The 115,343-nt window shown below is 57.4% G+C and carries 96 protein-coding genes, 3 tRNA genes and 26 pseudogenes (1 of these 125 only partly in view); 63 read left to right on the forward strand and 62 right to left on the reverse strand.

Translation table 11 applies throughout. From position 1 onward, the window contains the following. A pseudogene (locus MLPF_RS11065) lies at window positions 1-185 on the reverse strand (crotonase/enoyl-CoA hydratase family protein) (it extends 598 nt beyond the left edge of the window). Window positions 186-309: 124 nt separating this feature from the next. Here MLPF_RS11065 and MLPF_RS11070 point away from each other — a divergent pair. Then, a complete protein-coding gene (locus MLPF_RS11070) occupies window positions 310-456 on the forward strand; it encodes a hypothetical protein (protein WP_237817198.1) in 147 nt (48 codons plus the stop codon). Window positions 457-1,075: 619 nt separating this feature from the next. Here the strand turns inward: MLPF_RS11070 and MLPF_RS11075 are convergent. The 7 genes and pseudogenes from MLPF_RS11075 to MLPF_RS17740 all read right to left on the reverse strand — a co-directional run bounded on the left by MLPF_RS11075 (window position 1,076) and on the right by MLPF_RS17740 (window position 14,932). Further along, a pseudogene (locus MLPF_RS11075) lies at window positions 1,076-1,982 on the reverse strand (crotonase/enoyl-CoA hydratase family protein). A gap of 739 nt (window positions 1,983-2,721) precedes the next feature. After that, window positions 2,722-3,012 carry a hypothetical protein gene (locus MLPF_RS17735; RefSeq protein ID WP_420329620.1) on the reverse strand — a complete coding sequence of 97 codons (291 nt, stop codon included), beginning with the start codon at window positions 3,010-3,012 and terminating at the stop codon, window positions 2,722-2,724. A 680-nt stretch (window positions 3,013-3,692) separates the two neighbouring features. Further along, window positions 3,693-4,451, reverse strand: coding sequence for a deoxyribonuclease IV (locus tag MLPF_RS11085; protein ID WP_045843464.1), 759 nt, complete (start codon window positions 4,449-4,451; stop codon window positions 3,693-3,695). 322 nt (window positions 4,452-4,773) lie between these two features. Then, window positions 4,774-8,724, reverse strand: a complete 3,951-nt coding sequence (locus tag MLPF_RS11090) for a DNA-directed RNA polymerase subunit beta' (RefSeq protein WP_045843466.1) — start codon at window positions 8,722-8,724, stop codon at window positions 4,774-4,776. 48 nt (window positions 8,725-8,772) lie between these two features. Next, window positions 8,773-12,291, reverse strand: a complete 3,519-nt coding sequence (gene rpoB / locus MLPF_RS11095; RefSeq protein ID WP_156147195.1) for a DNA-directed RNA polymerase subunit beta — start codon at window positions 12,289-12,291, stop codon at window positions 8,773-8,775. A gap of 472 nt (window positions 12,292-12,763) precedes the next feature. Beyond that, the gene (locus MLPF_RS11100) at window positions 12,764-13,774 is read right to left on the reverse strand and encodes an ABC transporter ATP-binding protein (RefSeq protein ID WP_045843468.1); all 1,011 of its coding nucleotides are present in this window, start codon (window positions 13,772-13,774) and stop codon (window positions 12,764-12,766) included. A 177-nt stretch (window positions 13,775-13,951) separates the two neighbouring features. Then, window positions 13,952-14,932: pseudogene (locus MLPF_RS17740) on the reverse strand (carotenoid oxygenase family protein). Window positions 14,933-15,011: 79 nt separating this feature from the next. Here MLPF_RS17740 and MLPF_RS11110 point away from each other — a divergent pair. Then, window positions 15,012-15,477 (forward strand): annotated as a pseudogene (locus tag MLPF_RS11110) (hypothetical protein). Between the two features lie 100 nt (window positions 15,478-15,577). Here the strand turns inward: MLPF_RS11110 and rplL are convergent. Both rplL and rplJ read right to left on the reverse strand, forming a co-directional pair. Then, window positions 15,578-15,967 carry a 50S ribosomal protein L7/L12 gene (gene rplL / locus MLPF_RS11115; RefSeq protein WP_045843470.1) on the reverse strand — a complete coding sequence of 130 codons (390 nt, stop codon included), beginning with the start codon at window positions 15,965-15,967 and terminating at the stop codon, window positions 15,578-15,580. Between the two features lie 32 nt (window positions 15,968-15,999). Continuing rightward, window positions 16,000-16,533, reverse strand: a complete 534-nt coding sequence (gene rplJ / locus MLPF_RS11120) for a 50S ribosomal protein L10 (protein WP_045843471.1) — start codon at window positions 16,531-16,533, stop codon at window positions 16,000-16,002. Between the two features lie 893 nt (window positions 16,534-17,426). Here rplJ and MLPF_RS11125 point away from each other — a divergent pair. The 6 genes and pseudogenes from MLPF_RS11125 to MLPF_RS11155 all read left to right on the forward strand — a co-directional run bounded on the left by MLPF_RS11125 (window position 17,427) and on the right by MLPF_RS11155 (window position 24,438). Beyond that, window positions 17,427-18,773 carry an ABC1 kinase family protein gene (locus MLPF_RS11125; protein ID WP_045843472.1) on the forward strand — a complete coding sequence of 449 codons (1,347 nt, stop codon included), beginning with the start codon at window positions 17,427-17,429 and terminating at the stop codon, window positions 18,771-18,773. Beyond that, on the forward strand, window positions 18,773-19,678 hold the full coding sequence (locus tag MLPF_RS11130) for an alpha/beta fold hydrolase (protein ID WP_045843473.1): 906 nt from the start codon (window positions 18,773-18,775) through the stop codon (window positions 19,676-19,678). The genes MLPF_RS11125 and MLPF_RS11130 overlap by 1 nt, the downstream gene beginning before the upstream one ends. A 70-nt stretch (window positions 19,679-19,748) precedes the next feature. Beyond that, window positions 19,749-20,609 (forward strand): mycolic acid methyltransferase MmaA1, encoded by an 861-nt coding sequence (mmaA1, locus tag MLPF_RS11135; RefSeq protein WP_045843474.1) that lies wholly within the window; start codon window positions 19,749-19,751, stop codon window positions 20,607-20,609. Between the two features lie 1,181 nt (window positions 20,610-21,790). Next, window positions 21,791-22,699: pseudogene (locus MLPF_RS11145) on the forward strand (class I SAM-dependent methyltransferase). 37 nt (window positions 22,700-22,736) lie between these two features. Next, complete coding sequence (mmaA4, locus tag MLPF_RS11150; RefSeq protein ID WP_420329622.1) at window positions 22,737-23,654, forward strand: hydroxymycolate synthase MmaA4; 918 nt, start codon at window positions 22,737-22,739, stop codon at window positions 23,652-23,654. Between the two features lie 106 nt (window positions 23,655-23,760). Then, window positions 23,761-24,438 (forward strand): annotated as a pseudogene (locus MLPF_RS11155) (YciI family protein). Window positions 24,439-24,820: 382 nt separating this feature from the next. On the opposite strand, the gene MLPF_RS17745 reads toward MLPF_RS11155, so the two are convergent. After that, on the reverse strand, window positions 24,821-24,946 hold the full coding sequence (locus MLPF_RS17745; protein ID WP_282435812.1) for a hypothetical protein: 126 nt from the start codon (window positions 24,944-24,946) through the stop codon (window positions 24,821-24,823). Window positions 24,947-24,956: 10 nt separating this feature from the next. Between MLPF_RS17745 and MLPF_RS11160 the strand changes: the two genes are divergently transcribed. Beyond that, on the forward strand, window positions 24,957-25,220 hold the full coding sequence (locus MLPF_RS11160; RefSeq protein WP_175266459.1) for a hypothetical protein: 264 nt from the start codon (window positions 24,957-24,959) through the stop codon (window positions 25,218-25,220). A 167-nt stretch (window positions 25,221-25,387) separates the two neighbouring features. Here MLPF_RS11160 and rplA read toward each other — a convergent pair whose 3' ends face one another. The 12 genes from rplA to MLPF_RS11220 all read right to left on the reverse strand — a co-directional run bounded on the left by rplA (window position 25,388) and on the right by MLPF_RS11220 (window position 30,465). Further along, window positions 25,388-26,095 (reverse strand): 50S ribosomal protein L1, encoded by a 708-nt coding sequence (gene rplA, locus MLPF_RS11165; RefSeq protein WP_045843475.1) that lies wholly within the window; start codon window positions 26,093-26,095, stop codon window positions 25,388-25,390. 130 nt (window positions 26,096-26,225) lie between these two features. Then, a complete protein-coding gene (gene rplK / locus MLPF_RS11170) occupies window positions 26,226-26,654 on the reverse strand; it encodes a 50S ribosomal protein L11 (RefSeq protein WP_045843476.1) in 429 nt (142 codons plus the stop codon). Window positions 26,655-26,682: 28 nt separating this feature from the next. Then, window positions 26,683-27,414 (reverse strand): transcription termination/antitermination protein NusG, encoded by a 732-nt coding sequence (gene nusG, locus MLPF_RS11175; RefSeq protein ID WP_045843477.1) that lies wholly within the window; start codon window positions 27,412-27,414, stop codon window positions 26,683-26,685. 32 nt (window positions 27,415-27,446) lie between these two features. Further along, on the reverse strand, window positions 27,447-27,887 hold the full coding sequence (secE, locus tag MLPF_RS11180) for a preprotein translocase subunit SecE (RefSeq protein ID WP_045843478.1): 441 nt from the start codon (window positions 27,885-27,887) through the stop codon (window positions 27,447-27,449). Between the two features lie 93 nt (window positions 27,888-27,980). Beyond that, window positions 27,981-28,053, reverse strand: a tRNA-Trp gene (locus MLPF_RS11185). A gap of 169 nt (window positions 28,054-28,222) precedes the next feature. Next, window positions 28,223-28,723: a (3R)-hydroxyacyl-ACP dehydratase subunit HadC gene (hadC, locus tag MLPF_RS11190; RefSeq protein ID WP_045843479.1), complete on the reverse strand. Its 501-nt coding sequence runs from the start codon at window positions 28,721-28,723 to the stop codon at window positions 28,223-28,225. A 3-nt stretch (window positions 28,724-28,726) separates the two neighbouring features. After that, complete coding sequence (hadB, locus tag MLPF_RS11195) at window positions 28,727-29,155, reverse strand: (3R)-hydroxyacyl-ACP dehydratase subunit HadB (protein WP_045843480.1); 429 nt, start codon at window positions 29,153-29,155, stop codon at window positions 28,727-28,729. Then, window positions 29,142-29,594, reverse strand: coding sequence for a (3R)-hydroxyacyl-ACP dehydratase subunit HadA (gene hadA / locus MLPF_RS11200; protein ID WP_420329623.1), 453 nt, complete (start codon window positions 29,592-29,594; stop codon window positions 29,142-29,144). Before hadA ends, hadB begins: the two co-directional genes overlap by 14 nt. A 73-nt stretch (window positions 29,595-29,667) precedes the next feature. After that, window positions 29,668-29,835 (reverse strand): 50S ribosomal protein L33, encoded by a 168-nt coding sequence (rpmG, locus tag MLPF_RS11205; protein ID WP_045843482.1) that lies wholly within the window; start codon window positions 29,833-29,835, stop codon window positions 29,668-29,670. Window positions 29,836-29,883: 48 nt separating this feature from the next. After that, window positions 29,884-29,957: transfer RNA gene (locus tag MLPF_RS11210), tRNA-Met, on the reverse strand. Between the two features lie 53 nt (window positions 29,958-30,010). Next, window positions 30,011-30,083 (reverse strand) — tRNA-Thr (locus MLPF_RS11215). 166 nt (window positions 30,084-30,249) lie between these two features. Continuing rightward, window positions 30,250-30,465: a type II toxin-antitoxin system VapB family antitoxin gene (locus MLPF_RS11220; protein ID WP_045843483.1), complete on the reverse strand. Its 216-nt coding sequence runs from the start codon at window positions 30,463-30,465 to the stop codon at window positions 30,250-30,252. Between the two features lie 153 nt (window positions 30,466-30,618). On the opposite strand from MLPF_RS11220, the gene MLPF_RS11225 reads away from it, so the two are divergent. The 7 genes and pseudogenes from MLPF_RS11225 to MLPF_RS11255 all read left to right on the forward strand — a co-directional run bounded on the left by MLPF_RS11225 (window position 30,619) and on the right by MLPF_RS11255 (window position 36,531). Beyond that, window positions 30,619-31,335: an MBL fold metallo-hydrolase gene (locus tag MLPF_RS11225; protein WP_045843484.1), complete on the forward strand. Its 717-nt coding sequence runs from the start codon at window positions 30,619-30,621 to the stop codon at window positions 31,333-31,335. Window positions 31,336-31,507: 172 nt separating this feature from the next. Next, a pseudogene (locus tag MLPF_RS17750) lies at window positions 31,508-32,212 on the forward strand (crotonase/enoyl-CoA hydratase family protein). Between the two features lie 687 nt (window positions 32,213-32,899). Next, window positions 32,900-33,567: pseudogene (locus MLPF_RS15870) on the forward strand (LpqN/LpqT family lipoprotein); the annotation flags it as partial. 359 nt (window positions 33,568-33,926) lie between these two features. After that, a complete protein-coding gene (locus MLPF_RS11240; protein ID WP_156147196.1) occupies window positions 33,927-34,088 on the forward strand; it encodes a hypothetical protein in 162 nt (53 codons plus the stop codon). A 33-nt stretch (window positions 34,089-34,121) separates the two neighbouring features. Continuing rightward, window positions 34,122-34,316 (forward strand): hypothetical protein, encoded by a 195-nt coding sequence (locus tag MLPF_RS11245; protein WP_045843485.1) that lies wholly within the window; start codon window positions 34,122-34,124, stop codon window positions 34,314-34,316. A 1,831-nt stretch (window positions 34,317-36,147) separates the two neighbouring features. After that, a complete protein-coding gene (locus MLPF_RS11250) occupies window positions 36,148-36,300 on the forward strand; it encodes a hypothetical protein (RefSeq protein ID WP_156147131.1) in 153 nt (50 codons plus the stop codon). Continuing rightward, on the forward strand, window positions 36,301-36,531 hold the full coding sequence (locus tag MLPF_RS11255; RefSeq protein WP_237817102.1) for a hypothetical protein: 231 nt from the start codon (window positions 36,301-36,303) through the stop codon (window positions 36,529-36,531). On the opposite strand, the gene MLPF_RS11260 is transcribed toward MLPF_RS11255, so the two are convergent. Continuing rightward, on the reverse strand, window positions 36,528-36,737 hold the full coding sequence (locus MLPF_RS11260) for a hypothetical protein (RefSeq protein WP_237817199.1): 210 nt from the start codon (window positions 36,735-36,737) through the stop codon (window positions 36,528-36,530). The two genes, MLPF_RS11255 and MLPF_RS11260, sit on opposite strands and share 4 nt — an antisense overlap. 129 nt (window positions 36,738-36,866) lie before the next feature. Between MLPF_RS11260 and disA the strand changes: the two are divergent. After that, window positions 36,867-37,757, forward strand: a pseudogene (gene disA, locus MLPF_RS11265) (DNA integrity scanning diadenylate cyclase DisA); the annotation flags it as partial. 29 nt (window positions 37,758-37,786) lie between these two features. On the opposite strand, the gene MLPF_RS11270 reads toward disA, so the two are convergent. Next, a complete protein-coding gene (locus tag MLPF_RS11270; RefSeq protein WP_156147204.1) occupies window positions 37,787-38,578 on the reverse strand; it encodes a hypothetical protein in 792 nt (263 codons plus the stop codon). 159 nt (window positions 38,579-38,737) lie between these two features. Next, entirely contained in the window at window positions 38,738-39,355 is a 618-nt protein-coding gene (locus MLPF_RS11275) for a carbonic anhydrase (protein ID WP_045843488.1), read from the reverse strand. Here MLPF_RS11275 and MLPF_RS11280 point away from each other — a divergent pair. Further along, window positions 39,354-40,247 (forward strand): HhH-GPD family protein, encoded by an 894-nt coding sequence (locus tag MLPF_RS11280; protein WP_045843489.1) that lies wholly within the window; start codon window positions 39,354-39,356, stop codon window positions 40,245-40,247. The two genes, MLPF_RS11275 and MLPF_RS11280, sit on opposite strands and share 2 nt — an antisense overlap. A 7-nt stretch (window positions 40,248-40,254) precedes the next feature. On the opposite strand, the gene MLPF_RS11285 is transcribed toward MLPF_RS11280, so the two are convergent. Then, window positions 40,255-41,025: an alpha/beta fold hydrolase gene (locus MLPF_RS11285; protein ID WP_045843490.1), complete on the reverse strand. Its 771-nt coding sequence runs from the start codon at window positions 41,023-41,025 to the stop codon at window positions 40,255-40,257. A 123-nt stretch (window positions 41,026-41,148) separates the two neighbouring features. Between MLPF_RS11285 and mhuD the strand changes: the two genes are divergently transcribed. Continuing rightward, entirely contained in the window at window positions 41,149-41,466 is a 318-nt protein-coding gene (mhuD, locus tag MLPF_RS11290; protein ID WP_045843491.1) for a mycobilin-forming heme oxygenase MhuD, read from the forward strand. After that, complete coding sequence (locus MLPF_RS11295; protein WP_420329621.1) at window positions 41,429-42,790, forward strand: Cpe/LpqF family protein; 1,362 nt, start codon at window positions 41,429-41,431, stop codon at window positions 42,788-42,790. Before mhuD ends, MLPF_RS11295 begins: the two co-directional genes overlap by 38 nt. A gap of 363 nt (window positions 42,791-43,153) precedes the next feature. Here the strand turns inward: MLPF_RS11295 and MLPF_RS17755 are convergent, their stop codons facing one another. Beyond that, window positions 43,154-43,441 (reverse strand): CbtA family protein, encoded by a 288-nt coding sequence (locus MLPF_RS17755; RefSeq protein WP_156147200.1) that lies wholly within the window; start codon window positions 43,439-43,441, stop codon window positions 43,154-43,156. 1,205 nt (window positions 43,442-44,646) lie between these two features. On the opposite strand from MLPF_RS17755, the gene MLPF_RS11305 reads away from it, so the two are divergent. Beyond that, window positions 44,647-44,817: a hypothetical protein gene (locus MLPF_RS11305; protein WP_237817104.1), complete on the forward strand. Its 171-nt coding sequence runs from the start codon at window positions 44,647-44,649 to the stop codon at window positions 44,815-44,817. On the opposite strand, the gene MLPF_RS11310 is transcribed toward MLPF_RS11305, so the two are convergent. The 6 genes and pseudogenes from MLPF_RS11310 to napA form a co-directional block, all read right to left on the reverse strand. Then, the gene (locus MLPF_RS11310) at window positions 44,814-45,044 is read right to left on the reverse strand and encodes a hypothetical protein (RefSeq protein ID WP_237817102.1); all 231 of its coding nucleotides are present in this window, start codon (window positions 45,042-45,044) and stop codon (window positions 44,814-44,816) included. The genes MLPF_RS11305 and MLPF_RS11310 overlap by 4 nt on opposite strands. Beyond that, window positions 45,045-45,170 carry a hypothetical protein gene (locus MLPF_RS15875; protein WP_272946133.1) on the reverse strand — a complete coding sequence of 42 codons (126 nt, stop codon included), beginning with the start codon at window positions 45,168-45,170 and terminating at the stop codon, window positions 45,045-45,047. Between the two features lie 38 nt (window positions 45,171-45,208). Beyond that, window positions 45,209-45,529 (reverse strand): annotated as a pseudogene (locus MLPF_RS11315) (glutamate-cysteine ligase family protein); the annotation flags it as partial. A 25-nt stretch (window positions 45,530-45,554) separates the two neighbouring features. Next, the gene (gene sodC / locus MLPF_RS11320) at window positions 45,555-46,277 is read right to left on the reverse strand and encodes a superoxide dismutase[Cu-Zn] (protein ID WP_045843499.1); all 723 of its coding nucleotides are present in this window, start codon (window positions 46,275-46,277) and stop codon (window positions 45,555-45,557) included. A gap of 65 nt (window positions 46,278-46,342) precedes the next feature. Then, the gene (locus MLPF_RS11325; RefSeq protein WP_156147206.1) at window positions 46,343-46,825 is read right to left on the reverse strand and encodes a LytR C-terminal domain-containing protein; all 483 of its coding nucleotides are present in this window, start codon (window positions 46,823-46,825) and stop codon (window positions 46,343-46,345) included. Window positions 46,826-46,876: 51 nt separating this feature from the next. After that, a complete protein-coding gene (napA, locus tag MLPF_RS11330; protein ID WP_045843501.1) occupies window positions 46,877-47,185 on the reverse strand; it encodes a nucleoid-associated protein NapA in 309 nt (102 codons plus the stop codon). Between the two features lie 217 nt (window positions 47,186-47,402). On the opposite strand from napA, the gene MLPF_RS11335 reads away from it, so the two are divergent. The 10 genes and pseudogenes from MLPF_RS11335 to MLPF_RS11370 all read left to right on the forward strand — a co-directional run bounded on the left by MLPF_RS11335 (window position 47,403) and on the right by MLPF_RS11370 (window position 53,982). Next, window positions 47,403-47,996 carry a peptide deformylase gene (locus MLPF_RS11335; protein ID WP_045843502.1) on the forward strand — a complete coding sequence of 198 codons (594 nt, stop codon included), beginning with the start codon at window positions 47,403-47,405 and terminating at the stop codon, window positions 47,994-47,996. Between the two features lie 159 nt (window positions 47,997-48,155). Beyond that, on the forward strand, window positions 48,156-48,410 hold the full coding sequence (locus MLPF_RS17760) for a GNAT family N-acetyltransferase, cg3035/Rv0428c family (protein ID WP_420329624.1): 255 nt from the start codon (window positions 48,156-48,158) through the stop codon (window positions 48,408-48,410). Beyond that, the gene (locus tag MLPF_RS11340) at window positions 48,349-48,753 is read left to right on the forward strand and encodes a GNAT family N-acetyltransferase, cg3035/Rv0428c family (protein ID WP_420329625.1); all 405 of its coding nucleotides are present in this window, start codon (window positions 48,349-48,351) and stop codon (window positions 48,751-48,753) included. The genes MLPF_RS17760 and MLPF_RS11340 overlap by 62 nt, the downstream gene beginning before the upstream one ends. 162 nt (window positions 48,754-48,915) lie before the next feature. After that, a pseudogene (locus MLPF_RS17765) lies at window positions 48,916-49,718 on the forward strand (exodeoxyribonuclease III); the annotation flags it as partial. Between the two features lie 230 nt (window positions 49,719-49,948). Further along, complete coding sequence (locus MLPF_RS11350; RefSeq protein WP_045843509.1) at window positions 49,949-50,392, forward strand: hypothetical protein; 444 nt, start codon at window positions 49,949-49,951, stop codon at window positions 50,390-50,392. Window positions 50,393-51,632: 1,240 nt separating this feature from the next. Beyond that, window positions 51,633-51,797 carry a hypothetical protein gene (locus tag MLPF_RS11355; protein ID WP_156147207.1) on the forward strand — a complete coding sequence of 55 codons (165 nt, stop codon included), beginning with the start codon at window positions 51,633-51,635 and terminating at the stop codon, window positions 51,795-51,797. An 815-nt stretch (window positions 51,798-52,612) separates the two neighbouring features. Next, a complete protein-coding gene (locus tag MLPF_RS18225) occupies window positions 52,613-52,684 on the forward strand; it encodes a hypothetical protein (RefSeq protein WP_486625069.1) in 72 nt (23 codons plus the stop codon). 3 nt (window positions 52,685-52,687) lie between these two features. Then, window positions 52,688-52,924, forward strand: a complete 237-nt coding sequence (locus MLPF_RS11360; protein WP_050039258.1) for a hypothetical protein — start codon at window positions 52,688-52,690, stop codon at window positions 52,922-52,924. A gap of 257 nt (window positions 52,925-53,181) precedes the next feature. Continuing rightward, the gene (locus MLPF_RS11365; protein ID WP_050039259.1) at window positions 53,182-53,553 is read left to right on the forward strand and encodes a cation-transporting P-type ATPase; all 372 of its coding nucleotides are present in this window, start codon (window positions 53,182-53,184) and stop codon (window positions 53,551-53,553) included. A gap of 132 nt (window positions 53,554-53,685) precedes the next feature. Continuing rightward, a complete protein-coding gene (locus tag MLPF_RS11370; protein WP_050039260.1) occupies window positions 53,686-53,982 on the forward strand; it encodes an HAD family hydrolase in 297 nt (98 codons plus the stop codon). Between the two features lie 1,166 nt (window positions 53,983-55,148). Here the strand turns inward: MLPF_RS11370 and MLPF_RS11380 are convergent. From MLPF_RS11380 to ychF, 3 genes are all read right to left on the reverse strand, one after another. Beyond that, entirely contained in the window at window positions 55,149-55,361 is a 213-nt protein-coding gene (locus tag MLPF_RS11380) for a hypothetical protein (protein ID WP_045843503.1), read from the reverse strand. A gap of 217 nt (window positions 55,362-55,578) precedes the next feature. Continuing rightward, complete coding sequence (locus MLPF_RS11385) at window positions 55,579-55,953, reverse strand: PPE domain-containing protein (RefSeq protein WP_162196953.1); 375 nt, start codon at window positions 55,951-55,953, stop codon at window positions 55,579-55,581. A 1,595-nt stretch (window positions 55,954-57,548) separates the two neighbouring features. Next, window positions 57,549-58,619, reverse strand: a complete 1,071-nt coding sequence (gene ychF / locus MLPF_RS11390; RefSeq protein ID WP_045843504.1) for a redox-regulated ATPase YchF — start codon at window positions 58,617-58,619, stop codon at window positions 57,549-57,551. A gap of 140 nt (window positions 58,620-58,759) precedes the next feature. On the opposite strand from ychF, the gene MLPF_RS11395 reads away from it, so the two are divergent. Then, a complete protein-coding gene (locus tag MLPF_RS11395; RefSeq protein WP_237756012.1) occupies window positions 58,760-59,761 on the forward strand; it encodes a DUF6542 domain-containing protein in 1,002 nt (333 codons plus the stop codon). 176 nt (window positions 59,762-59,937) lie between these two features. On the opposite strand, the gene MLPF_RS11400 is transcribed toward MLPF_RS11395, so the two are convergent. Then, window positions 59,938-60,936, reverse strand: coding sequence for a 4-hydroxy-3-methylbut-2-enyl diphosphate reductase (locus tag MLPF_RS11400; RefSeq protein WP_045843510.1), 999 nt, complete (start codon window positions 60,934-60,936; stop codon window positions 59,938-59,940). A gap of 156 nt (window positions 60,937-61,092) precedes the next feature. On the opposite strand from MLPF_RS11400, the gene MLPF_RS11405 reads away from it, so the two are divergent. The 5 genes from MLPF_RS11405 (at window position 61,093) to MLPF_RS11425 (ending at window position 64,772) form a co-directional block, all read left to right on the forward strand. Further along, window positions 61,093-61,710 carry a lipid droplet-associated protein gene (locus tag MLPF_RS11405; RefSeq protein WP_045843505.1) on the forward strand — a complete coding sequence of 206 codons (618 nt, stop codon included), beginning with the start codon at window positions 61,093-61,095 and terminating at the stop codon, window positions 61,708-61,710. Beyond that, window positions 61,707-62,993: an exodeoxyribonuclease VII large subunit gene (gene xseA / locus MLPF_RS11410; RefSeq protein WP_045843506.1), complete on the forward strand. Its 1,287-nt coding sequence runs from the start codon at window positions 61,707-61,709 to the stop codon at window positions 62,991-62,993. Before MLPF_RS11405 ends, xseA begins: the two co-directional genes overlap by 4 nt. Beyond that, entirely contained in the window at window positions 62,983-63,231 is a 249-nt protein-coding gene (locus MLPF_RS11415; protein ID WP_045843507.1) for an exodeoxyribonuclease VII small subunit, read from the forward strand. The genes xseA and MLPF_RS11415 overlap by 11 nt, the downstream gene beginning before the upstream one ends. A gap of 56 nt (window positions 63,232-63,287) precedes the next feature. Next, entirely contained in the window at window positions 63,288-64,418 is a 1,131-nt protein-coding gene (locus tag MLPF_RS11420; RefSeq protein WP_045843508.1) for a 3-beta-hydroxysteroid dehydrogenase, read from the forward strand. A gap of 93 nt (window positions 64,419-64,511) precedes the next feature. Next, entirely contained in the window at window positions 64,512-64,772 is a 261-nt protein-coding gene (locus tag MLPF_RS11425; protein WP_045842862.1) for a hypothetical protein, read from the forward strand. Window positions 64,773-64,813: 41 nt separating this feature from the next. Here the strand turns inward: MLPF_RS11425 and MLPF_RS11430 are convergent, their stop codons facing one another. Beyond that, window positions 64,814-64,966 carry a hypothetical protein gene (locus tag MLPF_RS11430; protein ID WP_237755961.1) on the reverse strand — a complete coding sequence of 51 codons (153 nt, stop codon included), beginning with the start codon at window positions 64,964-64,966 and terminating at the stop codon, window positions 64,814-64,816. Window positions 64,967-65,729: 763 nt separating this feature from the next. On the opposite strand from MLPF_RS11430, the gene MLPF_RS11435 reads away from it, so the two are divergent. From MLPF_RS11435 to MLPF_RS11445, 3 genes are all read left to right on the forward strand, one after another. After that, window positions 65,730-66,065, forward strand: a complete 336-nt coding sequence (locus MLPF_RS11435; RefSeq protein WP_237817200.1) for a hypothetical protein — start codon at window positions 65,730-65,732, stop codon at window positions 66,063-66,065. Between the two features lie 440 nt (window positions 66,066-66,505). Next, complete coding sequence (locus MLPF_RS11440) at window positions 66,506-66,841, forward strand: hypothetical protein (protein WP_082082402.1); 336 nt, start codon at window positions 66,506-66,508, stop codon at window positions 66,839-66,841. 41 nt (window positions 66,842-66,882) lie between these two features. Then, on the forward strand, window positions 66,883-67,104 hold the full coding sequence (locus tag MLPF_RS11445; protein ID WP_237756007.1) for a hypothetical protein: 222 nt from the start codon (window positions 66,883-66,885) through the stop codon (window positions 67,102-67,104). Between the two features lie 195 nt (window positions 67,105-67,299). Here the strand turns inward: MLPF_RS11445 and MLPF_RS11450 are convergent. Together MLPF_RS11450 and MLPF_RS11455 are read right to left on the reverse strand one after the other, a co-directional pair. Beyond that, window positions 67,300-67,905, reverse strand: a pseudogene (locus MLPF_RS11450) (GAF domain-containing protein); the annotation flags it as partial. 17 nt (window positions 67,906-67,922) lie between these two features. Continuing rightward, the gene (locus tag MLPF_RS11455; protein WP_237817201.1) at window positions 67,923-68,396 is read right to left on the reverse strand and encodes a nitroreductase family protein; all 474 of its coding nucleotides are present in this window, start codon (window positions 68,394-68,396) and stop codon (window positions 67,923-67,925) included. Between the two features lie 151 nt (window positions 68,397-68,547). Between MLPF_RS11455 and MLPF_RS11460 the strand changes: the two genes are divergently transcribed. The 5 genes and pseudogenes from MLPF_RS11460 (at window position 68,548) to MLPF_RS11490 (ending at window position 74,981) form a co-directional block, all read left to right on the forward strand. After that, window positions 68,548-70,419, forward strand: a complete 1,872-nt coding sequence (locus tag MLPF_RS11460) for a putative bifunctional diguanylate cyclase/phosphodiesterase (RefSeq protein WP_045843374.1) — start codon at window positions 68,548-68,550, stop codon at window positions 70,417-70,419. Between the two features lie 622 nt (window positions 70,420-71,041). Next, window positions 71,042-72,547, forward strand: a pseudogene (locus MLPF_RS16470) (IS1634 family transposase). 897 nt (window positions 72,548-73,444) lie between these two features. Then, window positions 73,445-73,660 carry a hypothetical protein gene (locus MLPF_RS11480; RefSeq protein ID WP_156147240.1) on the forward strand — a complete coding sequence of 72 codons (216 nt, stop codon included), beginning with the start codon at window positions 73,445-73,447 and terminating at the stop codon, window positions 73,658-73,660. 526 nt (window positions 73,661-74,186) lie between these two features. Further along, the gene (locus tag MLPF_RS11485) at window positions 74,187-74,426 is read left to right on the forward strand and encodes a hypothetical protein (RefSeq protein ID WP_050039299.1); all 240 of its coding nucleotides are present in this window, start codon (window positions 74,187-74,189) and stop codon (window positions 74,424-74,426) included. Between the two features lie 405 nt (window positions 74,427-74,831). After that, window positions 74,832-74,981: a hypothetical protein gene (locus MLPF_RS11490; RefSeq protein WP_156147242.1), complete on the forward strand. Its 150-nt coding sequence runs from the start codon at window positions 74,832-74,834 to the stop codon at window positions 74,979-74,981. A 562-nt stretch (window positions 74,982-75,543) separates the two neighbouring features. On the opposite strand, the pseudogene MLPF_RS11495 reads toward MLPF_RS11490, so the two are convergent. Continuing rightward, window positions 75,544-76,404 (reverse strand): annotated as a pseudogene (locus MLPF_RS11495) (aminodeoxychorismate lyase). A 216-nt stretch (window positions 76,405-76,620) separates the two neighbouring features. Here MLPF_RS11495 and ygfZ point away from each other — a divergent pair. Together ygfZ and MLPF_RS11505 are read left to right on the forward strand one after the other, a co-directional pair. Next, on the forward strand, window positions 76,621-77,721 hold the full coding sequence (gene ygfZ / locus MLPF_RS11500) for a CAF17-like 4Fe-4S cluster assembly/insertion protein YgfZ (protein ID WP_045843669.1): 1,101 nt from the start codon (window positions 76,621-76,623) through the stop codon (window positions 77,719-77,721). 169 nt (window positions 77,722-77,890) lie between these two features. Then, entirely contained in the window at window positions 77,891-78,079 is a 189-nt protein-coding gene (locus tag MLPF_RS11505) for a DUF3073 domain-containing protein (protein WP_045843670.1), read from the forward strand. A 72-nt stretch (window positions 78,080-78,151) separates the two neighbouring features. On the opposite strand, the gene purM is transcribed toward MLPF_RS11505, so the two are convergent. The 3 genes from purM to MLPF_RS11520 form a co-directional block, all read right to left on the reverse strand. After that, window positions 78,152-79,246, reverse strand: coding sequence for a phosphoribosylformylglycinamidine cyclo-ligase (purM, locus tag MLPF_RS11510; RefSeq protein WP_045843671.1), 1,095 nt, complete (start codon window positions 79,244-79,246; stop codon window positions 78,152-78,154). 108 nt (window positions 79,247-79,354) lie between these two features. Beyond that, on the reverse strand, window positions 79,355-80,902 hold the full coding sequence (purF, locus tag MLPF_RS11515) for an amidophosphoribosyltransferase (protein WP_045843672.1): 1,548 nt from the start codon (window positions 80,900-80,902) through the stop codon (window positions 79,355-79,357). A gap of 133 nt (window positions 80,903-81,035) precedes the next feature. Next, window positions 81,036-81,431 carry a sterol carrier family protein gene (locus MLPF_RS11520; protein ID WP_045843673.1) on the reverse strand — a complete coding sequence of 132 codons (396 nt, stop codon included), beginning with the start codon at window positions 81,429-81,431 and terminating at the stop codon, window positions 81,036-81,038. Between the two features lie 279 nt (window positions 81,432-81,710). Here MLPF_RS11520 and MLPF_RS11525 point away from each other — a divergent pair, with 279 nt between their 5' ends. After that, window positions 81,711-81,932: an Mce/MlaD family protein gene (locus MLPF_RS11525; protein WP_050039300.1), complete on the forward strand. Its 222-nt coding sequence runs from the start codon at window positions 81,711-81,713 to the stop codon at window positions 81,930-81,932. 1,137 nt (window positions 81,933-83,069) lie between these two features. Then, window positions 83,070-84,698, forward strand: coding sequence for a stealth family protein (locus tag MLPF_RS11530; protein ID WP_045843674.1), 1,629 nt, complete (start codon window positions 83,070-83,072; stop codon window positions 84,696-84,698). Here MLPF_RS11530 and cpdA read toward each other — a convergent pair. Together cpdA and purL are read right to left on the reverse strand one after the other, a co-directional pair. Then, window positions 84,613-85,566 (reverse strand): 3',5'-cyclic adenosine monophosphate phosphodiesterase CpdA, encoded by a 954-nt coding sequence (cpdA, locus tag MLPF_RS11535; protein WP_045843675.1) that lies wholly within the window; start codon window positions 85,564-85,566, stop codon window positions 84,613-84,615. The two genes, MLPF_RS11530 and cpdA, sit on opposite strands and share 86 nt — an antisense overlap. Window positions 85,567-85,697: 131 nt before the next feature. Further along, entirely contained in the window at window positions 85,698-87,962 is a 2,265-nt protein-coding gene (purL, locus tag MLPF_RS11540; protein ID WP_045843676.1) for a phosphoribosylformylglycinamidine synthase subunit PurL, read from the reverse strand. A gap of 127 nt (window positions 87,963-88,089) precedes the next feature. Between purL and MLPF_RS17770 the strand changes: the two are divergent. Then, window positions 88,090-88,681: pseudogene (locus tag MLPF_RS17770) on the forward strand (acetyl-/succinyl-CoA transferase). 116 nt (window positions 88,682-88,797) lie between these two features. Here the strand turns inward: MLPF_RS17770 and MLPF_RS17775 are convergent. The 3 genes and pseudogenes from MLPF_RS17775 to MLPF_RS17785 form a co-directional block, all read right to left on the reverse strand. After that, on the reverse strand, window positions 88,798-89,082 hold the full coding sequence (locus MLPF_RS17775; protein ID WP_420329643.1) for a hypothetical protein: 285 nt from the start codon (window positions 89,080-89,082) through the stop codon (window positions 88,798-88,800). A 71-nt stretch (window positions 89,083-89,153) separates the two neighbouring features. Continuing rightward, window positions 89,154-89,500 (reverse strand): annotated as a pseudogene (locus tag MLPF_RS17780) (M18 family aminopeptidase); the annotation flags it as partial. Window positions 89,501-89,510: 10 nt separating this feature from the next. Beyond that, a pseudogene (locus tag MLPF_RS17785) lies at window positions 89,511-89,902 on the reverse strand (hypothetical protein). Between MLPF_RS17785 and MLPF_RS17790 the strand changes: the two are divergent. From MLPF_RS17790 to MLPF_RS17805, 4 genes and pseudogenes are all read left to right on the forward strand, one after another. Then, entirely contained in the window at window positions 89,819-90,001 is a 183-nt protein-coding gene (locus tag MLPF_RS17790) for a hypothetical protein (protein WP_236685173.1), read from the forward strand. The pseudogene MLPF_RS17785 and the gene MLPF_RS17790 sit on opposite strands and share 84 nt — an antisense overlap. A 98-nt stretch (window positions 90,002-90,099) precedes the next feature. After that, a pseudogene (locus MLPF_RS17795) lies at window positions 90,100-90,247 on the forward strand (hypothetical protein); the annotation flags it as partial. A gap of 68 nt (window positions 90,248-90,315) precedes the next feature. Then, window positions 90,316-90,470: pseudogene (locus tag MLPF_RS17800) on the forward strand (Dyp-type peroxidase domain-containing protein); the annotation flags it as partial. Between the two features lie 62 nt (window positions 90,471-90,532). Then, window positions 90,533-90,808: pseudogene (locus MLPF_RS17805) on the forward strand (Dyp-type peroxidase); the annotation flags it as partial. Between the two features lie 719 nt (window positions 90,809-91,527). On the opposite strand, the gene MLPF_RS17810 reads toward MLPF_RS17805, so the two are convergent. Continuing rightward, entirely contained in the window at window positions 91,528-91,716 is a 189-nt protein-coding gene (locus MLPF_RS17810; RefSeq protein WP_420329642.1) for a serine hydrolase, read from the reverse strand. A 1,276-nt stretch (window positions 91,717-92,992) separates the two neighbouring features. On the opposite strand from MLPF_RS17810, the gene MLPF_RS17815 reads away from it, so the two are divergent. Further along, the gene (locus tag MLPF_RS17815) at window positions 92,993-93,364 is read left to right on the forward strand and encodes a D-alanyl-D-alanine carboxypeptidase (protein WP_420329644.1); all 372 of its coding nucleotides are present in this window, start codon (window positions 92,993-92,995) and stop codon (window positions 93,362-93,364) included. A gap of 804 nt (window positions 93,365-94,168) precedes the next feature. Beyond that, on the forward strand, window positions 94,169-94,627 hold the full coding sequence (locus tag MLPF_RS17820) for a hypothetical protein (RefSeq protein WP_175266475.1): 459 nt from the start codon (window positions 94,169-94,171) through the stop codon (window positions 94,625-94,627). Window positions 94,628-95,611: 984 nt separating this feature from the next. Here the strand turns inward: MLPF_RS17820 and purQ are convergent. Together purQ and purS are read right to left on the reverse strand one after the other, a co-directional pair. Next, window positions 95,612-96,286: a phosphoribosylformylglycinamidine synthase subunit PurQ gene (gene purQ, locus MLPF_RS11575; RefSeq protein WP_045843677.1), complete on the reverse strand. Its 675-nt coding sequence runs from the start codon at window positions 96,284-96,286 to the stop codon at window positions 95,612-95,614. After that, on the reverse strand, window positions 96,283-96,522 hold the full coding sequence (gene purS, locus MLPF_RS11580) for a phosphoribosylformylglycinamidine synthase subunit PurS (protein WP_045843678.1): 240 nt from the start codon (window positions 96,520-96,522) through the stop codon (window positions 96,283-96,285). The genes purQ and purS overlap by 4 nt, the downstream gene beginning before the upstream one ends. Before the next feature lie 162 nt (window positions 96,523-96,684). Between purS and MLPF_RS11585 the strand changes: the two are divergent. Beyond that, window positions 96,685-97,265 (forward strand): annotated as a pseudogene (locus MLPF_RS11585) (MBL fold metallo-hydrolase). Window positions 97,266-97,955: 690 nt separating this feature from the next. Here the strand turns inward: MLPF_RS11585 and MLPF_RS11590 are convergent. Then, the gene (locus MLPF_RS11590) at window positions 97,956-98,111 is read right to left on the reverse strand and encodes a hypothetical protein (RefSeq protein ID WP_175266476.1); all 156 of its coding nucleotides are present in this window, start codon (window positions 98,109-98,111) and stop codon (window positions 97,956-97,958) included. A 1,378-nt stretch (window positions 98,112-99,489) separates the two neighbouring features. On the opposite strand from MLPF_RS11590, the gene MLPF_RS11595 reads away from it, so the two are divergent. The 3 genes from MLPF_RS11595 to MLPF_RS11605 all read left to right on the forward strand — a co-directional run bounded on the left by MLPF_RS11595 (window position 99,490) and on the right by MLPF_RS11605 (window position 100,934). Next, window positions 99,490-99,630: a hypothetical protein gene (locus MLPF_RS11595; RefSeq protein WP_236685174.1), complete on the forward strand. Its 141-nt coding sequence runs from the start codon at window positions 99,490-99,492 to the stop codon at window positions 99,628-99,630. A gap of 307 nt (window positions 99,631-99,937) precedes the next feature. Beyond that, window positions 99,938-100,153: a hypothetical protein gene (locus MLPF_RS11600; protein WP_237817202.1), complete on the forward strand. Its 216-nt coding sequence runs from the start codon at window positions 99,938-99,940 to the stop codon at window positions 100,151-100,153. A 379-nt stretch (window positions 100,154-100,532) separates the two neighbouring features. After that, a complete protein-coding gene (locus MLPF_RS11605; protein ID WP_236685176.1) occupies window positions 100,533-100,934 on the forward strand; it encodes a hypothetical protein in 402 nt (133 codons plus the stop codon). Between the two features lie 6 nt (window positions 100,935-100,940). Here MLPF_RS11605 and MLPF_RS11610 read toward each other — a convergent pair. The 4 genes and pseudogenes from MLPF_RS11610 to MLPF_RS11620 all read right to left on the reverse strand — a co-directional run bounded on the left by MLPF_RS11610 (window position 100,941) and on the right by MLPF_RS11620 (window position 105,047). Then, window positions 100,941-101,473 (reverse strand): annotated as a pseudogene (locus MLPF_RS11610) (TetR-like C-terminal domain-containing protein). Window positions 101,474-101,807: 334 nt separating this feature from the next. Beyond that, entirely contained in the window at window positions 101,808-101,936 is a 129-nt protein-coding gene (locus tag MLPF_RS15890; RefSeq protein ID WP_282435813.1) for a hypothetical protein, read from the reverse strand. Between the two features lie 46 nt (window positions 101,937-101,982). Further along, a complete protein-coding gene (locus MLPF_RS11615) occupies window positions 101,983-104,157 on the reverse strand; it encodes a S9 family peptidase (protein WP_045843679.1) in 2,175 nt (724 codons plus the stop codon). After that, window positions 104,154-105,047 carry a phosphoribosylaminoimidazolesuccinocarboxamide synthase gene (locus tag MLPF_RS11620; protein ID WP_045843680.1) on the reverse strand — a complete coding sequence of 298 codons (894 nt, stop codon included), beginning with the start codon at window positions 105,045-105,047 and terminating at the stop codon, window positions 104,154-104,156. The genes MLPF_RS11615 and MLPF_RS11620 overlap by 4 nt, the downstream gene beginning before the upstream one ends. Window positions 105,048-105,112: 65 nt before the next feature. Here MLPF_RS11620 and MLPF_RS11625 point away from each other — a divergent pair, with 65 nt between their 5' ends. Further along, complete coding sequence (locus tag MLPF_RS11625; protein WP_045843681.1) at window positions 105,113-105,742, forward strand: hypothetical protein; 630 nt, start codon at window positions 105,113-105,115, stop codon at window positions 105,740-105,742. Between the two features lie 8 nt (window positions 105,743-105,750). On the opposite strand, the pseudogene MLPF_RS17825 reads toward MLPF_RS11625, so the two are convergent. Then, window positions 105,751-106,645: pseudogene (locus MLPF_RS17825) on the reverse strand (cytochrome P450 family protein); the annotation flags it as partial. Beyond that, window positions 106,642-108,060 (reverse strand): adenylosuccinate lyase, encoded by a 1,419-nt coding sequence (purB, locus tag MLPF_RS11635; RefSeq protein WP_045843683.1) that lies wholly within the window; start codon window positions 108,058-108,060, stop codon window positions 106,642-106,644. The pseudogene MLPF_RS17825 and the gene purB, both read right to left, overlap by 4 nt. Window positions 108,061-108,139: 79 nt before the next feature. Here purB and MLPF_RS16475 point away from each other — a divergent pair. Next, window positions 108,140-108,920: pseudogene (locus MLPF_RS16475) on the forward strand (DUF429 domain-containing protein). 126 nt (window positions 108,921-109,046) lie between these two features. Here the strand turns inward: MLPF_RS16475 and MLPF_RS11650 are convergent. Next, window positions 109,047-109,628, reverse strand: a pseudogene (locus tag MLPF_RS11650) (TetR/AcrR family transcriptional regulator). A gap of 131 nt (window positions 109,629-109,759) precedes the next feature. Between MLPF_RS11650 and MLPF_RS11655 the strand changes: the two are divergent. Beyond that, a pseudogene (locus tag MLPF_RS11655) lies at window positions 109,760-110,609 on the forward strand (alpha/beta hydrolase). A gap of 1,883 nt (window positions 110,610-112,492) precedes the next feature. Here the strand turns inward: MLPF_RS11655 and purD are convergent. Then, a complete protein-coding gene (gene purD / locus MLPF_RS11660) occupies window positions 112,493-113,761 on the reverse strand; it encodes a phosphoribosylamine--glycine ligase (protein ID WP_045843684.1) in 1,269 nt (422 codons plus the stop codon). Window positions 113,762-115,343: the final 1,582 nt, after the last annotated feature.

Genomic DNA, 115,343 nt, shown 5'->3' on the forward strand with positions numbered 1-115,343 from the left:
GCACAGAAGGTTCCGCCGTAGCCACACGATACGGCCACCAGCGCTATGTCGTCGCGGTCGAATTCCTTGAACACATCGTAGAGAGCGGCAGCCGTCGAACCATTGATAACGCTGCGCGCCGACAACCAGTTGAATATCATCGTGATCCCCAAGCCCTTGCGCTCGACACGCACCGAATTATTCATGTCGCCTCCACGAGTTGAGTTGTGCCGTGTCGCTCCGCCAGTTAAGTAGCAAAATCGTAGTAGGCGACACGCAGCCATACACTTGGCCACTGCGGTAACTGTCAGCCCGTTCACGCTGGTGGGGATGTCCATGATGCTAAGTGTCTACCTGATCGTAGCACTGACCATGGTCGCGTTGGCCGATATCGGTAGGGCGATGTACCGGCAAGACCCGAAAAGGGTGGCACGTTCCATCGACGAACGGAGGATTCTGAGCCAAGCTGTGCAGTAGCACGGCCGCTTTCTCGCGCAGCAACGGATATGTGTCGGTACCGAATGTAGTGGCCTGGGATCGCAGCCTCCAGGATGCCGACAAACCGGCCGGGAATGTCAGGAGCTGCTGTCATCCTGTAAAGCAGCCGGTGGACAGTAGCCGTAAATGTGGTAAAATCCTCAGCGGATCGGTCAGCTCGTTGAGCTGTATCATTGCGATGCACTCAATATCTACCCCCAAAAACACAAACCTCGGGATCCGAGTCCAGGTCGATTTTGTCTGTCCGCATCCACGCCTTCTCACACAATTCACTGAAACACTTACTGCACAGGGCATTCGCAGTGCAGCCCGACTACGGGCATCGGCGACAACGCTTGTGGCGATCAACAGGACCCAATACCTAGACCACGACCGTACCGATAAGCGCATCGCGTCGTCTTGACTATACGCTGGCGAGCCGGCAACCGATTGGAGAGCCGATGACCGTCAGCCGGCCGTGGTCGCCCACCAGGTAGAGCCGCCCCTCCAGAACCGGCTGTAAACTTGATCGATTATCTAGCAGTCACTGATGCAAGATGGTTACCGAGCAGCAGGCTGAGTACCACCGAGTGGACAGTCATATTCGGCATGGTTACGCCTACGAAGCCTGGCGACTGTAATCCGCCAAACGGCTCGTCCCAGGTGTCGCACGACGTCCCGAAAGCCATGTTCGACCGCGCCGACGACGAAAGCGTGCCCTTCTCAGGCGTGTGTCGCGCGACTCCATTAAAAATGGTACTAGAACCCATCCTGCTGATGGCCAAAACTTTGTTACAGCAGAGCGAAATTGAGCATGAGCTTGATCATAATCAGCTGGCTGATATGCATCGCAGCGATGACCGGCCACCAGCCATTCGGTACGTTCTTGGAAGTCTTATGAATACGGCACTTCGATCTTCAGGCCTCACTCGACAGCTTGCATGCCGGTTGATGCAATCATCAGTGAATAGAAGAGTTTTGGCTCTCTGGTCACCGAGTCAATGCGCCCACAGGATCGCGGAGGTCACCCCCATACACACCCGTGTAAGCGTATAACCAATTACGGCATCAACGGGGGCGCTTTACCTGATAAGTGTGCAGCGCGATGTCCTCAGGCTACACGGCTACGCAGTAACCGTGGATCTTGACCGCAGTCGACTTGTCGGCATGCAGCAAGCTGGAAAACTCCGCACGCACCGGTCCATCATCTGGTAGTCGAACAGTGGGTCCCAGGTTGGTTCGCGAAGTGATTGATGACCTGTTTCTTGCCGTCCAGCGCAGTGCTTTTGTGTACAGCTACCACCGCTTGCCTACGACTGGCCCTCGGCGTAGGCAGACAGGTCGAAACCCGCACAAAAGCTCCTTCCACGGCCGGATCTCAGAATGACATGTACGTTCGAGGCCACGTTGGCACTCTAAAGCAAGGCGGACAACTGCAGTAGCGGCTCGGCTACTATGATCGCGTTGCCCTTCTCCGGCCGATTGCAGGTAATCCGCGCAACCCAGCCGGTGACCTCGTAGGTCATGGTTGTCAAGTTACCGAAGTTTACTGACTTTACTGACCTGATTGCGTTAAGTCATCGTGTGACTCGGCTTTCTACCAAGGCACGTTCGAGAATAGACGCCAAATGCAATCCGGTCGGCGGGGTACCGAACACCCCGTCCCACTTACCGTCAAGGGTCGGGTGGCCAGGAACACCTCGGCGATGGCAGGCTGCCCTTAGCGCACCAACAATGACCCCTACAACGCCAGGCAGATGTCCTCTGCAACCTTGCGAGGCAGTATACTAGGCAGCTTCAACATCAGCCAGTTGTGGCCGCAACCCTTCGACATAGCGGTCCGGCCGGGGTCCTGACCCGCGGATCCAGCCGACTCACCGAATAGCACCTCGACGCATTAGTGTCTTAGGTGCCTATGGCAAGAAGGTAGCTAGTGCGCTGAGGTTTCCTGACCCCTCTCAAATACCCATCAGCGGCGCCTCTGTCTCGTCTCTACGCACCGCATCGTCGTGAGCACTGTCCATCCCCGCATCGGTGACTATCCTGGCTTCCCAGCCTCAACGACCAGAGGGCCACCAGTGGTGTTGCACATCAGCTGCTGGTTGATCAGATAGGGCGCCGAATGGCCTTTAGCATGCCGGGCTGGTGGATGGTTCGAGTCACGCCGGTGCACATGCTGGTGGCACTACCCAGGGTGGAGCCCAACCGGCTGAGTTTAACCATCTCGATAATGGTCAGGCCCCTGCGTCCCTTTTCATCTACCAATCAGGCAGTAGCACCGTCGTATTCAAACTCACCCGAGGCATTGGCATGGTTATCGAGCTTGTCTTTGAATCGCTGCAAGAACATCCTGGTTGCGGGTGCCATCGGGGAGCACCCGCCGACAACATGAAGTAAGACAGTCCGGCCGTTGGCAGGGGAATGCCAGAAAGACGTCGAACGGGTGTCGAGATGAACCACTGGTGGCACGTGAGGGCTTGTATGTGCGTCGGGCCGTTTAGGGCCCTCCTGGGTGGTGCCAGTGCGGACATCGGAGCCACCCGGTGTCTCAGTCATCAAACATGCCCGCGGTAACACCACGCTTCGTGGTGGCCAATTTCAGTTCCGGGTTGTACTCGCGACTGATCAGCAACAACTCATAGACCGTCACCAGCTGGGGCAAGGTACCGCAGCACCGAGATAGTAACGTATGTCATCGCAATCGGGCATATATGCTCTGGCTCGACTTCTCATGTCGAGGCCATGACAACAAACCCCACATGCGCCCTGGCCACTCGTCGGCTCACGATGCAGTGTACGTACTTGTGGGAAATCGCCGTGCGTATTGACTTCTTGTAGCAAGGCCGAGTCGTATTTTACCTCATCGACACAGTCACCCTATATCAGTATATCGGTCGTGGGTGTGCAGAACAGACCGGTTGCGGTTGGCGAACTCGCCCCAACGCTGTGGTTCATCGTTGGCGGAAATCGCTCCCGACTTCATTTACCTCCTCAGCTCCCACCGACCGCCCTCGCGATTAGGATCTCGATAAGCGCCGGGGAGATCGCTAGATCGCAGTCGCTAACAGCGGAACCTGGCTGGTGACGACATGCATGTCTGGCATGACACCTAATAAATTAATATATTTCTCCGACAATCGCACAAAACACGTCACACTAGCGCAGAGGCATGGCGAAGGGGACCATGGACGCCCTCGAGCTCGAGTCGACGGAGCGATCCCGTCTGTCTCTTTGCTTCATTCGCTAGCTTTTTCGCGTAAAAACGCGATGTCGTCTTTGCGACCTTCCTCGGGGGTTTCGCAGATCACCGGCGCACCCGCTACCTGGACTACTGCTACCAGCAACTCGGCATCGATTTGGCCACTACCCAAGTTGGCGTGACGGTCACGACCCGAACCCGCTTCGTCCTTGGAATCATTGCAGTGCACCAGGTTGATCCGGCCAGTGATGGCTTTGATGCGATCCACAACATGAATCATCCCCTCGCCGGCCGCCCAAGCATGACAGGTGTCCAGGCAAAAACCGATACCGGTGTCACCGATGACATCCCAGAGTCGGGCGATGGTATCGAAGCGGCGAGCCATCGCGTGATCACCGCCAGCCGTGTTTTCAAGGTACACTGGAACGTTAGTTTGCAACTGCTCGAGTGCTTTACGCCAGCGTTGGAAACCATCCTCGAGGTCATTGTCGTCGGCGACGTGCCCACCATGCACGATCACGGCGGCAGCACCGATGTCGGCGGCTGCGTCACAAGTTTGCTGCAGGATCTTGCGGGACGGGATCCGCACACGGTTATTAGCCGACGCAACGTTGATCAAGTAGGGCGCGTGCACGTACACCGGCAAAGCCGCGGCTTTCAGAACACGGGCATCGCTACGTAGTTTAGGCGCCTTCCAGCTCTGCGGGTTACCGAGAAAAATCTGCACTACGTCAGCGCTTTCAACCTCCGCTGCGGCGAGCGGATCGGTTGAGCTGACATGCGAACCGATGAGCACACCGCCCAGTTTAGTGGGAGATGCCGACGCCCAGGGATACCGTCACAATGTGGCCGCGGATGTCTCATTCTTTGGCGGGCCACAGCACCGTGCCCACGCCGTTGCTGGGAAGCAAGCCACCCGCTGCTTCTTTGGAAGTCGTGCGAGGTTCGCCCGTCTGCCGCCAGCAAGTAACCGATAGACGACTTTCAAATTCGGATATCACCGACGCTAGACAGATGCGCGAATCGAGTGGTGGTTCCCCGGCTGGTACTGATGTGGTGGACGTAGTGGCGCAGCACACAAAAAACTCCGCTCGCCACCCGGGGTTTTTCGTTGCCGACTAACGGTAGTCACTGTAGCCGTAGTCGTCCAGCGGAACGGCGGCACCGGTGGTCTGGCCGAAGTCAGGACTGTAGTACTGATCCTCGTAGGATGGAATCGTGTACGCTGAGGCACGGGCCTCCGCAGTGGGCTTCACCTGAATGTTGCGGTAACGGTTAATACCGGTACCGGCCGGGATCAACTTTCCGATTATCACGTTTTCCTTAAGACCGTTGAGTTTATCGCTGCGGCAGTTAATCGCCGCATCGGTCAACACCCGCGTAGTTTCCTGGAACGACGCCGCAGACAACCACGAGTCTGTGGCCAACGACGCCTTCGTGATACCCATCAGCACCGGACGGCCGGCGGCGGGCTCGCCACTTTCGGCCACCACCCGACGGTTCTCCGATTCGAACTCCGCTCGATCGATCAAGGAGCCGGGCAGAAATTCCGTCGAACCCGAGTCGATGATGGTGACCCGGCGCAGCATCTGGCGAACGATCACTTCGATGTGCTTGTCGTGGATTGACACACCCTGCGCGCGGTACACCTCTTGAACCTCGCGCACCAGATGAATCTGCACTTCGCGCGGCCCTTGCACGCGCAACACTTCATGCGGGTCGGCGGAGCCTTCCATCAGCTGCTGACCCACCTCGACGTGGTCACCGTCGGAAAGCACCCGCTCAGAACCGTCTGCGTGCTTGAAAACCCGCAGCCGTTGGCGCTTGGAGAGCTTATCATAGACGACTTCTTCACCACCATCGTCGGGAACAATGGTGATCTTGTAGAAGCGTTCACCATCCTCGAGACGGACTCGCCCAGTGACGTCGGCAATCGGCGCCTTACCACGCGGCACCCGGGCCTCGAACAGCTCCTGAACCCGGGGCAGACCGCCGGTGATGTCCTCACCGACACCGCCTTGGTGGAAGGTACGCATGGTCAGCTGCGTGCCGGGCTCACCGATGGACTGGGCCGCGACGATACCGACGGCCTCACCGATGTCGACCAGCTTACCGGTGGCCATCGAACGCCCGTAGCACGTCGCGCACACACCGGTGCCGGTGGTACAGGTCAGCACGGAGCGCACCTTGACCTGCGTGATGCCTGCAGCCAGCAAGGCATCGATCTCCGGGTCACCCAAGTCCTCACCACGGGCGACGACTACGTTGCCAGCCTCGTCGACCGCGTTGGCGCCCAAAGTTCTTGCGTATGCTGACGTTTCGATATACAGTTCGCGGATCAGGCTGCCGTCGGGCGCACGCACGGCCAACTCGACGACGATGCCACGCTCGGTCTGGCAATCGTGTTCGCGAACGATGACGTCTTGCGACACATCCACCAGACGACGGGTCAGGTACCCCGAGTCAGCGGTACGCAACGCTGTGTCAGCCAAGCCTTTTCGAGCACCATGGGTGTTGATGAAGTACTCCAGCACAGTCAGGCCTTCGCGGAAAGATGACTTGACCGGACGCGGAATGAATTCACCCTTAGGGTTGGTCACCAAACCCTTCATGCCGGCCAGCGCCCGAGTTTGGGTGAAGTTACCCGTGGCACCGGAGTCGACGATTGTGATGATTGGGTTGTTAACCGGGTAGTGGTCCCGCAGCGCCTGACCAACCTCGTCGGTAGCTTCTTTCCAGATTTCCACCAGCGCCTCGTTACGCTCGTCGTGGTTCAAAGCGCCACGTTGAAACTGCTTTTCGACTTTGTCGGCACGCTCCTCGTAGTGGTCGAGGATCTCCTTCTTACGCGGCGGAACCAACACGTCAGCCATCGAGACCGTAACGCCGCTGCGGGTCGCCCAGTAGAAACCGGCGTCTTTAAGCTTGTCGACGGTCTGCGCGACGACTATCATCGGGTAGCGCTCAGCCAGATCGTTGATGATGGCGGCCTGCACTTTCTTGTGCATCTGCTGATTCACAAAGGGATAGCCCAGCGGCAATAGTTCGTTGAACATCACCCGACCCAGCGTGGTGTCGGCCGTCCACGGGTCCCCTAGACGCCAGCCGTTGGTGCCAAACCACTCAGCCTCGATGTCGGCCGGCGGACGCACCTGGGTTAACCGCACCTTTATCTTGGCCCGCACCGAGAGTACCCCTCGGTCAGCCGCCATAATTGCTTCGGCAGGCGAAGAGTACACACCCGACTCTGGACGATCCTTGGCTGCCGGCCGGTAGGTGCCGGTGTCACCGTCAACCGCGGTGGTCAGATAGTATAGCCCAGTAACCATATCCAGTCGTGGCATAGCTAGTGGGCGGCCAGAGGCGGGTGACAAGATGTTGTTACTCGACAGCATCAAAATGCGGGCTTCGGCCTGCGCCTCGGCACTCAGAGGCAGATGCACTGCCATCTGGTCACCGTCGAAGTCGGCGTTGAACGCCTCACACACCAACGGGTGCAACTGAATAGCCTTGCCTTCCACAAGCATTGGCTCGAAAGCCTGGATCCCCAGTCGGTGAAGAGTGGGCGCACGGTTCAGCAGCACCGGATGCTCGGCGATGACCTCTTCGAGCACGTCCCAGACCTGAGGCCGCTGCCGCTCCACCATTCGCTTGGCACTCTTGATGTTTTGCGCGTGATTGAGATCAACCAGCCGCTTCATCACAAACGGCTTGAACAGCTCCAACGCCATCAGCTTGGGCAACCCACACTGATGCAACTTGAGCTGCGGGCCGACCACAATGACGCTGCGGCCCGAGTAGTCAACACGCTTACCGAGCAGGTTCTGCCGAAACCGGCCCTGCTTGCCCTTGAGCAGATCAGACAACGACTTCAGTGGACGGTTGCCCGGCCCCGTAACAGGTCGCCCCCGGCGTCCATTGTCGAACAGGGCGTCCACGGACTCCTGCAGCATCCGCTTCTCATTGTTGACAATGATCTCGGGCGCACCCAGATCGATGAGCCTTTTCAGCCGATTGTTACGGTTGATCACCCGGCGGTAGAGGTCGTTCAGGTCGGACGTGGCGAACCGGCCACCATCGAGCTGCACCATCGGACGCAGCTCCGGCGGTATGACCGGGACAGCGTCGAGCACCATGCCCATCGGCGAGTTGCCTGACTGTTGGAAGGCAGCGACTACCTTCAATCGCTTTAGCGCCCGAAGCTTCTTTTGTCCCTTACCGTTTCGGATCACTTCACGCAGCGACTCAGCCTCGGCCTCGATGTCAAAGTTCTGCATTAACTTCTGAATCGACTCCGCGCCCATGGCGCCCGTGAAATACTCACCGTAACGGTCGACCAGTTCACGATAGAGATTTTCGTCAACGATCAGCTGCTTGGGAGCCAGCTTGGTGAAGGTGCTCCAGATATCTTCCAACCGGTCCAGCTCACGCTGCGCACGCTCACGGAGCTGGCGCATCTCGCGCTCACCGCCGTCCCGGAACTTGCGCCTGGCGTCTGCCTTGGCACCTTCGGCCTCCAGCGCAGCCAGGTCGGCCTCTAATTTCTGGGAACGAGCTTCCAGGTCGGCGTCACGCTGATCCTCAACAGCCTTGCGCTCCACCATCATTTCAGCCTCGAGCGTCGACAGCTCGCTGTGCCGCATCTCCTCGTCAACCGTGGTGATTAAGTACGCGGCGAAGTAAATAATCTTCTCAAGGTCTTTCGGGGCCAGGTCGAGCAGGTAGCCCAAACGCGACGGTACACCCTTGAAGTACCAGATGTGCGTGACGGGTGCGGCCAGCTCGATGTGGCCCATCCGTTCACGGCGCACTTTAGCGCGAGTCACCTCAACGCCACAACGCTCACAGATGATGCCCTTGAAACGCACCCGCTTGTACTTGCCACAGTAGCATTCCCAGTCGCGAGTAGGTCCGAAGATCTTCTCACAGAACAGGCCGTCCTTCTCAGGCTTGAGCGTGCGGTAGTTGATGGTCTCCGGCTTCTTAACCTCGCCGTAAGACCATTGACGAATGTCCTCCGCAGTAGCCAGGCCGATGCGGAGTTCATCGAAGAAGTTGACGTCTAGCACGTAACTCCCTTTCCCCTTGCGGGTTTAGTGACGGTAATGCCAAGTTCGCTAAGCCAGATCTTCTATGGACGCCGATTCGTTGCGGGACAGGTTGATACCGAGGTTGGCTGCGGCCCGCTCGAGGTCCTCATCCTCACTTTCGCGCAGCTCGATCGACGCACCGTCGGAAGACAGCACCTCGACGTTGAGACACAGCGACTGTAGCTCCTTGAGCAGCACCTTGAACGACTCGGGGATGCCCGGCTCGGGGATGTTCTCGCCCTTAACGATAGCCTCGTAAACCTTTACCCGACCGACGGTGTCGTCAGACTTGATAGTCAACAACTCCTGCAGTGTGTAGGCTGCACCGTAGGCCTGCATGGCCCAGCACTCCATCTCACCGAATCGCTGACCACCGAACTGTGCCTTACCACCCAACGGCTGCTGGGTGATCATCGAGTACGGGCCGGTGGAGCGGGCATGGATCTTGTCGTCCACCAAGTGGTGCAGCTTCATAATGTACATGTAGCCAACCGTCACCGGGTAAGGGAACGGCTCACCGCTGCGCCCATCGAAGAGTACCGCCTTGCCATCGCCGTCCACCATCACGTCGCCGTCGCGGTTAGGCAACGTCGAGGACAACAGGCCCTGTAGTTCCTCTTCCTTGGCGCCGTCGAACACAGGGGTCGACACGATCTGGTTGGGTTTGGCGTGCAACAACTCCTCGGGCAAGTTAACCGCCCAATCCGGCATACCGGCAGCCACGTCGATCTTCCACCCGGACTTGGCCACCCACCCAAGGTGGGTTTCCAAGATCTGACCGATGTTCATCCGTCGCGGAACCCCGTGAGTGTTGAGGATGATGTCCACCGGGGTACCGTCCGGCAGGAACGGCATATCCTCGGCAGGCAGGATCTTGCCGATTACGCCCTTGTTGCCGTGCCGTCCAGCTAACTTGTCACCGTCTGAGATCTTGCGCTTCTGGGCGACGTAAACACGGACCAGCTCGTTGACGCCGGCGGGCAGCTCGTCATCATCCTCATGGGAAAACACTCGAATGCCGATCACCTTGCCGGATTCGCCGTGTGGCACCTTCAGCGACGTGTCACGGACCTCGCGGGCCTTCTCGCCGAAGATCGCCCGCAGCAACCGCTCTTCCGGTGTCAGCTCGGTTTCCCCCTTCGGGGTAACCTTGCCAACCAGGATGTCGCCGTCTCGAACCTCCGCGCCAATCCGCACGATTCCCCGCTCGTCCAAGTCGGCTAGCACCTCATCGGAGACATTGGGAATGTCCCGGGTGATCTCCTCAGCACCCAGCTTGGTGTCACGGGCGTCGATCTCATGCTCCTCGATGTGAATCGAGGTGAGCACGTCTTCTTCGACCAATCGGTTAGACAGGATAATCGCATCCTCGTAGTTGTGACCCTCCCACGGCATGATCGCCACCAGCAGGTTCTTGCCCAACGCCATTTCGCCGTTCTCGGTGCACGGACCGTCGGCAATTACTTGGCCAGCCTCGACCCGATCCCCCGCGTCCACGATCGGGGACTGGTTGGCGCAGGTGCCGTGGTTGGAGCGCGCGAACTTGCGCATCCGGTAAGTCCGCCGGGTGCCGTCGTCGGCCATCACGGTGATGTAGTCGGCGGAAACCTCCTCGATCACCCCGGACTTCTCCGCGATGACGACGTGGCCGGCGTCGATGGCCGCGCGCAACTCCATGCCAGTGCCCACCAACGGGGCCTCACTGCGCACCAACGGAACCGCTTGGCGCTGCATGTTAGCGCCCATCAGTGCACGGTTAGCATCGTCGTGCTCAAGGAACGGGATCATCGCGGTGGCCACCGACACCATCTGGCGTGGTGAGACGTCCATGTAATCTACCTCAGACGAAGCCACATACTCCACCTCGCCCGCCTTGCGGCGCACCAACACACGCGGCTCGAGGAAGCAGCCGTCTTTGTCGATCGGCGAGTTGGCCTGTGCCACGACGTGGCGATCTTCCTCGTCGGCGGTCAAGTATTCGATCTCGTCGCTGACCACACCGTCGACCACTTTGCGGTACGGTGTTTCGATGAACCCGAAGGGGTTGACCCGCGCGTACACCGACAGCGAACCGATCAGACCTATGTTCGGACCCTCCGGAGTCTCGATCGGGCACATGCGGCCGTAGTGCGACGGGTGCACGTCGCGGACTTCTAACCCGGCCCGCTCACGCGACAAACCACCCGGGCCCAGCGCCGACAGCCGGCGCTTGTGAGTCAGGCCCGACAGCGGGTTGTTCTGGTCCATAAACTGCGACAGCTGGCTGGTGCCGAAGAATTCTTTGATCGCGGCGACCACCGGACGGATATTGATCAGCGTCTGCGGCGTGATCGCCTCGACGTCCTGGGTAGTCATCCGCTCCCGGACCACCCGCTCCATCCGCGACATTCCGACCCGGATCTGGTTCTGGATCAATTCGCCGACCGTGCGTAGGCGACGGTTGCCGAAATGGTCGATGTCGTCAGTTTCCACTGGCAATTCTACCCCACCTAGGACGGTCATTGTAGACTGCCCTTCATGTAGACGAACCAGGTACTCGATGGTGGCGACGACATCCTCTTCGGTCAGCGTGGACGACGTGATCTGCTCACCGGCGTGCAACCCGAGCTTCTTGTTGACCTTGTAACGACCAACCCTGGCCAGGTCGTAGCGTTTCTCCTTGAAGAATAGGTTCTCCAATAGTGTCTGCGCGGACTCCTTAGTCGGCGGTTCACCTGGGCGCAACTTACGGTAGATGTCTAGCAGTGCCTCGTCGGTGCCAACTGTGTTGTCCTTCTCCAGCGTTGAGCGCATGATCTCGGAGAAACCGAAGCGTTCGGTGATCTGCTCGCTGGTCCAGCCCAGCGCCTTGAGAAGCACCGTTACGGGTTGCCGGCGCTTGCGGTCGATGCGCACACCGACGGTGTCGCGTTTATCGACATCGAATTCCAGCCAGGCACCGCGGCTGGGAATCACCTTGACGCTATGCAGCGTCTTCTCGGTGGACTTGTCGATCGTCTCGTCGAAGTATACCCCAGGGGAGCGCACCAACTGGCTAACTACGACACGCTCGGTCCCGTTGATGATAAAGGTTCCCTTCTCAGTCATCATAGGGAAGTCGCCCATAAACACCGTCTGGCTCTTGATCTCACCGGTGTTGTTGTTGATGAACTCGGCCGTAACGAACAGCGGGGCCGCGTACGTCATGTCCTTGTCTTTGCACTCATCGACGGGCGCCTTGACTTCGTCGAAACGAGGATCGGAAAAAGACAGCGACATTGAGCCGGAGAAATCCTCGATCGGCGATAGCTCGTAGAGCACCTCTTCGAGTCCACCCACCGGCTTGAGATCGCCGCGACTGGTGGCCGCTGCACGCCAGAGCGGCGATCCGATCAACCACTCGAACGAATCAGTCTGCACATCAAGCAGCCCCGGAACCTCAAGCGGTTCGTGGAGCTTGGCAAATGAAATCCGATTGGGCGCTCCGGGCACGGAGTTGTTGGGCGAACTTTGGGGACGACTCTGGCTAGGACTAACGCCTGTCTTGCTCTGGCCGAAATCTGGCAAGATGCATCCTTCCAGCACCTCGTGCGGCTTAACAGTGCACCCCAGGAACTCTGGTGTAACGCCGGGTCGCCGCGATAGTCATGTTAGCTCGGCCGGCAAACAACCCGGCCCAGATCTCACGCTCACAACCGAATAGCTGAGCCACCAATTAGGGCTCGCGCTAAGAACCACAGTATTCAGACGGCGGTTGAGGTGGGCAGGAAGTAGCCAGCGCAATGTCCAACAATAACGCAGGACGATATATTTCTCAACCACTCAATAACACGCACTCGCGACGTATCGACCCTGGCTAGTATCTCGACTCTCCCCGTGTACAGATAACTATTCAACAGATTGACCCGTTTAAGCTCTGCCGTCAAGGGGTAAAGTGCAGGCGAGTTACGTCAAGTGGCGATACATGACCAGAGCCCACCTCATGGCGCCGGTAAACGTGTTCGCCTGGATACCCATCGAAGACAGCAGACCATCGCCCTTAGTCGCCGAATTCGTGCGCTTGGTACTTGTGGGCGTCTTCAAGGTCATCGAGGATTGCCGCCTGGGCACCCTGGGGTAGCGTGGGCAACATCGCGCGCACCCGGGCTTGGCGGCGTGCGACTGCTTTGCGCTTCGGCATACCCGGCGTCGCGGTGATCTGCGGCGGCACACCCTCGATTTCCTCGGTGCCACCCGCGTAATGGCCTGCCTCAAGCAAAGCTGCCTCTTCAGCCATGGTGGCCTCGTCCTTCTCCTCGGACATACCGATCGGCCCGATACGACAGCCGTTGAGGAATTGCCGTATGACCGGCTCATCGCTGGTTAGCAGCACCTCACGAGGTCCGAACATTACCAGATGCTTGCGGAACAACATGCCCATGTTATCAGGCACAGTGCGGGCGATGTTGACGTTGTGCGTCACGATTAGGATGGTCGCATCAATCTGGGCATTGATGTCCATGATCAGTTGACTCAGGTAAGCGGTACGGACCGGGTCCAGACCCGAGTCGGGTTCGTCGCACAGAATGATCTGCGGATCAAGAACCAAGGCACGCGCTAGACCGGCACGCTTGCGCATACCGCCGGAGATCTCTCCGGGGAACTTCTTCTCGTCCCCACCAAGACCGACCAACTGCAGCTTCTCCATGACGATGTCACGGATCTCGCTTTCCTTTTTCTTGGTGTGCTCACGCAATGGGAACGCAGTATTGTCGTAGAGGTTCATCGAACCGAACAGCGCGCCGTCCTGGAATAGCACACCGAACAGTGTGCGGATCTCGTAGAGTTCCTTAGCCGAACATTCGATGATGTTCGTGCCATCAATGAGGATCGCGCCACGTTCCGGCCGCAACAGACCGATTAAGGACTTCAAGAACACCGATTTGCCGGTACCCGACGGTCCGAGTAACACACTGACCTCTCCTGCGGGTATGTCAAGCGTGACGTCTTCCCAAATCCTCGAAGATCCAAAGGACTTGGTTAGTCCCTTCACTTCGATCGCAACGCCCATAGGCATCCTTCCGTCGCCGCCAATCATTGCCACCTGCCTTTTGTGTGGTTTGAGTCACTGAAGCGCACTCTTGAGGCAGGACATCACTGTTGCACAGCGCCACGAAAGGCCGGTGCAACCAAACCTACCCGACAAAGCGGGGAAGACTGCAGCAGCGTCGCGTCAGGCACTCGGTGCTCAGTTGACGTGAAAGCCCATTGGCATTCGCTGGGGCAGATGCACGGTGGCCACTGCCTCGATGGTTGAGGCATCTAGCAACAGCAATTGGCCTTCGTTACGGCCACGGTGATACCCTAAGTCCATTAGGAAGCCGTCGTATTTGGCGACAGCACCCGAATTCATCACAAAAGACAGCTCGTCAGTGAGCAAGTCGAGTCGAACACGCGACGTCGCTGGATCCGCTCGCGTGGTCATACTTGTAGAGGAACGTCGACATCTCGTCCTGCGTGACAAACCCGCCGTCGACGTTGACGATGTAGCCGCATCGGTGTCGATCGCCTATGTGGTTTTCGTGGATCCGGGGAAACTCCTGCGACCGATCGTCGCGGCATTCGTTATCGACCTCACCGGTTGTCAGATTGATCGTCCAACGATCCAGGATGGGCAGGCGCTCGCCGGTCGCGATCAAACATCCGTTGAAGTGGTGTACCCATATGAAGCACCAGCACCTCTACCCCATCCGGATTTCTAGAGTAGGCATTTAACTACCAGGGCTCGATATCGAACCACCGGACTGGAGTTTTGCCGGCAGTGTTATGTCCCGCTTCGCGGGACATAACACATATGCGCGCCGAATAGTCGGGGTTCCACGTGTACGGGAGGCCGACTGCGCGACAAGGTTGGCTCACGCCATTACCGGACCGAGGGGATTCGGGCTCGTCCGATCACCGACTGCGGACCCAGCGGTGGGTGGTATCAGCAGGCTTTCCCGTCGCACAAAGCTACCTCGTGCACCATGCCGTCTACGGGCAAACCAATGATACGGCGCCGGATCGACCTCAGGGAGCGCATTAGGTCCGTTACATAGGATCGCCCGTCCAGATGCTCAGGAATACACCCAGCGACCTCCAGGTCGATCGCGGTCACTTCGGTGGAAACCGGCGCCAGGAAATCTTCAGAATACTGATTCTGAGATTCGACGAGTTGCCCGGAAATCACAACTAGAACTTCTTTTTACGTCATTACTTCAACGTTACAGATGCCATAATTTTACCATATGACAAAAATGGCCTTATATATGACTCCGGGGCCCGGACGCAGTATTCGGGGATGAGATGCCGCATACCTCCGTCGGGCTGCTCAACCACCACGGGCCCGATGCGCTGCAGACCCGCAAGGTGTGTCGGCGCGCGCGGTACCTCGACGACGAAATTATACCCCCATGTTGGCGGCATACGTGCACTGATTGCCAAGGGGGGCTTGCGACAGTTCGACGCCGTGCTGGCAGTACCACAGACCGCCAATCTGGTGGCCATCAGCTCTGTTTACCGCCGCTATGTCATCGAGCAGTCATTACAGTATCGCCTTGATGTTCGGCAGCTGACGACACAATAATCGTAGCCATAACCGCCCAATTTTGGGCACTAATGCACAGACTTGGGTGATGCTTGGATCTGGCCGGGTACTGTAGCAACGACGGTGCTGCCGTCGATCCGATGCTCGGTTCAATGAGCTCGAATCTGCTTGTCGCTTTAGGAGATTAACCCGAGTGTGTTCAGCAGTCACAACGCTCGGCTGCCGACGTAAACTGAGAACACCAAACCCCAGGCCTTGCGCGGACTCCAGAGGCTTTCGCGAATTGACCTATTTGACGCTGACGGTGGCGCCGGCGGCCTCGAGCTTGGCCTTGGCGTCGTCGGCAGCCTCCTTGGCGACCTTCTCCAGCAGTGGCTTGGGCACGCCGTCGACCAGGTCCTTGGCCTCCTTGAGGCCCAGGCCGGAGACGATCTCACGGACAACCTTGATGACACCGATCTTCTTGTCGCCGGCGCTTTCGAGAATGACATCGAACTCGGACTGTTCCTCGGCGGGCTCGCTAGCCGCTGCCGCGGGTACACCAGCAACGGCAACAGGGATCGGAGCAGCAGCGGTGACCTCGAAGGTCTCCTCGAACTTTTTGACGAAGTCCGAAAGTTCCAACAAGGTCATTTCCTTGAACACGTCCAGCAGTTCGTCACTAGAGAGCTTTGACATGGCGGGGTCCTTCCTCGATTTCTGGTGCTTGGTTATTCAGCTGGAGCCGGTTCGAAAGCTTTCTTTTCCTGCAGTGCGGCGGCGAGCCTTGCCATCTGCGAGGCCGGCGCGTTGAATAGTCCGACCGCCTTGACGAGAGTGCTCTGCATAGTGCCGGCCAATTTGGCGAGCAACACCTCACGGGACTCCAGGTCGGCGATGCGTTCGACTTCGGCGACAGTCATCGGGTGGCCATCCATGTAGCCTCCCTTAATCACCAGCGCCTTGTGTTCCTTGGCGAACGTCTTGATGGCCTTGGCGGCGTCGACCGGCTCACCGGTGACGAACGCGATCGCCGTCGGGCCGGCGAATAGCTCGTCGAGCCCCTCGATGCCGGCTTCGGAGGCCGCCCGCTTAATGAGCGTGTTCTTGGCCACCGCATAGCTAGCCGAATCCGTGAGCGACCGGCGCAGCTCAGCCAAGTTAGCCACCGTCAAGCCGCGATATTCGGTAATCAACGCTGCCGTCGCAGCCTTGAACTGCTCGGCGATGTCTGCAACGGCGGTGGCCTTGTCAGCCTTAGCCATGCATACCTCCTGAGGTGTAAGGTCAGGTTGCAATTGGTGTCTGCAAACCTACCTGGGAATGACGAACGCCCCGGCGCAGGAATCGGCCGGGGCGTTAAACACGCCGACGCACGCCGGCGGGTGATGCCTCGTCCTCCTGCGTGGGCCGCCCGAGATGTTACTGGACCTTCAACCGACTCTTCGGTCACCGAACGGTCTCAGGTGGAGCTAAGTATCACATATAGTGCGACACCCTGGCCACAGCCAAAACGTTAGCGCGGTAGTCCTGCCATCACGGTCCACGCTGCAACCCCACGAACCTAACGACACCAACCAGACCCGGCCTCGCCATCGAGCTCGGCCGACATCACATACAGCCAAGCCAAAAATCCAGCCGGGTTTAGTAGGCCAATGTCGCGTACAGCGGGTCGAAATCAACCGACCAAATATCAAATTTGAGTGATGCCACCACCGACCACAAGGAGGTCTAGATCGCACACCACCGCAACCGAGGCGATCGTCCTCGCGAGCACGACGGTATCTCAGTGGAACACCCACCCCGCCGCATCGACCAGTTCCCTAGCGCCGGTGGCCCAACAAACAGTTCCGATGACTCCGCCGAAACCACCTGCATCCCCGCACTTTAAGACACTGGCCGGTGGTAGGTGCCCGTCTCGGACAAACAGCCCGCTTTCGGATTTGACCATGCCTGTCCGCACCTCACTCGTAGCCGACGAACACAGCGCCCTGCGCGAGTTTCTGGTGTTTCACCAAAGTGCATTTTTCGTGATGCCCTGGTCTTACTGATGAACAGGTCCGGTGTCCTAAGAAATCATCTTACTGGGGTTTTGAGTGACGCCCTGGTGTCACATCGAATTGGGACCCAACACCACCGGTTTGGCACACTACTCAGAATGAGTTCCACCAATAACCACGAGGTGGTCAAGCTAGACCGAGTACCCTTACTGGTCGAGGCGGCCCGTATAGCAGCCACCTGTTGGCAAATCGCCCGTGCTGCCGCTCGTGTCGCCACCAAGTTGGCGGGTAAGGATTCGTGGCAGCAAAAGGTGATCCAGGAAATTCCGCAGACCTTTGCCGACCTCGGGCCGACGTACGTCAAGTTCGGACAGATCATCGCGTCTAGCCCCGGCGCATTTGGTGAGTCACTGGCGCGCGCATTCCGCAGCCTGCTCGACCAGGTGCCGCCAGCCGACACGAACGAGGTGCACAAGCTGTTCGTGGAGGAGCTTGGCGGCGCGCCGTCTAAGCTGTTCGCCAGCTTCTCCGAAGAACCGTTCGCGTCGGCGTCCATTGCTCAGGTGCACTCCGCGATCCTGCACAGCGGCGAGCACGTCGTCGTCAAGATTCAGCGGCCCGGCATCCGCCGCCGGGTCGCTGCCGACCTGCAGATCCTAAAGCGCTTCGCGCAAGCAATCGAACTAGCCAAGCTGGGCCGTCGGCTCTCGGCGCAAGACGTCGTCGCCGATTTTTCCGACAACCTTGCCGAAGAGCTGAATTTCCGTCTCGAGGCACAGTCGATGGAAGCGTGGGTCTCCTACCTGCACACCTCGCCGCTAGGCAAGAACATCCGCGTGCCGAAGGTGCACTGGGACTTCACCGGAGAACGGGTGTTGACGATGGAGCAAGTACACGGCATCCGCATAGACAATGCGGATGCCATCCGCAAGTCCGGCTTCGACGGCGTCGAGCTGGTCAAGGCGCTACTGTTCTCGGTGTTCGAGGGAGGTCTGCGACACGGCCTGTTCCATGGCGACCTGCACGCGGGCAACCTGTATGTTGACGACCAAGGTCGCATCGTGTTCTTCGACTTCGGGATCATGGGACGCATCGACCCGCGCACCCGTTGGTTACTACGCGAATTGGCATTTGCCCTGCTGGTGAAAAAGGATCACGCGGCAGCCGGAAAAATCGTCGTGCTGATGGGCGCCGTGGGCACGGTAAAACCCAAGGCTCAGGCTGCCAAAGACCTGGAAAGCTTCGCCACGCCTCTGGCCATGAAAACCCTCGGCGACATGTCCTACACTGATATCGGCCGGCAGCTGTCGGCGCTGGCCGATGCCTACGACGTTAAGTTGCCCCGCGAACTGGTGCTTATTGGCAAGCAATTCCTCTACGTCGAACGGTACATGAAGCTGCTGGCGCCGAAATGGCAGATAATGTTGGATCCGGAGCTGACGGGTTACTTCGCGAACTTTATGGTCGAGGTCAGCCGCGAGCATCAATCCGACGTGGAGGTCTAGTGGAAGTGCGCAGCGGTTACGCTACCTCGGGCGACTTGAAGCTGTACTACGAGGACATGGGCAACATCGATGACCCGCCGGTACTGCTGATCATGGGGCTGGGCGCCCAACTGGTGCTGTGGCGGACCGCCTTCTGCGAAAAGCTCGTCGCTCAGAGCCTACGAGTCGTTCGGTACGACAACCGCGATGTCGGGCTTTCCAGCAGGACTGAGCAGCCCTGCCCCAGCCAGCCGCTGACCGCACGGCTGCTCCGCTTCTGGCTCGGGCGGCGCAATGCGTGCGCGTACACGCTTGAGGACATGGCCGACGACGCCGCCGCCCTGCTAGATCACCTCGACATCGAGCAAGCCCATATCGTAGGGGCATCGATGGGTGGCATGATCGCCCAAATCTTCGCAGCACGATTCCCCACGCGAACAAAGACCCTAGCAATCTTCTTCTCCAGCAACAATCGCCCATTCCTGCCGCCGCCCGCCCCACATGCCTTGCTAGCGCTTCTCACCGGACCGCCGTCCGGATCGCCGCGCGACGTGGTCGTCGATAACGCCGTGCGGGTAACAAAAATCACCGGCAGCCCACTCTACCGTATGCCTGAAGAACAGGTCCGCACCAACGCTGCCAAGATATACGACCGCAGTTTCTACCCCGTGGGTGTCAATCGACAGTTTAGCGCGATCCTGGGCAGCGGCAGCCTGCTGCACTACAACCAGCGCATAACCGCACCGACTGTGGTGATTCATGGCCGAGCCGACAAACTGGTAAGACCCTCCAGCGGCCGCGCGGTAGCCCGCGCCATCACCGGCGCCCGACTGGTTTTATTCGACGGAATGGGCCATGACCTGCCGCAACAACTGTGGGATCAGATGGTCGGGGTACTAATGAGCAATTTTGCCAAAGCCAGTTAATCAATATCAATTGAAGTCATACCAACTCGCGGAGTCGTACGGTGGGTGTATATGTAGGAGGTTACCGCACATGGCCAAGCTGAGGCCGTACTACGAAGAGTCACAATCGACATACGACATTTCGGACGACTTTTTCGCCCTTTTCCTTGACCCCACCTGGGTTTACACTTGCGCATATTTCGAACGCGACGACATGACTCTCGAGGAGGCCCAACTAGCAAAATTAGACTTAGCCTTGGACAAGCTGGACCTCGCGCCCGGGATGACGTTGCTCGACGTAGGTTGCGGCTGGGGCGGGGCGCTGGTCCGGGCGGTTGAGAAGTACGACGTCAACGTCATTGGCCTCACCCTCAGCCGCAACCATTACGCGCGCAGCAAAGCCAGGCTCGCCGAAATCCTGACGGAGCGGCATGCCGAGGCTCGGCTGCAAGGCTGGGAAGAGTTCGAAGAGAAGGTCGACCGTATCGTTAGTTTTGAGGCGTTCGATGCCTTTAAGAAAGAGCGGTATCCCGCCTTCTTCGAACGCTCGTATGACGTCCTCCCCGACGACGGTCGGATGCTGCTGCACAGCTTATTCACGTATGACCGGCGATGGTTGCACAAACAAGGCATTCCGCTGACAATGGACGACCTGCGGTTCCTTAAATTCCTGCGCGAGTCTATTTTCCCGGGCGGCGAACTCCCGTCCCAACCCGACATTGTGGACAATGCCGAGACCGCGGGGTTCTCCGTCGAGCAAATCCAGCTAATGCAGTCACATTACGCGCGAACGTTGGATGTATGGGCAGCCAACTTAGCTGCCGCCCGGGATCACGCCCTCGCTATACAGCCCGAAGAGATCTACGACAACTTCATGCACTACTTGACTGGGTGTGCGGACCGCTTCCGCCGGGGGCTCATCAACGTGGCACAGTTCACGCTGATAAAGTAGCGGGCACTGTCTCTTGATCCGAGCAAATTCGATCGAGGTTTAAAGATGCAGTTATGCAACGAATAGCGTGCCTCGAGCAAGACAGGGGATTTTTTCAGCACCTTTCGCCCGCTATTCTTGCCCATCGGTGTCGATGAGGGTTCAGAAAGGCACGCAAGGTCATGGCCAGGGAAGTGACGCCACAGGTAGCCGATGTCAGACGCACAACGATCTATCGGACGACTTCTTCCTCCTGTTTCTGGACCCCACCCCAGACCTAGAGCTGCGCATACTGCGAGCATGAGGACATGGACACTGGAAGAAACGCAACTCGTCAAGACCGACTTGACAGCTGGGCAAGCTGGGCTTGCAACCCCGATATGACGTTGCTCGACAGGAGCTATGGTTGGATGCGCCACCATGCGGAGGACGATCGAGAATTACGAAATGAACGTCATCAGCCTGAAGTTGTCGAAAATTAGACCGCCCATGTTCAGAAATCGTTCGACCAGATAGACAGTCCACCCAGCAAGCGTATGGTGCTCGATGGTTGAGAGCAGTTCCGTGAGAATACCAACCGCATCGTGTCAATCGGCGCATTCGAGCACTTTGGCCACGATCGCTACGGACGACCTCTTTGATCTCGCCCACAGCAGGCCCTACTTGACGACGGTGCGATGCCGCGGCACACGATCACTGAGCTGACCAAACAGCAGAAGATCGGCACGGCTTGCCGCTATCGCTCAAATAATAAATATAGTTCGTTTCTTCCGGTCTATCGTCACCGAAATTTTCCTGAGCAAACGGGTGCCAACCATTGAAATGGTGGAGGAGAATACGGCGAAAGCTAACTTCAAGCTAGCCTGTCACTAGTCGCTGCAGTCACACTAAGCACAAACCCTCGACTTGTGGGCTGAGACTCTCGAGAAGAACCAAAGTACGGCCATCGTGATTCAATCCGAACGAAGTCTACGAGCAGTACTGAATAACTCACGGGATGCAACAAGCTGTTGTTCCGCGCCGGCTACATTGATCTCAAGCAGTGCACCCTGGCGAGGGTAATGATCGCGCCAATCGGACTGCAATCTGACCGACTTCAATCGAGATAAAATAAAACAGAGTTAATATCTAGGATATCTTCGGTCTCGTGTAGAGTACCCGGAAAGGTTGCCTCGCCAAGGCGCCTATCCATCTAGGAGAACATAGTACCTGACAGCCCGGCGGGCGCCACACAGAGACAGTCTAGTACGGACGACGTTCAGACACACCACGGCCTTTCGAACGAATTCATCGCACTGTTTCAGGACCCGACTTGCACCTACAGTTGCGCACGTTTTCCGTACGACGACATGACCCTGCACAAAGCGCAGGTCGCCAAACTCGTTGTGGCGCTCGACAAGCTGGAGCTACAGCTAGGAATAGATCCTGCTCGACATCGGCTGGGGCTGAGGTGATGAAGCGGATCACCTAGCACTATGACGTCAACGTCGTCGGGTTGACCTTGTCCAAGAACCAGAATGCTTACTGCAGACCGGTGCTCGACGAAGTTGTGCGAACCGCTCGCGGCGAGCGCCACTGTGCGACTAGGACTAGTAGGCCGACTTCGACGAGCCGGTGGACCATATCCTCATCATCGAAGCGTTAGAGCACTCCGGTTTTAGCGTTATGACGATTTCTTCAAGTTTGACTATACGCGTTCCCTCGCTGACGGAGTGATGCTGCTGCACTCGATCACCAGGCTGCATCCAAAGCAGGTCGTTGAGTGCAGCATACCTATGATGATGGAGATAGCTAAGTTCATCTCATCAGGTTCATCATCAACGACATCTTCCCGAGAGCCGGCTGCCGATGATCGAGACCATCGAGGAACACTCAACGCAGGCCGGCTTCAATATAGCCCGCATCCAGTCACTGCAGCCGGACTTCGCCAAAGCCCTTGACCTGTCAGGCCGAGACTGGTCCAGATATGCAAGAACGAAGCTATCGCGATCCGGTCCAATGAGAGGCACATAAAGTACCTGACCGGTTGCGCCAAGGCATTCTGGATGGGCTACATCGACGGCAATCAGTTCACCCCCGAGAAGCAGAAGTTATGGTTGCACGTCGTATAAAACCGACGCTTGGTACGTGCGTAAGGCAGTGAACATCATGCAGGAGAACAAGACGACAATGACTGAGCAACCGACTAGCCCGACAAAGACGCGGACGCGCTCCGAAGATATCCAGGCGCACTACGACCTTTCGAACGAATTCTTCGCCCTGTTTCAGGACCCCACCCGCACCTACAGCTGCGCCTATTTCGAGCCACCAGACCTCACGCTCGAAGAAGCCCAGTACGCCAAGATCGACCTCAACCTGAACAAGCTGGATCTCCAGCCGGGCATGACTCTATTGGATATCGGCTGCGGTTGGGGCACCACCATGCGGCGCGCCGTTGAGAAGTACGATGTTAAAGTGATCGGTCTGACTTTGTCCAAGAATCAACACGCCAGTTGTGAGCAGGTGCTAAACGCTCTCGACAGCAACCGTTCACGTCAAGTGCGGCTGCAAGGCTGGGAAGATTTCACCGAGCCAGTCGACCGGATCGTGTCGATCGAGGCCTTCGAGCACTTCGGGCACGAGAACTACGACGATTTCTTCAAGCGGTGTTTCAACATCATGCCCTCCGACGGTCGGATGACGGTTCAAAGTAGTGTCAGCTACCACCCCTTCGACATGGCTGCCAGGGGTAAGAAGCTTAGCTTCGAAACGGCCCGCTTCATCAAGTTCATCATCACCGAGATCTTTCCAGGTGGGCGGCTGCCGTCGACCAAAATGATGGTTGAACACGGCGAAAAGGCGGGATTTACCGTCCCCGAACCGCTGTCGCTGCAATCGCACTATATCAAGACACTGCGAATTTGGGGCGACACCCTAGAGTCCAACCGGGCAAAGGCCATCGAAGTCACCTCTGAAGCGGTCTACAACCGGTACATGAAGTACCTGCGCGGCTGCGCGCACTACTTCGCCGACGAGATGCTAGACTGCAGCCTAGTAACCTACCTCAAGCCGGGCGCCTTGGATTAGTTCCGCCCTAAATTTCGGGTAAATGGTTGGATTACTGGCTGTGCCGTTCGTCGAATAAGTAGTAAATGGGAGCACAAAACTTCGCTCACTACCGTAGGGAACGAACATGCAGTACTTCGCCCTGTTGATCAGCAAGGAACAAAATCTCACGCCCGACGAACGGGCCCCGTGATGGCCGTGTTTGAAGGCTTCTATTCCAAAGCTGTCGCGACGCTATCGCTTGCCGGTGACGTCTTTACACCCATGGCTGTTGGGGTACAGATCACCGACAGCCCCGTCGTCAAAATAGCTTACGGCTACTACGTTTTCGAGGACAAAAACCTCGACGAGGTGCTGGCGTTAGCGCGCTACATCCCGGTCACCTCGTATGGCGCCATGGAAGCGTGGCTCATGGTGGGCGGGAGGATCCCGCCGCAACCACTGGAGGGCATCAACTGGATCGCACTCTGTTGGAGCCGCCGGACCGGTCGGCGGATCTCGGCTCGCCACGCTGGAAGGCGATGGTGTTGAACACCAGAAGTTCGAATTCAAACCCGCCATAGGCGGACGTCACATAAGGGCCAATGCTAGTCTGCATAAGCTGGCCAACACGACCACCGTGCGGGTGCGCGACTAACCGGAGCTCCTCATCACGGACGAGCCTTACGTGGAGGACACCGAAGTCGCCAACGGTTTCCTATATGTGTTTAACGCAAATGACCGCAACAAGTCAGTCAAGGCCGCATCCATGATCCCCGCCTCTACCGTGCAGCTGCAGCAGCTAACGGGTATCTCGGCCCTGTAAACCCAGCCAATAACAAGCCTGGACAGCGTCTTTCGTCTCGGGAGTGCAGACCCGGCCGTCGCCGTGCTCACACGGTGGTCCAAGGAGCCTCACCATCACGTAAAACACCGTATATTAAAGTTTGCCCCGAGGAGTTTCGCGGCTGATCCCTTTACGGCGTTCCCTATCTACCTCGGCAGGAGGCTGGCGACCGTAACACGCAACCACGCCCGTAATCTACTAGGCCGCGAATCAGCTACGTCTCGGAAAGAAATTGTCTGCTGTGAAAAGCCACGTAGACGACATCCGGGGACGTACCGGTCGGCTGCAACCCGCGTACGGCTGCGATGCGGAGTGGCGGATAATGTTCGTCTGAGTGCACCCGGCACTGGATCGCCAGTCACTACTCGCACTCACGCTGCGGTTGGTGTCCGGGTTGACCTTCGCCAAGATCGCACGTGCGCTGCTGCAGACGAATACCGTGCTCGGCAAGCGAATAACCGGCGCCGAGAACAAAGATCCGGCACACCAATATCCCGGTGCAGGTGCTGCCCGGCGAGCTGTTGCCTCAGCCACAACACATAAAGCGCGGCCGCAACCAGCCATCGACACCAACGCCGGCACAGTGGGCTCGCTCGAGGATCAAGACCGCCATCGGTGGTATCCACGACCACACCACCGGTGGCCTGGACCGCCTGCTACAGACCCAAGGTTTGGGCCCGTATCTGCCGTCAGCAATGATCACCGCATGCACGTTGCGGCACCGACACTGGCCTAGCCACGCTGAAGCAGGTGGCGCATGATCCCCGAAACTGCCCGCTCGTTGCATCGCATCGGTGCGCACCAATCGGCTGAGCCGCGCGAACAGGCCCACCGAAACCGTCACCTAGTACAGAATCGCTTTGACAACAAGCGAATCCAAACCAAGACAGACCTTTCTGCTGCGCCGCATAGCACCGATTGATGCGTGCTACACCTCGGCGAAATTCCGGGTTATCGACGGGTCGACCGGAATGCCGGGGCCCATAGTCGTCGACACGGTGACCCGCTTCAGGTAACGGCCCTTCGACGACGACGGCTTGAGCCGAAGCACCTCATCAAGCGCGGCGCCGTAGTTCTCCGCCAGCTGCTTCTCATCGAACGATGCCTTGCCAATCACAAAGTGCAAATTGGCCTGTTTGTCCACCCGGAAGTTGATCTTGCCGCCCTTGATGTCAGCAACGGCCTTGGCGACGTCGGGGGTGACGGTGCCGGTCTTGGGGTTTGGCATCAGGCCACGTGGACCCAATACCCGAGCGATACGACCAACCTTGGCCATCTGATCGGGTGTCGCGACCGCGGCGTCGAACTCCAGCCAGCCGCTCTGAATCTTTTCGATCAGATCTTCGCTGCCAACCACATCAGCTCCCGCAGCTACGGCAACATCCGCTTTTTCGCCGACGGCGAACACCGCGATCCGGGCGGTCTTACCGGTGCCGTGTGGCAGGTTAACCGTGCCACGGACCATTTGGTCTGCCCTACGCGGGTCGACACCCAGCCGGATTGCCACCTCGACGGTCGCATCCTGTTTTGTTGACGACGTCTCTTTGGCGAGCTTGGCCGCCTGCAGTGGAGTGTAGAGGTTGGTGCGGTCCACCTTCGCGGCAGCAGCGCGATAAGCCTTGCTGCTTTTGCTCATTAAACTATCCAATCTTGGTGATGGGTCGTGGTTGGCAAGCGGGCCGAAGCTGGCCCTCCCACTTCATGTTTCGTCGAACTCTCACTCGGGCCGCGAACGGCCACGGATCGTCGTCCGACGGGGTGAACTATTACTCGACAGTGATGCCCATCGACCTGGCAGTACCGGCAATGATCTTGGCGGCGGCGTCGATGTCTTTGGCGTTGAGGTCAGCCTTCTTGGTTTCAGCAATCCCACGAACTTGATCCCAGCTGACCTTAGCAACCTTAGACTTGTGCGGCTCCGCCACCCCCTTGCCCAAACCGGCAGCATCGAGAAGCAGCTTAGCGGCGGGCGGCGTCTTTAACACGAAAGTGAAGCTGCGGTCCTCATAGACCGTGATCTCCACCGGTATGACCCGGCCACGCTGGTTCTCAGTGGCAGCGTTGTACGCCTTGCAGAACTCCATGATGTTGACGCCGTGCTGACCGAGCGCGGGTCCGACCGGCGGTGCAGGGGTGGCCTGCCCCGCCTGAATCTGAAGCCTGATCAGCCTGGCGACCTTCTTCTTCGTGGCCATTGGGTTTTCGTTGTTCCTTCCTCGGGGTTTAAATCTTTGAGACTTGACCGAAGGTCAGCTCCACCGGCGTTTCGCGGCCGAAGATCGAAACCAGCACCTTGAGCTTCTGCTGCTCGGCGTTGACCTCGCTAATCGTGGCCGGCAACGTCGCAAACGGTCCGTCCATGACCGTTACCGATTCACCCACCTCGTAGTCGACCTCGACAACCGGACGGTCCAACCCACCCGTCTCAGCGACAGCGTCGGTACTGGCCGCACCCTTAGCGGCCTTCTTTGTCGACCCCGGCGGCAACAAGAACTTCACCACGTCGTCGAGCGCAAGCGCCGACGGACGCGACGTTGCGCCGACGAATCCGGTGACCCCCGGGGTGTTGCGCACCGCCGCCCACGAATCGTCGGTCAAATCCATCCGCACCAGGATGTAGCCCGGTAGCACCTTGCGGTTAACCAGCCTGCGCTGGCCATTCTTGATCTCGGTGACCTCCTCGGTGGGCACCTCCACCTGGAAGATGCAGTCGCCGACGTCTAGATTCTGCACACGGGTTTCGAGATTGGCCTTCACCTTGTTCTCGTACCCTGCGTAGGAGTGGATGACATACCAGTCGCCCGGCTTGCTACGTAGCTCTGCCTTGAGCGCGACGGCCGGGTCGACCTCTGCAGCCGGCTCCATGTGACCGCCACGCGCGGCGGACTCGTCGATACTGGCTTCTTGCACGTCGACCGCCTCACCCGCAGACGTATCGCCGTCGAAGGTAGTCACGGTTTTCAGTCCTCTCTAATCACTTTCGAGCCTCAGCCGAACACCAACAGCACCAGCTTGGCCAGACCAAAATCAGTAAGGCCAACCAATGCCACCATAAAGGCAAGAAACGCCAACACAACTGAAGTGTAAGTGAGCATTTGTTTGCGGTTAGGCCAGATAACTTTCCGCATCTCTGCAACGACCTGCTTGAGGTAGTTGTAGATGAATACAATCGGGTTAGTCGAGCGATCCTTCGATTTCTTCGGCTTTTTGGCCTTGCCTCCCTTAGAACTACCAGCCTCAGTCGACGACTCTTCGACCTCGACGTTGGCTCCCGTATCCGCGGCATCCGCTGCTCGCTGCCGAGACCGCTTGCCGATAGGGCGTTGCGGTCGAGTTACCGGTTTTGTGACCACAGCCGTTCGGCCGCAGCTCCCACGACCGTCTTCGATGCCACCGCCATCGCTGGCCACGTAGCCCTCGTCGCTCACCGCGTGCTCCTTTGTTCGCTAGATATTCTCGCGAGCTTTCCCGCTCTGATGGGATACCCCCTAGTGTCCACCATGACACGTCTTTGCCTTCGGCAGGGGCGACAGGACTTGAACCTGCAACCTGCGGTTTTGGAGACCGCTGCTCTGCCAGTTGAGCTACGCCCCTTCGCGGCCGGTCTGGCCCAGCCAGACCGATCCAGCCAACCCATATACATCGGGGCGTACATGAAACGCGCCCCCCGCTCGTTCAACTTACGGAAAGCGCGCTTACACTCAACCACCCCCAGGTCTGGGTGTACTCGATTCCACTCAATCGCAGAAAAGCTAATAACAAGTTACGCGCTTCTGATGACCTGCCCAGATTCTTTGTCCCATTTTAGCTGACTGGAGTTGTCGCCTTGCTGACCCATCAACGTGGTGTAGGCCTCCATCACCAACTCGCCACCGTCGCTGGTACAGCTGTTCTTGGTCACCACGATATCGGCACCAAAACGTTCGTCCACCGAATGGATGTCCATTCGAGCCCACAGCTTGTCCCCGACAAGCACCGGCTTGTGGAAGACAAAGCGTTGGTCGACCTGCACGATCCGCATGGTCTCCATTCCTACGTCGACATTACGGAAAAAATCCAACTGGACGTATTTAGCGAAGATCGTCACAAACGTCAGCGGAGCAACGATCGCACCATAGCCGAGTTCAGCGGCCGCATCCTCGCTGAAGTAGGCGGGATGATCGCACTTGATAGCTCGGGCGAACTCGCGGCATTGCTCGCGGCCCACAATGAAGTAGTCTGGATACCGCCAGACCATCCCGCGGATATCAGTTTTCAGCGTCATAAGCTACGCCAGTTTCGCTGAAGCGATAGCCCGGCCGAAAATCTTCTTGCCACCGGTTGTGGCCGAGAGAGCGATGGTCACCGACTTGGTCTCCGGATCAACCGACTTCACCTTACCGCTAAACGCCAGCACGGCGCCTTGGCCGTCGTTGGGCACCGGCACTACCGCAGTAAACCGCACGTTATACTCGATGACCGCACCTGGGTCACCGACCCACGAGGTGACGTATCCGCCGCCAATACCCATTGTCAGCATTCCATGGGCGATCGCGGTGTCTAGCCCCACCACCTTGGCGATTTCGTCGTCCCAGTGGATCGGGTTCAAGTCCCCCGAAACCCCTGCGTAATTCACCAAATCTTGGCGGGTAAGCGGGTAGGTTTTTTCCGGCAGCAAGTCACCAACCTTGACCGAACTAAACTCACGCAGCGCCATCAGAAAATCCCTCTTCTCCATCCTCGCCTACACGACCCGCCAGGGTCGTGTAGGTCTCCTGGACGATGTCACCGACCTCATTGGTGACGACATTCTTGGTCACGATGATCCGGGTGCCGTGCGCCTCACGCATCGAATCCACGTAGACGTCGCAGTACAGCTTGTCGCCCGCCACAATCGGCTTGACGAATTTCAGCACTTGATCGATTTGTACGATCTGCTGGTCGGTTACCGCGATGTTCGCGTGCTTGAAAAACGCCGACTGCGCCTTGTAGCCGAATAAGCAGATGAACGTCAACGGCGCCAGCAGCCCCTTGTAGCCGAGTTCGGCTGCCGCGTCCTCTTCGAAGTATGAGATATCCTCGTTTTGCACAGCTACCGCGTACTCACGGATCTTTTCGCGCTCTACTTCGTAGTGGTCAGGGTACCGGTAGTGCATTCCGACGATGTTTGTGGTCAAACCCAAGGCTGTAAAACCTACCTAGTCACTCTTGGTAACCGCTTACGGGCGGCTACCGTGTCTCACGATGGGACTGGTGCTTGCCGCAATTTCGGCAGAACTTCTTCAGCTCCATCCGATCGGGGTCGTTGCGCCGATTCTTATTGGTGATGTAGTTACGGTGCTTGCACACCTCGCATGCCAGTGTGATCTTCGGCCGCACATCGGTACTGGAAGCCATAACGATTCTCTCTCAAATCTAGTGTCAAACATTTCGTCATTTGTGTTGTAGCGATGGCCGGACTCGAACCGGCGACCTAACGATTATGAGTCGTTCGCTCTAACCGACTGAGCTACATCGCCTCTGGGCTACCTCATCCTCGGATTCAAGGCCGCCTACTGTTCGGCTTCCGCCGAGCCCCCTAACGGAATCGAACCGTTGACCTTTTCCTTACCATGGAAACGCTCTACCGACTGAGCTAAGGGGGCCGTTCTAATCCGAAGCAACCAGTCGCGCCGCGGGCCTAGAAGTTAGAGTACAGCCTGGTGCACAATGCCACCAAACCACGGGGGGCGTGATGGCGGTCAGCTGGGAAAGTCGTGAAGCGTTAATTAATTATAATTACACAATGAACAGACGATGGCTATCCCGGGATCACCCGGCGTCGTTGCTTCGGCTCGTAAGCCAAGCATCGGGGTTGCTGAACTCGTCATATTCTGGATCTTGTTCTGCGGGATTTCCGACACTGGCCTCGCCAAGGAGAGCCTTTAGCGCCAAATGGACAGCCTCTCGTCTGCCTAACAACCCGTACCGACGTATGACCTCTTGGACTAGGTCGTCGTCAACCTCTATCTCGACCTTCTTCAGCATTAGGCCAATAGTACCCGGTAGCTCTAGCCCGAGGTCCGATGAATACTGGCGACACTTAAAATGTACGCCATCAATCGGTAACTTGCCGACAATTTATGCGATGGCGCTCTGGACAGTCTTGGACGAGTATTAGACGGGACCTAGTCTAGTGACGTGTCAGATTCGGACCGGCTGTACTTTCGGCAACTGCTCTCCGGACGCGATTTCGCCGTCGACGATGTGGTCGCAACGCAGATGCGCAATTTCGCCTACCTGATCGGCGACCGCCAGACCGGGGACTGCGTCGTGGTCGACCCGGCGTACGCCGCCGATGATCTGGTGGACGCACTCGAAGCGGACGGTATGCGGCTGTCTGGAGTGCTGGTGACGCATCATCACCCCGACCATGTGGGCGGTGTGATGATGGGTTTTCAGCTAACAGGATTGACCGAGCTACTGGAGCAAGTAACTGTGCCCGTGCACGTTAATACCCATGAGGCGCTATGGGTTTCGCGAGTCACAGGAATTGGCCTCGGTCATCTGACCACCCATGAGCACCGCGACAAGCTCAGCGTTGGCGATATCGAAATTGAACTGCTGCACACACCGGGCCATACACCGGGAAGCCAGTGTTTTCTGCTCGATGGCCTGCTGGTCGCAGGAGACACGTTGTTCCTGGAGGGTTGTGGCCGTACCGACTTTCCGGGTGGCAATTCCGACGAGATGTACCGCAGCCTGCAGCAGCTCGCGCAGCTTCCGGGTGACCCTACAGTGTTCCCAGGGCACTGGTATTCAACCGATCCCAGTGCCACGCTGTCGGTGATCAAGTGTTCCAATTACGTGTACCGTGCCGCAGATCTCAATCAGTGGCGCATGTTGATGGACGGCTGAGGAATTGCTGTGCAACGTGCTGACCTACCGAAATTACGTCCGCAAGAGAAATGCTTCCGACATATTCCGCGCCAGGATCGAGCTCCGGCCCCGCGCAACAGGGTAAACTCAAATCTTGTTCAATCGACGAGCTGTTCGTAGCGCAAGAACACCCATGAACGATTAGTTACCTATAGTTATTATCTATAGTTACAAAGATTCCATCGCGGTCATCAAGGATGGATGACCGCAAAGTCGATGCCCTAGGACCGACCAGGCAACAAGCTCTCAACTAAGCGATCGACCAAGCCGACAAAAAACGTTTGGTGTACTGGTGATCACTGGGAATGATCGATTCTTCAGTAGCGGCTTCGACCTGAAGGGCCTGACGTCCGGGCAGAGCCAATTAGCGATCGACATGCTTAGCGGCGGCTTCCAGCTTAAGTGATACTAACTCTATGTCCTATCCCAAACCAGTAGTGATGGCCTGCACCGGCCACGCCGTCGACATGTAGAGCATTCCTGTTGCCCGTAGGCGACCACTGGGCGGCAAATCACGTAATACAAGCATCAGGCCAACGAAGTTACGATCGGCATGACCAATCACCTACACAGCACTATACGATCATAAGACCTACAACTAACACCACTAAATCTACCAGCAAGCCACTGTTCTGGCCAAGACGTTATTTGATGACACTGCCCTAGCGAGTAGGCTTCGTCGACGGCGAACATACTGCCTGAGATGGCGCGGCATCCGCGCCGAAGAAGCCGAAAAGGAATTCGCTGACTTCAACCCAGCCGGTTCAACTTTGCAACCAGGTTGCGCACCTGCACCGACGCGTTCACAGCCATCCACACCGGAATCGGTAATACATTAAGCCGAGTTCGTATATAATTCAACGACTCTACTCAAAAAATAAGAACGGCTTTCTAGGCAATCGCTTCCCACTAACCTCCTCCACTACGTAAGTGTGATACGTCGTCGTCACGCCATTTTGTACTGATACCTCCAAAAAATAAACCGGCAGAGACCACTTGCTAAATGCTTTCTAGCGTTACACCGAAAACCATTGGTGTACAGTGATTTTACTGTCAAAGGTCAATAAGACGCAATAGTCCGATGGATGTGATTTCCTTTTTCAGATCGAGATTTAAGTTGATGATGCGCATTATGCCGTCGCTGAACTACTCATTGATCAGTTCTTTGATAACACCGCTTTATACCTGGATCGCTTCACATTAATACAGATACAGCGTGCACAGGTTGGTCTATTCTACCAAGCTCCATCGCACATCGGCGAAGGCAATCTTGCCCGCCTCAATCATGACTGCCCTACCATGCCGGATTCCGACAGTTGCCGGGTGACGGTGTTCCCCGAGAGCTTTCTTACCGACAAAGCGTCGACTAGCTCAGTCAACGACGTCTGCGCACATGCCGACAGGGGCATGGGCGCTTTACTCGTCCTTACGTAGTGCTTTTGAAGTTTTTAACAACTCTGCACACCATTTCGGCTAGTGTCCGTTTCATCGCGGCCAGCGCAATGCCGGACCACCAGTATCGGGGAGATGCGATTGATGAAGTATCTGCACAGCGACAATCACAACCGTAGAGCTGAGCCTGACACTAGCTGGTTGCGGCTCTGACAACCAGAGTAATAAAGAGTCAGTCTTGCCATCTACCAGCGCATCGGCCTGGACAAACACGGCATCGTCGGCAACCAAACACGGCACCTGCCGTGGACACTAAGTACACCATCGGCGCCTACACCCGGGACAATCGCATCACCGACACCCCGGTCCAACACAGCGATCCCGGTTCTCCCACCATCAATCTGCCAGTACCCTCAAGGTTGGTAACTACTCAACGAAAGCACCGACGCGCCTTACCGAAACATCGTTTTGGCTCAGCCTACTGATCTCTCAGATCTGCCCACCATCGTGGCGCTCGTCTTCAAGCTCACCAGTGACGTCGACCAAACGAAGATTCTGCAATACGCTCCAGGCGAGTTGCAGAACCTGTCTGGATACCAGGGCTACGGCGACAGAACCCGTCCAGACGCGGCGGTTTTTAAGCGTGGCAGCTAACCAGTTCATACATGAAAGACGGCAAGAAGCGTGCAGTCACGCAGAAAACTGCGATGATACCCGGCTAAAGTGCGGTGGTTCGTGTTGCGGCTCAATACCAACGCCCTCGACACCGATTCGGGACAGCTGATGGACGCCACCCACGTCATCGGCGAACAAACGACCACCGCCTCCCGTCTCTCGCGACAAGCCGTCAGACCTCTACCGTCGTTCTCAGGCATCAGGATTATCGACGTCGGGTCCGACTTAGAGTGAACCTAAAGACGCATGCAATCCAGAACGGCGCCACAGTCCTGTTGAATCAGTTGAATACACACGACGTGGACTGTGTTTATCTTTCCGCTCTCCGTTATGGCACCAATCTGAGAGGTGCTGACCTGCCGCATAAATAACAGGAAACCAAGTTACTTCCGGTGTCGTCACGAACCTCCTAGCGGTCAGCCTGACATCCGGGCATTATAAGATCACCGGCCACAGCCAAATCGTCTTTCTGCCCATCGTCGCCGGGAATTCAAAACGGCTCCGTGAAGTTGCACACAGCACTGCAAAAACAGATCCTGACGACTGTCTTGTCGCCGGACACGCTCACCTACGGCGAAAATCCCGCCATCGACTCTGGCCCCGAATGGCCCTCGCTGCTGGTCAACCTGGGGTCGGGTCAACCCGCAACGCGGAAACCGCAATAAAACATTCCCAGAGGGTGCAAAACCCCTCCAAAATTGATTTACAATTTACGGCGCGCTCGCTTCGTCGCCAAGTCGGTTCCGCGCGACCCAACTGTGGCGGAGATTCCGTTCGACCTGCTTATCGGCGAGGGGCACGGTGAGACCCCAACGAGAGTTGCACTCGCGACTGTCGTTGTCACCCCGCAACAGACTGATCAGGTTGACCGGATGCTGGCCGAAGTCGAATGATCTCTGATCATCACCGAACATGGTAGCCCACGGACGAACAGGACGGCGCTCTGGTAGGCATCGCAGAAAGCTCGGTTTTCGAGTTCATGTCGCCCGTTTACCACAATTTTCCGCGATGCCGATCGGCGACCTGACCACGAACGCGAGTTCGGAAGACCTCTCCCACAACCTCGAAACGCTGGCCGCCAGCCTGGCCCAGTGATCGACCCGGTTAGATGTTACTAAAACCGCTGCAAGCCGAGCCTGTCATACGCAGAACTTTCGGGACCAAGGCATCGAAGATGACCACCAATCCGGTAAGCAGAAAACGATTTCATGCCTGCAGCTAGGCTGTTAGCAGAACTACACGACACACAGCCCGACGATGCGATTTGCGTCGACGAGATTACCGCCCAAATACCACAGATGATTTAGTTCCTCTTCGAGTGCACGCCAATTCGACCAATATCGCGGCTGGGTCGGAGCTTTCGGAACCAGCCTAAGTACTGCTTTGGGCGTCGAACTTGCCCACCAGCACCAAACTTGTAGTGTCACTACTTGGCAACCGTCACCTACGGCACAACATTCCTACATCTAACATGATAATCGACACACAGCCTGGCACGATCAGCCTCGAAAACCCATAAAGGATATCTCGACTCTTTCTGGAAATACGCGCCCCGCAGGTCTCCCAGTGATCGCGCTGACCATTGGTCTACTCGCTTGCGCTGCGCCGATTTCAATGGAGTACGGGATCCACAATCGAGGCGTTGCACAATCAGCAACGATGCGAACGAAGCCCACGTCAAGGTAAAGGCTACCTATCCGGACGACCCGATCAAGGACCCGAAAGCCGCGGGTTATGTGTCCAGAAATTCTTCACCGATTACAGCCAAACCGATATCAACGACGCAGGAAAAGCTTTCTCTAGCATATTCCCTATTCACCCATATCCATTAAAGAGTCAACACTCTGCTCCCTGGACTCATCACCCATCGCATCTCCCCAGGCTATCGTGATAGGCGACCAACTGCAACCACGACGCTGCTCGGCTGACGTCCCGAACTCGGTCGGCTAACTTCGAGAATCGAGGTTCTTTTGACGGCGTACAAAGACACCCCCCAATGGCGTACAAAGACACCCCCCAATGTAGTCTTACGGTGTTGACATGGCAGAACAGGCGTATGCCATAAATATCGGAAACCCGCCGAGGGGGGTTACTGCGTGTTGTCAACCCGATCCTGGACGCTCTGCCGCGCACTTCGCTCGCGGGCCTCGCCCGCAAACAAAAGACATTTCGGCAGTTCTCAATTCCGGTGAGTATCCACTCGATCGACAACAGTTTCTATGCGTTGACCGGCGCGATTTGGAAGTAGAGCTCCGCGGCAACACTGCCGCTAAGATCGTCTACGATGGGAAGACGACCGCTATGCGGGGAACGCACCGAGACCGTGCGGTGGACTCTAAGATCTGTACCTGCGGTACGACCAGAACTACGAAATCAAGCGCGCAGCTGACGATAGGACTAAAGATTTCGTGAACAGTGCGTTTTGGCACTCGAGGAGTTCGGCCAGGAGGTAAACCGGATGTAGCTGGCGTCCGGTTTACGCCAGCGGGTGAGCCATCCCCATAGACAGCGGGAACGATGAGCCTTCAGTCAAGTTGGTCGCGCAGTGGTTCGATCAATCGGATCAACCTGGCCTGATGCGAATCTTCCCAGTAGACCTGGCCTCATAGTTGGATGCGGCTAAACTCCTGATGATAATATCGGCGGGTAAAAGGCTCGAGTTGGTCAATCACCTCATCTTTAGTGGGCGGCCAGTTGAACCTCCGTCGCCCCGCCTGACCAGCAATGTGCCGTTTAGATTTCATGGTGTGGTTGTGCTGGTTGTTGGTGGTTATTTCTTGCTGGTTTGGTTTTGTGTGGTTGAGGGGTGTGGTGGGTTATGTGGTGGGGATCGGTGGTGTGGGTTGTGTTGGTGGTTTAGGGTTGGTCGCGGCGTAGGTGGGCTGCTTGCAAGGGCCGCCGAGTAGTTGGTGTTGGTCACCGGCCGCGACATCGAAGCTGGCGATGCTGGGGGTGCGTCTGGTGTGGCGGGTGGCCGGGGATCAGTTGCGCTTTTCTGGTGATGTGTTAGCCCGCCACGCGCACAAGTCACCAGATCACGCCGTGGATGGCTTTTATCTTCCTTCCGCGGTCGATCCCCACAAAAAGTCAAGTACTGCCCTAGGCTAGAGCACCGCCGTACGCGTCATCACCGGCTGCGAGGTCATCGACGAACTGTGAAACCAACACGGCACCAACACAGCCGGGGGCACACCGGCTGGCCGAGGGCCGGTGAACAAACAGACACCCCACAGCCATAGCATGCACCCGAAAGCGCCCCCAACACCCAGCGCCAAGACCAGTTCCGCATCGATATCGCCTTCGACACCGTCCACGCGCCCAGCCTCTGGGTATACATCACTACGGCAGCCAGGCAACGCCACCACGTGACGTGTTTGAGTGTGGCCGGGCTAATCGTGCTCACGGCGGGAAAGGAAAACGAAGTCTCATCGAAAACAGGCGATCATGCGCCGACGTGGCTGCGTGCGCCGTCCAAAATGGACGATGCTGTCGTGCTGTCTAACGCCTGGAGCCGCAGCGTGCGTACCAATACGCAGCGAGTCCCGGATTCATCGATACCTACCGACAAGTCCGGTTATCCGGCACCGTTCGTCGGAACGGGCCACAATTCAAACCGGCTACCCGGTCGTCTCAGTCAGCCACTAAGGTGAATGATGAATTGTTGCGACCGTCTTGGTCGGCGGAGAGCGCCGTGTGCTACTGGACTTTGCAACCATCCTGCCCCGACCCGGGAGTGCGCCCACAACTCTGGACCAGATATTTAAGACCTGGTTCGATGAGTTCAGTAGGTAACTGTCCCGGACCGGGATTGAAGACTTCATCGCGCTTCGCGATGTGATTACGATGGTGCAACGGCTCGAATTGGTTCGGCACATCGGCTAGGTCATCGACTACAAAGTCGTTAACTCGGCACCGACGGACGGCAGCGTTAAGAGCTGGCGGGCGGCAATGACGTAACGCGGGAACTGAGTGTGCACGACTACCACGCCAACCTCGGGCCACAATCTAAAACAATGAACGCTACTCTAGACGAGCTGGATACCCCTTTCGGATACCGAATTACTCGAACTTACTGCGCTGGTGAAGGTCCTTAGGATATCCAGCCACAGCACAGAGGCCCAGGACTGAGTTCTGAGTCCGTGTGGCTACCACGCGATGGCCGCTATTCCCAGGCTGTAGTTCGCCCACGTCGATCTTCCTGCCCAGGCCCCGTTTTGGGAACACTGCAGGACCTGCTGGAAGCCAGCTCTAGAGACCGGCAATCGGTGAACGGCTGGGGCGCGATGTGGGTCCATCAGATCCAAGCAGGGCTCTACCACAGCTGGGCGGGGTAGACAATCGCTACCCATTCGGCTGAGCGCGGCTACCCGCCGGAAACGGGGACATTGGCTGGAGGCGCCTCAGGCGACGACGGGAGCGCTGGCCCACTAGATCCGGGCGGCGGTGGCGGCTGGTTGAGGATGAACGGGACCGGCAGAGAATGCAAGTTGCCCAGTTGTACGACGAGGTTGTAGGTACCCGGACCGATCGCTGGTCGAGGCAGTGGACAATGCGGCGATGACCCCATCCCGGTCCAGGTCACCGAAGTCGTCACCTGCTCGCCCGGCGTGAAGGTTTTGACCAGGGTCTCGTTAGACGGCGCGCAGTCCAGGTTGGACCATAGCCGCTTGTTATCTAGCGAGTAAACGTAAGCGGCCAGCACTGCGGCGCCGACGTCGCGTTTGCAGGACACCAGCCCGATGTTGGTGACGACCATGGTGAATTTCGGCTGGTCGCCAATGAAGTATTGGGGCACGTTGGTCAGGCCTTTGACGGCGAGTGTCGCATCGGGGCAGTCATCACCTTCCCTCAGTACCGGCGGCAGTTGGACTGCAGCGGTGGGCGTGGAAGGATCGGGGTTGCGACCTTGCGGCGACGCGGCTGCGGGCTTGCTGTCCTGCCCAGTCGGGGGTGGCGCCTGAGGTGTTGCCGAATCCGGATAGTTCTGTGCGGATCGCGGTTTGTCAGCATTGGCAGGTTGAGCAGCGGCACCACTGCCCACGACAGCAACAATCGCTGCGATCGCGATCACGACGACTGTAATTCCGACAGCGAGTCCCCTACGTCGCCAGTAAATCTCGGTAGGTAGTGGGCCACGCGGTTCCAGATCCAGCACAGTCCCACGGTAGGGCCAGGTCACGTCGACGTGATCGAACTGGCTCGGCGTGTCGCGCGGTTAGCCGCCAACTGTCTGTTAGGGGCGATCGCAAACGCGGCCCAGCCGAGTACAACGGTTCACTACCATCGAACCCCAGGAGCGGTGCAAAAGTCGAACTTACTCACCAATGTTGCCGATGTGAGTGCGCAACACTGCCCGTCCGTCGGTGAGACGATAGGTCACGCCGACGATCGCCAAGGTGCCCGCAGCCACCCGCTGCGCGATGACCGTCGAGCGGGCCATGGTCTGCGCTACCGTTTCATGAACGTGACGTTCTTCGAACTCGTCGACACGAGTCAAGCCGTCGCGGCGGCCCAGCAGGACCGACGGCGCTACCCGTTCCACCACATCCCGCACATAACCACTTGGCAAATTGCCCTCGTTGATGGCCGCCAAAGCGGCATTGACGGCGCCGCAGCTGTCATGCCCAAGCACCACGACAAGCGGTACGTCTAGTACTGTCACCGCGTACTCGATAGAGCCGAGCACCGCCGAGTCGATGACATGACCGACGGTGCGCACCACGAACATGTCACCCAGGCCCTGGTCAAAGACGAGTTCGGCGGCAACTCGGCTGTCCGCGCAGCCGAATATCACCGCGAGGGGTTTCTGGGTATCAGCCAGGCTGGCCCGATGCTCGACGCTCTGGCTGGGATGCGCCGGTTGGCCGGCAACAAACCGCTCGTTACCCTTTTTGAGTGCTCTCCAAGCGGCTATGGAGTTGGTGTGACGCATGGCATGCATTGTGCCTCAGATAAGAATTCCGACCAGCGAGTTGCTTGACTGGTACCGACAATCGCGCCGTGACTTGCCCTGGCGACAGTCCGGTGTCACCGCATGGCAGATCCTAGTCAGCGAGTTCATGCTGCAGCAGACGCCAGTGGCCCGAGTGTTATCGATCTGGCCGGATTGGGTGCGGCGCTGGCCCACACCGTCGACCACCGCCGCAGCTAGCGCAGCGGACATACTACGTGCCTGGGGCAAGCTGGGCTACCCGAGGCGGGCTAAGCGCTTACACGAATGCGCTACCATCATCGCACGTGACCACGACGATGTGGTTCCTGACGACGTCGATGTTTTACTGACCTTGCCAGGCATAGGCAGCTACACGGCACGAGCCGTCGCGTGCTTCGCTTACCGTCAGTCCGTTCCAGTGGTAGACACCAATGTACGTCGCGTGGTGGCCCGTGCCGTGCATGGCCGAGAGTACGCCGGCCCGCCATCTGCAACGCGCGACCATGCCGACGTTTCGGCATTGTTGCCGGGCAAGGAAGCGGCGCCGCAATTTTCTGTAGCGCTGATGGAGTTAGGCGCGATCGTGTGCACGGCACGGTCGCCGCGATGCGGGTTGTGCCCACTTAACGAATGCGCATGGCGGCATGCCGGCTATCCGCCCGCGCAAAGGCCGGCGCGACGCGCGCAACAATACGCAGGAACTGACCGCCAGGTTCGCGGTAGGTTGCTGGATGTGTTGCGGGACAAGGATTCTCCGGTTGCCGACACAGAGCTTAACGTGACCTGGCTAACCGACTCCATCCAACGTGACCGGGCGCTCGATTCGTTGCTTGCGGACGGCCTGGTGACCCGAACAACTGACGGCCGGTTCGCTTTAACCGGCGAGGGGTGAGTACTTTTCAGAGACGCCCAGCGCAGCTCGCTAAGAAAGACACGACAGCCTGCCGATATACCTGCGTCGCTTCATCGTGAATCAGATGACCAGCTTCGGGGACATGCAAGTAGGTTGTTGGACAAGCTGTTTTGGTCATGGCGAGCATCTGACCGTGCGGCGTTACTGAGGTACCTGCCTCGATCAGCAGCACTGGCGACCGCACAGCAAGCCAGTGTTCCCAGTAATCGCGGGTACCCCATTCAGCTGCGATTTCGATCCATCGTGCGATGTGACCGTGCAGCTGCCAACCGGTGGAGGTACGGTCAAAGGCATCCAGAAAGTACTGACCGACTACCGACCCGAATTCATCGAATACCTTTTCGGCAGAGTCAAATTCGACCGGAATCCTACGCAACCAAGGCTCCCAAGGACCGGTGCTGAAGCCGCGAAAATCTGGCGCCATATCCTCGACCACCAGGGCCGAGACTAAATCCGGACGCTCAGCGGCCAGACACCATGAGTGCATAGCACCCATCGAATGTCCGACCAGCCTGGCAGGCACTCCCAACGTGCTCACCGCATCTACTAGATCGGTCACGAAGCGTTCGGTACTGATCGGATATGGATCGACGACATTACGGCCCCGGTGCCACGGTGCGTCGTAGGTGTAAACGGTGCCCAGCTGGCTGAGCCACGGCAGCTGACGCGACCAGGTGTTGCCCCGGCCCATCAGACCATGGACCAGGATAAGTGGTTCGCCGCGTCCACCGCGGCGGATCAACAGATTGGTAGACACACAACCATCTTGCCGTGGCTAGCCTTTGAGCAAGACGGGCTTGTCCCGGATTGCTCGAGGGTTACGAGAGCCGCCGAGTCAGCCCGCATCGTAACCAGGTATAGACCACGGTAGCCTAACTGAATGCCAGTGGTGAAGATCAATGCAATCGAGGTACCCGCCGATGCTGGCCTCGAACTGGAAAGGCGGTTCGCCCAGCGCGCGCATGCGGTCGAGAACTCTCCCGGCCTCCTCGGCTTTCAGCTCCTCCGCCCGATCAAAGGCGAAAACCGCTATTTCGTGGTGACACACTGGGAGTCCGATGAAGCATTCCAGTCATGGGCGAACGGTCCCGCTATCGAAGCTCATGCTGGTCACAGTGCCAACCCGGTGGCGGCTGGCTCATCGCTGCTGGAATTCGAGGTTGTGCTGGACGTTGCCACAACCAGCCAGAAGAACTAGTCGGCACCGCGTAGCGGCGTTGACCGCCACCGCCGCACTGGTCGTGACTATGGCGCCGAGTTGCGCCCGCTCCGCTGCCCCGTACACGAACACCGCGGATCCAGGACTGCAGATCGACACCAGGACTCCGCCCGGTGTGCGCGCCCAGCAAACCATCGACATGCTTAATTCGGACTGGCCCATCGGCCCGGACGGAGTTCGCGCTCTCGTGTCGCATGACATGGTGGAAACGGTTCAAGCCACCTTGGAAGAGTTGTGGTGGGATCGTCCCTTCACCCTCGACGGTGTAGACATCGGCGCTAGCGTCGCAACGCTGCACCTCATCTCCTCCTACGGGGCACGACAGGACATCCGAATTCACACTGACGGCAATAGCTGGGTTGACCGGTTCGACCTCAATACACAGCCACCGTTGATTACTTCGTGGCACGACGTCGACGCCGCGTTAAGCAAGACTGGTGCCCGCTACTCGTATCAGGTTGCCAAGGTCGATAACGGTCGATGCGATCCGGTACAGGGCACCAACACTGCCGAATCCTTACCTTTGGCATCGATTTTCAAGTTGTATGTTCTGCACGCTCTGGCGTATGCGGTACGCAATGGCACGGTGTCCTGGTACGATCAGCTAACCGTTACCGACAAGAGTAGAGCTGTGGGCTCTTCCGGTTTGGAATTACATACCGGAGAACATGTTTCGGTTCGTACTGCCGCCGAGAAAATGATCGCAAATAGCGACAACATGGCCACCGACTTGCTAATCGACAAGATGGGCACGCATGCCGTCGAAGAAGCGCTCGTCACAGCTGGCCATCACGATCCAGCCAGCATGACTCCGTTCCCCACAATGTATGAGTTGTTCTCGGTGGGCTGGGGTCAACCAGATCTACGCACCCAATGGAAACAGGCATCCCAGCAACTGCGTGCCCAACTGTTACAGCAGGCGAATTCCACTCCCTACCGACCGGATCCAACCCGCGCTCACACTCCGGCTTCCAATTACGGCGCCGAGTGGTACGGCAGCGCCGAAGACATCTGTCGAATCCACGCGGCGCTGCAAGCAGACGCCATCGGCCAAGGCACACCTGTCAGACAGATCCTGTCCGCCGTCGCAGGTATCCAGCTAGATCGCAGTGAATGGCCGTATATCGGAGCGAAAGCCGGCGGTCTGCCAGGTGACCTCACCTTTAGTTGGTACGCCGTCGACAAGAAACAACAGTCCTGGGTAGTGAGCTTTCAGCTGAACTGGCCCCGCGACCACGGACCGACCTTGACCGGCTGGATGCTCCAGCTCGCCAAACAAGTGTTCACACTGCTTGCCTCATGATAACATCTTATAACCTCAGCTTCCAACAGTCCCCGTGGTAATGCATCACAACGCGATTAACCGGAATGATATCGATACATTTAAGTACTTTCAGGCAAATGATAAATGAAGTCCGGCGGAATCGCCATACAAATCATCGCTGGGTGTGTTAATATAACCGTCGTTAAGGTGTTGTTAGGTCAATGCCTGCAACCATTCTTCCATTCGGTCAATCAGGTTGACAACCGACTCGCCACCATACGGAGCCCGAACTGGATCGGCCAGCCACACTGTTAGGTTGTCGGACCTGACGTCGAGAACCTCGGCAGGAAACCAGGATAGACAATCACACCTGAGGCATTTCGCATCGGTTCGGGTATCTCGTCAATAGTTGGGCAATAGCACAAATACCACGGCTGCAGCAAGCCCTACCAAAATCAGCATCGCAGCCAGATACCATCCAGTGCGCGTGCCGATCGTGTCCGTTCGACCTACAGTCGGAGGAGTAGCCGAATATTTCATGAACGGTACAGGTACACGACGACGAAAAATCACGCCGCTAACAGAATCGAAATAGCTGTAATCCAGGGTTGTTAGCGGAATCTTTGGTGCAGAAATACACTCCGTATATCCGGCAGAACAGCACGGCAAAAGTACACCTATCCGCGACACCGAAAAACAACATGCCGAAATCTAATCCGGCATTCTACTGCACAACCGCGGGTAAACAACTTAACACCATGCTCGTGCGCACCCTGGGCGTGCTCAACTCCGGCGCGGAACGTCCTCAAACACAATTGCACGGTCTATCACCGACTCGGTGAACGGTCATGCGAATAGAAATGCCAGTACAAGGCGTCGACCGCGTCCACCAACAAACTGCGGGCGATAAGACACTTCTCCAAGCCGCCGCCAGGTCAGTGGCAGGGGAACCGAGCAGATGCCGTGCGTTGTGCACGAACTTATTAACACGTGAGTCGCTGCCAAACAGCGACAGCGCACTTTTGTCCAGACCAACGAAATACAACGCGAATAGCGCTAAGAAGCGCTACTACCGTTGACTAGAGTACCACACTTGTTGCCACAGACAACCGATCAGATATGCGTGCCCGTTGCCGGAGAATTGACCACAGTCCACTTCTTCTCAGGATCTCGCATCACGACTGGGTGCTGATGACGGGCACAGGGTTTAACTTTGAACAGTAGCTCGACCGTTCTGGAAGTTGCCAGGGCTCCAATAATACATTAACAAGCACTAGACAACATTCGTTAGTTTGAACCGTGGGCCATTGCTGGCAGGTAAGCTGGGCTAGGCTGGAATCACCCGGGCTGCCTGTCAAACTTGGAAACCTAGGGCGCCGTAGCTGGCTTGAACTTTGACTGCCGTCACGCCCGAATCTACCCGCGCCACCGCTGCCGTACAACAACCCCCGGCCCCGCCGGACTGGACCCATAATGGTCACCTCAGGGAGCACCGTTGCCGATCCAATAGCCATCTCCCACGATCGGCCTCAGCGAGCGCGTTCACCACGTTCAACAAGGGCCTGCTACGCGCTAGCGACAGCGACCTTGATGCTCAGATAAGTTGTTGCACCCGAATTCATGAGTTAGACGAGCTGTTGATGAAACATCACCGTCGTCGCACTCAACGCCTGACACCCTGGAGCGTGTTCCGTAATCATCGCGAGTTCAAGGCCTGCACATAGTTGCAGCGGTTCCCGGGATCTGCGATCTCACGTTGTTGTGTGGTGGCCGGGGGTGTTGGTGTTTGTGGCAGGAATTGTTGGTCGGTTTCATAGGTGGCAGGTGAAGTAGTGTTCTGGTGTGCCATCGCTGGCCGATACGGTCGGGAGTTTGGTGGGCTAGCCTAGATCTTGTTGGCGCTGGGTGTTGGGGGCGCTTTCGGGTGCATGCTATGGCTGTGGGGTGTCTGTTTGTTCACCGGCCCTCGGCCAGCCGGTGTGCCCCCGGCTGTGTTGGTGCCGTGTTGGTTTCACAGTTCGTCGATGACCTCGCAGCCGGTGATGACGCGTACGGCGGTGCTCTAGCCTAGGGCAGTACTTGACTTTTTGTGGGGATCGACCGCGGAAGGAAGATAAAAGCCATCCACGGCGTGATCTGGTGACTTGTGCGCGTGGCGGGCTAACACATCACCAGAAAAGCGCAACTGATCCCCGGCCACCCGCCACACCAGACGCACCCCCAGCATCGCCAGCTTCGATGTCGCGGCCGGTGACCAACACCAACTACTCGGCGGCCCTTGCAAGCAGCCCACCTACGCCGCGACCAACCCTAAACCACCAACACAACCCACACCACCGATCCCCACCACATAACCCACCACACCCCTCAACCACACAAAACCAAACCAGCAAGAAATAACCACCAACAACCAGCACAACCACACCTGGCGTGAGGGAACTCCGCCACTTCGAGGTGATGCAGCGATTTTGCGACCGGCTCTAGCCGGGTCAAAACATCAGCAAAGCCCTCGATAAGCAGCCGCTCGTTACCATCAGCGTCCAAGATGACCACCACATTTCGCCCACAGCGGGCAACGCTCCACTCGTTCTCTTGAACATTCCAGGGCGGCATGGTCGACAGCGCCTCGCCGGTATCTAGCCTGTGCTCCAGGTCAACAACAAGGCAATGCGTCAACGCGACCAGCTCACGCAAGTTGGAAACACAGTCACAGATTCACCCCTCCAGAGTGCCCAGATGCTGCGATGACCTTATATTCCAAAGGATTTCGTCGATATGGGCACGCGTCTTGTTGACCGTTGCGCTAGCCGGCGCCGATGACACCGCACGCTACCCGTTTGCCGGCGTCACCGGTGCTCATCGTCGTCGCGTCGGGACCTGGTGTGCCGTTGACCTGGCTGTAGCGCTCCGGCGGAATGTTGCCGAAGTTGTCGGCACCCTCGTGAATGATGATGGCGGTCTTCTGACCGGCTAGTAAATCGTTCATGGTGAACGCGTCCGTGGTGGTCACTAACGTCCCAATACCGTCTTTACGCACCTGAAGCGAGGTAAGGTTGCCACTGGCAGGCTCGACGGTGTGTCCAGGTACCTGGAAGTGCCCGCCGGCGGATAAGAAGTCGCCGGGTGCGCCACCGGTTGGCGCAACCGAGTGAGGCTCACACTTACCCACCTTGTGGATGTGAACTCCGTGGAATCCTGGCGCCAGCTGACCAACGCCGGTCGTCGCGATCGTAATGGTAGCAAATCCGTCGTTGAATTCGAACTTCGCCGTCGCGACCTGGGTGCCGTCGGGCGCATTCAGATGAGTGATTATATTCGGCGGCCCCATCGACTCGGCCTCGGTACCCAACATTCCTGACGGCGCGGGTGATCCAGTCCAAACCGTTGGAGTGGCACCCGGCGAGGTCGCTGGGGGCTGGTTCGGGGTACACGCGCTCAACAGAGCGACGCAAGTGGCCACAAACGACAAGGATAGCGCTGACCTGGTGACGGCAGCGACATTGCGGTGACCGGCGAGTTTAGACATAGTGAGAGCCTAGCCTGGCGTTCCCGACATTGGCGGCGGTCCGCAAGAGACTCCTCGATAAGACGTCAGCTCGTCACCAAGACGATGACACCCGGCGGCTGGTTGGTTATTGCGGCGATTCGCGGCTCGACAGGGGCCCCTAATTTCTGACCCACTGCGTCCGCAGTGGCGTACTCTCCCTCAGCATCTGAATAGTACACCGTGGTGGCTGAGACGTCAGATACCACCAGATTGTCGACCTCTGTGACTTTGAAACCGGCGATGGTGAGCTGGTCGCGAGTGCGGGCGGCGATACCCTCTTTCGAAGAGATATTGTACACACGGACCTCCGCCTGGTTAGCCGCAGAAGTGCTGCTTGTCGAAGTGGTCGCCGTGATGGTGGCGGTATTGATCATGCTCGACATCGGCGACGCCGAGTAATCATCGGAGTTTCCGGATGAACCTAGAGCCTGCCACCCGAGTAGCAGGAAAATGATGCCGAGAAACAACAGCACCATCACCATCGCCCGCAGAGGAAGACCCGACGATTCGGGGACACGCTTATTCACCGAGCCCACTGTATCCAGGAATGGGTCAAGAACTGCAAAACCACAGGGCTATCAAGTCACCTCGAAGCCGAAGCGACGCGCCGCGCGCGCCTTTTGACGGCTAGCCCGCAATCGTCGTAGCCTCTTCACCAACATAGGGTCAGCAGCAAGCGCCTCGGGGCGATCGACCAAAGCATTGAGCACCTGATAGTAGCGCGTAGCTGACATTGAGAACAACTCTTTGATGGCTTCTTCTTTGACACCAGCAAATTTCCACCACTGACGTTCGAACGCCAGGATGTCATGCTCGCGCCGGGTGAGCCCATCGACGATCTCAACGTCGTCCCCCGCTCGATTTGCCCGCGCCATGGCGCCGTCCATATCGTTTCCCCTGGAACCTTCCCGCGGATTCTCAAATTGCTTGATGACTTGTTGACCCACATAAAGGCATGCCTAGGGATATAATTTAATCATGCCGGCAAGCATTAGCACGTAACCCGGCCCCGCGAGTCGGCCAACCTGCTTGGAATGCTCGAACGGATCGTCCGCCCCTGCCGCCATACGACTGCCATGGTCGCCAGGCTTAAGCTAGCCGACCATGGCAGTCGCACCCATTCGCATTGTGGGAGATCCAGTCTTACGCACACCGACAGCACCGGTGCATGTCGCCGCTGACGGTTCACTACCAGCCGACCTGAGCGGATTGATCTCCACAATGTATGATACGATGGACGCCGCCCACGGGGTCGGCCTGGCAGCTAACCAGATCGGGTACGGACTACGGGTATTCGTCTACGACTGCGCCGAGGACTGTGGACAGACCGCCCGCCGGCGCGGTGTGGTCATCAACCCGATCTTGGAAACCTCCGAGATACCTGAAACAATGCCCGACCCGGATACCGACGACGAGGGTTGTTTATCGGTTCCGGGCGAGTCATTTCCGACCGGGCGCGCAAAGTGGGCACGTGTCACTGGCCTCGACGCCGATGGCAACCCGGTCACTGCCGAAGGCACCGGCCTGTTCGCGCGGATGCTGCAACACGAAACCGGGCACCTGGACGGTTTTCTGTACCTAGACTGCCTCATTGGCCGACACGCTCGCAGCGCGAAGCGGGCCATCAAATCACACCACTGGGGCGTTCCCGGATTGTCATGGATGCCGGGCAAGGTGCCCGACCCATTCAGTCCTTAGTGGTCTCGTGACCGAAACCCGGAACCCGGGTATCATTCTGGCTGTTTCGGTCCCACCGCTGAACCGACGCCGTAGGACACTTTCTGGCGGTCGATCCGGTGGTACGGGTACGGATCCAAGACAGATGACGCGGTTGCCAAATGCGCACTGGCTGAGGCGGTGGGCACGGAGAGCACTGACCGACTCGCTGGTACACACCACAGAGATCCGATCCGGGGGCTTGAGCACACAGCGGCAGCGAGCTGGCTCGACCTCGAACAAACTTGGCTCGACGGCTGGCTGCTACGGACCGGAGATGGAGCTTCATGCGACTCCAATTCAGCAATGCCACTGAGCATTTTATACGGCTGCGATTCCAACAATTCTCAAATGGCACCACACCCGGATGCTGACACCACGGCTGGCTATTCCTGATCGCTCGCTACCAGTGCCCGTCGGCTTGACCAACCAACGCGCCAAGCGGGTATTGGTGCGCTACCTGTCTACCCGGGCAGCAAACCCTACAATCACTTTGTCGCCTCGCTCGGACGACGCCTGGCTGCGACTGTACCAACAGCAAGTACCCGTCGACGTGCTCACCGCAGTCATCCACTGCGAGCTGGTGTTCGGCACCGCGCGTACAACGATGCTCGACACACCAGACGGCACGCGGTATGTGGGCCTTTCAGCACTGTGTGTCACAGACGATCCGAGTGTTGCCAGCCCGGGGGCGGCTGTGCGAAAAGCTGTTGGCCTGGTGCGTGCAACACGCTATTAACTGGATGTTGACGAAGGCGCGACTGTTACCGTCAGCTGCGGCCTGCACGCGTCTTCGGGTGTCCGGACTCCCACCATCGCAGTCGCCACTTCACCGCACAACCCTAACGTCCATACATAATATCTAGCCATGTCCGACGGCACCCTGCATCTGGCCAGCTGAAACGTAAATTCGGTTCGCACTCGGTCTGGATCACGTCGTCGACTAGCTTATGTGCACCGACGTCGACGTGATGGCCATGCGGAAGACAAATTGCTCCGATAGCCAGTTACCCCCACCCGGCCGCTGTACGAATTCGGCTACTAAGGCGCCCACGTCGGCCGCAACCAGTGGAATAGCCATCGCGATAGCCTCCCGCATCGGCCTCGATGGACTTACAGATCGGTTTCGACGGCGCCAACCCCGCTGAAGTGGTTAAGCTAGAAGCGACCGCTATCACAAAAGCTGGCGCTGTGGGCACCACCTGAGGCGGCGTGAATAGTGTGGAGTCTGTATGTGTCTACGACCACACGCTAGACAACCCCCGCCATACCATACAAGCTGGACCGAGTTGTCACGTCACCATTAATACATAATACAAACGAAGACTGGCTACGATTCTGCCGCGCAGATCGCACTGGTCAGCGATTAGGATATCGCTCCGACCGACGAAGACGTCTGAAGCACCGAATTCTTTACCGATTGCACCCAATGTCTCCGAGTCGGAACGCAAAGCGTTAAATGCCATGGTCAATACCCGAGTAATTAATCGACGTGGTATGGCCCTTCACTCCAGTATCCGGCGTCTACAGCTACTGGGACTACACCCAGCTGCGGTTCCCCAAGAAGCGGGGTACACGTATCGACTTCATCGTTCCTCGCCAACATTAGCCAACGGGGTGACTGACGTGCAGATCGTCCGTAAGGAGGGCAAGAGCAAGGTGCCCAGTGACCACGCACCGGTTCTCGTCGATCTAAAGCACTGAACTGACGTGCGTGCACCGCGGTTCGCCGGACGCAGGGTTGACCACGCAGCAAAGTAGCCACCAGAAATTGTATCCAGCTGCTCGTTGTCTGCGCGTTTGCAACATGGCGGGCTTTCGATTGTCAGATGCGGATAACAATTTGCGTTGTTGGTGTTACCCTTACGTTCAACAGGAATACAACCGTTGCTATGGGAGTTTGCAACGAGAGCAGCTGAGAACAGGGAGTGATCATGAGCGTCGTCGGCGGGGCAGTCCGCGACGTGGGTAGAGGTCTAAGTAAAACGGTAAACCGTGCGGTCATAGCAACCACAGCAGCCGCGGGCGCGGTGGGTGGCGCCGCGGTTAATAGCATTGTCGGCGGTGTGAAGGGAGCCGCGGAGGGTGTTAAACGTGAAATCAGGACAGGCAGTCACTCGGCGCCAGCAGGCGCGTTGGTCTTGGGCGCGCTTGGTGTTGCCGGATTGGTCGAGTGGCCGACGCTGTTGGCTGTCGGCAGTGGTGCGTTGTTGTTGCGCAAATTGAGCCAAAAACCGAACCCGACTGCATCGCCGGCAAAAGATAAACTCAAGCCAGTGCCCACCGAGCCGATGCCACATAAAACTACCAGCAAGCCGGGTGCCAAGAAAACGACTGGCCGCCGCGCGGCCACCACTGCACTGCAGAGCACCAATTGATCGGTACCTTCAACTAACACTGAGTAACCGTTGAGCATTGGCTCATCGATAGGATAGTCTTTGCCGGTGCGCGCTGTCGCAGCCGGGGCTTACAGGTAAGCACCGCGCTTGCCAATGCCTCGCCGACGACTGCGACAGGGGTCGCCGGTGCGCTGGTGAAGACCACACTCTATCAGGCGAGATACTTGTGGAGCTCTTTTGGTGCTGCAAGAACTGTACCTGGGTCAAATTACGCGGCCTTAAACGACACTGGCAACGATGAGATGAACCTCGGCTGGGTCGTGATTAAGCCAACCCAGTGTCACGTCGGCCAGCTTGAAACTATCCGCTGTCGCGTATCCTCGTCCGCATCGGCGATCCCGCCATTTCACTGCACGCCCTGTGCCGTGCGGTCAATAACGCCGAAAAGCACAGCCGCCGAAGCGAAGACGCAAGAAATCCGCCAGCGCGTCCGGCGAGCCTGCCGAGCGACAGCTTGGTATCGGCTGCCAGGGCCTTGACTATGGGCTCCACTACGGCCGAGTTAAGTGTCACACTCACCGGCCAAGCGCTGCACTGGCCAGGATTGCTACTGGGTATCTTACGTGAACGTAGTCACCGTGGACTATCAACCCCGGATATGCCGGTTGTTTGGCAACGGAAACCGTCACATTGTTATGGGCATCCTAGACGACAGATGCAGCTAATACATACAGACGCTGGAGGTCTCCCGCAGCGCGAGCCTGGCTTCGCTATGAACCCGAACTTGCCCGTCATGCCAATCAACCGACCATTTCACCCGCTGGCATGTCCTGGGTCGTTACCTCGGGGTTCACTCGAACGCATTGCCAATCGGTTCGCAAGTCATCCAAGCCTTTGTCGCCGGGCTGATTAACGCCGCTACCGACAAGGTCGAGTTGGCCGACACAGCGGCGTTGGTGGCCACACCCAAAGCCTGCCTAGATATCACCGTAAGACGTTCACCGCCACGCTGGGGCAGGGGCTTAGCCTGCCAGCACTCGGCACTGTTCCTGCTGTCGAAGGGGTCTAGATCAGCTGGACCAAGTTTAGGCGATCGTCATCGAGGCAGTGGGTGTTATGCACCGATTCGTTGCGAGTGACGCAGGTCTGCGGTGTCGACGATGAACTGTCCACTGTCTGGAACGTGCCCAGATCACGCTGGCCTAACAACAGGCTCCGTCCGTCATCCGGCGCTAGCACCGGGTGCCCGGAGTATCAGCCAGATTCGAAAGTGTAGGCGATGTTCTACCCCGCCCTCCAGCCGTTGGACACTGCGGTGATCGTCGAAGCGCGGCGTGCGGAGGCAGAGCTAATCTCCGCCGACGTCGACGCGCTGGGAAAGATGCGCGCAGCGTTCCACGACATCCGACCTCTCAATGCTGAAATAGACAGCTCCACCGACTAAGCCCTCGCCAACGCGGTAGTAACCCAGCAGCAAGCGGACCACACGGTGGCGGTGTTGTCCATAGCGGGCACCCAAGCGATGGCATCAGCCGACGTGACGTTAGGCGTTATGACCAACTCCCAGATTCGCACTCGCGACCCTGGTGTACCGACGTCATGCCGGCCAATCTAGCAGGCGTCTGGCGGCTGCTGCACGCGCCTACAGCAGCCAGCGCTGCAAGCCGGCGTGGAATCAAGATATCGACCAAAGCAACAACTTTGGTGTAGCATTTATGCAGCCGGCGGTTAGCAACCGTTGTCACCGGCGCGATGGCAGGTTTGTTGTCAGGGTAACTGCTAGCTCGCAAGGTCATAAGCGTAGCCACCAGCAGGCCGGCATGTTACTACGAGTAGTGTGATGTCGGTCGAGCAGATCCGCAAGATTGCTGCCGCTTAGTGCTCGCACTCTTGCGACCGCAAAGCGTGACGCGCAGTCGACCGAGCCACTTAGGCATGCGGTCTGAAAGTTCTTAAGAGCCGTCTGTGCAGAGTGGTTAGATCCACTAACTACTATTCTGGCATTCGGCTAAGCGACCAGTGCGATGCTAGGGTTCGCAGATAGATATATTTATGGCCGCAATCCGGACCAGAAACTCTAATTATCGCCGCTAGCCAGCGGTTGCGCGCCGAAAGCCGGCTCAACCGCTTGCCGGCTGCTCTAGATTCCGCCAGCTAGAAAAGCGTCCGGACTGGATCCTACGGGTCCAGCCAGTGCACACCGAAGTCATAGCCGAACAACTGTGTCCGGGCGACGTCATTGAGGTTCAGAACCACGAGGTGATATCCACCGATGTCCGAGCGATCCAGGAAATCGAGTTAGATGAATCGTCACTTACCGACGAGTCGTAGTCGATGACCAAACAGATCGAAGCCACTCCGAGCGCCAACCTGACCGAACGTCGCTGCATGTTGTTTCAACGGTACCACCGTGGTGGCGGGAACAGCTTGTTCGCGGCGGTGACCGCGATCGGGACCGACACCCAAGAGCGACGCGCCGCCGAACTCGTATCGAACGAACTGTCCGACACGTCGTCCTGCAATACCATCCGAGTCAGCTCACCAACCAGTGCGTCTCTCCGGTCATACTGACCGGAGAGACGCACTGGCCACCGGGCTCGGCTTGTTACATCACCAAGGCTTACGCCAAGCCGTGGCCAACGGCACCCACGTCACGGTGGCCACCATCCCGGAAGGGATGCCCCTGGTTAGGGCGTTGACACAGCAGACATCGGCGTGCCGGTTTACCAAATTCGGGGCTTTAGTCCGTGTCCTGAGTTCGGTGGAGACGCTTGGCCGTGTAGACGTCGTCTTTTTAGACAAAACCGAAACGCTCAAAGAGAACCCGGGTGCGGGTGGCGCAGACGCACCCAGCGCCCGGACGCGCACGCAAGGAGGTACTGCGCTGTGCGGCCCACGCCGCGCCGGCATCGAACGGCGCCCCGCAGATCCATGCCACCTACGTGGCCCTAGTTGAGGCCGCTGCGATCGTAAGCACAGAACCCGCCGTCACCTTCCGTTCCGGTAGGTCGTTCTCCGCGTCGGTATCTGGCACCGAACTCATCGTCAAGGGTGCACCGGAAGTAGTGTTGCCCTCCTGCACGGACGTGGCATCGAGCTCGCCACACAACATCGAGCACACGGTCGCCGAGCTGGCCGCCGGCGGCTTGCGAGTGATCGCAGTGATACGGCGTCAGCTGATCCTGCAGCAAGCCCAATGAATCCGGGACGACCCGCTGACATTGCCGGTTTCTATAGCGACGGTTTTTCCTTAGTGGGGTTGCTCGAGCTATCCGATACCCCGCGCGACATCGGCCAGGCTACTTGCGGATCTGCATGAACACGAGCTAGATGTGTGGCTGATCACCGGCGATCATCCAATAACCGCGACGGCCATCGCTTCAGAATTCGTCATGGCGGTGAACACTGACCAGATCATCAACAGTGCCGAGTGGGACGCCTTGTCGCGCAAGAACAAAGAGCTTGCTGGGACCGAGCCAGTCACCTTCACCTGGATGACACCAGAGCACAAGGTACAGATCGTACAGACGCTAAAACGCAAAGAGCGGGTGTGCGCGATGGTCGACGACGGCTCCAACACCGCCGTCGGTATCAGTGCTGTGGGGCAGGTGGCAATGCCGGCGAGGTAGCAGCCGCCATCATTGGCAGCGCGATTACCGAGATCTCGCCATTGAACACCCGGCAGTTGCTGCTGGTGAACATGCTGACCGACGCACTGCCCGCTGCTGCCCTCGCCAGTCAACAAGCCCAACGACCCAGCAGGCGCCGACACCCGCGGCATGAACCATGGCCAGCTTCACCGGACTGCCGTGCCAGGCATCCACGGTGGCGCTGGTCGCAACTGACAGCTGCCCATTTGGGTGCAAACGCTGCTGTAATCACATACCGGGGGGCTAGTTATACTGACCACCACCCTGGGATCGCTTGCGAAGATGGGGACGTTGATCAGCGTTACGCCAATCAGCCCGCTACTCAGTTGCATTCCGCTGGGTTGGGACGCCAGGTTGCCGGGAACAGCTGTTGCCGCAACGGTTGCCCTGGCTGTTCTAAACAGTGTGCTGCTGGATCCGGACAAATCATCTCCCGCGCGATCCGCGCCCAATCTGTCTCGCACAATCTTCATCACTCCGACGCACTACAGCAGCGCATAGAGTTACAGCAACAGCACATTTAGCACACGAGCCACCGACGAAACTACTGGGTCGACCAAGCCATCCGTCGACGACTATGTGAGACGTTAACCGCACGATCAGGAGAGCGGGCAACCCTTCGTTACTGAAAAGCAAATTATGGCGGAAAACAAGTCTCGCCACGCGATATCCCCAGCGTGAAACCGTAAAAATCTGCGGAAAAGCGAAACCTTCGTCGTGAACCTCCCGCTGCTGGGCCATAGCGAGATTCAATGGCCCGGGCAACTGGCCTAGCCACGCTTATCGCATTGTAACTCGTCAACTAGCCAATCGCCCTTGGTCATCGCTATCGGCCACCTGTTAGCGAGCAACCACCACAACCAGATTCTCGAAGAACTCGGCGAAGCAAATGGAAGAGCTCTAGTCAGCCCCGTACCGTCTCGCCTGAGCAAACCAGTCTGCGACGAAACGTGAAGGCGCGTCGCTGCCGCTTAACAACAAGCCACCAGGTGATAGTGACGTCGTTAGTTCGTTGAGAATCGGACCCTCCCGACTGCCACGTCTCGTAGACACATTACCGTTGTAAAGCAAGCGAATTCTCCTGGTATACCCGCCGCTCGCGGCACACCGGTGGGCAAAGCCACGTTAGTGAAGCGTCCTTGCGGTTATCCTCCGGCAAGTGGGAATGACATTGCGATGAGTTCCACATCGTATCGGGGCACCACACCGGAGCGCACCGCACTCGACGATGACGTCCCAGGCAACCCAGCAGCCGTATCGCCAGCGTCTAGTACAGTGGAAACGGTAGCCTCAAATGCCTTGACATTGATAATTAATATATAGCCCTCGGTGGCCCGCCAAGCGGACGGCACCGACATCTATCCGATCGCACCTGCGCTTAGAAAAACACGAACACATCACCGCAGACCTGCGCGTACTCCAGCGCCCACAAAGCCAATATCCTAGGCTACAATAAACCCGGCGCCCATCGAGAATATGTTTTTGGTACCGGGAGCGGTTGTATATACCGCCAAGATGCTATCTTGGGACTATGAAATCATCATCGAGTAAATTCGGCAACCCTTGCCATAGCGACTACTTAGGCAGCAATTCCCAGATGTCTTGTGGGAGCCTGGCCCGCGGTTTAGGCAACCACGGCGCTCTGAGCGGACACACCGCGTCAGGGTTGGTGTCTTGCTGTCGTGACACGAATGGCGTTAACCCCGGCGAAGCGGCTACGTAGTCGGCGCTATCGCGGTTGCGTCCTGAGCACACATCCCCATCGTAGACGAGATCGATGCTCGCAATCACCACGGTGTTCTGGCCGAAAAAGTTCGTCGCTATACAAGAATACCAGCTGGCACAATTGGTCGTTATCACTACTGGGGGTACCGTCATGGCGAACGCTGTAGCCGCTGTCGTCGCTTGGGGAGTCGTCACTTCGCCCGGCCGCCGGTTGTGGCCAGCCATTGCACATAGGGAATAACGGCAGCCACCATCGACCGACATCGACGACGCGTCCAAAACCACTGTGATTTTGGTGCAAACCCAACACCACCGCTTCATAGATCTCAGCCATGGACTGCAACTCAGCGGACAGCCCCTCCACAGATCACCGCGATGGTCCGCATTGCACCCGACCCCAGGCGGGCATACATGCAACTGGGGGTGCACCTCCGGCGACAAAGCCGCAAAATCCCATATCCTCTTTATGCCCATATTTATCAGTGTCCACGTGCACTACATAAGATCCGGTCGCGTGCGCCATGCGCACCATACTCAATTATATAATGCGAACTGCCACTAATAACTGCCCGTTATCCAACGCCCGCAACAAGGTAGAACCACCCAAAACATCACCAACCTAGGACCGCAATGATGCACAATGTACACATCGGCCCACCCGAAGGCACATTCGGCCGACGCGAACAACAACGACCGGGGCAGCGATGAAAGCCACTCTATTTAGGATTTAAGCAATCTCGCGCGGGAGACAAACAGTCTGCGACAGCCCGTTGGACCAGGCCCCAGCCATTGCCGAGTTTCGGAAGCCAGCAGACGCCTGGAACGAAGTCAAAGATCGCATTGACCGACGATGCAGCAAGCCACAAGCAAACAGGCGCTCGATGGTCTGATCAAGATGCTACGCGAGTACATTCAACACAGGTACTGGACGACAATCCACACCGCTGGCTGTTTTCCCGGTGAATGTGAGCATCCGCTACACTAGGCAACGTAATGACGGTTCAGCAGGAACAAGTCACTGTCAATCTCTCTCTTAGTTAAGAGAGAGATTCACCCGAAACGTCGCTGAAACAATGTTTGTTTGCCCAAGCCGCGTCACTTAACTGTAGTCCAACAAGATCACATTGCCAAAAAGCCAATTAACTCACACTTTGCGCTTCAGAAATCCGAATCCAGTTACACCGAAACTCGGTGTGTCAAACCTCACCTAGAGAGAGGCGCCGGGGACCGTGTTTGTCAAATCTGAACCGGGTTGTTGCGAAACCACGCACTGCACAGTGGAATAATTAGACTTGGCGAAGAAGAGTTAAAGTTTAAAGTCTCGGTGTCCACGTCAGCTCCAAAGGATACCGCTGATCTTGTTGTCACAAAAACACAACAACGCAGTAGCAGGGCCAGCACTGAAGGGTATTGCTTTTTTGGTTTTGGCTCCTCAGTGCAACAGATGTCCCTCCCGACCAACCCGCTCAAGAAGTCACGGTATGGTTGACCCTGACCTCTATAGTCACCGTGCATCAACTTCCTGCCGGTCCAGGCTGGTTGTCGATGTAGCTGTGTGGGTTGACATGGCGCGTAAGCTGACTTAGAAAAATGACATTTTATATTCAGCAATAGTGAGCTAGTCCACCCAAGCCAGCCGAGCAAAGTGTCGTAGAACGACGATGCAGTTCCTTTAGTCGTCCAACAACGCAAAATCGATGTGATTAACACCGCGCCAACGCGTTTTTCTCCCCAGGCTTGAATCTGCTATGCAACTATAGCCAGAATAAGGTAATCGGGGTGGAGGCTCGGTTTAGTTCGTCAGACTAATTTTTTGACGTTTACCCATGCCTGAACTCTACCACGTCGCCGTCGGCCATCACGTAGTCCTTGCCTTCCGTTCGGACCTTACCTGCCGCCTTTGCTGCCGACATTGACCCGGCGGCGATCAAGTCGTCATACGACACGATTTCAGCTTTGATGAAACGCTTCTCGAAGTCGGTGTGAATCACCCCGGCGGCCTTCGGTGCAGTATCGCCCTGATGGATGGTCCATGCCCGTGCCTCCTTCGGGCCCACCGTCAAAAAAGTCTGCAGCGCCAGCGTGTGGAAACCGGCGCGAGCCAGCGCGTCGAGCCCCCGCTCGGTCTGCCCGATCGACTCGAGCAGCTCGGTGGCCGACTCGTCATCCAGTTCAGCCAGTTCGGACTCGATGGCGGCGTCCAAGAACACCGCATCCGCGGGAGCGACGAGCTGGCGCAGCTCAGCCACCCATGCGGTGGAGGTCAGCACTGCCTCGTCGGCATTGAAAACGTACAGGAACGGTTTGCTGGTCAGCAGGTTCAGCTCCCGCATCACAGATCCGTCGAGACCAGCGGCAAATAACGTCGTCCCGACGTTTAACACCTGTTGTGCGTTGATTGCCGCGTCGTAAATGGGTTTGCGTTCCTTATTAGTGCAAGCTTCTTTCTCCAGCCGCGGCAGAGCCCGCTCAAGGGTGTCCAGGTCAGCCAAGATCAACTCAGTATCGATAACCTCGATATCGGACTGGGGATCCACGCGTCCTGTTACATGTGTGATGTCGTCGCCGGAGAACACCCGAACCACTTGGCAAATTGCATCGCATTCGCGGATATGGGCCAGAAACTTGTTACCGAGCCCGGCCCCCTCGGACGCACCCTTGACCAGGCCGGCAATGTCAACGAAAGTAACCGGGGCCGGCAGGATGCGCTCCGATCCGAACAACTCGGCCAGTTTGGCCAGCCGCGGATCAGGCAGAGAGACGACGCCCTCATTCGGTTCGATCGTTGCAAACGGATAGTTGGCAACCACTACGTTGCTCCGGGTCAACGCGTTGAACAATGTCGACTTGCCGACGTTGGGTAGACCCACGATTCCCAAACTCAGGCTCACAAGGAATAAAGTCTATAGCTCAGCTCGATAATGGTCGGCCCCGGCCGGGATGGAACGCCCGAATGAATGCATGGCACACCAGGGACCAACACTCAGAGTAATTTTCGGGCTTTTCGCCCCATTGTCGGTACGGTCAACATGTGTCGAAACAACAGGCTAGGTCAACGGTGGAGTCTACCTACCGCTCAATCCTCCCCAATATCCCAGGTGTGCCGTGGTGGGCAGCCATGCTTATCGCTATGGCCACGTCGGCGATCGGATATGCAATCGACGCAAGTAATACGAACCTGACCGCCGTCTTCACCAGTTTTTACATTACGGGGTGCGTGGCAGCAGTGCTGGCTGTGCGGCAGTCGGGACTGTTCACGGCAGTCATTCAACCGCCGCTGATACTATTCTGCACGGTACCCGCCGCCTACTGGCTATTCCACGACAGCAGGATCGACAGTCTCAAGGACTTCCTGGTCAACTGCGGCTATCCCCTTATTGAACGTTTCCCGCTTATGTTGGGTACCGCCGGCAGCGTGCTGCTGATCGGCCTAGTTAGGTGGCTCTTTGGGCTGATATGCCGGACAACCACATCATCAAACAGCGACGACTGCACGGCTAGCACCGTTGGCAGACCAAACTCTTTGAACAGCGGCATCACTGCGATACTGGACTCGATTCTCTGCATCTATTCCAACGACCAGGACGATCGGGCCAACCAGGACACCGCCGACGTGCAGCAAATGCATTCAGACCCTCCGCTGGGAACCCGGCAAACAGCCCGGAAAGATCGGTCCGCCCAGCGTCCCGCCCGAGCTCGCTCCAGACAGGCCCGACGTGCGATGGAAGACACAAGCGAGCCGTTGGTCGAGCCCCGGCGGCACTCAAGCCAACGTTGGTCGAAACAAGCCCGCGACTTTGACGCCCGCGAGCCACCTCGTCAGTCACGTCGCAAACCTACGCCGCAGAGTGATCCAGAGCTGCGTAGCCAGCCACCACGAGAAATCCGTCGAGACGCTTACGGGCGCCGTAGGAGCCCCTACGAATGGCCGGCCAAACAAAGCGGCCAGCTGGAGCCATACAGGAGGTACGAGCAGCCCAGGCCACCCAAGCACTTCACTGGGCACGAGCAGCTCTACGAACGCTACAAGTAGCCACACCTCCGGGACACACCACCCGGAGCAGGCGGTGTCAACCCAACCTCGCGGGTCCGCTACCACGGGTCAACCGCTCGAGACGAGCCTCTTGTGTCGACCGTCGGCGATCCCAGACACCCGGCCCGACCTATGGCTGAATCCTGGGAATTCGACGTTTGAGTCCGGTCGCTTACTTAGTCCGCAGACCGGATCTCCCGGGGCAGCGCAAACACCAGTGTCTCGTTGGCCGTCGTCACTGACTGAACCACACCGTAGCCGCGTTCAGCAAGCCACTTCAGTACGCCTTGCACCAGTATCTCGGGGACAGATGCCCCCGAGGTAACACCCACTGTCGTGACACCATCCAGCCATGCTGGGTCGATAGCCTCGGCCCAGTCGACTAGGTACGCGGCCCCGGCCCCACCACACATTGCCACCTCGACCAATCGCACCGAATTCGAGGAATTTCGAGACCCGACGACGATGACCAGCTCGCACTCAGACGCCATCGCCTTGACCGCGACCTGCCGGTTCTGGGTCGCATAGCAAATGTCGTCGCTGGGCGGGTCCTGCAGCTTCGGGAAGCGCTGTCGCAACCGCTCGACGATCCGCATGGTCTCATCCACCAACAGCGTGGTCTGCGACAACCAGACCACCTTGTTTTCGTCGCGGACCGATACCCGCTGTACAGCGGCCAGCCCGTCGACCAGTTGCACATGCGTGGGCGCCTCCCCGGCGGTTGCGATGACTTCCTCGTGGCCCTCATGCCCGATCAGCAGGATGTCATAATCGTTACGCGCGAACCGCTTGACCTCGTTGTGCACCTTGGTGACAAGCGGACAAGTGGCATCGATGGTCCGCAGGTTCCGCTCGGCCGCGGCCGCATACACCGTTGGTGCAACCCCGTGCGCGGAGAAAACCACGATGGCGCCCTCGGGAACTTGGTCGGTCTCCTCGACAAAAACCGCGCCGGCCCTTTCCAAGGTCTTGACCACGTGCCGGTTATGTACGATCTGGTGACGCACGTAGACGGGGGAGCCATACTTCTGCAGCGCCCGCTCGACCGTTTCTACGGCACGATCCACCCCTGCGCAGTAGCCACGCGGTTCGGCCAGCAGGACCCGTTTAGGCTTTGGGTTTTCAACTACTGACCTCGAAGCACCGGGAATTCCCATGTGGACAGTCAGTGACATGCCCTTCAGGTTACTTTCTGCCAGCCTAAAAAGCACCTGGATTTGATGAGTAGCTACCCGCTGCACTCGGCTCCGGCACGCTTGCGATCACCACCAAAGCCGTCAGCTGGCACCCGCGGCTTGGAGTTGGCCGGCGGTTGAGGCAATCTTAGATGTATGGCTACTGCACCGTATGGGGTTCGACTTTTAGTCGGCACGGCGACAGTCGCTGTCGAAGAGACGTTGAAGCTGCCGCGAACTATTCTAATGTGCCCCATGACGTTGGCCAGTCAAGTGGCACACATTGTGATGAGATTTCAGCAGAACCTGGCTGAGCTGGTGACTAAGGGCGACGGCACCCTAGAGACGCTGTTTCCCTCGAAAAGCGAACAACCGGAGTGGGCAACGTTTTATGAGAATTTGACTGACACGGTCGACTCAACCCCCACCCCATTGCCCGGAGGCGATGGCATCGAGATCGATTGCCGATCCGAGGGACGATTCGCCTTGTACTCGATGTCCGACACATCGGAGCATGAGGACGCCAGTTCGTTGACTCAGTCCATGCCTGCCAGGCAAGTGAAGAAGGCGGCGGCTAAGCTGATAGTTCCCGCACCGGAAGTTGCAGCCGATATCGACTATCCGGCCCTGACACTGGCCCAGCTGCGGGCCAGGCTGCAATCGCTGGATATCGACGAGCTCAAAGCCCTGCTGGTTTACGAGCAGGCCACCAAGGCCCGTGCTCCGTTCCAGACGCTGCTCGCCAACAGGATCACCCGTACGACTGCGAAGTGACGGAAGCGGTGCCGACTGACTCGGTCGACTCGAAAATCAGTTCGCAGGTAAATTCGGCCGAGAACCCGTTCCCAGTTCGCGCGGTGGCGATCCGGATTGCGGGATGGATCGACAAGCTGGGCAGCGTCTGGGTAGAGGGGCAATTAGCGCAAATCACTATGCGGCCCAAAGCTAAAACCGTGTTCATGGTGTTACGTGACCCGGCTGCCGACATGTCGCTGATTGTGACCTGCTCGCGCGACTTTGTGCTACGCGCGCCGGTGAAATTAGCCGAAGGCATTCAGGTAGTGGTATGCGGTAAACCTTCATTCTACACCAGGCGCGGCACATTTTCTTTGCGCCTCAGCGATATCCGCACAGTTGGGATCGGAGAACTGCTAGCACGCATCGATCGGCTACGTCGACTGTTGGACGCTGAGGGGCTCTTTGACCCACGGCTTAAGCTGCCGATACCCTTCCTGCCCAACATGATCGGGCTCATCACTGGTCGGGCCAGCGCTGCCGAACGCGATGTGACGACCGTGGCTAGCGCGCGCTGGCCTGCGGTGCGTTTCACTATCCGCAACACCGCTGTCCAGGGGCCCAACGCGGTCAGCCAGATTGTCGAGGCGTTGCGGGAACTGGATCGCAACGTTGATGTCGAGGTGATCGTGGTGGCCCGAGGCGGTGGTACCGTTGAGGACCTGCTGACATTTTCCGATGAAACGCTATGCCGCGCGATCGCGGCGTGCCGCACGCCGGTGATCAGCGCAGTCGGTCACGAACCCGACAACCCGCTATGCGATCTGGTCGCCGATCTGCGCGCCGCCACGCCTACCGACGCCGCCAAGAAAGTGGTCCCGGATACCGCTGCCGAGCAGCGACTGATCGATGACTTGCGGCGGCGCAGCGCGCAGGCGCTCCGCAATTGGGTATCCCGCGAACAGCGGGCGCTAGTCCAACTACACAGTCGCCCGGTGCTGGCCGAACCACTTCGAACGCTGACAACGCGCTCCGAAGAAATTCACCGCGCTCACTCGGCGGTTCGCCGCGATATCATTCGGCTGGTCACCACCGAGACCGAGCGGGTCGGTCATCTGGCCGCCCAGCTGGCCACATTGGGCCCAGCAGCCACGTTGGCTCGCGGCTATGCCATTGTGCAAACCCTGGAAGACGGGACGCAAACCGTTCCTGCAGCAGTGCTGCGGTCAGTCGATGACGCACCCGCAGGCACCAGACTGCGGGTGCGGGTCTCTGACGGTGCCATGGTGGCAGTGAGTGAAGGACGGACCGATGGTCCCTGAGGACGATAACGTCAAGATGCTCTCCACTACACCTATTAGTCAACTTGATTATGAAGCTTGCCGAGATGAGCTGATCGAAGTTGTGCGACTCTTGGAACAGGGTGGGCTAAATCTCGATGCGTCGCTGAAACTCTGGGAAAGAGGAGAACAGCTCGCTAAAAGATGTGAAGAGCACTTAGCTGGTGCCCGCCAGCGAGTCGCCGACGCGCTCGCCGCCAGCCAAGACGAAAAAGCCTAATGCCGATCAAATTAAAGACTGTTTTCCTTTAACTTTAACTCAAACACGTGTCAGTTATGCTTCGCGGTGTGGGTGACGCATCGTTGACGACCGAGCTCGGCCGCGTCCTAGTCACCGGCGGTTCGGGCTTCGTCGGCGCCAATCTGGTGACCACATTGCTGGACCGCGGATACCAGGTACGCTCCTTCGACCGCGCCCCATTGCCGCTGCCGCATCACCCGCAGCTGGAGGTGCTACAAGGCGACATCACCAACGCGAAGATCTGTACTGCAGCTATGGACAGCATCGACACGGTCTTTCACACTGCTGCGATCATCGAGCTAATGGGTGGCGCTTCGGTGACCGACGAGTATCGACAGCGCAGCTACACAGTCAATGTGGGCGGTACCGAAAACCTGGTCCGCGCGGGACAAAAGTGCGGAGTCAAACGGTTCGTTTACACCGCATCCAACAGTGTGGTTATGGGCGGCAAGCCCATCACCGGCGGTGACGAAACAATGCCTTACACCAAGCGGTTCAACGACCTCTACACTGAAACCAAAGTGGTCGCCGAGAAATTCGTACTCTCACAGAACGGCGTACCGGATGGTGGATCCATGCTAACATGTTCTATCCGGCCCAGTGGCATATGGGGTCGCGGCGACCAGACAGTGTTCCGCAAGGCATTCGAAAGCATCGTATCCGGTCACGTCAAGGTACTCATCGGCAGTAAAAAAGCCAAACTGGATAATTCCTATGTGCACAACCTGGTCCATGGCTTCATCTTGGCTGCCGAGCACCTGGTCCCAGGCGGCACCGCACCTGGGCAAGCCTACTTCATCAACGACGGCGAGCCGATCAACTTTTTCGACTTCATGGAGCCGATCGTCAAGGCGTGTGGTGGACATTGGCCACGAGTGCGGATCTCCGGCCGACTGGTGCGCAACGTGATGGCTGTTTGGCAGCGGCTGCACTTCGGCTTCGGTTTTCCGACGCCTCTGATAGAACCACTTGCGGTGGAACGGGTTTACCTCGACAATTACTTTTCCATCGCAAAGGCACAAGCAGAATTAGGCTATCAGCCACTGTTCACTACCGAACAAGCCATGGCCGAATGCGTGTCATACTACACAGAGTTGTTCGAGCAGGTCAAGGTGGCTGCCAAGCCTCATTTGGCATCCATAGTCGCCACTCCGCCGCCCGAATAGCAAGCGCACAAGCATCGAAACTGCAAACTGTGCCAATATATTCTCGGGTGGTTGCAACCGTTTAGGTGTCGTGTGTCGCGGCAGTTCTGACGCATGAGTGTGTTGCGCTACGTCCTCGGGCTCATCTTCAGTGACCATCTGGATGACGATCCAGCCGAGTTCTTTGAGATCGCGAAGCCGGTCCTGGTCGCGGGCGTACTGACTGGCGGTTGGTGCGATGGTGGTAGCCCGTCAATACTCGATAACCACCTTGCACTTTTCCCAGCCCATGTCAACCAACGGCAATCAGTCGCCAGTTTGACTGCACAGGTATTTGCGTGGGGGAATGGGCAGATAGGCCTCGATGAGCAGTAAGCGCAGCTACGTCTCCTTGGGCGCCGTGGTGCCCGGATCGGTTAGTAGAATCGTTGCGCGTAACCTTCGCCGGCCTCGCGCACCCGAGGATCGCTTGGCGGGTAGCATCTTCGCTCGAATACGTCGTTGCCCGCATCAGGGTGTCGAGCTGCGTCACCGCCTTGCCGGTAGACAGTTATGGCTAAGTCAAACACCGTTCTTGCGTAAGTGGTCACCAGCAGTCCGACGATCCGGGTAATCTCCCGACTCGACTAGCTGATTATGGGTGGTCACGCCGATCGGGGATGTGGGTTACGCCAGGTCAGTTCGACGGACTCATCGTCGTCAATACAATCCGAACCGTGCAGCGCTGCCGCGGCGCAATCCTGCAAATAAATAACGGGTTAGATCACAGGTAACTCGGCTACATAGTTGATACGTGCTCGGTCTGCCCCGCCACACAAGTGGTCTAGCGTACCACAAAACTTTGTCCACAAATGCAATCCACAAATGAAATGAAATGAAATGAAGTCACGACGAACTCGTACTATTTTGTTGTCGCGGTGGTTTTGGTGGGTGAGTTGTGATTGTGATCGGTGCAGCGCCTCGGTGAACGCTGATCGACGTATACCGACTTCCCGCTTTCCCCTTGTGTCTACGTGGTGAATCAAACCCGTTATAGGGACACGGAGCTATGTGCAATAGCGGGTGAGCAGTGCCTGATCAAGCACCGATGTGACCAAGCACCGCGATCTTGCTGGTCATCACCGGCCGGCCCAGGATGCTGGGGGAGAACACGTCCACACAAAACGCGGTATAGTAAACCCTTTGCAGCGTCCACACATACGTGCAATCCGCTACCCATCACTCATCCGGGTGGGTCGGCGTTGACCAGCCATGATCGAGCAGGTCGGGATGCTGCTGCGGCAAGTATTGAAATGATCGAAAGGGTATGAACACCTCCTAACAGCAATAACCGTGGAGAGCCTGGTGGACAAAGACGCGTGCACCAGGGTCGGCAAGCAGTCTGGGAAACGGATCGAAAGTATCCGCGGCACCACGCCCAGGCTCACTCAACCCGCGGCCGTGGTTGTGCTCAACGTCAACAATGAAGCCCCAGATCCAAGCAGCTGGATCGCACCCAAGCCGGATTGGGCTACTACCTTCAAACTCGCCACCAAAACACACCCACACATCCAGTTGCGCGTCATCTGCGACAACTACGCCACCCACAAACCCCCAGCAGCCGGACCTGGCCAGACAATAACCAGCAAGCCAGACTGCACTTCACACCGACAAGCTGCTCACGGCTGAGATATAACCGAAATCTTTTTCACCACCACCGGCCACAACACGTTCACCGATGTCAACAACCTCGAAACCGCAATCCCCACCTACAGCAATAGCTACAACAAACACACCACACCGTTCACCGAAACCAAAACCACAGACACCCCCCCACACACAATCACACGCTACAACAATCACCAACACACAACACGAGCCGGCGTATCACCTGACTTTTGCCACTCTTCGGTGGTCGGTGCGTGAAAATTGTGAACTGTTGTTTTCTTCGGTGGCGGGACGTAATGTGGGCACTAAATTGAAGGTTTTTAGGGTGTGGTGGTAGCGTATGCACGCACCATGAAGATGGCCTCGGGGACTACGGCTGTGTAGATTGTCTTGGTCACCATGGCGGGGTTCGCGCTAGAGTGAGCGCTTAGGTTCTGTGCACGCAGAAGTTGAGTTAGAGGGTGTGCAAGGCCGCGGCTAACCAAGGTGTGGCGGCCGGTCAGCAAAGGCTTGGATCGTCGCGGGTCGGCCGGCTCCCTGTTACAGATCGTGGCGTCGAGGTCAGCGCACCTGTGGGAGGCGTCGTGTCAGACTACGGGGTGGCTGGGGTTTCGATGCCACCGGTGGCGGTTATCAGGGTGTTTCGTGACCTGGCAACGGTACGCGTCATTGAACCGATAAGCAAGGTCGATGCATTACGAGTGCTCACGGAGACCGGAGTTGATTCGGTGGCCTACTGGACACCGAATCAACTCCTGCCAATTTTGCTCAACCTGAATTCCGAGAGCAACTTTTGACCGCGTGAGCGGCTCATACGTAGTTAAGTCCAGCCAGACTGGTGCTCTACGACGCGACAGTCTTGTACTTCAAGACAGATGTGGAGGACAGGTTCCGCGAGCCTGGGTTCTCGAACGAACGCCGGCTGGATCCACAAATCATCCTGGGGTTGTTCACCGACGCTATCGGGTTGCCGCTCAATGTCGCGGCGTTCGAGGGCAACCGGACTGAGACCACCATGATGGTGCCGGTCATCAATGCCTTAAGACCGCTCACAATCTGACCGACGTGACCGTGATGGCCGACGCCGGCATAATCTCCGAAACCAACCAGGTCGCCTTACAGGCTGTTAGGTTGATCGACATCTTCGGTGCTCGCATTCCGCGCCTGTCTGACGTGGTGCGCTAGTGGTGCGACAAACACCCCCCAGCGAGGCGGTTCCCCTACGGGCTAGTTCTTTTACCCAGCGGTGATCATCGGCCAGCCTCTCATCAAGGTGTGCGATCAGGGCTCGGCGATTCAACAACCCGGTCAGATCATCGTGTTCGGCCAAGTAACGCAATTGTTCTTCGGCAACGATGCGGGCCTGCAGCTGGGCAAAAAGAGTTGCGATCGCCTGCAGCGCACGCAACTCATCGGCGTGCCATTCCCGGTCGCCGTACTTGACGAATCCAAGGACGCCGGTGGTGATCTCTCCGGACAGCAACGGCACACACGCCAGGGAAACAGCCGGCACAGCGGTGCCCTCCTCGATGCGACGCTGATATTCAGCATTGGCCGGCTCGGGCCGCAAAACCGCCGGTTCTTTGAGATACTCGGCCATCGCAAAAATCGTGTCGGCGTCGGCAAAATACACCACACCGATCGGGTCGGGATCAGGCACGTAGTCGCGCGGAGGCCATTCCACAACCAGCTTGGTCGCATGAATGTCATGGTCATTGTGACGAAGAAAGCTCACATCGACGCCGAAATGTTCCACCAGAATAGCCAGTACCCGTTCGCCGATCGGTACCGCGGTGACCGCTGTTGCAGCCATTAACTTCGAGGCCACCGCAGTGACGAGTTCGTCCAGGGACCGGGTCATGATCTTACCATAACCGCTTAGCCCGACAGCAACCGGATGCGCTCAAAACTTCGGCGGCTCCGCACCGACACGGGCCCTGCGACAGTCAATCGCAACACCAACACGAGGGAGTGATCGACCGGGATACGCGCCAGACTGTGGAAGTCGCTGCCCAATTGGCCCAATTCATCGGCGAACTGTGCAGATAATGCTTGTAGCTCGTCGACATCGCGCGCGTAGAGGAACACTGGCGAAATCGGCTGCACTGCGAACCCATGTCGCTGCGCGGCGATCCATATCGCCTCGACAGCCGACCCACCACGAGCGTAGTCCGCCAACGCGTTCCCGGGCACCGAGATCACTGCGAGGGCCGAACTAGCCACCACGCGATCATGGGTGTCTTGGCCCAGCGCAGCGCCGACGTTCCACTGCGCGAGGAGTTCCATAACGTCCGTACGACGAAGCACGTCGAACGCAGCCAACTGATGCCAATCCATTTCGAGACTGCGCACGTCAATACCAGTGTCTGGAAAAGAATCTCCCGGTCGATCACTCCCTCGTGTTGGTGTTGCGATTGACTGTCGCAGGGCCCGTGTCGGTGCGGAGCCGCCGAAGTTTTGAGCGCATCCGGTTGCTGTCGGGCTAAGCGGTTATGGTAAGATCATGACCCGGTCCCTGGACGAACTCGTCACTGCGGTGGCCTCGAAGTTAATGGCTGCAACAGCGGTCACCGCGGTACCGATCGGCGAACGGGTACTGGCTATTCTGGTGGAACATTTCGGCGTCGATGTGAGCTTTCTTCGTCACAATGACCATGACATTCATGCGACCAAGCTGGTTGTGGAATGGCCTCCGCGCGACTACGTGCCTGATCCCGACCCGATCGGTGTGGTGTATTTTGCCGACGCCGACACGATTTTTGCGATGGCCGAGTATCTCAAAGAACCGGCGGTTTTGCGGCCCGAGCCGGCCAATGCTGAATATCAGCGTCGCATCGAGGAGGGCACCGCTGTGCCGGCTGTTTCCCTGGCGTGTGTGCCGTTGCTGTCCGGAGAGATCACCACCGGCGTCCTTGGATTCGTCAAGTACGGCGACCGGGAATGGCACGCCGATGAGTTGCGTGCGCTGCAGGCGATCGCAACTCTTTTTGCCCAGCTGCAGGCCCGCATCGTTGCCGAAGAACAATTGCGTTACTTGGCCGAACACGATGATCTGACCGGGTTGTTGAATCGCCGAGCCCTGATCGCACACCTTGATGAGAGGCTGGCCGACGATCACCGCGGCCCGGTGACGTTGCTGTTCCTTGGCCTCAATCGGCTCAAAGCGGTTAACGATTACCTAGGTCACAATGCCGGTGACCGGCTGATCGAGGTCTTCGCCGACCGACTGCGTGAGGCCTCCGAAATCCCAACGGTTATTGCCCGTTTCGGCGGAGACGAGTTTGTCATAGTGCCCGCTGAGCCGGTATCGGTTGATGTTGCAGAGTCGTTTGCCCATCGCTTGCAGACGCGGCTTCAAAAGCAAGTGGTGATCGACGGCGAAATACTTACCCGCACCGTCAGCATCGGTGTTGCCATCGGTCTCCCGGGACGGGATACCACGTCGGATCTGCTACGCTGGGCTGATCACGCGGCGCTGTCGGCGAAAAGCGGCGGGAGCAAGGTCGTGGTTCTCGACCATGGGATCAGTGCACAGCATACGCTGAGAACTGAGGTTGAACTGCACTTAGCAGGGATGATCGATACTGACCTGGTGCTGCACTACCTTCCCGAGGTAGACATGCGTACCGGCAAGCTCTTGGGAACCGAGGCCTTGGTGCGCTGGCAGCACCCGACGCGGGGGTTGCTATTTCCCGACTCATTTATCCCAGTGGCCGAATCGATTAATCTAGCAGGCAAGCTGGGCCGGATGGTGATGCGCTCGGCATGTGCGGAATTCAGTCGATGGCGCTCAGCCGGCATAGGACTTGATGCGCTGTTGCGCATTAATGTCTCGCCAGTACAGTTGGTCGCCGAAGGTTTCGTCGACAACGTGGCTGGCACTCTCAACGAGTTCGGTCTTGAAGGCAGCATGGTGTGTCTGGAGATCACTGAGAATGTGGTGGTCCAAAACATCGATGCCACCCGCAAGACACTTGCCGGACTCAAGGAGGTCGGAGTGCACCTGGCTATCGACGACTTCGGTACCGGTTACAGCGTGCTGACTCATTTGAAATCCCTGCCGGTGGACACCATCAAAATCGACAAGAGCTTCGTCACCGAACTAGGAAGCAATGCAAGTGATCTAGCGATCGTGCGCGCGATCATGGCGTTAGCCAAAGAGTTTGAACTCGAAGTTGTCGCTGAAGGCGTCGAGACTGCCTTAGCAGCGCAGGTGCTGATGGAGTTAGGTTGTAACCGTGCGCAGGGGTTTCTGCTCTCACGTCCCGTCGACAGCGCGGCGATGAAATCGCTGCTAGCAAACGGTATGATAACCATGGAGTTTGGCACGTGTCAGAGCCCGGCGCCGAGCAGACACCAGATATACCGATCGTAAAACCCGAATGCTGACTCCAACCTTACTTGGGCTTGTGCGCGCTGACCAAGAACTCTGGTAATTTCCGCCCGACCTTTGTCGTCGAGTGTGTTAGCGTGGAACCGTGAGGTTGGGAATTAGTGGCAGTTTGACATGCACGAACGCTAGACGGATCTCGTCGTTGGCCACGGTTTCGCGTAATTCCTTGTTGGAAAACAACTACGCCACACACAAACCCCCAGCAGCCGGACCTGGCCAGACAATAACCAGCAAGCCAGACTGCACTTCACACCGACAAGCTGCTCACGGCTGAGATATAACCGAAATCTTTTTCACCACCACCGGCCACAACACGTTCACCGATGTCAACAACCTCGAAACCGCAATCCCCACCTACAGCAATAGCTACAACAAACACACCACACCGTTCACCGAAACCAAAACCACAGACACCCCCCCACACACAATCACACGCTACAACAATCACCAACACACAACACGAGCCGGCGTATCACCTGACTTTTGCCACTCTTCGGTGGTCGGTGCGTGAAAATTGTGAACTGTTGTTTTCTTCGGTGGCGGGACGTAATGTGGGCACTAAATTGAAGGTTTTTAGGGTGTGGTGGTAGCGTATGCACGCACCATGAAGATGGCCTCGGGGACTACGGCTGTGTAGATTGTCTTGGTCACCATGGCGGGGTTCGCGCTAGAGTGAGCGCTTAGGTTCTGTGCACGCAGAAGTTGAGTTAGAGGGTGTGCAAGGCCGCGGCTAACCAAGGTGTGGCGGCCGGTCAGCAAAGGCTTGGATCGTCGCGGGTCGGCCGGCTCCCTGTTACAGATCGTGGCGTCGAGGTCAGCGCACCTGTGGGAGGCGTCGTGTCAGACTACGGGGTGGCTGGGGTTTCGATGCCACCGGTGGCGGTTATCAGGGTGTTTCGTGACCTGGCAACGGTACGCGTCATTGAACCGATAAGCAAGGTCGATGCATTACGAGTGCTCACGGAGACCGGAGTTGATTCGGTGGCCTACTGGACACCGAATCAACTCCTGCCAATTTTGCTCAACCTGAATTCCGAGAGCAACTTTTGACCGCGTGAGCGGCTCATACGTAGTTAAGTCCAGCCAGACTGGTGCTCTACGACGCGACAGTCTTGTACTTCAAGACAGATGTGGAGGACAGGTTCCGCGAGCCTGGGTTCTCGAACGAACGCCGGCTGGATCCACAAATCATCCTGGGGTTGTTCACCGACGCTATCGGGTTGCCGCTCAATGTCGCGGCGTTCGAGGGCAACCGGACTGAGACCACCATGATGGTGCCGGTCATCAATGCCTTAAGACCGCTCACAATCTGACCGACGTGACCGTGATGGCCGACGCCGGCATAATCTCCGAAACCAACCAGGTCGCCTTACAGGCTGTTAGGTTGATCGACATCTTCGGTGCTCGCATTCCGCGCCTGTCTGACGTGGTGCGCTAGTGGTGCGACAAACACCCCCCAGCGAGGCGGTTCCCCTACGGGCTAGTTCTTTTACCCAGCGGTGATCATCAACGAGTTCGGAGAAAGCCCGTAGAATCCCCCGACCGGGTCATCCACTACCACTACCCCCACGGTCGGGCCCGAAAGACGCTGCTTGGCATCAATGATCAGGTCACTAACGCACAGCGTGCCATCGATGGGCATTTTCCGGTCCAACGCAACCGCTACATACAACTGACCGGTGCCACTATATGAGCGGCAATCGCGCAGTACTAAGACAAGCCCCGCACGCTGGCCGGCTAGAAGGGGTCCACCACCAACTTCGTCGGCCATCACGCAACGTTCAATTATTGATGCTTCCCACCAGTTGTAACCCATCGACAAGGCTTTCCAGATGTCCAAACACGAACTTGCAGGCGCGCCCGATTTACCACCGTATCCGCGACTCCATCGAAGCCCACCTCACCGTGGTGGTTGCCGCGATGGTCCTCAGTCACTGGATTGAGCACTACACTAATTGACTAATTGGAGCATTAAGAAACTCGCGCGCACTACCCGCCACTACCGCACCATGCAGATCAAAAACCGGACAACAACCTGACCACCGCCGACCCGCTACCCGCCAATCTCACCGACACGCTGGCCAAGATCAACAGCCACGATATGCACTAAATTGGCCCAAACCAGACATCAGCGGGACCACCCATGGACGCGGTAGCGGAAGTACCCACGATACCAACCCAGCTAAAGCTAATCGGTGACGCCGATCTGACAACCACCATGGTAATCGCAATGTACGCCTATGCCGCGATGAGACCGATACCAGGCCGCCCGGAAATTTCCCCGAGATGCACATCTACACCTCGGACCCAAACACCAGCATAGTCGACGACTCGATCCAAGTCGTCGAAATGTTGCAGTCCTACTCCCTTGGTGCCGGATTACCCACGAGAATCAGATCCAGGATGCGTGGGAGAGCGCGGCAAGACCCCATCCACGAACCCTATCCATCAACTATCGCTCCCAGCTGGCCCCGTAGTCCGGCGGCCGTGCCATGGGCTGAACTCGATGAATCGTACCGGGGACCAACTGGCCCCAGGCGTGCAATGCTTTGTGACTAATTGAACAGATCGCAGGCCACACCCGGAACACTTGAGGGGCAATCCATCGACACAGCTGTCCGGGTGTGACATGACCGCATCACCACCAGAACAGTTTGTCCTCGTAGGCTTTTCCCTACTTCGAGATGAGCGGAGTACGCACTGCACACGAGGACTGGTGTCGCTACTACCGGCACAACAACTGAAAGTATGGTCCGATCCGCTAAAACTCCCGCCGAATCCATGATAGACCAGTGAACTGGGCCGTGGTCGAAATTTAAGCCTGACCTTGTCGAGGCCGCAGTACACAGTTTGGCAGCCATCCTGTGGAGCCTGCGCCAGCTCAGTTTTCGGCCACGCCCGCTCTGGCAATACTTCACTCGAGTCGGGATGATCACCGCCTAGCAGCGGCAGACACCGTGGACCTGGCGATCACACTCCGGACACACGATACAGGCCGACGGCCAAGATGTGGTCAGCGCGCGACGACCTCTTCCGCAACACCTACAAAGAGGCCAGCGACAGCCAGTGGCGCCATAATGAACGGGTGCAAGCCCGTCCAGCGCAAGCTGAGGAAACCGTCAATACCTTAGAAGGCCCCAATCACCGCAACGGACATGTGCTGGATGATACAGGGGTCCAACAGCAAGCAATAGTCCGTTCCCGGCGACGAGTGCTCACGTAGCTACATCGAATTCCAGCCACACGCTAAACCACATGGAGAGGTAATGGTCCAACTCTGTGATTAGCTCATGACCTGTTCGCGGAATCGGGCTTGACAATTGCAGAAGACTTTATTGTAAATAACAAGCATGCGCAGCGTCCCATCACGTATTCGCCGTGCTTGCTGTGCCTTGTCGAGGACAGTGTTATAGCGCTGTTTATCAGCTACTCGAGCCAGGACAGATCAACAAGGAGGCCCTCACACCAATACCTTGGCGGAGCCAACAACAGGGTTGGCTCGACCAGGATCTCGCCGGTGACGACGCCTGATGGAGTAAACCCCTCGCCCAGATCCGACCCTGTGACGTGTTCATCGTCGCACTGTCAAGTAACTGGCTATAGTCCAAGCACAGTCAGGCTGAGCTGCAGTATAAATAACACAGGTTTTGAAGCGGCCAATCCTTCCCTTTTGGATCGGTGCGAATCGCACAGGATGCGCGTGAATCCCATTACCACATTGCAGATCACCAACTACGCCAACCCCACCGTTGACACCGGCATTCAGCATTCAATTGGTGCACGAGCTACGTGTCACCCCCGTGCCGTTACCGGACCCGTTGCCTGACGAGCCGCCGGTACCTTTTGGCTATCTGGCGGAAAAAGAACTCAGCCCCCAGCAAAAGATTCAACTGCTGGTCGAACTCACGACCAGACTTGCCGAAGAAATCTACGATCTCAGCGCTCGAAGCGATATATGCCAACTCTTGCGCATGCTATCTCTTCGATAAGACGTGACCTATCGCACCTGCAACAAGATCGACCACGTGTTGGCGTCCATCGAGTTAGCCGAAACATCCGATGCCAAGACGCAACCGCAGGCCACCCAAACTTCCGACGACCGGGACGGGTCTACGAGCCCTACGCTGCTTGGCGGGCAACAAGCGGCGTGTTAGGCGACCCGGTGCATCGGCGCCTCACGTGCCGGCTGCCAGTGGCAGCGGTACCGCATCCAACAAGCGGCTGACGATTATCGGCGTTGCGCGCCTAGCCGCCGTCGTTGCGATCGTGGTGGTTGTGCTCGTCACCCAAGCATCGGCCCCAAGAAGCCGTCGAGCTCGGTCATCGCATATTCCAGAGCGGCGGCTCCCGGCCGCCTAGAATCGCTTCTTCCTCCAACAGACGTCACCGCCGTTATGAGCATCGCCTCGGTGGAAATAGCCAACCAGACCCACCAGCTATGCGCATCCGCAGGAACCTTGTCAAACCTGGACTGCCTCAACGCGTTCGAACCTATCCAAGACCCGATTTATGCTAACACCACCAACAAGGCGGTGCGCGGCTAGCAATTGCACGCTGCGGGACAACATCCTGCTGCCTCCACGAGGCTATGGCTTGCGCCGGCCAAACCCCGACGCTGGCTACCGAACAAAGCAGAGAATTTTCACTGGACGTTCGGTGACCTCACCGGGACGCCACACACAATCTTCTCAGGTCAGCATACCCCACGATCCCAGTCGGCCCTCACTGTGCCAACGCGTGCTTAATGCGATGTTCGACGTAGAGGCCTGCGCTGTGAATGTCACCAACCAAGGCAGCCAGATCGCTCAAAAAGATGGCCATCAAAGTCAAACAATAGCGCATACCGCGCCTTACGAATCCATGAATAGACTGATCTCTTAGTCTACTACTAGTTGGCTGGTTGGACAATACCGGAAGCTCGGGAGCCACGTGACTGCGGGGAGTTCGCCAGCGCGCCGATACTAGCTCTTTGCAAGCCAATGCAGCTAGCGCGCAGCCACCGCATATGTCCATGAAGCTATCAATTTCGCGAACTACCTAACTTCCTTGCATACGGCCGACCGTACCCACACACCGGTCTACTCACAATAGAATTTGATGACCGCCTCAGCGATCGCTGATGATGGCTGCGTCGATCAGTTCGACGAATGCTGCGGCCATCGGGGAGCAAGGCAGTCGTCGGCCGTCAAGCGTGTACACCTTAGGTGATCAAGGTCATGCTTGATATCAACCAGATCCCCATATGAGTCATGGGGGTCGGCGATCCGCAAAGTTCGATAGTCACAATCGTACTGCTAGGCGCGGACCAACGCGAAGAGGACCTGTTGGGTAGTACCCCGCAAAATCGTATGTACACCACGGCGGCGTCAGCAGGCATAAAGTTACCGTCCGTCCTGCAGAATTTCGTGGCTATCACCACCGTCGAACACGGCCTTTCAGGACGTAGCCGTCCGAGTTGACAAAAATAACGTCACCGGCGTCCTGCCGAGCAGCGTGCCGCAGAGCAGCCATGCTCACTGCGTACGACAGTGTTTTGGCGCTGAACAGCAGCCAAGGCGTGGCGGCGGCACCAGTGGCGAGCAGCCCACGGTCCAATGCCGATTGCCGCTACGCCGGCGCGCCGCACCACCGCCACCCGACCAAGCAGAGGGTTGACCACTACGTAGGTCGTCGGCGCTGAGCCGATCTCCCGACCGCGGCTGTAGATCAATCGCAGCGCGCCTTCGTAAACGGTAGTCGCAATTCATCTTGCGCGGCCACGTCGATGGCATGCCGCCAGTGCGGCAAGTCCAGTTCGGGTAGGTCCATCAAGTGAACGGCTACAGATGTGGCTCGACCAGACAAGCCCGGTCGTCGCGGAACGGCAGCGTCTCAAAGACGACCGTCACCGCGAACTACGGCGAAATCGTCGGCGTGCAACAACAGCGTTCCCGGTGTATGGATCTCGCCGTCCAACGTGACTATCACACCCGACCACACCCGACATAAAATAATAATAATTTTAGAGCCTTAATGGCCCGTGCCGCGAACGTGCGGCTAGCCGCACGTTCGTCGACCAACGAGTAACTGGCCTTCACGCTCGTCGGCCAGTCTGTAAAGTTGAAGCGTGAACCGCGTCGACGACAATGCAAAGCGAAGCGATGAAGTGGGGGCACTTCCCGCTTGCGGGAGAGAGCGGCGCACGTGAACGCAGTCCCCGCACCCGATCCTGGACCTGACGCGGGCGCTATCTGGCACTTCGGCGATCCGCTGGGCGAACAGCGGGCGGCCGAAATCGATGCTGTGTTAGTGGACCGCTCACACCGAGCGATGCTCACGTTGATCGGCAACGACCGGAAAACCTGGCTGCACAGCATCTCCACCCAGCATGTAAGCGAACTCCCCGATGGTGCTAGCACGCAGAATCTCAGCCTTGACTGTCAAGGTCGGGTTGAGGACCACTGGATACAGACTGAACTAGGGGGTAACACTTATCTCGATACCGAACCCTGGCGGGGTGAGCCGCTGCTGGGGTACCTGCGCAAGATGGTGTTCTGGTCCGAGGTAACCCCGGGCAGCGCTGACATGGCCATGTTGTCACTTATGGGTCCACGACTGACTGAGCAGGCGGTGCGCAATGCGCTTTACCTGGATGCGCTGCCCGACGAGTCGACGGCGGTTCCGCTAACCGCTGGGAGCTTCGTGCGCCGGATGCCCGGCACCCCCGCAGACCACATCGAACTGGACCTACTGGTACCGCGTCGTGAGTCGGCCGACTGGCAGAGTCGTTTGGCGAGGGCGGGCGTCCGGTTGGCCGGGATGTGGGCCTATGAAGCCCACCGCGTGGCAGCGCTCCGCCCACGGCTGGGCGTCGACACCGATCAGCGCACCATACCGCACGAAGTGGGTTGGATCGGTGGTCCCGGCGAAGGCGCCGTGCATCTGGACAAAGGCTGCTATCGCGGCCAAGAGACCGTCGCACGGGTGCACAACTTGGGTAAACCGCCTCGGATGTTGGTGTTGTTACATCTCGACGGCTCGGTGGAACAGCCCGCGACGGGCGATGCGGTGTTGGCCAACGGTCGCGCCGTCGGACGCCTCGGAACCGTAGTGGAGCACGTAGACCTAGGACCGGTGGCGCTGGCGCTGCTGAAACGGGGGCTGCCGACCGACACCGAACTGACTATCGAGCCGGAAGACCCGCAAGGCGAGTCGGTCGCAGCGGTGATCGACGCCGACTCGTTGCCAGCAGCCGACGAGATTGGCGTGGGACGACTGGCGGTCGAGCGGTTACGCGGACGATGAGTTGAAGACTACAATTACGGTCGTCCGCCACAGCACGAGGAGGGGACGGCGACACCCTGCCGCAAGGCGCGGTAAACTGTTAGCAGGACAATAAAGAAAGTAAAGACACCAAGAGATCGGAGCCGTCTACTTGTTAGGCCGCTCCGTTATTTCGCGAGGGGGTTCCCCCATGGGCCGAGGCCGTGCTAAGGCTAAGCAGACCAAGGTTGCTCGAGAACTTAAATACAGCTCCCCGCAGACCGACTTCCAGCGGCTTCAGCGCGAGCTATCAGGGACGGGTACCGCCGATCCCGGCCAGCTAGACGGAGACGACCGGTTAAGTGAAGACTCATGGGATGAGGACGCCTGGCGCCGCTAGCACTTTTAACCCCGTCGTGCCGATTCGGACTGCATCGGCACGACGGGGTTAGTTTGCGTTAAGCGCAGTTCATTAAAATCTCGGGTGCTGCCCGACCAATTTTGCCCGCGGGCCTTCTTTGTCGCCTTTGCAGACAGTGCCCAGCACCCAGCAGTCCAAATGACGTGCGGTCAGTATCGCCAAAGCACGGTCGGTATCTTCAGGCGCGACCACGGCGATCATGCCGACACCCATGTTGAACGTCTTTTCCATCTCCTCACGCACGATCCTGCCACGCTGGGCTATCATGGTGAACACCGGTGCAGGTGTCCACGTGCCGCGATCGACTTCGGCGACCAATCCGTGCGGGATCACGCGGTGCAGATTGCCGGCCAGCCCGCCACCGGTAACGTGGCAGAAGGTGCGGACGTGGGTTTCGGCCGCCAATGCCAGACAGTCTTTGGCGTAAATGCGGGTGGGCTCCAATAGCTCCTCGCCCAGGGTGCGACCGAACTCCTCCACATAACCGGACAGATTCATTCGATCGATCTCGAGTAGGACCGCGCGAGCCAGCGAGTATCCGTTGGAATGGAGACCCGAAGACCTCAGCGCGATGATTACGTCACCGGGTTTGACACGGCCTGGGCCCAGGGTATCACTGGCCTCCACAATGCCGACGCCGGTTGCCGAGATGTCGTAGTGGTCGGCTTCCATCAAGCCAGGGTGTTCTGCAGTCTCACCACCCAGCAATGCACAGCCCGCGAGCATGCACCCCTCGGCAATACCACCGAAGATCGCGCTCAGCCGTTCCGGCATCATTCGGCCGACGGCAATATAGTCCTGCAAGAACAGCGGCTCAGCGCCGCAGACCACCAGGTCGTCGACCACCATCGCTACCAGGTCCAGGCCAACGGTGTCGTGCTTGTCCATCGCCTGAGCGACTGCCAGCTTGGTACCAACACCGTCGGTGGAGGCCGCCAGCACCGGTTCGCGATAGCCGCCGCGCAGAGCGAACAATCCAACGAATCCTCCTAGCCCTCCGCGCACCTCGGTTCTGATAGCCTCAACTGCCATCGGCTTGAATAACTCGACCACGCGGTCACCTGCTTCAATATCTACCCCTGCCGACGCATAGGTGATGCCGTGATTGCCCAGCTGGTTTCCGGGGCTTTTTCCGGGATCCATCATCGCGATATAAGGTTACCGGGTGTCGCACACCGTCGGAATCAGGTACTGCAGTACTGCATTTGGGCCGTTGCCCACCAAGCACCCTGTGGCGCTGACACTCACATAGTGTCAGCGCCAAACGCAATTTTCGTCCGCATCGACTGAGACTTGATCAGCAACCAGATCTCCTAGCCCGGACTCACTCACCGCTTTGGCAAGGATATGCTCAATGACATTTTTGCCCAACGCGGTTTCACTGGGCAGCTCGATGGGATACCTACCGTTAAAGCAAGCATAACACAGCCGCGAAGCAGGCTGCTCGGAAGCCGCAATCATGCCCTGCAGCGAGATGTAGCCCAGTGTGTCGGCGCCGATGCCCTGCCGTACTGCCTCGAGCATATCCTCCTCGTCTGCGACGACGTTAGCGATCAATTCGGCCGGCGATGGGAAGTCGATGCCGTAAAAACAGGGCCACTTGACCGGTGGTGAAGCGATGCGCACGTGCAGCTCGACAGCACCGGCCTCGCGCAGCATTCGCACCAGCGCACGCTGGGTGTTCCCCCGCACAACCGAGTCGTCAACAACAATCAACCGTTTGCCGCGGATCACTTCTTTGAGTGGATTGAGCTTCAGCCGGATGCCGAGCTGACGGATGGTTTGCGACGGCTGGATGAATGTGCGTCCGACGTATGCGTTCTTCATCAGACCCTGCCCGTAAGAGATGCCGGATTCCTGCGCGTATCCCACCGCAGCGGGAGTGCCTGATTCGGGCACACCGATCACTAAATCGGCCTCGACCGGGCATTCGCGGGCAAGTCGACGACCTATCTCCACCCTGGTGCCGTACACCGACCGTCCGGCTAACGTGCTGTCGGGCCGTGCCAGGTAGACGTATTCAAAAACGCAACCCTTGGGCGTAGGCTTGGCGAAGCAAGTGGACCGTACCCCGTCGGCGTCGATGGCCAGCAATTCGCCCGGCTCGATGTCGCGGACAAACGAGGCGCCGACGATATCGAGCGCCGCCGTTTCAGAGGCCACCACCCAGCCGCGGTCCAGTCGTCCAAGCGACAGCGGCCGTACCCCATGCGGGTCCCGGCAGGCATAGAGAGTACTCTCATTCATGAATGTCAAGCAGAACGCGCCCCGCACGGTCGGCAGTAATTCTAGCGCAGCTTGTTCCAGGGTCGAATCGGCCGCACCGTGAGCTAATAGCGCGCCTAGGATGTCGGAATCCGTTGTCGCTGGGCTCGGGCAGCGTTTTGCTATCAACCCCGCGTCGCGGGCACGTGCGGCAAGCTCAGCGGTGTTGACCAGGTTTCCGTTGTGCCCCAACGCAACCCCAGTTCCGGTAGCGACGTTGCGGAAAACAGGCTGGGCATTTTCCCAGGTGGTGTCGCCGGTAGTGGAGTAGCGGCAATGCCCGATGGCAACGTGACCCTCCATCGCCGCCAACGTCTGCTCGTCGAACACTTGACTAACTAAGCCAAGGTCTTTGAAGACCAGCACTTGCGATCCATCAGCGACAGCGATCCCCGCAGCTTCCTGGCCGCGATGTTGCAACGCGTATAGGCCGAAATAGGTGAGTTTGGCTACTTGTTCACCCGGAGCCCAGACCCCGAATACACCGCACTCTTCGCGGGGCGAGCTGAAATCCCGCCCGGGTTGCTGGACGGTCACGATTTGGCAGCTCCCTGGGGCGCAGTTGGTGACGTAACGCAGTCTACGGCCGGCACGGCCCAGTCGACTAATCTGTGGCACGTGTTTAGGTGCCAGGCACCTACCCCGACAGCTAAACACATAGTTCAGCCAACTACGTACAACGGAGATTAATTAATGGCATCCACACCTCGATGTCACCGGCACGCGAGCCAGACATGTGCAGCGCACCGGTCGCCACCGCCTCCATTAGTTGCATCAGCCCCGTAGCAACCAGCAGCCACGTCCGCGGATCGGTCTCGACGACATTGGGTGGCGTCCCACGAGTGTGGCTGGGCCCAGAAACACACTGCACCGCCACGTACGGCGGGATCCGGACCTCGACGCTGGCCCCGGGGGCCAGCGTCGCCAGGGTGCGCACAGTGAGCCGAACCGCCGTAGCCACAGCGTCCCGGTCAGGCGACGGCAAAGTTCTGTCCTCCAGCCAGCCCACAAGAGCGAGGACGGATTGCCGAGTCTTTGCCGGATCAGCTCTATCACAAACAGCCATAGCTTAAGTCTCAGAATCATGGAGCGTCGTCGTTGGGGGTCACACCCAACCATACAAGGCCATCGGCTTGGTGTCGCTGATGGTAGCCCTTATCGTCCTGGGCGTGTATTTGCGGTTTCGCGGGGATGTGACGCTGAAGACACAGTCGACAACGGTGGCTTCACGGACAAGTTTGATGACAGCTCCAGGTACAGTAGTCCCTTAACAACAAGGCCGAGATCGGCCGGGTAACCAGCACCTCCGAGAGAGAACCCAAGACGGTATCCAGCGAACAAGTTCGTGCTGAAGGTGGATCCTAAGAACCTCGGGCTGATTCCGGGCAAACTCATGGTCAACATCAAAGCTGCTACTGTGTTCGGTGGTAAGTACGTGTCGTGCAAGTCGCCGCAGGCCACGCTGCCGCTACCCATCACTCCATCCCAGGTGATTGACGCGCCATCGACCACCACGGAGATCAATCAGGTTGTTCGAGACGTTGACGACCATCATCGAGAAGGTTGATCCGGTCAAGCTGAACCCGACACTGAACGTGGTCGCCTAAGCGCTGAGCAAGTTAGGCAACCAGGCCGGTGCTTCACTCATCGACGGCAATGTGCTCCTCGATGACGTGAACCTCCAACTGCCCCAAAATCCAGGCTAACAAACAACAATTGGCGAAGCCGGGTTGACCATTTACGCCAACACCTCACCGGACATGTGGGATGTTATTTAGACATGCGGTGACCCTGACGCACACCATCAACCAGCAGCAACGCGATCTGTATGGCGTGCTGTTAGCGGCTACCGGATTCGGCAATATGAGCGAGTAGGTACTCGAACAGAGCCGGTCATTCCTGACATGTGGTAACGCCGATCTGGGCACCTTCAGCCAGTTGCCCAACATAGCTATGGCCCCGCAACCTTCTGCACCATCCCCAACTTCGCCTAAGTAGCGCCCAAGTTGCACAGCATGGCTAGGCAATAACAGCTACGCGCTAGGAGCCCACGCTCGGTCGCCAATGCCGAAGCGCCCAACTCGTACAATCTCTCCGGAGAACCCGACCCGAACTAACGCCGGGAGGTGGTCCCGGTAGCAAACCGAGCGCAAACGATCACCCAAAAACCCTGGCCCGCCCCCCTGCTCGTGTCGTACACCGGCGTGAACTTAGCCCCGTACAACACACTTCGAGCCCGGATCACCGCTAGCGGTCGAATACGTGTGGGAGCCGCCCACCATTGGGTAACGACACCATCAACCCGTAAAAATTTTTATGCTGCAGCAAATTCGACCGTAACAAGCCAATAACGTCTGAATCTGGACGCCTCCGAAGGGCCCAAGACCATGGCCCCTAGCGTACATCAACCCACTGCCACGACAGCTCCTCATACCCCTGCGCTAGACTAGAGATAGCTAAACGAGAATTTTTCCACTCGGAACTAAATTTGATATGGCTATAGTTGTAACCGAAAGGCTACCCGCAGGTAACTGCAGGTTACTAAGCCTTGATGTCTTGCAAGAGATATCGACCAGCCGGCATCATATAGATTGCGAGCTCCCTTTGCCTGCGTATCCCCAGAATCCCTAATCTTGCGCCGATGCGTGGTTCGTGAGGTTCCCTCGGTGTCGAGGTTAAACTATTTCACTAAGGCGGTGTTTCGATGAGCAAGATTGTTTCACGCGAAGACGATCGGCCCGTGCGGCGCACCCTTGACCCCATCATTGTTACCCGGCAAGGAAAGATTGCCCGGCTCGAGTCCAGTTTGACCCCGCACGAAGCACAGATCGAAGATTTGATCTTTCTGCGAAAGGCGTTGAACAGAGCTGATATTCCTTTCTTACTTATCCGCAACCACAAAAACCGGCCTGTTCTTGCCATCAATATCAAACTGCGCCCCGCTGTCGAACGCGCGCTCGTCACCGCGTGTGCCAGCGAACCTATGTACGCCAAAACAACAGATGAGCGCGGGATTTCTCCTGTGCTAGTGGCCAAGGGTCAATTATCGCAGTCGATCGATCCACGTATCATGCGGTTGTATCGACGACGGATTGCACCGGGAGGATTTCGTTTCGGTTCGAGATTCGGTGTCGAACTGCAGTTCTGGTCCTTCGAGGAGACCCTGATCCGCTGCCCGGTGGAAAACTCCTTGACCCGCAAAGTGCTACCGCGCAAAGAAATAACACCTGCCACCATAAAGCTCTACGGATACAAGTGGCATACCATTGATGGGATGTTCGCCCCGCACGCGAGTGATGTCACGTTTGACATCGATCTGGTGTTCTCGTGGGTCGACGGTAGCGATCCAGAATTTCGAACACGTCGGGCAGCCCAAATGTCACACCATGTAGTAGGCGAAGGCGACGACGCTGACGCGCGGATCCGACAGATCGACGAGTTGAAATATGCCTTGCGGTCGGTGAACATGTTTGCTCCGTGGATCCGGCGCATCTTCATCGCAACAGATTCGGTCCCGCCGTCATGGTTAGCCGATCACCCAATGATCACAATTGTCCCCGCGAAGGACCACTTTTCAGCTAGGTCGGCGTTGCCAACCTACAATTCACACGCGGTGGAAAGCCAGTTGCACCGCATCACCGACCTCAGCGAGCATTTCCTGTACTCCAATGACGACATGTTTTTCGGTCGCCCACTCAAAGCAAGCATGTTTTTCTCCCCGGGCGGAGTGACCAAGTTCATCGAAGCCAAGACCCGTATAGGATTAGGAACTAACGATCCAACGCGCAGTGGCTTTGAGAATGCGGCCCGAGTTAACCGCCAGCTCCTCTTACGGCGATTTGGACAGCTGATTACGCGCCATCTGGAACACACCACGGTTCCACTACGCAAGAGCGTGCTGTTCGAGATGGAACAAGAATTCCCGGAAGAATTCGCCCGAACCCAAGAAAGTATGTTCCGGTCCAGAACAGATATATCGGTTACCAATTCGCTTTACCATTACTACGCGCTGATAACTGGACGCGCTGTCCAACAAGAAAAAGCCAAAGTTCTGTACGTGGACACCACCTCGTACACAGGCCTCGACTTACTTCCCGAGCTGCGGAAGCGTCGCAACTACGACTTTTTCTGCCTCAATGACGGGAGTTTCCCCGAAGTTCCCGCAACGGAGCGCGCAAAACGGGTCATCAGTTTCCTGGAACGCTACTTTCCAATACCGGCGCCCTGGGAAAAGGTCGCGACGAACGTCAATCGCCAAGACTTTGCGTCACCGATGGTGTCAGCACCATTGGAGGATCGGCAAACAGCGAATCCCGCCCACACGGCTCGATAAACAGACCGCTTTCGGCGATATCGCGTCGCGCCTGGGCAGGAGAGACAAAGGTACCCACCATATTGCCAATCCCCAATGGAATCACGGAGTGCACCACTGTGTCTTGGTAGACGTGCACAAGATTGCAGCCCTGAGCGCCGTCTCGACCACGCGTTCCGCCTGCGACAACTGTTAAATCTTGCGTGTAGCAGGTCGCCGAGGCGACTGACACCGGAATGCCGACGAAGGTAGCGTTCGTTGAGTAATGCAGGTGACCGGCCAAAATGGCACGAATATCGCTACCCTTTAGCACCCGGCCAAGCGAAGCCTGGTCGCGTAGTTCCACCGTTACCGCCATGTCTAAGACACTTGGAATCGGCGGATGATGTAACGCCAGGATAGTCCCATCCGGGGCTGAGGTTGTCAACTCGTCGGCAAGCCAATCTAATTGCGATGCAGTGATTTCTCCGTAATGACGACCCGGCACCGACGTGTCCAAGGTGATGACCCGTAGCCCGTCGACCCTGCTTACGCGGTCCAGCGGCGCCATGGAGGGCGCCTCATCCAGCAACAACGTGCGTAGTGCGACCCGATTATCATGGTTGCCCATCACCCAGAAGAATTCGGCATCCAGCTCGGCAGCGAACGACTCAACCAGGCATCGAAGCTTTCGGTATGCCTCCGGCTCGCCCCGATCGGCCAAATCGCCGGTAAAGATGATTGCGTCGGGACGCAGCCGGGAGTGCTTCAGCTGCGCGAACAATTCGCCGAGCCGGCCGTCAGCGTCGACCGCCCCGTAGAGAGAACCGTCCGAAATGAGATGCGTGTCGCTAATGTGCAGAAGGACGTAATCCGGCCGCGGATGCTCCGCGGCCCTGAGTCTATGCACCTAAGGTGCCAACCCCTTCCATGATTAATTGGCTTTACATAAATGTAACATTCAGTGTAGCTCGCTCCGACAAGCAACTACGGGCACTTGGAGTCGTTCCGCTACGCTAACCTCAATTTTTCGCGGCCCACTTATCCGAAAAATCGCGGCAGCACCGCCTCGGACGTCATACGCAGTTCTGCCAGGGACACGGTGAATTGTCCCCGAACCTCTATCGAGTCCGAACCTTGATCGACCACGCCGACACGCATAGCTGGCAAACCCCGCGCCTCACACATCGACCGAAACCGGCTTTCCTCGGGGCGTGGCACAGCTACTAGCACCCGACCTGCTGATTCGGAAAAGAGCATAACGAACGGATCAGCATCTTCGGGAAGCACTATGCGACAACCAGTTTCACCCGCCAACGCCGATTCCACGATAGCTTGGGCGAGGCCACCTTCGGACAGGTCGTGAGCCGCCGATACCAGCTCGTCGCGCGACGCCGAACTCAGCACCTCGGCCAGCAGCTTCTCACGCGCCAAGTCCACCATGGGCGGCAGCCCACCCAGGTGGCCAGCTATCACTTGTGCCCAGACCGATCCGTCTAACTCGTCATAGGTGTCACCCAGTAGCATCAAGATCTCTCCAGGTCCAGTGCCTAAATACGTGTGGATACGTCTAGCTACGTTATCCAAGACACCGAGCACCCCAACCACCGGCGTGGGCAAGATCGCCGCCGCCCCAGTCTGGTTGTAGAAACTGACGTTGCCGCCGGTTACCGGAATCCCCAGGGAAGCACAACCATCAGCCAGCCCCCGCACAGCCTGCGCGAACTGCCACATAACCCCTGGATCTTCGGGTGAACCGAAGTTGAGACAGTTGGTCACCGCGACCGGGGTGGCACCGGTGACAGCCACGTTGCGGTACGCCTCAGCCAGCGCCAGTTGGGCACCGGCGTAGGGATCCAGTTGAGTATAGCGTCCAGACGCGTCGGTCGACAAAGCAATACCGCGGCCGGTGGACTCATCGATACGCAGCACACCGCCGTCGGCGTGCTCGGCCAAGACGGTGTTGCCGCGCACATACCGATCATACTGCTCGGTGATGAAAGCCCGGCTGCACAAGTGCGGACTACCTAGCAGCGCTAGCAAAGTCGCACGCAGCTCGTTTCCAGTAACCGGTCGCGGCAATCCTTTCGATGAATCCGCGTTCAAGGCGTCCTGTGATTCAGGGCGGGCGACGGGCCGCTGATACACCGGTCCCTCGTGGGCCACGGTGCGCGGCGGCACGTCGACGACCGTCTCGCCGTGCCAGGTGATCCTTAGCCGGTCGCCTTCGGTGACCTCACCGATCACCGTGGCCAGCACCTCCCATTTGCGGCAGACCGCGAGAAAGGCACCCACGTTCTCCGGTGCAACCACCGCGCACATGCGCTCCTGCGATTCGCTGCAGAACACCTCGGCGGGCGTCATATCCTTCGCGCGGAGCGGGACGGTGTCGAGTTGAATCACCATTCCACCGTCCCCAGCTGATGCCAACTCCGAAGTGGCACAAGATAATCCTGCCCCTCCTAAGTCTTGGATGCCGATCACCAGCCTGCCCGCATACAATTCCAGACAGCACTCGATGAGCACCTTCTCCATAAAGGGGTCACCCACCTGAACCGACGGGAGGTTCTTACGCGATCCTTCAGCATCGAAGGTGTTCGACGCCAACACCGAGACCCCGCCGATACCGTCGAACCCGGTACACGCGCCGAACAAGATGATCTTGTTACCCGCACCCGAGGCAAACGCCAAATGAAGATTCTCCTGGCGTAATACGCCGACACACAACGCATTCACCAGAGGGTTGCCATCATAGCACGCGTCGAAGACAGTCTCGCCGCCGATGTTGGGCAAGCCCAGCGAGTTGCCGTAGCCGCCGATACCGCGGACCACGCCGCCCAGCACGCGGCGGGTATCGAGCGCATCGGCGGCACCGAACCGAAGCTGGTCCATCACGGCGACAGGTCGGGCACCCATCGCTATGATGTCTCGCACGATGCCGCCAATGCCAGTTGCGGCCCCCTGGTACGGTTCGACGTAAGAAGGGTGGTTGTGCGATTCCACCTTGAAAGTGACGGCCCAGCCGTCACCGATGTCGACAACACCAGCATTTTCGCCGATACCGGCCAGCATTCCGGCACGCATTTCCTCGGTGGTGGTTTCACCGAAGTAACTCAGGTGAACTTTGGAGGACTTGTACGAACAGTGCTCACTCCACATCACCGAATACATCGCCAGCTCGGTGTCCGTGGGCCGCCGACCCAGAATTTCGCGAATTCGCCGGTACTCGTCGTCTGTGAGGCCCAACTCAGCAAACGGTTGCGGCTGGTCGGGGGTGACCGCGGCATGTTCAACGGTGTCAATCACGCGTATGAGCCTGCCCAAACCGGATAATTCACGCCGCTAGTCTAAAGTCCCCGTAGCCTTAGCTCGCGTGCAGGACCCACAACAAAAACCAGATGGCACTGCCCAGCGTGGTCCAGATAATGGGGCGGTGTCTCGTCACTGGCCGCTGTGCGACCTGCGGATAACCACCCGGCTATTACATTGCAGCTACCTACCGAAGGCTGTGTGACCAGCTGATCGACACCTTCTCGAGGAAGCGCACAACCTTGACCTGATGCCATTTCTCGATTCCTGGACACAAATGACTCGTGAGGAGGCGCCTTTCAAAACCCTCTCATACCTTTGACAGAAATTGGGCGAGTTCAAACCAGACTACTGGGCCCTGCCACTCACCGTTGTCATAGACGGGAAAGTGGTCGGTATCCAGGCCCGCAACGCGAGAGACGTCCCGATCATTCACGAAAGTATAGCCGTATAGTCCGGATCATGATTAGGATTACCCGACCAAAGCCAAGGCTATTTCTCCAAAATGCATTATTTTGCAATGTATTTCGTGTTTTCCGTGCTCGGACCGCAGGTCGCAACCTTAGCGCCGTAACGACTAACAAGACAACGGCGTGGCACGTGAGGAAGCTCTGGCCGAGCAGCTGCGATTCCGGCTGAACCGCGACAATTGGCAGCAGCATTGCACCGCCGAAGTGCAAGGCTTCGACAGCTGCCGAGCGGTCTTTAGCCTCTAGTAAGTGGCCACCGTCGTCGAACGTGCGGCCAGCTTCACATTCGAGCACGATACCAACCGACTAGATTCGCCGGATCACTGCAATCGAATCCACGTTGAGCGCCCTACCTACAGACCCTACGCCTTTAGAACAGGTCGGCAGAAAACGCCTGCAGCGCGGCTGCGTAGACGGCCACGTCGTGAGCACCCATCAATTCCCCCGCCGAGTGCATCGCAAGTTGGGCAGCACCGACACCGACATGAGAATACCAGTCGAGCGGAAGCCAGCGGCCCGATCGTCGAACCACACGGTCGGTCAGCGCAATGCTCGTGACGCTGCAATCCGACCCCGGCTGGCTGGCAGGCCACCTCGAACGCCGCTGCTGTGCTCCCGTCGGTGGCATACCGCAGATTCGGGTGCACCTTGAGTACCGGGGGCCCGCGTTGACCTCAATGAGATAGCTGGGCTCGTGACACTCCGGGTAATTCGGGTGCGTAGCGTGCGCCATATCGGCTGAGGCTAACAGCGAAGCGGGCAACCGTCGCAGGTAATCGTCCCGACCACCACCAGCCGCTAGCACGATACGTCCCAAGACGATGCTCAGCAGGTTTGACTGCGCACCACGGTCTGAGGTCGAGCCAACCTCTCATGGTCAAAGAGCGCCATCACGAGGAGGCAGTCGTGCGGCGCCGAGGCCAATAACGCCTCCATACCCGCATAGCGGTTTACCGGGTTATCCAGCCGGGGGCACTGAGCAGGCTGGCGTCGGCACCGACCACCATCGACGGGGACCAGATCATGCGTCATCAGTTCGACGGCCAACAGGTCAGCCGCGGCCACGCCGGTGCGCTCAGCGACGTACTCCAACAACGACCCAGCTTTGTCTCCAGCACCCCATACCTACCGCGTTGACGTGGCGCTGCGGATCCAAGGTGAGCGACTTACGGTCTTCGGCTAGCTGGATGGCCAGCTGCGGCACCCGCAGAATCGGATCGTCTATCCGAACGAGCCGGTCGGTGATCCCAAAACCTTTACCCGCCAAGCGCACCGATAACCGTACACTGATGCCTAGATCGCGATCCAGCGAGGAGTTGAGCCAGGCTCCCCATAGGGCTGCAATGCGACCACCTGCCAGCCGGCTACCCGCCCCCGGTCCGGATGCTGCTTGACTCGAAGAGTCGGGCTATCGGTATGTGCACCCACTACGCGAAACGGGGCGTGTGCCCTGACGCCCTGACCCACACTCCAAGCAACCAGATAACCAGCGTGGACAGTGAATTATCGACCCGGCTGGTCCGGCCAACGCTCGACCTCGCTGAGTTCGGTGTAACCGGCGTCTAGTAGCCGACCGGCCACAGTAAATGCAGACATGAAACGGCGAGGGGGACGCGTTGATGAATGCGCAAAGGTATGCAGCGCTAGCCGGCATGACCAACATCATGGCTGTCGGTAACGACGTGGCCGACGCAAAGGCCGGCCTAGTACCTCCGGTTCAACCGCAATTTACACTCGTACCGTTGACGCCTACCGTGATATTTCTTGAAGTCACCATCAACATTAACGGCGAAGCAACTGTGCACGACTGCACGACACCTGCCTGGGTGGTCCGGGTTAATGCGCGTAATTCGCTCCTAAGAAAGGCTAACCAACCCTACTTATCATATAGTGGCTCTGAATCCGGTCTAACGCCTGGAATCGACTGTTTTTACGACTCTAAACCTGCAGAACTACATCCGCCCGTCGAACTGACCTAGACTAAGGCACACCGACCCTGCGACTTACGGAGATCTGTTGTTTCACCTTCACGCCGATAAGTATAGACGTGATATTTCTAGCTGGCTAGCATAGTACTCAAAGTTAATAGCAAGTGTAATAACCGTTGTCGACAACGGTAAACGGCTTCCAATTTTCCGATAAAAGTTGTCTGTTGGTCTTTGTCGAATACGCTGAACGCCTTACGGCACAATCGCTATCAGCACAGGTGCGATCGGCGACGAAGATCCCGACTTAGCCGGCTCATGCTACGTTCATGTGCAGAAATACGTTCACGACATGCGGTCGTGGGAGTCCCTGACAGTCACCGAACAGGAACGGATAATCTGCAGCACCAAGCTGGAAGACATCGAGCTCAACGATGACGTGAAGCCAACGACGGTTTGGGGCCCAAGTTTGACTCTCCGACAGTCGCGTGGTCTGGTTCGAAAACCTCAAAGCTTCCCTACGTCGTTTGTGCGCCTAAACTGCTTGCCTAGGCTCACTTCCCGTTCTTACAGCGGTTACTGGCGATGCGGGCCGCAGTGCCGATCGCACGGTCCACCACCAGTAAAGAATGCTCTGATCTTGCGGCGCGAGTGAAAACGGATACGGCGATAGGCGTTTCATTGGGCAAGTTGATAACAACTACTTGGCTTCAGAGCGAAGCGATCGTGTCAGGCTTTCCTGCAAAGCTGATCTAACGCTGCGGTAAGCCCGATTTGATGCGGTGAAGCTAGACTTGCTGCGCCAGCAACACCACACATGTACCTACACGCGTAGGGTGATGCAATGGTGTTGGTCCAGATGGCGACCAGTATTGCATTGCTATTGGCCGCGCTGGTGGCGTTGGTTCGATCGGAGTCGTAGATGGACATCGAATTCGCACTGTCGCTGCTGCCTAGAGCAATGGTCACTGTGTAGCGGTGTCTGCACACCTATGTCACGGATAAGTTGCTCATATAGTGCGACAACGCCGCCGACCACACGTGTAAATGCCCACTCGACTTCGTCAATGATCTCGCTCATACAAAACAGGCCGACCACGGCGAACAGGATATCAGCGGCGACGTTGTCCGATAAAACAACCATGGACCGTGCGCGGCTGCGTCAACTTAACCGTGACCGAATCGAGGAATGTGCTGCAGCCAGGTTGGTACTGGGGTGCAATCGATCGTCCTGATGATTACTCGTGCACTGGGATCGAGTTCGCCACGATCGAATGACCGAGCCACCGCAGCGAGCAGAAGAACCCTGTAGATCGATGCTGCGGCTATCGGTTCATCTGCATAGAAGTGGCTCACCAACTCGACTGTGCTTACCGGGTGCGTCTGCAACCGGAGTCGACTAACACGGCCTGGATCTGGCCGCTGAACTAGTTCCTCGATTTACACTCCGCAGTCCTTGACTCAGGATGTCGACCGGTCGTTGGAAGCGATTCACGTCTGCTGTTGCTACACGCACCATCAGACTAGATTTCTGGCGGATTCTCCTGCGGTGCGCAATGCCAACAAGATTCGGTGATTGTCCGGTAGTAATGCCAATACACTAGCCAGATAGTACAACACTAGATGACATCGCGAAGCGACTACGCTGTCACCATCGGTGAGTCTAGGCCATGCGCGCAACCTGTCGATGAGCTGGTCATGGCTTGGCGAGCTGTGCGCCCGCGGTGGAGCGGCACAGTATATGCCCGCTCAGCATCTGGATCTGAGGAAAAGTCGCCTGTGCGGCGTGGTACTCACTTGGCCACAAGAACCAACGGGGGAATTCGTGTTGTTGGCTGCCCTGAATTTCACCAAGAGCGCAGGATGTTCGACGACCGAGATATCAAGATCACGCAATCGTAAAAGATCAGCAAGGTCCACGGTACTTCCGGTCATGATGAAGATCCGGGGGTACAGATCCGTAATCGATTCACGCACCGCTGTAACGCATGCACTCAAGCAAGCAGTCATAGATTGCCGTAGTGAAGCCAATTCGCAGCCGACGTAGTAGGCCGCTTAGCCGAGCAGCTTCTTCGAACAATCGGTCGGTGTCCCCAACAACAAGGCAAACGTGCGAGAGTAAGGGCAGCTCCATGGATTGGTCACCACGACGCCTGTGGGCTTGCGCTCGAATAGTGACAGAAGCAACGTCTGCTCCAGCCGTCGCATTCCCTGAGAAACCAGGGGACTCAGTCACTCCCAGAACGTCAGAAGCGCGACCAAAATGGCCACTTGCTCAGCGACGGCGACAAAGTAGCGCAAGTGCCTGATCACGTCCAAGAATCAATGAACCCTTCCACGCCCATCGCAGGCAATAATTACGCTTCCTAAACCCTGCTGAAAAGCATTTATACACATTGGTTCACACTATGAACGGTTTAGCGAAATAGGCGCATAGCCAGGTTCCGTGCTTGACTACCCCCGTCACAACCAAAACCTGTGTCGCTCGAGGAGGAACATAGACGCAAGACATGGGGATTGTAGCCATAGATATATGCAAAATACCGTATCGGACGAGACCGTCATGGCCTCGGTGAGACTCAGTTGGTCAACCGATCCCCAACACTTGATCGGTCTGATCTGCAAAGGCCTGATGACCGGTCTGATAGCGGCTACGGCGGTAACAGTACCGGCGTACCGGTGCAGAGAAGGGTCCAAGCCGACCCTGGTCCGCTCCGACGGAGCGCTGACTGTTCTCTGGCTCGGGTCGACTCACTGCCACACTGACGCCTCCCTGGTAGCAAACCCTGAATTAGGCACTTTGACAGGCCAAGTTGCCGACACGATGACCGAGCAGCTCTTGTGGACGCAAGGCGAGCGAGTACCGATAGAGCCCAGATCAACCACTAAGGTGATGATCGCAGCCGCTGCACTGCTAACGCTCAATCGCGATGCTCAGCTCACGTGTCGTTATCCCTGCCTGAGCCAACAGGCCAGCACTAATCATGTTAATCGGTGTAGGTGACTCCAGCCCTCTGAGCGGCGCCACTTGATAAGCAAAGTTGGCTTACCGACGCAACACACATCGGCGACCTAACCCAGCAGGTTCGCTGCAGCGGCTGCACCCCGACTTCTATACAGGTGTACGCGTTGCAGTTCTCCGGCGCCGAAATGGCTCCGGGCTAGGACCTCGCCGATACCGACGGTAGATGTCGCCCCTATCGAATTCGGTGATGCTCGATGGTGGACGGACCCAACCTGCCACTGCTGACTCGGCTTGTTAGCACACGCTAGCCCTTGATGCCTACCACACACTCACCAACGCACTCGGGCAACACAATACGGAGATCGCAGCACTCCAGCAGCAATACGAACAGTTCTAAGTACAGTACGGTAAATCAACGGATTTCTTTATTTTTCGCGTGTTGCAGACGATTTCTAAGTTGACTCCGTGACATCAACAGCAACCGATCACCAGCAAACCGAGTCAGTTCAACAGAAGCTATTTTGTACATATTAGCGCGAATCAACGAGTCGCCATATAGTTTTGAGCTGATACGGTTTTCGTTTAACCATGCGTCTCGTCCATCCGAAGCTTCTACGCATCGAAGTATCGACCTAGGCACAGCGAAACATCACAGTCCCCTCGATTGTTCGGTTTAGCAGCGGAATCGAAGTCGCGGTGGAATCCATCCAAGCTTCCCATGAGTGCTTCTTCAGCTGGTTAGCTCCCGAAATAGCCATTCTAGAGGATGACACAAAACGAATCACGATAGGATGGAAACAGTCTCAGCCGCAATTCACTGATGGTCGGACAGCACAACACGGCGTGTTACAACCAACCGACGGGTACCTATCCGGCTACGGCCATGGTGACCGCGTGCGGCAGCTCGATGACACCCAGGCAAATCAATGTGATACCGAGCAAACAGCCATGATCGACATCGACCACCATGCGCGCTCAACTCGTGTATACGTCGGCGAACAGCTTGGCTTCGATAACTACAGTGCCGATTTCTTCTTCTACTACTATAGTATTATTGCGTTGGCGACCTACTCTATAACCTCCTCGTGTCGTTCCAGCACCTCGCCCAAGGCAATTGTCGCAACAACGACGTGGTCGAGCATGGTGCCACTTTTTGCATTGGGTACGGCAAGCTCGTTTGTAGCGCTGTACCGCGTCGCAGGCGTTCCTGCCCGCATAGCGTTTCAGACGTTGCCTTCCCGGATAAGGAGTTTCTTTTCTCCGGAGATCGGGGCCATTTGGGGAAGTAGGTCCGGCCGCTGACGTGGCACTCGCTGGGCAAAGCCTATCTGGGCAAGAATTAGGTGAAGCTGGGCACCACCATTGACGCACCAACCACCGTTCGCCTAAGCAAGCCATAGCGGCAGGGATTCGACGAGGCGATCGATATTCCGGAGATCGAGAAACCCGTCGTGCATCAGAACAGCAGCTAGAGAGACTACCCCGCCAAAATGGCGCAATGGTATGATGAAGTCGCTCCCTGCAAGCGTAGAGACATTGAAGGCTGAAGTATGACAGGATTATTGGTTAATGTAGCAGACAATCACTCACTGCAGCAATACTCGCCACCCAAATTGGTTGCAAGCACCTCAGTGGTGGTTAGTGCGCATCGCTAAGCGAATTCTCGACAGATTCTTAGATGCCCCTCTACCTCAACTCCAAAAATCAGCCAAGGCAACAGCGCTAGCATAGCTCGCCTGAATGAGCTTAGTTAGGTGAGCATCTGTCTGCTAGGCTGGCCCAGAACTACATACGCACTCACGCACGGCGGTATATCGTATATCCACGACCAGCACGATAGCGGATTCTTCTTTGTCACCAATGCCCATGCCTAGCGGCCGCATCTACAGCTTAAGGTCTCCCGCTAACCCGGCGAAATATTCACGACTCAAGTTGTACCACATAACTTCTTTTCCGCAGCTGACAACACCCGACTAGCACATCTCGCCGATACGTGAAATCAGCCACAAATGCGGAGTCACTGAAATCGTGCACGGACCCTCTGGTCCGCAGCACATCAGTGTTGATACGCGCAGCTCCCAACGAATCCAAGATCGCATTCGGTTCGAGGACTTTGCTTCCTTCCTCGACCAAGCCCTGGCGGCCGCTGCCGATCTGTTCGCTGTGTTAACAACGGTTGGCAATGTACCGCCGGAAATGCATCCGCTGCTCCGCCACGCCGGTTTATTGTACTCCGATTTCAGCGGTCTCCATTGTCGAATTACGCAGTGCTGCTGAATTTTTTCCTCAGGAAGCCAGCACGGAATCTAAAACTGAATAGAATAGCCCAAGGCCGTCGTCGGAGGGGCCGGTCAACACCTCGACAGCATGCTCGGGATGCGGCATCAGCCCGACAACTCTGCCATTAGCTGAGCTGATGCCGGCAATATCGCGCAGTGAACCGTTGACGTTGTCGTGGTAACGGAACACCACCCGACCCTCACCGTCTAGCTCATCGAGCACGTCCTCGGATGCCACGTAGCGTCCTTCGCCGGACTTCAACGATACCAACAAATCAGCCTCGGACTCGAAGCGCGATGTCCACGCCGTCGAGGTCGAGATCACCCGCAGCCACACATCGCGACAGATGAAACGCAAACCAACGTTGCGCGTAAGGGCTCCCGGCAGCAGGCCCGCCTCACAGAGCACCTGAAAACCGTTGCAAATTCCCAATACCGGCATGCCGTGCTGCACGGCATCGACAACCTCGGTCATTATCGGGGATAATCTAGCGATCGCACCGGCCCGCAGGTAGTCACCATAGGAAAACCCGCCGGGTACCACCACAGCGTCAACACCCTTGAGGTCGGCGTCAGCATGCCACAGGCTGACCACCTCGGCGCCGACATGGCGCGCCGCGCGTGCGGCATCCACGTCGTCCAGTGTCCCCGGAAAGGTGATAACACCAATCCGCGCGGTCACTGCAATTCCCGAGTTATCGTCCAATCCTCGATCACGGTGTTCGCCAACAGCGACTCCGCGATCGCGGCAAGCTCAGAGTCATCAACTGTATCGTCAATTTCTAGCTCAAACCTCTTGCCTTGACGGACATCTGATATTCCGGTATGGCCAAGCCGTCCCAGTGCACTGGCAATCGCCTGACCCTGCGGGTCGAGAATTTCTGATTTAAGCATCACATGCACGACCACCCGGGCCACGGGCGTTCCTCCTCAGATCGGACCGATCGACGCCAACTCTACCGGCGAACCGTCCGGCCCTGGCTGCGCGAGTAGCACCGCGATACCCGCCCACTATGCCACCAGTAATCAAGCTCACAACCACGATCACCCGTATCGCACTCGGAGTACACAGTCGTTGACATGCAACTGACGCATTTCAGCCATTCCTGCCTATCTGCTTAGTTCGACCACACAGCCGTACTCTAATCTAGTCTTGATATGTACTAGCACAGTTTCGAGGGAATGATTGGAATATCCGCGGTCCTGATTACCCATAAACTCCCGACCACATCGATGTCACGCGGTTGCTGTCGCTGCTCGAGGCCAACCCCGGAAGTGCTGCTGTACGCAGACCAGCGGACAACTTAGGTGCACCGTGCCAGACGGTGCACGTCGGCGGAGATTTGTCGACCGGAGAATTGGCCGTCCTGGCCATCGGTGGACAGCACGCGGTGCTCCCCACCCGGACATCCCTGTAATAGAAGACTTTAGCATCTGACCGGCGACAGCGACCCTCCTGCCAGGTTGATACATCCCGGTGACGCACTGTTCGTTACAGGCGAGCCGGTGGACGTATTGACCAATCCGACGGCGGTCCCATAGATGAAGATTTCCGAGGCGATCGACTATCGGTGGGCGGTGGCACTGGCATACACGGCGCCCATCCACCAGAGGTCATTACTCCTGATGCGAGGAGCATCTACTCTAACCGGTTCACCTAGATGACGAGCACCGACTTTCCGATGTTGCCAGAAGAACACACAGTCACCTTCTAGCTGTGGCTAAGTAATATCATCGGCAACCCAGCAACCGGAGACCCGACCGGAAAAGATGCATTCACCCAGGAATGTGCCATACAAGGCCCGGTAACCATACACGCCGTTGCTGAATCCGTCCCCATCTCGTCCCGGCCACGTACAACCCGCTAAACGGGGTTCCATCGGCCGTTATCTGCATTGCTTTCAAGTCAGTATCGATGCCAACCAATATCTTTCGAGTCAGGATGTGCCACTTGACCGCAATCATCGATTTTGACTTTGGATCAACTAACCGGTGCGGTGCTGTCACCCGGGTGCACCGGCCGTCCAGATAGCCCGGGCAACGCAGATCACACGTAACATAAAACATCTTTGCTGAACCTGTTCGACACCTCACGGTTGGGCGCGATCGTCTCAGCTTGCACCGGTCCGGGCAGACTAGCTTGGGATCGGAGCGCAGCAACTCCGTTACATTTTTCCTGTTCAGATCAGAGTTCTGCTTCTAGCCGGATAACGCAAATTCCTTCTCAATTATCTTGGCTTTCCGTATGAACCAGCTGCCATCATAGCAAGATTTGATGACGTATTTCTAAGGTGCCGAGAATGTCGAACTGGGATGCCACGGGACCGGCAACGTTTACTAGCCGCAACCAGTTACAACGACGACGAACCCATACGGATTCGGATGCCTTGGCGCGACCAGATCGAATCGTAGTTGGTGATGCTCTCGGTGTAATGCCGCATTCGGTCCGGGTTGATCACCCGGGTGCCAGCCTTCTGAGAAATATCGATAATCCTACCGTACAACATGAGCCGTTACGCTGCATAGTATCTGCTAGGTGACACGCCCATCCGCTCAGGTCAATTATGACGTACCGGCTCGTGTTTGCCACCGATTCCACCACCGATAATGATCACCACTGAAGAACTAAATTCGGATTATTCCAAGTATTTTGGTTATTGTGCAGCACTGCGCTGCTGGGCCGAAGGCTTAAGTAACGTGCCTAGAACTCCAGTTATCGCTCTACCCTCGACGATTTGATCGTCGACTTGGTGACGGTGCGCTGCGCGCACCGTCGAAAGGCCACACAGCTGAAGTGCGAAAATCTCTACCAAAACGGGCACGGTACTCCACGTCATGGGGAAGCGGGGTACCGCGTTACCGTGCTCCTGTGCGTCAGTACAGCTGCGCTCAAACTAACCCACCAGCGGAAAAATTTTCAGGACCTGAGCCCGGAACCAACTGCGCTTTTCTCCGGCCACGAAATCGACATAGGTGTTCCTATTGCCAATAATCCTCGGGTAAATCAAAGTCCGCCTTAATGCTTTTCTACCCCCCTACGCTCGACAGGACAAGAAGCCTTCTCCGATATCCAGCACGCGGGCACGGACGGTCTCATTCCGTACCAAATCGGTGACCAGTTAAAATCGGCAAAAAACTAAATCATTCCGCGACAACGACTTGGCCACACCTGGCGACACCACCCAGCCCAGTGCCGCGAATAGTCACGTACGGAACCCGAAGTGTTCAAGTACCCGATCGGCGACTATCAGTCACAGGTGATCCTCGTGTGCACGCAGTATTGCAAACTCGCCACGCCACTTCTTGGTTTCTACACCGTCGTAACCGTGCAGCAAGAATAGCGTCGCAGCCGGACGGTCGAGCAGTCAACCACTCGACGGTGTACGGGTCGCGGTCGAGCCGAAAATAACCGCTGAACCGGGATATCAACCAGCACCGGCACCAAGCATCCATCTGCGTGTAAAACGCGTCGACATCGACCAGGGTGCGCTGCCCGAGACCGACACGATCAGTTTTCCAGACACATTCGTAGTGTGCCGATCCGACACGTCAGGACGACGAAGTACACGCGGACAGTAAGCGTATATCCGCCCCCCTGTTGCAGCGCAGGGTGTCAGCTTGGAGCAAGAACGTTGAGCCAAGCATAAATTTCGGTCCAGCGACCAACCAGATTCACAGCCAGCCAGCAAACTTCTACCAACGTCGGTGCTGGCAACCGGTACCAAATCATATTCAGCAACGCCGTAGACAAGGCACATTCCACATCGGCCGACGCTTCGCAATCCGCCACTACGCAAGCGGCTGGGGACCGGCAGCGATCACTATCCCGACAGTCTGGAGACCAGGCTCTTCCGAATGGCCGGTGTCTGTATAGTTGCCTAAGTCATGGCGGTTCTGGATATCACCGTTCTCAGCGTCGCGCAACGCGCTTTTATCGTCCAGTTCAAGTCTACCCAAGCCATCATCACGTGTACCATGACCGGCTACATGTTGGCGCTGGCAACCATGATGCCAATCACCGAGTGAGCAGCTAATCGATTCAGAACCAAAAGGCTTTTCATGAATTCACTCGCAACGTTAAAGCTACGCTCGCCGCTGGGTTAGGTGGAGCTAAAAATATTCTTGCTCATAAGATTTCGTGCTTATCAGGTTATTGGCGATGGAATTTATTACTATGAACCGAGCAGTAGGATCAACGCAGCTGGGTCACTTAAATAATGTGTACTGGGCATCCCGATGTTGCTGGGCCCAATCGGTGGGCCAATCCTGGGTAGCTGGTTGATAGACTCCTACGACTGGAAGTGGATCTTCCTGCTCAACCTGCAGTTGGGCTGTGTGCATTCGCTTTGAGGCACTAGTGTTCGGAAAAGATCACCCAGTTCCATCGGAGACACTCGACTGCGTCGACGTGCTGCTGTCGCCCGGCGTGGCAGCATTCCTGTACGAGGTGTTGTCCATCCCGGGCCGTGGCACTGTGGCCGATCGCCATATGCTAATATCGTTAGTCACCAACCTGGCGTTAATCATCGCCTTTGTCTTGCAAGCCTAGTTTCGCGTCGATCACCCACTGATCGACCTGCGACTGTTCAGCAACCAGGTAATCACCCGAGCCAATGTCACGATGCTCATATTCGCTGTCGCATTTTCGGCACCGACCTGCTGCTGCCGCGTTACTTCCAGCAAGCGCTACACGACACGCCGATGCAGTCTGGTGTGTACATAATTCTCCCACCGGCTCGGCGCCACGCTGGCGATACCATTTGCCGGACGTTCATGGATAAGCGGGGGCCGGACAAGAGCGTGTTGTTGGACATAGGGTGATATACGTGGGTTGGGCACGTTCACATTCGGTGTCGCCAAGCAGGCCTACTACCTCCCGACGCTGCTGGCCAAGATAGTGATCATGGGCTTGGGCATAGGATGCAGCCATGCATACCGATTTCGGGGTCGTCTGTGCAAGCGCTAACCCCGCATCAGCTCGCCCGCGGAACGACGCTGACCAGCGTCAACTAGCAAGTGGGCTGCTGATGGAAACCATGTTCGTGTCGGTCGTGTTGACCCAGCCAGTTCAATCAAAGCAAAAATATCACCACCGCAAACAGGCTCACGGGCGCAAAGCGCAATACCGTCCAAAGCTGGATACTGATTTACCCATCAGCAATTCCTTTCCAAACTCTCTCCCCGATTTCTCGGGCATTGTGCTAAAAAACTTTTCGCACGTCTACGCAGCGGTACTCGCCCTGGCAGTCGTCTTAGTAGCGTCGACCACCACTCCGGCGATCTTTCTACCGAAGAAGCCACCGGACCAAAAGCTAACGCTTACCAATTAATCCAGCTTATCCATCGAATAACATCATCGCGATCCGCGTAACGGTGTCATGGATCCATCGATCGAACTTTATTATTGACCATGTAATTGAGCCAAAACATCGAAAAACCATGTACCAGTGACCAAGCCACCAACTGAGGGCCGACCGGGTCGGTATGTGCATTACAGTCCAGCAACGTAGCTACACTGCGAGCCAGTTCGGAGCCGGCAGCGGCCTCGGTGGTGACGAATTCATCGTTTGAGGAATCCAGCAGAGATTTGGCGAACATCACCTGTGTAGTGGCCGGGGTGTTTGAGAGCAAACCGCATATAGGCCACGGCAGCGTCGGCGAATTGGGGCCGGGCAAAGATGAGCGCCTCTGTGAGTAGCTGAAATCCCCGCATCGCGAGTGCGGTGAAAGAGACCTCGCGATCGGTAAAATAGCACGCAGAAGCAACCTATGACACGCTCACATCCCGGGCCAATGAACACAGCAAGAAGCGACAGGCACCGCGCTCGGCCGCCAGGCGGGCGGCTTCAGTGAGTACTACAGCCCGCAGATCGCCGCGATGCTAGGTCGCACGGTCCACGGAGCTAGTATAGCGCTCGAACTTGACAGTGGCTAAATTACCGCCTACTTGAGCCGTGAAGAAACTAGGCAATGACTATATTGGCTGGATTGAGAGAAATATTGTGATGGCTCCATCGATCACCCTACTGGTGGACAGCATTACTGCCAGGATTGTCGGCTAGCTAGTCGTGGGCTTGGTCAACAACTGGACCGAGGCACTTGCCGTCAGCGTGGCGGTTCTGTTTTCCTTATCAGGATGACGCACTTCGCGCTACCGATGCGACGCGATCTGATCGCGATCGTGCCGTCCAGGTTGTCCGTGCCTAATCTGCCTGGTCAGCGTTCCCGAGGTGCTCGATACCGTGCGCTGCAGGACTGTTACTGACCGTTACTCGCATAGCAGCCGCAGTGTGCTTGCTGGCGCTGATGCTGACTATGTTCCCGTTCAACATCTACGCCGTGCTAATGCCCCATCTGCTTAATTCAATGGTGACGTGGCTACTCCTGCGCACCGCCACCGAGGTCATCTACCTCGGTGGCGGTGCCATACTGGTCGATGTCGACAGCAGCTAGCAGCCAAGCATATTGGAACGCGGTTTCCTGCCAAGCCTTGTAGCGTCCGCTGATGCCAGCATGGCCCGCAGCCATCTGGGTTTTCAATAACACTGGATTTCCGTCACTCTTTGTGTGTCGCAACGCTGCAATCCACTTCGCCGGCTCTACATAACGGACCCTGGTGTCATGCAGTGATGTGATAGCCAAGATGGCTGGATATTGTTTGGCGTCGACGTTCTCATAGGGCGAATAAGATTTCATATATGAGTAAACATCACTGTCAATCAACGGATTTCCCCATTCATCCCACTCCGTGACGGTCAGCGGCAACGAGGGATCCAGAATGGTGGTCAGCGGATCGACAAACGGCACCTGCGCGAGAATTCCGGTGAATAGATCTGGTGCCATGTTAGCCACCACTCCCATCAACAGACCGCCCGCGCTACCGCCAAATGCTGCTAATTCTTGCGGTCTGGTCTGCCCAGAATCCACCAGATGCTTTGCCACCGAAACGAAGTCGGTAAACGTGTTCTTCTTCTCCAAGAGCTTGCCATGCTCGTACCACAGCCGTCCCATTTCACCACCGCCCCGAACGTGAGCAATAGCAAACATCATTCCCCGGTCCAGCAACGACAGCCGCGGTATGGAAAAACTTGGATCCACACAAATCTCGTATGCACCATAGCCGTAAAGCAGTGCCGGAGCTGGGAATCGGATAGAGGAGCGATGAACGATCGACACCGGGATCCAGGTGCCGTCATCTGCCTGCGCCCACTCACGTCGCTCAACATAGTCCTCATGTCGGTAGCCGCCGAGAACGGGTTGCTCGCGTAGCAATGTCCGCTCACCGGTAGCCAAATCTATGTCATAGACGCGCACCGGAGTGACAAACGATCCTGCCCGGATCCGCAGTTTGGGCGAAAACCAGTTCGAATTGGCGTCCAAGCTGGCCCACATCAACTCGGAGTCGAACGAGATCTCGTCCGGCTCTCCGTAGCTCCCGTCGGGGTCGATAGGCCACAACTGAACTCGGGGCAACGCCTCACGCCGGTAGCTGACCACCAGATAGCCAGCGAAAGCATCAACACCGTCAAGCCGAATGTCGTCGCGATGTGGAATCAGGGTGCGCTGCTGTTCTGGATCGCTAACCGGTGACTCCATCAGCGTAAAGTTGACCGCACCGTCATTGTGCAAAATCAAGAACCGGTCTTGTCCCCCAAATAGGCCACCGGGGACATGTTCTATCGAGTACTCGATGCCGTCACGCCTTGGTAGCACAACAGTGAACTGCGCGTGCGAGTTAGTCGAGTCCGCGTAGCGCCACTCGGAGGTGACGGCCGACCCGGAGACTATAAATATGTAAGCTTCACTTCGGCTAAGGCCGACCGCGAGCCAGAACCTCTCATCAGCTTCATGATAAACCTGCTCCGACGGCTCACCAGAGCCGAGCTGACACCGCCACACTGTATCCGGACGCTGGGACTCATCCAAAGTCAGGTAGTACACGGTGCGGTTGTCGGCAGCCCAAGTCGCTCCGGCACCGATACCCACGATCTCTTCAGGGTATAGTTCTCCGGTACGTAAGTCCTTGAAACGCAGCGTATACCGCTCGTCACCGACTAAATCCACCGAATACGCCAGCAGATTGGAATCCAGGCTGACCATGAAGGTACCCAGCGTAAAAAAGTCATGGCCCTCCGCCTCAACATTCGAATCGAGCAAAACTTGCTCGCCGGGTATTTCGATGTTCTCGTCTAGGGCCGGCGGAGTCCAGTCATCGGGACCTATTACCGGACAGCGACACTGGACGCGATATTGCTTACCCTCGAAGGTACGAGCGTAGTACCACCAGTTGGCTTGGCGAGTCGGCACCGACAGGTCGGTTTCCTTAGTGCGCGTCTTAATCTCATTGAAGATCTTCTGCTGCAACGACTCAAGATGGGCAGTCATCTGGTCGACATAGTCGTTTTCAGCATCGAGATAAGCAACAACTTCGGGATTGTTATTGTCGCGCAACCATTCGTACGGGTCCCAGAAGACGTCTCCGTGGTGCTCTCGGCGAGTCTTCACGCGCTTGGCGATCGGTGGTACAGGTGTACCTCTGAAAGTCTTTGTCATGCTCCTGGACCGATCCAAGTGTCGAAGCTCATACCGGAAATCCTTTCATAGGCTTCGATATAACGTAGACGGGTGGCCTCGATAATGTCATCTGGTAGCGACGGCGGAGACAAGGTTCCAACTCGGACCCAACCCGACTCGGGACTGACGAGCCAGTTGCGGACGAACTGCTTGTCGAAGCTGTTCTGAACCATACCGACCCGATAGTCGTCAACCGGCCAGTACCGTGAGGAGTCCGGTGTGAAGATCTCATCGGCTAGAATCAGATTGCCGTCACGGTCTATACCAAATTCAAACTTGGTGTCAGCTATGATCATTCCGGTCTTCAATGCGTGATCAGCGGCCTGAAGGTAAATCTGCAACGTTCCGTCGCGCAGCTGGTTGGCGCGCACCACACCCACCATCTCAATCATCCTGGAAAACGAAATGTTCTCATCATGTTCTCCCAAAGCAGCTTTCGTCGCCGGAGTGAAAAGCGGAACGGCGAATCTGCTGGCTTCGACCAGGCCCGGCGGCAACGGGATGCCGCAGACCTTCCCAGTCGCCTGATAATCCAATAGTCCTGAACCGGTCAGGTAACCGCGAGCTACACACTCCATCGGCAGCATATCGAGCTGCCGAACCACCAGCGCGCGGCCAAGCACCTCGTCGGGAATACGTGGGTCGTCGGGCGGCCCGGCCAGGTGGTTGGGGGCGTCGACGAAGCCGAAGAAAAACACGCTCATCGCGGTCAGGATCCGGCCTTTGTCCGGAATCGTGCTGTCCAGGACGTAGTCGAACGCCGATATCCGATCCGACGCAACCATTAAGAGGTGCTCGTCGTCAATGCGGTATACCTCGCGGACCTTGCCGCTGGCTAGATGCCGATAGTCGGACAATGCGGGGCGCATAAAGCTTAGCCTATCTGGCACCCCCAAACACGCTTTCAAACCGGCTCTGTGCTGGTATCGGAGCCATGACCTCGCAGACCGCACGGTTTTTGCCCTACGCTACTAGCCCTGGCCGACTGGCGGTCCAGCTGCTCAGCGACGTCGCCGTCGTCGTGTGGACAGCGGGCTGGGCGCTAGTTGGCGTAGCCGTGCATGATGCCATCTCGGTAATCGCCGACACCGGCGCGCAAGTCGAGAGTGGCGCGCATGGGCTTGCCGACAACCTGGCGTCAGCAAGTTATGGCATGCAACTTATCCCGGTGCTGGGTAATGCGGTGAGCAAGCCCTTGAAGTTGACCAGCGCAGCCGCGCTCGATATCGCAGAAGCTGGACATAGCTTGGACACCACAGCGAGCTGGTTAGCGATACTGCTCGCGCTAGCGGTCATCGCGTTGCCGATCTTGGTAGCGGTGGTGCCGTGGCTGTTCCTGCGGCTCCGATTTTTCCAGCACAAATGGACGGTGACCACCCTGGCCGCGACCCCGGCCGGCAAACAACTCCTGGCGCTGCGCGCATTGACCCTCCGGTCGCCGAGCAAGCTAGCCGCCGTGAGCGCAGATCCAGTCGGCGGGTGGCGCCGTGAGGACCCCGACACCATCCGCGATCTTGCCGCGCTCGAACTGCGATCGTGTGGGATCGCGCTTCGCGGGCACTAGCCCAATAGCCCAAGCGTGACATCACGTGTTGCGATGCGCCGCTTAGACGGCGACGTCCACCGCACTATACTCCTCGATCGCCGCTGACAACATGTCGAGCTTCTTTCACAACGTGTAGCAACTGCTCGGAATGATCAGCCAGGGCTAGCAGCCCGCCCACAACCGCATTGCGCGTTGTTTCCACATCGACGCTAAACAGCAGACTAAAGAATCAAGTACAACTCGAGATCCGACAAGGCTGACGCAGCTGGATCGTACATCGTCGCGGTTCACAACTACCGATCAATATGTCGTCGGCCAGTTCGGCACACTTCGAAGCGATCAACTGCTGGCCGTAGATATACATCAACGAACCGGCCTCCGCACTACTTTCCGAAACGAACATCTGCAACAGAGGTACTCTGCACGAGCCGCCACAGTCGAACCTGGGGCTCGATCGCCCAGAATATACCCGTGTCGTTCGGAATCCGGCACTCCCAGCAGAATGCAGATCATCTGCATTGGCAGTTCGGTGACAATGTCAACCAGAAAGTCGACGATTCACCGGGACACCACCCGCGTCCAGTAGCCGGCGCGCACAGGCCGCAGATCATCCTCAACACGACAGATCACCCGTGGTGTCAGCCTGAAGCGCACGAGTCGCCGAATTTGCGAATGCCGCGGGTCGTCCATCATGTTGAGCATCTAGCCCGCGATCGCCAAGTCCTGTAACAACACCACAAGCGTTTCCGCTTACGCAGCGGCGGACTAGAAGATCTCCGCGTCAAGAGTGTCGTCGGTCGGCTCATGCCAGTAAACTGACGCTTCCCGCCGACGGACAGCAAACAACTCACGCGAGAAACCGTTAGCAAAGTTATCCAGATCGGTGAAGTCGATCTCCGAAAGCGCGCCAACCAGCGTCAGAGGATCACACCTGGCATGTACTTGACAGCCTCTGGGTAGCGGCTCACTAGCTTGTCGACCATCGCAACCACTTCGTCTACTTGATCTGCCGCAGCTCCAGTGAACGCCTTCTTGTCGGCCAGCGCGGCTTCTAGCGCCACTCGGTCCAGCGGCAACCGCACATCGGCAGCCAACCGGTCCAGCAGGTCAGACTCAGCACCGCACTCCCGCATGGCCAATGCCGTCGCCACCGCGTGTTCGCGGATCACGTGGTGAGCGGCCTCGCGACCCATACCAGCGCGCACAGCCGCGATCAGCACCTTGGTGGTGGCCAGGAATGGCAAATAGCGGTCCAGCTCGCGGCGGATCACCGCCGGGTAAGCGCCAAACTCGTCGAGCACCGTCAAAAACGTCTCGATCTGCCCGTCGATAGCAAAGAAGCTGTCTGGCAACGCAACTCGACGTATTACTGAGCAGAAAACGTCGCCCTCGTTCCACTGCGCGCCAGCCAGTTCAGCTGCCATTGCGGCGTAGCCGCGCAACACCACCTGCAGCCCGTTGACCCGTTCACAGTTGCGGCTGTTCATCTTGTGCGGCATCGCCGACGAGCCAACCTGTCCCGGTGCAAAACCCTCGGTAACGAGTTCGTGACCTGCCATCAATCGTATGGTGTGCGCTAACGAGGAAAAGCCGGCCCCGAGCTGCACCAACGATGAGATCACCTCGTAGTCTAGTGAACGCGGATAGACCTGCCCAACACTGGCTAAAACTGTTGTGAATCCTAGGAATGCAGCAATTCGTTGCTCGAGTTCTGCCAGTGCAGCGGCGTCACCGCCAAGCAGGTCGAGCATGTCCTGCCCGGTACCCATCGGGCCCTTGATCCCGCGCAGTGGGTAACGGTCGATCAACTCGCGCAGCCTGGTCAGCGCTATCAGCGTTTCCTGCGCCGCGGACGCGAAGCGCTTGCCCAATGTCGTGGCCTGTGCGGCGACGTTATGGCTGCGTCCGACCATCACCAGGTCGCGATAGGACACCGCGCATTCGGCCAGCCGTGCCACTACGGCCACACCATGGCAGAAGACCGATTCCAACGACCGCCGGATCTGCAGCTGCTCCACGTTCTCGGTCAAATCGCGGCTGGTCATCCCCTTATGCACCTGCTCATGACCGGCCAGCACGTTGAATTCCTCAATGCGCGCCTTGACGTCGTGACGCAGCACGCGTTCGCGGGCGGCAATCGAAGCTAAATCTACCTCACCAAGCACCCGCTCGTAGTCGGCGATCGCTTTAGCAGGCATCGGAACATTCAGTTCCGCCTGTGCTCGTAACACGGCCAACCACAACTGCCGCTCCGCGATGACCTTGGCTTCCGGCGACCAGATCGCGACCAATTCAGCGCTGGCGTATCGGGCAGCCAGAACATTCGGAATGCTCACAAAAGCACAGCTTACGATCGGGTTCGCGCTGCAAAGCGGAAACATCCATGGAAGCTCGCCATACCCTATAGATAAACCGATGTATTTTGCGAGTGTGTACCTCATCTGGGCGAGTCGCAACCCAACCGGTGTCGCGGTACTCGATCGCGACAGCTGTTTGGTGCATGTAGGCACAGTCCGTGACGACGCCGAGTGGCTAGCCGCCTTGCGGCCGCACGGGACCGGCGATTACCTGGGCGCCTTGGACGCGCCACTGACGGTGGCCAACCGCACCGCCAACAAACAGTCGAAACCGCACTCAATAGTGACTTCCGCCGGTTCGGCGCCTACGCGCACCCTACCAACACCAGCAAACCCGAATTCGCCGACATCCAGAGCGGAGCGCGGTTGACGCAAACACCTGGACCTAAACATGGATCCCCGGTCATATGCTGCGCTGCACGCTACCGCGGTCTATCCTCATCCGGGGATCGTGGCATTGTTCCAACTGCCGCGCAAGCACATTCAAGCACAAGGCCCAACCCAGCTACAGCCTTGACCAGCTCGAGTCGGGACTGTTGTTGATGGACGGCGTCGAGGGTCTTGGCCACAAGTTTGTAGTGCCGTTGCGCATTACCGGTCATCGGTCCAGTTACGGCTCATGGGCCAAGCTGCGCCAGCAAATGGTCGAGAGCGCAGTGCAAGAGCGAGCTGGGCAACGGAGGATACGGGCGACTCTAGTCCTTCGCACTCACGTGGCGCTGCACGCCCAGCACTGCCCGGCCGCCGTGATGATCTACGGAGACTGCGCTACCAGCTACATCATGACACCTTCGCTACCCACGGATTTACTCCGGTCGCTCAATCCCAGCAGGAAGTAAATCTTCCGGTAGATCTCGCAGATCAACCCCGATTTCTGCATGTCCCGCAATTGTTTTTGCTGTCGCTACAACACGCTCTGGCAATAAATGCCTACGTTCTAAACACAATTCAGTATACTCGCCGGATCAGATGCTCACCCGTCGCTGGTCGACGGGTGCAAGCACGTCGATAAAGTCGACCACAGCACTCAACGCAGCAGCACGTGGATACCGTCCCTACACCAGCACCAAGACCACAGCACCAACGCCCGCGGCAGATCAGCGTGCACGCCAGCTCCGCCTATGCCCGGAACGGACCGATCGCTCGATGGCCTCAACCACAGCTTCAACGCGCTACCGCAGGCTGCGACGCATGGTTTAACGCAACGTGGGTAAGCTGTTTCCAGGCAATATGGCACTCAATATCGCGAGATCAACTGCTCGGCAAGTCCCGAACCCGACACGCCCCAGCAGGTCAAGCCATGCCATACTCCAGCGGTGGTCTCGGGCCCCGACACCGCCGCAACAAAGCACTAGCCCGGGCCCGCAGCTAGTCAATCTCGATCATCGAAATATATTCCAACTGCTCACGCAATCAAATCGTCGGGAGACGAGCAATAGTTTCTCAGTCGTAGACACCAAGGACAGCCCGCACCACCACGCGGCCGACCGATGTCACACTGCTTCGAACCCACCCTCGCCGAGTAGCTCGGCGGCGGAGTTAACCAAAGCATATTGTCGCCGTTCTCCTTTTCAGAGTGACTCTTTTCGAAGTGACTGATCCCGTCGTGACCACCCCCGCTACCAGTCAGCACCATACTGCATTAATTGCATTACCGTTCCGACCAAAAACCCATAGCATGATGGCCCGCACGCCCATTTTAAGCCGCCGCGCTATGCTCGGTCTGGGCGCCAACGCGGCCGTCGAGGCGATCGGCACATACTTGCTTGACATAATTGTTTTGTTCCAGCTCCGAATATCACAAGCAATGCCGATCAATATAGGCGACGGACCCTAAGTTCCACTGGCGCCGACCGCACCAGCTCAGACAACACCCAACATGGTGACCAGCTCGTTCGCGCCGGCAGCACATATCGGTGCTAACGACCGACTGGGGGATCGCCCGCGCACCGGGCCAGATCACAGCTTTGCGGCCTATGATAGCGCTGCACCGCTTGGGCGGCAACGCATCCAGGGTGATGGCCGGCGGCGTAGAGCAAGGCCTGGCGCACACCGTCAACGCGGAATTAACGCCGTTTGCGGTGGTCTCCGCCGACGGAGGCGGCAGCTACTAAAACAAAAAGCTTCCGGCGAGGATGCCTGCTATGGTGTTGAACGGACTCATCCCACAGCGGGAAACGCGGCATATCAACACCTTACGGGTGGCGTCTTGGGCTGGTCTATGGCGGCTACGGGGCACTTCTGCTCAGTGGCTGGCTGGAAACCAGCACGTACCGCAGCGATCTGCGCGGTAAACCCAGCACTGTGGCTGTTCTTCAGAGCAGCCACAGTGCTGGCGCATTCGACGACCCCGACGACTGGTCGGCGAACTCGGTGTTCAGACTGCTCACGCTGACGTCCATCCCGATCCAAGTCGATTGCGACAATCGTAATCAATTCTACCAGGCAACCAAACACTTTATAGCTCAACTGCCGCACCCACCTACCGACAGTTTTCTGCGCATGGCAGGCACAACGGGGGTTTCTAGAGCTCGCAGCTACCGACAGAAACAGACCTGGACGTCACCGCTACTGATTGCCTAAGACGCTGTCACATTTGTCACTTCAGCACTGTGTAGGATTTAGGTGCGCCATTCGGGAAATTGATAGCACATGCTATATCAACCTCCCGGCCAGACGATGCTACTTTTGCATGATATCCGACGTTTGGGCTCCGGGGCCAGAGTGTGCGACGATCTGACGGTGAGCGTGCCCTTAGGACTCGCCCCTTCTTTACACCTAGCCACGCAAACTTGTCCTAGCGGCAAACGTTGTGTGCACGTCACAACCGCTGGCCTCCCAAGCAGGTCTTCGGATGCTCGCCGAAAGCGGCAACGCCGTTGATGCGGCCGTCGCCACTGTCATCACGCTCACCACGGTGGAACCGGTGTCTAAATCACACCAATTCGGACACCTTCACCATCCTCTGGGAGGGCCAGCAATTGCACGGACTCAACGCTTCGGGTCGCTCTCGTGCTGCATGAACGCCAAAGTATTTCTTCAACAAAATTTTCTCGATCTCAATGGAATTCGGTGACCGAACCTGGAGTAGTGTCGGATAGGTTGAATTTGCATACCAAATTCTAGGAAACCACCTCTCTAGAGGCTTTTCGAGCTTAAGATATCCTACGGCCACAATGCATTTATGGCCTCACCAATGATCACGGAGCAATAGGAGGAACAGGTACAGCTTTTAATAGCCCAGCCGGGATTCGCCGAGGCGTTCCTGCCGTCCAGGCGGGCGCCGAAACCCGGCGAGCTGTTCACTTTCCCCGATCAAGCAGCCACCTCGAGCTGATCGACTCAACTAACGGTGACGTGTTCTATCGTGAAGAATTGACTTACCGAATCTAGGTACATGCTACGGCCAATGGCAGCATCTTGCCTTCCAGTGACTTAACTGCTCATCGTGTCGTGCCGACTGGGATGGCACAATCAACGGAACCGACCGCGGATACGGCATCCACGAAATACCATCAAAAGGCCGGAAGACAGTAGCATTGATCGCGCTGCAAATCCTGTAAAAGTTCGATATGTCTTCGTTGCCAAAAGATTCCGCCGGCTGCGCGCATTTGCAGATCGAAGCAGTCAAGCTGGCTTGCACCGATACGCATGCCTATATAGCCGATATCGACCACGTTTCGCTGTGAACGAAAAGCCCTGTTGAACAATGACTATAATAATGATTATATGAAGCAACATGCGGCACTGATCGACCGCAAACAGGAGAAACCGACATCCGCCAGGATCCCTAAATGGTGGTACCGTGTATCTATATAGCCGCCGACACCGCAAGAGCAATAGTTTCTATTGTCTATGTTACAGTCGAATCACATAAGCTTCTTCTCCGGTGTCGTGGTACGGGGAACCGAAATTGCGTTACAAAAACGTGACGCGAATTTCTTTGCTGATAAAGGAAATAGGAACATCGTTGGACATAGCAAGCCTCCCTACCACACAACCGTCTCGGGCTTTGTTAGCACAGACGACGCACCGGTTATGGGCAGCATGCCAGAATACAGGAACACGTGCAAGTTCTAGCGCTTATCGCCGACCACGGCCAAAATCAAGCAAACAACCTGCGAAGAAACGAGGTTCCCACTGGATGCATTGGTCTTCAGGTCAGTTGCGAACCAGATTTCTTGCATTCAACAGCTGGATGAGCTTATTTGGAGCGGACATAACCCGGTAACCGTGAACTACTATCTCCGAGTTAAGAGTTTACAAGAGATTGGCATCCCGAAGGGGAGGTATCTAGCAGACAGGGGCGCACACCGGTACGACTAAACTACAGCTTTCTAAAATTTACCCCTAATCTGCCACCGAACAACGCACAGTGCAGCATTTTTCGCTACTTTTCTTGACTTCGCTGCTAGATATGGATCCTGCCCTCTGCTGCTGAAAAGCCGATATCCTTACGAAAATGGCTGCCAAGCAATCGAATTGATCCGATGATGTTGTATGCATGGGATCGCGCCGCAGACAGGTCATCCCCAGTCGCCACCACCGATAGCACCCGACCACCTGACGAGACGATCACACCATCGTCGCGTCGAGTAGTTCCAGCGTGCAATACCCCATCGACTTCGGATCCGAAGACAATATCTCCGACTCGTGAGCGTCTGGGATAGTTTTCAGCCGCTAACACTACAGCCACGGCAGCTCCTGAATGCCAATGCAATTCGCCGAATTCTGCCAGCTCACCAGTTCCTGCCGCGTAGAGGAGTTGCCCAAGCGGTGAATCCAGCAATGCTAGAACAACTTGGGTTTCCGGATCGCCGAAGCGACAGTTGAATTCAACGACTGCTGGCCCGCTGGCAGTGATGGCAAGACCGACATACAGTAGTCCGCAAAACGGACTTCCACGCTGAACCAATTCAGTTGCAACGGGTTCGACGATGCTGGTGAGCGCCTGTTGATAAACCTCATCGGGAAGCCATGGCAACGGAGCATAGGCGCCCATACCGCCGGTGTTAGGTCCTGTGTCGCCTTCACCGACCCTCTTGAAGTCTTGAGCGGGCAACAGTGGCAACACAGTTCTACCGTCGACGACGCAGAATAGCGACACCTCGGGGCCGTCAAGATAAGACTCCAGCAGTACCGGGTGTCCGGCTTCCAGTAATCCCGCAGCATGAGTGCGCGCGACATCGCGATCCTGTGTCACCACCACGCCCTTGCCAGCCGCTAGACGATCGTCTTTCACTACCCAGGACAGGTCACCAACGGCTGGTCCGAACCTGTCTAGGGCAGCATCCAAACGTGCTGGACTGTTGACGATTTCGCTTCGAGAAGTGCATACACCAGCCGCCGCCATGACTTCCTTGGCGAAAGCTTTTGAGCCTTCGATACGAGCCGCGTCCTTGCTGGGACCGAAGCAGACGATGCCGGCAGCACGCACCGCATCAGCCACTCCAAGCACCAGTGGTAGCTCGGGACCGATGACCACCATGTCGGCCCGGACATCGCGAGCCAGAGCGACGATATCCTCGCCGGAGCTGATATCGACGTCGTACTGCTCGGCAAGCCGGGCGGTGCCAGCATTACCGGGGGCAACGATTAATCCCTTGACCTGCGGATCTCTGCTAAGTGCCAGCAACAGGGCATGTTCACGGGCACCAGAGCCAATCACCAAGACGCGCACGATACGTCAGATTAGCTGGAAACTGCCCGACCGCCGAGGCCAGGGGGCTACTCAAACCCAACCCGGCTTCGTAGGCGATCGGAGGCGGTGTCGGATACGAAGGCAAATACTACAACACAATGTCCATTTGCCTGGTACAGGAGTCCATCATGTTGACATCCGGGGTTCCAGTACTCGTGGGGTTGCTTATCAAAAGCCACGATCTATAGTGCCCGAGTTGGTGGGTCCTGCCCAGCTTGTCCCGCTCAGCGCGATTTTCGACGATATCATGCGGAAGCACCATCGTCCGACACTAACCTTCGCATTCGGCGAACACGCAACTTAGACGAGGGGCACAGCTCGCATGGACCAATTCATCAGTGTCCGATCCGCCCCTGCTTCAGCACATACTTGCTAGTCGGCGTCGAATTATTCGTTACCTGCTCATCCTGGTTCAGCGCGGAGGATAGTCCGACTGCTGTACCGCCTACCGTCAGCACGTTGTTCCTAAAGTGATTAGCATGGTTGAGCACAGCATTGTGCTGCCAGCCTGCTAGCCTCCGGTGTCAGCGCTCAGTAAAACGCGAAAAACAAGACGTAACAAGCAAGTCAGTGCACCTCATCAAGGCTTCGATCTACATCAGTTCCAACACCACACACTCGAAAAGAATGCAGCACTTGGCCATGCACAGCAATCGACCCGTCGATGCACAGAAACTGCGAATGAGTCAGAAACACGTATCACCGCACAACGTCTCGGCCAACCACCATCACGGCGGATAGCAGACGTAGAGTGGTACAAAAAATAGCTTCAGTGGCAAAGAACTAAGTGATTCCGGTGGAGCCGTAACATATTATGTGACACTGGTACGATCAACACGGTGTTGTTAGCAATTGGTAGCTGCTGCTACCACGGAGTGTTCAACTTCTTCAACACAGCCGACAACCTAAACTTCTTCATCGCTCCGCTTTCTCAGTAACTTCCGTATTCATCCTTGAGGGCCGCGATCGCAGTAGTGGTTCGGCCGAGCTCGTTGTCTTTGAGCAGCGTCAACATCTCAGCACGATTAGCATCGGTCTGCTCCGGGGCACCAAAACCCGCACGATGTGCAGTGTCTGTCTCTAGACAACAATGATCTGCTCGCCGAGGTCAACCAGCCAATCCTGAAACGGTCTGGCCGCATTAATGACCTGTATCGCGACATCACCCGATCACTCTTCCGTCAGACGGCAGGATCATTGGACCGAACAAGAACTCGCATATCCTTATGCAACGACGTCCATGCCCGGACGACGTCCTCTATCGAGTCAGTACCCGGACCGCCCCACATGTTGCGGAAGTGGATCTCCGGTAGCTCACCCTTCGGCATGAGGAATGTTTGTTCATTGCTCTTTCCAGCTCGTAACAACTGTGATGACTCGTTTAACTCAAGACTGTAACACTGCGGCTTCGGCGACTGCATACTTAACAGCAACGGTATCCAAGACAAGTACAAATTCCTCAAGAATTCCCGCCACAACGTATCTGGCACGATAATACTATGCGTATCGGCCAGATACACTGCCAATCTCTTCCGAGTCCGGACTGAGCGCGGGAGCCATT

Origin of the sequence: Mycobacterium lepromatosis (genome assembly GCF_000975265.2) — a bacterium.
In the GTDB taxonomy this organism is placed as follows: Bacteria; Actinomycetota; Actinomycetes; order Mycobacteriales; family Mycobacteriaceae; genus Mycobacterium; species Mycobacterium lepromatosis.

What these genes read in the sequence shown, in the direction of transcription:
- MLPF_RS11070 (WP_237817198.1), top strand. Translation starts at nt 310, where the DNA reads ATGTCCATGATGCTAAGTGTCTACCTGATCGTAGCACTGACCATGGTC.
- MLPF_RS17735 (WP_420329620.1), bottom strand. Translation starts at nt 3,012, where the DNA reads ATGACTGAGACACCGGGTGGCTCCGATGTCCGCACTGGCACCACCCAG.
- MLPF_RS11100 (WP_045843468.1), bottom strand. Translation starts at nt 13,774, where the DNA reads ATGGGCGTTGCGATCGAAGTGAAGGGACTAACCAAGTCCTTTGGATCT.
- rplL (WP_045843470.1), bottom strand. Translation starts at nt 15,967, where the DNA reads ATGTCAAAGCTCTCTAGTGACGAACTGCTGGACGTGTTCAAGGAAATG.
- rplJ (WP_045843471.1), bottom strand. Translation starts at nt 16,533, where the DNA reads ATGGCTAAGGCTGACAAGGCCACCGCCGTTGCAGACATCGCCGAGCAG.
- MLPF_RS11125 (WP_045843472.1), top strand. Translation starts at nt 17,427, where the DNA reads ATGAGTTCCACCAATAACCACGAGGTGGTCAAGCTAGACCGAGTACCC.
- mmaA1 (WP_045843474.1), top strand. Translation starts at nt 19,749, where the DNA reads ATGGCCAAGCTGAGGCCGTACTACGAAGAGTCACAATCGACATACGAC.
- mmaA4 (WP_420329622.1), top strand. Translation starts at nt 22,737, where the DNA reads ATGCAGGAGAACAAGACGACAATGACTGAGCAACCGACTAGCCCGACA.
- rplA (WP_045843475.1), bottom strand. Translation starts at nt 26,095, where the DNA reads ATGAGCAAAAGCAGCAAGGCTTATCGCGCTGCTGCCGCGAAGGTGGAC.
- rplK (WP_045843476.1), bottom strand. Translation starts at nt 26,654, where the DNA reads ATGGCCACGAAGAAGAAGGTCGCCAGGCTGATCAGGCTTCAGATTCAG.
- hadC (WP_045843479.1), bottom strand. Translation starts at nt 28,723, where the DNA reads ATGACGCTGAAAACTGATATCCGCGGGATGGTCTGGCGGTATCCAGAC.
- hadB (WP_045843480.1), bottom strand. Translation starts at nt 29,155, where the DNA reads ATGGCGCTGCGTGAGTTTAGTTCGGTCAAGGTTGGTGACTTGCTGCCG.
- hadA (WP_420329623.1), bottom strand. Translation starts at nt 29,594, where the DNA reads ATGCACTACCGGTACCCTGACCACTACGAAGTAGAGCGCGAAAAGATC.
- rpmG (WP_045843482.1), bottom strand. Translation starts at nt 29,835, where the DNA reads ATGGCTTCCAGTACCGATGTGCGGCCGAAGATCACACTGGCATGCGAG.
- MLPF_RS11220 (WP_045843483.1), bottom strand. Translation starts at nt 30,465, where the DNA reads ATGCTGAAGAAGGTCGAGATAGAGGTTGACGACGACCTAGTCCAAGAG.
- MLPF_RS11250 (WP_156147131.1), top strand. Translation starts at nt 36,148, where the DNA reads ATGTGCCGTTTAGATTTCATGGTGTGGTTGTGCTGGTTGTTGGTGGTT.
- MLPF_RS11280 (WP_045843489.1), top strand. Translation starts at nt 39,354, where the DNA reads ATGGCATGCATTGTGCCTCAGATAAGAATTCCGACCAGCGAGTTGCTT.
- MLPF_RS11275 (WP_045843488.1), bottom strand. Translation starts at nt 39,355, where the DNA reads ATGCGTCACACCAACTCCATAGCCGCTTGGAGAGCACTCAAAAAGGGT.
- mhuD (WP_045843491.1), top strand. Translation starts at nt 41,149, where the DNA reads ATGCCAGTGGTGAAGATCAATGCAATCGAGGTACCCGCCGATGCTGGC.
- sodC (WP_045843499.1), bottom strand. Translation starts at nt 46,277, where the DNA reads ATGTCTAAACTCGCCGGTCACCGCAATGTCGCTGCCGTCACCAGGTCA.
- napA (WP_045843501.1), bottom strand. Translation starts at nt 47,185, where the DNA reads ATGGACGGCGCCATGGCGCGGGCAAATCGAGCGGGGGACGACGTTGAG.
- MLPF_RS11335 (WP_045843502.1), top strand. Translation starts at nt 47,403, where the DNA reads ATGGCAGTCGCACCCATTCGCATTGTGGGAGATCCAGTCTTACGCACA.
- MLPF_RS11350 (WP_045843509.1), top strand. Translation starts at nt 49,949, where the DNA reads ATGAGCGTCGTCGGCGGGGCAGTCCGCGACGTGGGTAGAGGTCTAAGT.
- MLPF_RS11355 (WP_156147207.1), top strand. Translation starts at nt 51,633, where the DNA reads ATGTTCTACCCCGCCCTCCAGCCGTTGGACACTGCGGTGATCGTCGAA.
- MLPF_RS11360 (WP_050039258.1), top strand. Translation starts at nt 52,688, where the DNA reads ATGACCAAACAGATCGAAGCCACTCCGAGCGCCAACCTGACCGAACGT.
- MLPF_RS11380 (WP_045843503.1), bottom strand. Translation starts at nt 55,361, where the DNA reads ATGTCGGTGCCGTCCGCTTGGCGGGCCACCGAGGGCTATATATTAATT.
- MLPF_RS11385 (WP_162196953.1), bottom strand. Translation starts at nt 55,953, where the DNA reads ATGGCTGGCCACAACCGGCGGCCGGGCGAAGTGACGACTCCCCAAGCG.
- MLPF_RS11400 (WP_045843510.1), bottom strand. Translation starts at nt 60,936, where the DNA reads ATGTCACTGACTGTCCACATGGGAATTCCCGGTGCTTCGAGGTCAGTA.
- MLPF_RS11405 (WP_045843505.1), top strand. Translation starts at nt 61,093, where the DNA reads ATGGCTACTGCACCGTATGGGGTTCGACTTTTAGTCGGCACGGCGACA.
- MLPF_RS11415 (WP_045843507.1), top strand. Translation starts at nt 62,983, where the DNA reads ATGGTCCCTGAGGACGATAACGTCAAGATGCTCTCCACTACACCTATT.
- MLPF_RS11420 (WP_045843508.1), top strand. Translation starts at nt 63,288, where the DNA reads ATGCTTCGCGGTGTGGGTGACGCATCGTTGACGACCGAGCTCGGCCGC.
- MLPF_RS11425 (WP_045842862.1), top strand. Translation starts at nt 64,512, where the DNA reads ATGAGTGTGTTGCGCTACGTCCTCGGGCTCATCTTCAGTGACCATCTG.
- MLPF_RS11460 (WP_045843374.1), top strand. Translation starts at nt 68,548, where the DNA reads ATGACCCGGTCCCTGGACGAACTCGTCACTGCGGTGGCCTCGAAGTTA.
- MLPF_RS11480 (WP_156147240.1), top strand. Translation starts at nt 73,445, where the DNA reads ATGTGGTCAGCGCGCGACGACCTCTTCCGCAACACCTACAAAGAGGCC.
- MLPF_RS11490 (WP_156147242.1), top strand. Translation starts at nt 74,832, where the DNA reads ATGAGCATCGCCTCGGTGGAAATAGCCAACCAGACCCACCAGCTATGC.
- MLPF_RS11505 (WP_045843670.1), top strand. Translation starts at nt 77,891, where the DNA reads ATGGGCCGAGGCCGTGCTAAGGCTAAGCAGACCAAGGTTGCTCGAGAA.
- purM (WP_045843671.1), bottom strand. Translation starts at nt 79,246, where the DNA reads ATGATGGATCCCGGAAAAAGCCCCGGAAACCAGCTGGGCAATCACGGC.
- MLPF_RS11520 (WP_045843673.1), bottom strand. Translation starts at nt 81,431, where the DNA reads ATGGCTGTTTGTGATAGAGCTGATCCGGCAAAGACTCGGCAATCCGTC.
- MLPF_RS11530 (WP_045843674.1), top strand. Translation starts at nt 83,070, where the DNA reads ATGAGCAAGATTGTTTCACGCGAAGACGATCGGCCCGTGCGGCGCACC.
- MLPF_RS17790 (WP_236685173.1), top strand. Translation starts at nt 89,819, where the DNA reads ATGCTGCTTGACTCGAAGAGTCGGGCTATCGGTATGTGCACCCACTAC.
- MLPF_RS17815 (WP_420329644.1), top strand. Translation starts at nt 92,993, where the DNA reads ATGACCGGTCTGATAGCGGCTACGGCGGTAACAGTACCGGCGTACCGG.
- MLPF_RS11590 (WP_175266476.1), bottom strand. Translation starts at nt 98,111, where the DNA reads ATGTTGTACGGTAGGATTATCGATATTTCTCAGAAGGCTGGCACCCGG.
- MLPF_RS11595 (WP_236685174.1), top strand. Translation starts at nt 99,490, where the DNA reads ATGGCGGTTCTGGATATCACCGTTCTCAGCGTCGCGCAACGCGCTTTT.
- MLPF_RS11605 (WP_236685176.1), top strand. Translation starts at nt 100,533, where the DNA reads ATGCATACCGATTTCGGGGTCGTCTGTGCAAGCGCTAACCCCGCATCA.
- MLPF_RS15890 (WP_282435813.1), bottom strand. Translation starts at nt 101,936, where the DNA reads ATGTTGAACGGGAACATAGTCAGCATCAGCGCCAGCAAGCACACTGCG.
- MLPF_RS11615 (WP_045843679.1), bottom strand. Translation starts at nt 104,157, where the DNA reads ATGACAAAGACTTTCAGAGGTACACCTGTACCACCGATCGCCAAGCGC.
- MLPF_RS11620 (WP_045843680.1), bottom strand. Translation starts at nt 105,047, where the DNA reads ATGCGCCCCGCATTGTCCGACTATCGGCATCTAGCCAGCGGCAAGGTC.
- MLPF_RS11625 (WP_045843681.1), top strand. Translation starts at nt 105,113, where the DNA reads ATGACCTCGCAGACCGCACGGTTTTTGCCCTACGCTACTAGCCCTGGC.